Raw genomic sequence first — 113779 nt, forward strand, 5'->3', positions numbered from 1 at the left:
CTGCTGGATCGGCTGGACGCTCACGCCCAGGGACTCACCGGGCTCTCAGCGCAGGGCCGTGACCGCTCCGACCGCCCGCGTGTGGGCATCAGCACACTCCTCCCTCGCAGGTCAACAGCAAGTTGACGGCTCTTCCAACACCGTGGTGGACTGCCGGAGCCATGTACGGCGGCAGGAGAGGAAGCCGGTGTGAATCCGGCGCGGTCCCGCCACTGTCACCGGGGTAGGTAGCCCCGGGAGCCAGGAACTCTCACCGCCGGTCTCGTCGAACCAGGGCGTGGACACCCTGAGTGAGGACATATCGCCATGCTCGGCTGCCGTTCGAGGTCCCGTACCCCCGCAGTGTCCGACCCAGCGATCGGCTGAGCCGATGCGAGCCGATCGCGTCTTCGCGTACGGCGCCGCCGCCGGCCTTCTCGGCGACCACCTGCTCGGCGATCCCCGCCGTGGGCATCCGGTGGCCGCGTTCGGCCAGGCCGCCGGTGCCGTGGAACGCCTGCTGTGGCGCGACCACCGAGGCTGGGGCGCCCTGCACACCGCCGTCTGCGTCGGCGGCACCATCACCCTCGCCGCCGCGGCCACTTCGGCCCTACGGCCTTCTCGTACGGCCTCTGCCGCACTCACCGCCGCCGCGACCTGGGCCGTCGTCGGCGGGACCTCGCTCGCGCGCGAGGCCGGAGTCATCGGGCGCGCGCTGGAGGCCGGGGACATCGACGGTGCGCGGGCCCGGCTCCCCCACCTCTGCGGGCGGGACCCGCAGGCCCTCGACGCCGACGGGATCGCCCGCGCCGTCGTCGAGTCCGTCGCCGAGAACACGTCCGACGCGGTGGTGGGCGCCCTGGTCTGGGGCGGCATCGCGGGCGTCCCGGGCCTGCTCGGATTCCGGGCCGTCAACACCCTCGACGCCATGGTCGGCCACAAGTCGGCCAAGTACCGCCGCTACGGCTGGGCTTCGGCCCGCCTCGACGACGTGGCCGGCTGGCCGGGCGCCCGCCTCACCGCCGCCCTCGCGACCGTCGCGGGCACCGACCCGCGCGGTGCCGCCCGCGCCTGGCGCACCGACGCCCACAAACACCCGAGCCCCAACGCCGGTCCCGTGGAGGCCTCCTTCGCGGGCGCCCTCGGGGTACGGCTGGGCGGGACTCTGTCCTACGGCGGGCGGGTCGAGCACCGGCCCGTACTCAACGGGGACGGGCGTCCCGTCGCCGTACCGGACATCGACCGGGCCGTACGGCTGTCCCGGCGCGTCGGTCTGCTCGCGCTCGGCGTCAGTGTCGCCGGGCGGCTGCTCGTGAAGGGGCGGAAGTCATGAGCGGCGGCGGGCTGTTGGTGGCCGGCACCACCTCGGACGCCGGGAAGAGTGTCGTCACCGCCGGGATCTGCCGGTGGCTGGTGCGGCAGGGCGTGAAGGTCGCGCCGTTCAAGGCGCAGAACATGTCCCTCAACTCCTTTGTCACGCGCGAGGGTGCCGAGATCGGGCGGGCGCAGGCCATGCAGGCGCAGGCGTGCCGGATCGAGCCGACCGCGCTGATGAATCCCGTGCTGCTGAAGCCGGGCAGCGACCGGACCAGTCAGGTCGTCCTCATGGGCAAGCCTGTTGGCGAGATGAGTGCCCGCGGCTATCACGGCGGGCGGCAGGAGGCCCTGCTCGGCACGGTGTTGGACTGTCTCGCCGCGTTGCGGGGCACGTATGACGCGGTGATCTGTGAGGGGGCCGGTTCGCCCGCCGAGATCAATCTGCGGCGGACCGACATCGTGAACATGGGCATCGCGCGCAATGCCCGACTGCCTGTTCTCGTCGTCGGGGACATCGACCGCGGGGGCGTCTTCGCCTCCTTCTTCGGGACCGTCGCGCTGCTCAGCCCCGAGGACCAGGCGTTCGTCGCCGGGTTCCTCGTCAACAAGTTCCGCGGTGATGTGTCGCTCCTGGAGCCGGGGTTGGAGATGCTGCTCGGCCTCACCGGGCGGCGGACGTACGGCGTGCTGCCGTTCCAGCACGGGCTCGGGATCGACGAGGAGGACGGGCTGCGGATCTCGCTGCGCGGCACCGTGCGCGAGTCGAACACCGCGCCGCCGGTCGGCGAGGACGTGCTGCGCGTCGCCGTCTGCGCGATCCCCCTCATGTCCAACTTCACCGACGTGGACGCACTGGCCGCCGAACCGGGTGTGGTGGTGCGGTTCGTGGACCGGCCGGAGGAGTTGGCCGACGCGGACCTCGTAGTCATTCCCGGGACCCGGGGGACGGTGAAGGCGCTGGAGTGGCTGCGGGAGCGGGGACTTGCGGACGCCCTCGTGCGCAGGGCCGCCGAGCAGCGGCCGACCCTCGGTATCTGCGGTGGCTTTCAGATCCTCGGCGAGCACATCGAGGACGAGGTCGAGAGTCGGCAGGGGGCTGTGGAAGGGCTCGGGGTGCTGCCGCTGCGTGTGCGGTTCGCTCGCGAGAAGACCCTCACCAGGCCCGTCGGCGAAGCCCTCGGCGAGCAGGTCGAGGGGTACGAGATCCATCACGGGGTCGCCGAACTCGTAGGCGGGGATCGGTTCATCTCTGATGACAATGGACACAGCTTGGACGGGTGCCGGGTCGGTCAGACCTGGGGTACCCACTGGCACGGCTCGCTGGAGTCGGACGGGTTCCGGCGGGCGTTCCTGCGCGAGGTGGCGGCCGCCGCGGGCCGCCGGTTCGTGCCGGCGCCCGCCACCTCGTTCGCCGCGCTGCGCGAGGAGCAGCTCGACCGGCTCGGCGACCTCATCGAACAGCACGCGGACACGGACGCGCTGTGGCGGCTCATCGAGTCCGGCGCGCCACAAGGACTGCCTTTCATTCCACCGGGAGCGCCCGCATGAGCACAGTGTTGTTGTTGTCGACCGCCGACACGGATCTGCTGGCGGCCCGGGCCTCCGGCGCCGCGTACCGGATCGGCAACCCGAACCGGGTGGACGTCACGGCCGAGTTGCCCGCGCTCGTCGCGGGCGCGGACGTCGCCGTCGTGCGCCTGCTCGGCGGCAAGCGTGCTTGGGAGGACGGGCTCGCCGCGCTGAAGGCGTCCGGGATTCCGACCGTGCTGCTCGGCGGGGAGACCGTCCCCGACGCCGAGTTGATGGCCGAGTCGTCGGTGCCGGCGGGTGTGGTGGCCGAGGCGCTCAGGTATCTCGTCGAGGGCGGCCCGGAGAACCTGACCGAACTGGCCCGCTTCCTCTCCGACACCGTGCTGCTCACGGGCGAGGGCTTCGAAGCGCCGCAGGAGATGCCCGAGTACGGGGTCCACGGCGAGCCCGAACTCGACACGGTCCGCCCGACGGTCGCCGTGCTCTTCTACCGCGCCCACGAACTGAGCGGCAACACCGCCTTCGTGGACACCCTGTGCGACCAGATCGAGGCGAAGGGCGCCAACGCCCTTGCCGTGTACTGCGGTTCACTGCGCGGCGCCGAGTCGGGCGTGTACGAGCTCCTCGACGGAGCGGACGCGCTGATCACCACCGTCCTCGCGGCCGGCGGCACGCACGCCTCGGAGGCATCCGCGGGCGGCGACGAGGAGGCCTGGGACATCGAGGCGCTCAACATCCTCAACATCCCTGTCCTGCAAGGGCTTTGCCTCACCACCTCGCAGGCCGCGTGGGAGGCCTCGGACGCCGCCCTCTCCCCCATGGACGCCGCGATGCAGGTCGCGATCCCGGAGTTCGACGGGCGGCTGATCACCGTCCCGTTCTCCTTCAAGGAGCAGGGTCCGGACGACGTCCCGGTCTACGTCGCCGACCCGGAGCGGGCCGCGAGGGTCGCCGGAATCGCCGTACGGCACGCGAAGTTGAAGCACAAGCCGAACGCCGAGAAGAAGCTCGCGGTCGTCTTCACCGCCTATCCGACGAAGCACTCGCGGGTCGGCAACGCGGTCGGTCTGGACACGCCCGCGTCGGCGATTCGAGTGCTTGATGCCCTGCGGGACGCCGGGTACGGGGTCGACGGACACCCGGACAACGGGGACGAGTTGATCCACCGGCTCATCAACGCCGGTGGCCACGACGTGGAGTGGCTGACGGAGGAGCAGCTGGCCGCCGCGCCCGCGCGGGTGCCGCTCGCCGACTACCGGGCCTGGTTCGACAAGCTCGAACCGGACCTCAGGCAGGGCATGTTGGACGCGTGGGGCGAGCCGCCCGGCAACCTCTACGTCGACGGCGACGACATCGTGCTCGCCTCCCTGCAGTTCGGGAACGTCGTCGTGATGATCCAGCCGCCGCGCGGCTTCGGGGAGAACCCGATCGCGATCTACCACGACCCCGACATGCCGCCGTCGCACCACTACATGGCCGCGTACCGCTGGCTGGACAACAGCTTCGGCGCCGACGCGATCATCCACATGGGCAAGCACGGCACCATGGAATGGCTGCCGGGCAAGGGACTTGGGCTCAGCAGCGGCTGCGCGCCGGACGCCGTGCTCGGTGAACTCCCCCTGATCTACCCGTTCATCGTCAACGACCCCGGCGAGGGCACCCAGGCCAAGCGACGCGGGCACGCCACGGTCGTCGATCACCTCGTGCCGCCGATGGCGCGTGCCGACACGTACGGCGACCTGGCGAAGCTGGAGCAACTCCTCGACGAGTACGCCCTCGTGTCCGACCTGGACCCGACGAAGGCACCGGCCGTGCGCGCGCAGATCTGGACGCTGGTGAAGGCGGCCGAGCTGCACCACGACCTGCATGTGGACGACCAGCCGGACGACGCGGCGTTCGACGAGTTCGTGATGCACATCGACGGCTATCTGTGCGAGATCAAGGACGTGCAGATCCGCGACGGGCTGCACATTCTCGGCGGCGGTCCGGTCGGCGAGGCGCGCGTGAACCTCGTGCTCGCCGTGCTGCGCGCCTCGCAGGTGTGGGGCGGGCAGGCGAACGCACTGCCGGGGCTGCGGGCCTCGCTGGCGGCCCATTTCGGGCTCGGCGAGAAGGAGTTGCTGGCCGAGCCGGGTGCGCCGTTGAAGGTGCCGGTGGAGCTGAGCGACCTGGTCGAGGGGCCCGCCCGTTCGGCCGCCGACGCGATCGACCTGCTGGAGCAGCTGTGCCGCCGGTTCGCGGAGGGCATGGAGGCCCAGGAGTGGGACGTCACGGCCGTCCCGGCGCTCGTCCGCGCCGTCATCGGCACCGAACTCCCGGACGCCGTAGCGGTGTTGGAGTTCGCCTGCGACGAGGTCGTGCCCCGGCTCACCCGCACCACCGACGAGATCGACCACATCCTCAAGGCGCTGAACGGGGGTTACGTCCCGGCGGGCCCGTCGGGCTCCCCGACCCGTGGTCTGGTCAACGTCCTGCCGACCGGCCGGAACTTCTACTCCGTCGACCCCAAGGCCATTCCGTCCAGGCTGAGTTGGGAGGTCGGGCAGTCGCTGGCCGACTCTCTCGTGCAGCGGTACCTCCAGGACAACGGCGAGTTCCCCACGTCCGTCGGCCTCACGGTGTGGGGTACGTCGGCGATGCGCACCCAGGGTGACGACATCGCCGAGATCCTCGCGCTGCTGGGCTGCCGTCCCGTCTGGGACGACGCCTCGCGCCGGGTGACCGGCTTCGAGATCGTGCCCATCACGGAGTTGGGCCGGCCTCGCATCGACGTCACGGTGCGGATCTCCGGCTTCTTCCGGGACGCGTTCCCGCACGTCGTCGCGTTGATCGACGACGCGGTGCGGGCGGTGGCCGAGCTGGAGGAGCCGCCCGAGTCCAACTACGTCCGCAAGCACGCCGACGAGGACACCGCCGAGCACGGCGACCGACGCCGGGCCACGGCCCGTATCTTCGGCTCCAAGCCGGGGGCGTACGGCGCGGGGCTGCTGCCGTTGATCGACGCGCGGAACTGGCGCAGCGACGCGGACCTCGCCGAGGTGTACGCCGTTTGGGGTGGTTACGCGTACGGGCGCGGGCTGGACGGGCGGGCGGCGCGCGGGGACATGGAGACGGCGTTCAGGCGAATTGCCGTAGCGGCCAAGAACGTTGACACCCGCGAGCACGATCTCGTCGACGCGGACGACTACTTCCAGTACCACGGCGGCATGGTCGCCATGGTGCGACACCTGACGGGCGCCAGCCCCGAGGCGTACGTGGGCGACTCCGCGACACCGGACCAGGTGAAGACCCGCACGCTGGGCGAGGAGACCCACCGCGTCTTCCGCGCGCGGGTCGTCAACCCCCGCTGGATGGCGGCGATGCGGCGGCACGGCTACAAGGGCGCCTTCGAGATGGCGGCGACCGTCGACTACCTCTTCGGGTACGACGCGACGGCCGGGGTCGTCGACGACTGGATGTACGAGAAGCTCAGCGCCGAGTACGTCTTCGACCCGGAGAACCGGGACTTCATGAAGAAGTCCAACCCGTGGGCGCTGCGCGGCATCACCGAACGGCTCCTCGAAGCGGCCGAGCGCGGTCTGTGGGCCGAGCCGGACGCGGACACGCTGGAACGACTGCGGGCCACCTACCTGGAGCTCGAAGGCGACCTGGAGGGCGACGACCAGTGACAACTCCCTTTCCGTTCACGGCCGTTGTCGGCCAGGACGATCTGCGGCTCGCGCTGCTGCTGAACGCCGTGTCACCGGCGGTCGGCGGTGTGCTGGTGCGCGGCGAGAAGGGCACCGCCAAGTCGACGGCCGTACGCGCCCTTTCGGCGCTGCTGCCCGAGGTCGCCGTCGTCCCCGGCTGCCGCTTCTCCTGCGACCCGGCCGCGCCCGACCCTGCCTGCCCGGACGGGCCGCACGAGACCGGGCCCGGGGCCCAACGCCCCGCCCGCATGGTCGAGTTGCCGGTCGGTGCGTCCGAGGACCGGCTGGTCGGCGCCCTCGACATCGAGCGGGCGCTCGCCGAGGGCGTCAAGGCCTTCGAGCCCGGCCTGCTCGCCGACGCGCACCGGGGGATCCTGTACGTCGACGAGGTCAATCTCCTTCACGACCACCTCGTGGACCTCTTGCTGGACGCCGCCGCGATGGGCGCGTCGTACGTCGAACGCGAAGGCGTCTCCGTCCGGCACGCCGCCCGCTTCCTGCTCGTCGGCACGATGAATCCCGAAGAGGGCGAGCTACGACCGCAGTTGCTCGACCGCTTCGGCCTGACCGTGGAGGTCGCGGCCTCGCGGGAGCCCGACCAGCGGGTCGAGGTGGTGCGCAGGAGGCTCGCGTACGACGACGATCCGGAAGGGTTCACCACGCGCTGGGCGGACGAGGAGTCCTCCGTACGGGCGCGGATCATCGCCGCGCGTGCGCTGTTGCCGTCCGTGCGGCTGGGCGACGGGGCGTTGCGGCAGATCGCGGCGACCTGTGCCGCCTTCGAGGTGGACGGCATGCGTGCCGACATCGTGATGGCCCGTACGGCGACCGCGCTCGCCGCGTGGGCCGGGCGGACCGATGTGCTCGCCGAGGACGTACGGCAGGCCGCGTTGCTCGCGCTGCCGCACCGGCGGCGACGAAATCCCTTTGACGCGCCGGGACTTGACGAGAACAAGCTCGACGAGACGTTGGAGGAGTTCGCGGAGCCGGAGCCCGACGATGATCCGGATCCGGACGGCGGTCCTGACGGGTCCGGTGGAGGTGGCGGGAAGCCGCCGGCCTCGGACTCCGACGGGCCTCAGGGGGGCGACACCGGTGCGCAGCCCGAGGCCGGCGAGGGCGGGGAGCCGCAGCCTTCCGGCGCCGGGGAACAGCAGCCCGTACGCGCGTCCGAGCCCTTCCGGACCAAGGTGTTGAGCGTGCCGGGGATCGGCGAGGGTGCCGCCGGGCGGCGTTCGCGGGCGCGGACCGAGCACGGGCGCACCACCGGTGCCCGGCGGCCCCAAGGAGCGCTCACCAAGCTGCACTTGGCGGCGACCATCCAGGCGGCCGCTCCGCATCAGCTGGCCCGAGGACGGGCCGGGCGTGGGCTGGTCGTGCGCCGGGACGATCTGCGGCAGGCGACGCGGGAGGGGCGTGAGGGCAACCTCGTGCTGTTCGTCGTGGACGCCTCCGGGTCGATGGCGGCCCGGCAGCGGATGAGTGCGGTGAAGGGGGCTGTGCTGTCGTTGCTGCTCGACGCGTATCAGCGGCGGGACAAGGTCGGTCTGGTGACCTTCCGGGGGGCGGCGGCCGATGTCGCGCTGCCTCCCACCTCGTCCGTGGACGCCGCCGCCGTACGGCTGGAGTCGTTGCCGACCGGGGGGCGTACGCCGCTCGCTGCCGGGCTGCTCAAGGCGCGTGACGTGCTGCGGATCGAGCGGTTGCGGGATCCGGCGCGGCGGGCGCTCGTTGTCGTGGTGACCGATGGACGGGCGACGGGCGGGCCCGAGCCGGTCGCGCTGGCCGGGCGGGCGGCGCGGTTGTTCGCGGCCGACGGGGTCGCTTCCGTGGTCGTGGACTGCGAGTCGGGGCCCGTACGGCTGGGGCTGGCCGGGCAGTTGGCCGGTGAGCTGGAGGGTACGGCTGTGACGCTGGGCGAGTTGCGGGCCGACTCGATCGCCGGGCTCGTGAAGGACGTACAGAGGAGGGCCGCGTAATGCCGCAGGGGCAGCCAAGTGTCGTACCGGATGACGGACTGACGACTCGTCAGCGGCGGAATCGGCCACTTGTCGTTGTGCATACGGGAGTTGGGAAAGGTAAATCAACCGCTGCTTTCGGGCTCGCGTTGCGTGCCTGGAATCAGGGGTGGCCGATCGGGGTGTTCCAGTTCGTCAAGTCGGCGAAGTGGAAGGTCGGGGAGGAGAACGCCCTTCGGGTGCTGGGGGCTTCCGGCGAGGGCGGGACCGTCGACTGGCACAAGATGGGCGAGGGGTGGTCGTGGGTGCAGCGCGACTCCCAGATGGACAACGAGGAGAAGGCGCGGGAAGGGTGGGAGCAGGTCAAGCGGGATCTTGCCGCCGAGACCTACAAGCTCTACGTGCTGGACGAGTTCGCCTATCCGATGCACTGGGGGTGGGTCGATGTCGATGAGGTCGTCTCCGTGCTGCGGGATCGGCCCGGGAACCAGCACGTCGTGATCACCGGGCGGAACGCGCCCGAGAAGCTCGTCGAGTACGCCGACCTCGTCACCGACATGTCCAAGGTCAAGCACCCCATGGACGCCGGTCAGAAGGGTCAGCGGGGTATCGAGTGGTGAAGCTGTCGTGACTTCCTCGTCCTCCCCGTGCTCCGTTCCTCGGTTGGTTGTTGCCGCGCCGTCTTCCGGTAGTGGCAAGACCACTGTTGCTACGGGGTTGATGGCCGCGTTCGCCTCGCGGGGGCTTGCCGTGTCTCCGCACAAGGTCGGGCCGGACTACATCGATCCCGGGTATCACGCGCTCGCGACCGGGCGGGTGGGGCGGAACCTCGACGCGTATCTGTGTGGGCCGGAGTTGGTCGGGCCGCTGTTCGCGCATGGGGCTCGCGGGTGTGACCTCGCTGTCGTCGAGGGTGTGATGGGGATGTTCGACGGGGCTGCGGGGGAAGGGGAGTTGGCGTCCACCGCGCATGTGGCGAAGTTGCTGCGGGCGCCGGTTGTTCTTGTTGTCGACGCTTCTTCGCAGTCTCGGTCTGTTGCCGCGTTGGTGCATGGGTTTGCTTCCTGGGATCCGGAGGTTCGGGTCGGGGGGGTGATCCTCAACAAGGTGGCGTCCGATCGGCATGAGGCGTTGTTGCGGGAGGCGTTGGACGCTGCGGGGGTTCCTGTCTTGGGTGTGCTGCGGCGGGCCCCTCAGGTAGACACCCCTTCTCGGCATCTGGGGTTGGTGCCGGTCGCTGAGCGGCAGTCGGCTGCGGTGGAGGCCGTTGCGGCTATGGGGGTGCAGGTGGACGCCGGGTGTGATCTGGAGGCGTTGCTTGCGCTGGCGCGTAGTGCCGGTGCGTTGTCCTGTGCGGCTTGGGATGCGGCTGAGGTTTTGGGTTCTTCGCCTCCGCCGCCCCTACCCGTCCCATCCCTGGGGGCTGCGCCCCCAGACCCCCGCTTCGGCCCTGAAGGGGCCTCGTCCTCAAACGCCGGACGGGCTGATGGTGCCGGCCTGCACTCAAAAGTGCCGGAACAGCCGAAAATTGCCGTCGCCGGCGGGCCCGCCTTCACCTTTTCCTACGCCGAGCACGCCGAGCTCCTCGCCGCGGCCGGTGCCGACGTCGTCGTGTTCGACCCTCTCCGCGACGAGCAGCTCCCGGACGGAACACGTGGGTTGGTCATCGGGGGTGGGTTCCCCGAGGTGTATGCCGCTGAGCTGTCCGCCAACGAGCCGCTGCGCAAGGCCGTTGGTGCCCTCGCCGAGAGTGGGGCTCCCGTCGCCGCCGAGTGTGCCGGGCTGCTGTATCTGTGCCGGGAGTTGGACGGGCTGCCGATGTGCGGCGTGCTCGATGCCTCCGCGCGGATGAGCGAGCGGCTGACGCTGGGGTATCGGGATGCCGTCGCGCTGAGCGACAGTGTGCTGGCCGTGACCGGGACGCGGATGCGCGGGCACGAGTTTCATCGGACCGTCGTCGAGCCCGGCTCGGGGGCGGCTCCCGCCTGGGGGGTTCGCGCCCCTGACCGGCGGGTCGAAGGTTTCGTACAACAGGGTGTGCACGCGAGTTATCTGCACACGCACTGGGCGGCCGAGCCCGGTGTGGCCCGTCGGTTCGTGGAGAGGTGCCGGACGTCATGAGCAGCAGCAGGTTGATCGGAGTCGGGGTGGGTCCCGGGGATCCGGAGCTGGTGACCGTCAAGGGTGTCAATGCTCTGCGGGCCGCCGATGTGGTGGTGGTGCCGGTCATGGACAGTGGGGAGCGGGGGCGGGCCGAGGCCACCGTTCTGCATTACGTGCCCGAGGAGAAGGTGCTGCGGGTCGTGTTCGCGCTCAACGAGCGGACCGACCGGGCCCGGCGCGAGGCCGCCTGGGATGCCGCCGGGGCGAAGGTCGCCGAGCTGCTCGGCGCGAATCGCGTCGTCGCGTTCGCCACCATCGGGGACCCGAACGTCTACTCCACCTTCACCTATCTCGCCCTGACCATCGGGGAGTTGGTGCCGGGGGTCGTCGTGGAGACCGTGCCCGGAATTACCGCCATGCAGGATCTCGCCGCGCGGTCCGGGGCCGTTCTCACCGAGGGGACCGAGCCGCTCACGCTCGTACCGGTGACCGCCGGGGCCGCCGTACTCAAGGACGCGTTGGCCGGGCCGGGGACGGTCGTGGCGTACAAGTTCGGGCGGCAGGCGGGCGAGGTCGCCGAGGCCCTGCGGGAGACCGGGCGGATCGAGGACGCGGTGTGGGGGTCGGCGCTCGGGCTGCCCGAGGAGTCGATCCGGCCTGCCGCCGAGCTGGACGGGGAGCCGTTGCCGTACCTCTCCACGCTCATCGCGCCCGCGCGGCGTGAGGGCGGACGGGGCGGGAAATTGTGACCGGTCGTAGATCAGGCCGCCGCCAGGCCTACCACCAGCCAGATGAACGCCGCTCCCGCGACCGTGCACAGCAGGGTCGCGGGTGCGGGGTGTTCGTGGTGGGCCTCGGGGAGGATCTCGGCGGCGGCGAGGTAGAGGAGCACGCCTCCGAAGAAGCCGAGATAGCCGCCGAGCAGGGCCTCCGGGATGGTGAGGAAGGCCGTCGAGGCGGCGCCTGCCACCGGGGCCGCCGCGTCCGCGACCAGCATCGCGATGGCCTTGCGACGGGCGTTCCCGTACAGGCTCGTGATCGTGTACGTGTTGAAGCCGTCCGCGAAGTCATGGGCGATGACCGCGAGCGCGACCGCCGTGCCCATGCCGCCGCCGACCTGGAACGCGGCGCCGATGGCGACACCGTCCATGAAGCTGTGGCCGACCATCGCGCCGGCGGCCGTGAGGCCGACCTCGGGCGCCCGGCCGTTGCTCTCCTCCGCGCCGTGGGCGGCCTGGCGGGCGGCGAGCAGGCGTTCGACCAGATGGGCCACGAGGAAGCCGGCCACGAAGAGCAGCAGGGCGGCCGGTACGCCGAAGACCTCGCGGCCCGCCGCGTGCAGCGCCTCCGGCAGCAGGTCGAGGCCGACCACGCCCAGCATCAGGCCGCCGGCCAGGCCCAGGACGAGATGACGGCGGTCGGTCACGCGCTGTGCCGTCCAGCCGCCGGCCAGCGTCATCAGGAACGCGCCGAGCGCGACGAAGACCGCCATAGTCCCCTTGCTATCCGATCAACCCCTGTTCGCGCACATCCTGGACCACTCCACCCCCACGTGCACTGACGTTCCCGTTCTGTTTGTCCCGCTTGAGAGGATCCGACCCCATGGCCGATGCCGTTGCCGATACCCCCACCGGCAAGGTGACCTTCGTCGGTGCCGGCCCCGGCGCCGCCGATCTGCTGACGTTCCGTGCCGCGCGCGCCATCGCCGAGGCCGACGTCGTGATCTGGGCGGCCAGCCTGGTGCAGGCGGAGGTCCTCGACCACGCGCGCGAGGGCGCCGAGATCCTCGACTCGGCGACCATGTCCCTGGAGGACGTCGTCGCCGTCTACGAGCGGGCCGGGGCGGAGGGGCTGCGCGTCGCCCGTATCCACTCCGGCGACCCGGCCCTCTGGGGCGGTACTCAGGAGCAGGTCGACCGGTGCGCCGCGATCGGTATCGCGACCGAGATCGTCCCGGGTGTCTCGGCCTTCTCCGCCGTCGCCGCCCTCGCGCAGCGCGAGCTGACGATCCCCGAGGTCGCGCAGTCGGTCGTCCTCACCCGGCTCGGCGGCGGCAAGACGCCGATGCCGCCCGGGGAGGAGGTGCGGGAGTTCGCGCGCCACGGGACGACCATGGCGATCTTCCTGTCGGCCGCCCGCAGCGGGCAGTTGGTGCGAGAGCTGCTGGAGGGCGGCTATCCGACGGAGACGCCCGTCGTCGTCGCCTACCAGGCGACCTGGCCCGAGGAACTGATCGTGAAGTGCACGATCGCCACGCTGGAGGAGACGGTCAAGGAGCACAAGCTCTGGAAGCACACCCTCTTCCTGGTCGGCCCGGCCCTCGACGCCCACGGCACCCGCTCGCACCTCTACCACCCCGGCCACTTCCACGGTTACCGCAAGGCCGACCCGGAGGCCCGCAGGGCCCTGCGCTCGCGGGGTGCGAGCACGTGATCACCGTCATCGGGATGGGGACGGGGGCGGCGGTCGCGGAGGGCGTGCTCGCCGGTGCCCGGCTCGTCGTCGGCGGGCAGCGGCATCTCGCCGCCGTCGCGGTCCCCGAGGACGCCGAGCAGGTCGTCCTCGGTCCGCTGGCGCCCGCCCTCGACACCATCGAGGTCTACGTCGGGAAGGGCGAGCCGGTCGTCGTGCTGGCCTCCGGGGACCCCGGGTTCTTCGGGATCGTACGGGCGCTGGCGGAACGGTTCGGCAGCGCCGCCCTCGACGTCCGCCCCGGCGTCTCCTCCGTCGCCACCGCCTTCGCCCGCGCCGGGCTGACCTGGGACGACGCCGTCGTCGTCAGCGCGCACGGACGTGACCTTCGTACGGCGGTCAACGCGTGCCGCGCGCATCCCAAGGTCGCCGTGCTGACCGGGCCGGGGGCCGGACCCGCCGAGCTGGGGGCCGCGCTCACCCACCGGACCGGCGGGCGCGTCCTCGTCGTCGCGTCCGCGCTGGGTTCCGGGGAGGAGCAGGTCGAGCGGGTCACGCCCGCCGAGGCCGCCGCCCGGGACTGGGGTACGGCGGTGAGTGTGGTGCTGTGTCTGGACGAGGCGCGGGTGCCGGGTGCCGTGCGTACGGTTGCCGGGGCTGCCGTCGGGCCCGCCCAATGGGCGCTGGACGAGCGGGAGTTCGAGCACCGGGACTCGATGATCACCAAGTTCGAGGTACGGGCGCTGGCGCTGGCCCGGCTCGGGCCGCGGCTCGGCGAACTGGTCTGGGACGTCGGCTCGGGCTCCGGGTCCGTGGCCGTCGAGTGTGCGCGGCTCGGCGCCGCCGTCACCGCGGTCGAGAAGACCCGGGACGGTGTCGAGCGGATCCGTGCGAACGCCGAGGCGCACGGCGTCGACGTCCACACCGTGCACGGGGCGGCGCCGACCGTGCTGTCCGATCTCGACGACCCCGACGCCGTGTTCGTCGGCGGGGGCGGGCGCGAACTGCCCGCCATCGTCACCGCGTGCGCGCGGCGGGCCCGGCGGACCGTGGTGGTCGCGATGGCCGCCCTCGACCGGGTACCGGCCGTACGGGAGGCTCTCTCGGCGGCCGGGCTGAAGGTCGACGGGGTGCTGTTGCAGTCGTCCCGGCTCGCGCCGCTGCCGGGCGACGTGACCCGGCTCGCGGCGACCAATCCCGTTTTTCTGCTGTGGGGCATCCGCCCCCCGGCACCTGCTGAAGGAGTTGCAAAGTGATCGGCCTCATTTCCGCCACCGCGGCGGGAGCGACGGCGCGGGACCGGCTGGCCGCCGCGTGGCCGGACCGTACTCGCGTGTACGAGGGTCCCGTCGGGGACGCCGTCCGGGCCGCGTTCGCGGAGTGCGAGCAGCTCGTGTGTTTTCTGGCCACGGGAGCCGTCGTACGGCTGATCGCCCCGCTGTTGGGCGACAAGCGGACCGACCCGGGGGTCGTGTGCGTCGACGAGGGCGGACGGTTCGCCGTGTCGCTGGTCGGCGGGCATGGCGGCGGGGCCAACGAACTCGCCGTGGAAGTCGGCGAGTTGCTCGCCGCGCAACCCGTCGTGACCACGGCCACGGACGCGGTGGGCGTGCCCGGCCTGGACACGCTCGGGTTCCCCGTGGAGGGCGATGTCGCCGGGGTCTCGCGGGCCCTGCTCGACGGCGAACCGGTCTCCCTGGACGCCGAGTTGGCGTGGCCGTTGCCACCACTGCGGGTGTCGGACGGGGGCGGTGCGTACGTCATCCGCGTCACCGATCGGGCGGTCGAACCCGGCGAGCGGGAGGTCGTGCTACGGCCGCCGTCCCTCGTCGTCGGGGTCGGCGCGTCCAGGGGCGCACCCGTGAACGAGGTGCTCGGGTTGGTCTACGACGCTCTGCGTGAGGCGGGGCTGTCCGTCGGCAACGTCGCCGAACTCGCCACCGTCGACGCCAAGGCGGACGAGCCCGGCATCATCCAGGCGGCGCAGCGGCTCGGCGTGCCGCTGGTGACCTACTCCGCCGGGGAGTTGGCCGCCGTAGAGGTGCCCAACCCGTCCGACGCGCCGCTCGCGGCCGTCGGCACGCCGTCCGTGGCAGAGGCGGCGGCGCTCGTGGGCGGGGGCGAACTCCTCGTCCCCAAGCGGAAGTCGGAGCGCGTCGACGGGCAGCCCGCGATGGCGACCTGTGCCGTCGTACGGCGGGTCGCTCGCGGGCGGCTCGCGGTGGTCGGGCTCGGGCCGGGTGCCCGGGATCTGCTCACCCCGCGCGCCAAGGCCGAACTCCGGCGGGCCGCCGTGCTCGTGGGGCTCGACCAGTACGTCGACCAGATCCGCGATCTGCTGCGGCCCGGGACGCTGGTCCTGGAGTCGGGGCTCGGTGCCGAGGAGGAGCGGGCCCGTACCGCCGTGGCCGAGGCACGCAAGGGGCAGGCCGTCGCGCTGATCGGCAGCGGTGACGCCGGGGTGTACGCGATGGCCTCGCCCGCGCTCGCGGAGGCGTCGGACGACATCGACGTGGTCGGAGTCCCGGGCGTGACCGCCGCGTTGGCCGCCTCCGCGATCCTCGGGGCGCCGCTCGGCCACGACCACGTGTCCATCAGCCTCTCCGACCTGCACACGCCGTGGGAGGTCATCGAGCGGCGGGTGCAGGCGGCGGCCGAGGCCGACATCGTGGTGACGTTCTACAACCCCCGTAGCCGGGGCCGGGATTGGCAGCTCCCGAAGGCCCTCGCGATCCTCGCCGAGCACCGGGAGCCGACGACGCCGGTCGGTGTCGTACGGAACGCGTCGCGGCCCGACGAGTCCAGCCGGCTGACGACATTGGCCGCGCTGGATCCGGCGTGGGTCGACATGATGACGGTCGTGACCGTGGGCAACACGGCCACCCGGGACATCGCGGGGCGCATGGTGACGCCGCGCGGATACCGCTGGCAGGCATCGCAGACCTCGCAGGAGGGCGCCAAGTGAACGGTGCGGACCGTGTGATCCATCCGATCGAGGTGGAGTCCTACCGGCGGCTGCGTGCCCGGCTGGACACCTCGCACCTCCCGCCGCTGACCCGCGCGGTCGTGGAGCGGGTCGTCCACTCCGCCGCCGATCTGGAGTACGCGACCGATCTCGTCCTGGACGAGGGCGAGTTGGCGAAGGCACACAGAGCGCTGCACGCGGGGGCGCCGGTGGTGGTGGACGTGGCGATGGTCGCGGCCGGCATCACCGGGCTCCGGACCGTGTGCCGGCTCAAGGACGCCAAGTCCGGTCCCGGGCTGACCCGTTCGGCGCACGCGATCCGGCTCGCCTACGAGGAGGTCGGGCCCGGCGCCCTCTGGGTGATCGGCAATGCGCCCACCGCCCTGGAGGAGTTGCTGACCCTGGACGCCTCCCCCGCGCTCGTCATCGGTCTGCCCGTCGGTTTCGTCGGCGCGGTCGAGTCCAAGGCCGCGTTGCGGGAGAGCGGGCTGCCCGCGGTGAGCAACGTGTCCGAGAAGGGCGGGTCGGCTGTGGCCGCGGCTGCCCTCAACGCCCTTCTGTACCACCCCGTTTCACATCTAGAGGAGAAATCGTGACCACCCCGCCGCCCGCCCTGCTCATCGCCGGACACGGCACCCGGGACGAGGCCGGAGCCGAGGCGTTCCGGGACTTCGTACGGGAGTTGGGCCGCCGTCATCCCGAACTGCCCGTCGCGGGCGGGTTCATCGAGCTGTCGCCGCCGCCGCTGGGCGACGCGGTGACCGAGCTGGTGGAGCGCGGGGTGCGCCGGTTCGCCGCCGTACCGCTGATGCTGGTGTCCGCCGGGCACGCCAAGGGGGACATCCCGGCGGCGCTGGCCCGGGAGAAGGAGCGGCACGAGGGGATCTCGTACACGTACGGGCGTCCGCTGGGCCCGCACCCGTCGCTGCTGAAGGTGCTGGAGCGGCGGCTCGACGAGGCGCTCGGCGAGTCGGCGCGCACGCCGGCCGACCGGGCCGACGTGACCGTGCTCCTGGTGGGACGCGGGTCGACCGACCCGGACGCCAACGCCGAGGTGCACAAGGCGGCACGGCTGCTGTGGGAAGGGCGCGGATACGCGGGCGTGGAACCGGCGTTCGTGTCGCTCGCTGCGCCGGACGTGCCGAGCGGCCTTGACCGGTGTGTGAAGCTGGGTGCCCGGCGGATCGTCGTCCTGCCGTACTTCCTGTTCACCGGCATCCTGCCGGAGCGGGTGCGGCAGCAGACGGAGGGCTGGGCGGCGGCGCACCCCGAGATCAACGTACTGTCCGCCGAAGTCATAGGCCCGGAGCCGGAGTTGCTGGATCTGGTGATGGAGCGGTACCGGGAGGCGGTCAAGGGTGATCTGCGGATGAACTGCGACTCATGTGTGTACCGCATCGCGCTGCCCGGCTTCGAGGACAAGGTGGGGCAGCCGCAGCAGCCGCACTTCCACCCGGACGACGACGGTCACGACCACGACGGTCACCACCACGGGCATCACCATCACGGTGGGCACGCCCATGCACACTGACAGAGCCCACGACCACGACCCCACGGACAGAGCCCACGATCTGCGCCACCACGGTGACGCCGAAGTCCGGGACGACGGCGCCCGGTTGATCGACCTCGCCGTGAACGTCCGCGCGGACACGCCCCCGGCCTGGCTGCGCGAGCGGATAGCCGGTTCGCTGACCGGCCTCGCCGCCTACCCGGACGGGCGGGCGGCGCGGGCGGCGGTCGCGGCGCGGCACGGACTGCCGGTGGAACGCGTGCTGCTGACTGCGGGCGCCGCCGAGGCCTTCGTGCTGCTCGCCCGCGCCCTGAAGGTCCGTCAGCCGGTCGTCGTGCACCCGCAGTTCACGGAGCCGGAGGCGGCGCTGCGGGAGGCGGGGCACTCGGTGCAGCGGGTGCTGTTGCGGGAGGCGGACGGTTTCCGGCTGGGCCCGGGGGCGGTCCCCGAGGACGCGGATCTGGTGTTGATCGGCAACCCCACGAACCCCACGTCGGTCCTTCACCCCGCTGCGACGATTGTCCAACTCGCCCGCCCTGGGCGGACGTTGGTGGTCGACGAGGCGTTCATCGACGCGGTGCCCGGCGAACGGGAGACCCTCGCCGACCGGACCGACGTCCCCGGACTCGTGGTCCTCCGCAGCCTCACCAAGACGTGGGGCCTGGCGGGACTGCGGATCGGCTACGTCCTGGCCGCCCCCGAGACGATCTCGGAACTGGAGCGGGCCCAGCCCCTGTGGCCCGTGTCCACGCCCGCGCTCGCCGCGGCGGAGGCGTGCATGGACTCCCAGGCCCTCGCGGAGGCCGCCCACGCCGCCCACCGCGTCGCCGCCGACCGGGCCCATCTCGTCGCCGGGCTGGCCGAGTTCGCCCCGGACGGACTCCGGGTCATGGAACCCGCCGAGGGACCGTTCGTCCTCGTCCGCGTTCCGAACGCGGTGGCCGTACGGCGACATCTGCGCGATCTGGGCTTCGCCGTTCGCCGTGGGGACACGTTTCCGGGGTTGGGCGGGGAGTGGCTACGGCTCGCTGTGCGGGACCGGGCGACAGTGAACCGGTTCTTGCAGGCGCTGGATCAGGCGGTGACGTTGGCAGGGCGGTGAGGTTGGCTCCGCCTCCGCCCTTCGCCCACCCACCCGCCCGACTCGGTCGGCCAAGAGGTCACCCTCCAAAAGCCTTTCCCACCCACCCGCCCGTTTGCTGTGGGTTCAAGGTGAACCTCTAAAGCGCCCGAGACGGGTGGGTGGGTGGGAAAGGTAGTTGCCTCAGCTCCGACGCCGGCGCGCCGTCAGTACCGCTCCCCCGCCCACCGCCAGCAACAACACCGCCCCACCCGCGACGTACGGCGTCATGGAGCTGCCCCCCGTCTCGGCCAACCCCGCCTCCGCAGGCGCCCCCTGTGCCTTGACGTCCGGCGCCGGATCGGCACTCCGCTTCACCGGCGACGGTGCCTCACAAGTCGCCTGCGCCAAAGTCACCGTCCCCTCCACGTCCGCCACGTTCAGCTTCAACGGGTTGACGGACACCTTGAGTTCGAGAGCCGTGGCAGCCGCCGTACGGGACGTGGTCGACGTCTTGGACAGATCGAGCCGGACCGACCCGACCCCCGGCACCTGAACCTCCGTAGGCCCACCGGCAGTTACCGTGACCCGCTTGCCTAGCACCGTCACCGACCCGAGCAGATTCGACGTGGCGACCGGCGTCTTCCCCGCCTCACAGGTCGCCTTGGACGTGACCGCGCCGACCTCGATGAGCGAGAGCAGCGGCAGACCGGGAACATGGAGCCTGGCGTGGGCGAGGTTCGTGTAGCCCTCGGCCTTCGTGTCGGAGACAGTCGCCTTCGCCGTGGCGACGTCCGCGCCGAGCACGCTGAACGGCTGCCCGCCGTTCACCCCGTCCAACTGGGCGGAGAGCGCGGTCTTTTCGGCGCTCTGCGGCGCCTGGACCTCGTTGAGGGAGACCGCGAGCGGGACGTCCACGGTCTTGTTGAGCAGGGACACGTCGAGCCCGGTGCGCAGGACGACGGCGCTCGCGCGACCCTGGTCGGTGGTCGCGCGGGCGGAACCCGCGCCGGCCAGCGCCACGGGACCGGCGGCGAGGGCGGTGGCCGTGGCAACGGTGGCCCAACGGCGTGCGGGCATGCGGAAGTTGGTGCCGTTCAAGGTGGGGACCCCTAAAGGAGGCTTGTTTGGGACCCGCCAAGAATTACGCATCGAGGGTGGACCGTCAGCGATCCTGCGTCACTTCACCCCATCGTGGGTTTTCCGTGAACGTATTCGAATCGGCTGGCGACTATTCGACCACCAGCCCGTTCAGCACCACTCGCCGCGGGGACGCCAGGACGCGAACGTCGGCGCGCGGATCCGTCTCGTACACGACGAAGTCCGCCGGTGCGCCCTCCTCAAGACCGGGCCGGCCGAGCCACTGCCGCGCGCCCCACGCGGTCGCCGACAACGCCTCCACGGCGGGGATGCCGGCGGTGACCAGTTCGGCGACCTCGGCGGCCACCAGGCCGTGGGCCAGGGAACCGCCGGCGTCCGTGCCGACGTAGACCGGGACGCCGGCGTCGTAGGCGGCGCGGACGGTGTCGTAGCGCCGCTCGTACAGTCGCCGCAGGTGGGCCGACCAGCGCGGGAACTTGGCGTCGCCGCCCTCGGCGAGCTTCGGGAAGGTCGCGATGTTCACGAGGGTCGGCACGATCGCGACACCCCGCGAGGCGAACAGCGGGATCAGGTCCTCGGTGAGGCCGGTCGCGTGCTCGATGCAGTCGATGCCCGCCTCGACCAGGTCGCGCAGCGCGTCCTCCCCGAAGCAGTGCGCGGTGACACGGGCGCCGAGCCGGTGTGCCTCGGCAATGGCCGCGTCCACCGCTTCGCGCGGCCAGCAGGCGGAGAGGTCGCCGAGGTCGCGGTCGATCCAGTCACCGACCAACTTGACCCAGCCGTCGCCGCGTTGGGCCTCCTGGGCGACGTATGAGACGAGTTCGGCGGGCTCGATCTCGTGGGCGAAGTTGCGGATGTAGCGGCGGGTGCGGGCGATGTGCCTGCCCGCGCGGATGATCTTCGGGAGGTCCTCGCGGTCGTCGATCCAGCGGGTGTCGGACGGCGAACCCGCGTCGCGCAGCAGCAGGGTGCCGGCGTCGCGGTCGGTGAGGGCCTGCGTCTCGGCGGTCTCCGCGTCTACGGGGCCGTGGGTGCCGAGGCCTACGTGGCAGTGGGCGTCGACGAGGCCGGGGAGGGCCCAGCCGTCGACCGTCCGGATGTCGTCGGCGTCGACGGGACGGTCGTAGGAGATACGGCCGTCGATGACCCAGAGTTCGTCGCGGATGTCCTCGGGGCCTACCAGGACTCGGCCCTTCATGTGCAGCACCGGTTGATCGCTCATGGGACGCACGATAGTTCGTCGGGTGCGGGGCCGTCGTGGCTGGTCGCGCCCACGCGGCGGAGCCGCAAATCGATACAGCCCCGCGCCCCTTCAGGGGGCGCTGTCGTCGTCCTGTACCTCAGCCATCGCTGGGTCCAGGAGCCTCGACAGGAAATGCCGGGTGCGGTCGTGCTGTGGGTTGGTGATGACCCGGTCCGGGGTGCCGTCCTCGATGATCACGCCACCGTCCATGAACACGACCCGGTCGGCCACCTCACGCGCGAACGTCATCTCGTGGGTGACGACCATCATGGTCATGCCCTCGTTCGCGAGCATCCGCATGACCGCCAGTACGTCCCCCACCAGCTCGGGGTCGAGTGCCGAGGTCGGTTCGTCGAAGAGCATGACCTCGGGGCCCATCGCCAACGCCCGTGCGATGGCGACGCGTTGCTGCTGTCCGCCGGAGAGGGAGGCGGGGTAGGCGGATGCCTTCTCCGACAGGCCCACGCGTCGCAGGTTCTCGGCGGCCACCTTCTCCGCCGCCGCCTTGTCCCGGCGGAGGACCCGGCGCTGCGGCAGGGTGAGGTTCTCGGTGACGGTCAGGTGCGGGAAGAGGTTGAACTGCTGGAAGACCATGCCGATACGGCGACGTACGGCATCGATGTCGACGTCGGGGTCGGTGACTTCGGTGCCGCCGACGAACACCCGCCCCGCGGTGGGTTCTTCGAGCAGGTTCACGCAGCGCAGGAGGGTCGACTTGCCGGAGCCGGAGGGGCCGATGACACACACCACCTCGCCCTGTCCGATCTCCAGGTCGATGCCGCGCAGCACCTCGTTGGCGCCGAACGACTTGTACAGGCCGCAGACTTGGATCTCCGGAGTGCCGGTCACCGGATCGCCTCCCCCGTCTTCGTCTCCATCCGGCGGACCACGAAGCTCAGCGGGATCGTGACCAGCAGATAGCACAGGCCCGCCACCAGGATCGGCGTGGAGTTGGCGGTCGTACTGGCCAAGTCCCGTCCGTATTTGGAGAGTTCGCGTTCCTCCAGGGTGACGCCGAGGAACAGGACCAGAGAGGAGTCCTTGAAGAGGAGGACGAGTTCGTTGGTCAGCGGCGGGAGGATGATCCGGAACGCCTGCGGGACGATGATCGACACCATGGCCCGCGCCGGCGAGAAACCGAGCGAACGGGCCGCCTCCAACTGCCCCTTGGGCACCGCCTGGATGCCCGCGCGGATCGTCTCCGCCATGTACGCGGCCGACACCAGGCCGAGCGCGAGGGCGACCTTGCCGTACGTACCGCCGACGATCTCCGTGCCCGGGAAGGCGAGCGGCACGGCGACGCCGACGAAGATGAAGATCAGCAGGGCGGGCAGGCCGCGGAAGATCTCGATGTAGATCCCGGCGAGCCAGCGGTACGGCCCGACCGACGACAGCCGCATCAGCGCGACGACCATGCCGAGGACGAGCCCGAAGACGAAGCCGGACAGGGTGTAGAGCACGGTGTTCTTCAACGCCAGTGTGATGACGTCCGGGAACATCTGCTTGGCGATGCTCCACTGCGCGAACTGGTTCTTCAGCCGCCCCCAGTCGGCCGTGACCGCGAAGGCGATCACGGCGGCGAGGAACACGGCGTACTGGGCGCCCTGGGACAGTCGGCGTCTCTGACGTCGGCTCAACCCCTGTTTCCGGGGCTGGAGTCGGGGATCTGCGGTGTCGCCGGTCATGAGGCCGACGGAGAGGCGGTGGCCGACGCGTCGTAGGGGCCGATCCACTTCTCGTACAGCTTCTTGTACGTGCCGTCGGCCTTCGCGTCCTTGATGGCCTTGTTGATGGCGGCGAGGAGCTTGGTGTTGCCCTTCTTGACCGTGAAGCCGTACTGCTCACCGGTGTTGAGGTTGTCGACGACCTTGAAGGCGTCGGCGTTGGCCTTGGTCTTGAGCCAGCCCTGGACGACCGGGTAGTCGATGATGACGGCCTGGACCTGGCCGGTGCGCAGGCCGTTGAGGACGGCGTCGGACGACTCGAAGGAGACGGGGTCGAAGCCCTTGCTCCTGGCGTAGTCCTCGCCGGTGGTCTGCGCCTGGGCGCCGAGTTTCTTGCCCTTGGTCTTCACGTCGGCGAGGGAGGTGATCCCGCTCTTCTTGTCGACGAGGACGGCCTGGGTGGCGTCGAAGTACGGGTCGGAGAAGTCGACGTTCTTCTTGCGCTCGGCGGTGATGGTCATGCCGGCGGCGGCCAGGTCGCATTCGTCGGCGTTGAGGAAGGCGCCGGTCTTGAAGTTCTCGAAGGGGGTGTCGAGGATCGTCTGCTTCACGCCGAGGTCCTTGGCGACCAGGTCGATGAGGGAGACGTCGAAGCCCTGCACCTTGCCGTCGATCTCGGACTGGAAGGGCGGGTAGGGGAGGTGGGTGCAGGTCGTGAGCCGGCCGGCCTTGACGAGTTCGACGCCACCGGCGGCGGTCTTCGAACCACTGCCGCCGCTGCCGCTCGACGTGCAGCCGGCCACGAGGACGAGTCCGGCCGTCGCGGTGATGGCGGCCAGGGTGCGGGCCCGGCGGCCGAGGAGCGTGTTCACGGAGGCCTCCTGTGACGGAACTGTGGCTTCCGATTATTCGGAGGAGCCGGGTGGACCGCTCGCCGTGGACCGGTGCCCACGGGGCCGTACGGGCTAAGAAGTCGCCGGTCGGAGGGGCGCGGAGGGCACCGGGGAGGGCCGGTTACCCTCGTTCCCATCGACTCCCGCGAGTGAAAGAGCACCGCCGTGACGCACCCGTTCCTCGACCTGGCTCCGCTGAGCGCCGCGCACTTCGCCTCGATCGAGGACCGGGTGGCGCGGTTGCTCGGCACGGAGCAGGACGTCGTGATCATGCAGGGCGAGGCGCTGCTGCCGCTGGAGGGCGCGATCCGCTCGACGGCCGGTCCGGGCACGGTCGCGCTGAACGTCATCACCGGTCCGTACGGGCAGACCTTCGGGAACTGGCTGCGGGACTGCGGCGCCGAGGTGATCGACCTCGCCGTCCCCTTCCACACGGCGGTGACCGCCGACCGGATCCGGGAGGCCTTCGCCGAGCGTCCGGAGATCGACTTCGTGTCTCTCGTCCACGCGGAGGCGGCGACCGGCAACACCAACCCGGTCGCGGAGATCGGCGAGGTCGTGCGCTCGCACGGCGCGCTCTTCTACCTCGACGCGGTGGCCTCCGTCGGCGCGGAGCCGGTGCTGCCGGACGCGTGGGGTGTCGACCTGTGCGTGATCGGCGCGCAGAAGGCGATGGGCGGTCCGGCGGGTGTGTCGGCGGTGTCGGTGAGCGGGCGGGCATGGGCCCGTATGGCGTCCAACCCCGGAGCCCCGCGCCGCTCGTACCTCTCCCTCCTGGACTGGAAGGACCGCTGGACCGATGCCGGCCGCACGGCCCTCCCCCACGCACCGGCGCAGCTGGAGATGCTCGCGCTGGAGGCGTGCGTGGAGCGGATCGAGACGGAGGGCCTGGACGTGGTGATGCGCCGCCACGCGACCGCCGCCGCGGCGACGCGAGCGGGGGCGACCGCCCTGGGCGGCGGCCTCGAACCGTACGTCCACGACGCGGCGGACGCCGCACCGGTCGCTACGACCCTCAGGACGCCGTCGAGTGTCGTCGCCTCGGAACTGGTGACAAGGGCCCTCGCCTCGGACCCCACCCTGCCGCTCGCCGCGGGCGGAGGTGCCCTGGCGAAGGAGATGATCCGGGTCAACCACTACGGGGTGGACGCGACGGTGGGGGCGGTGCAGAGCTCCTTGGCAGCGCTGGGCGCGGCGCTGGCCGAGCAGGGGGTGCCGGTGGACCTGGAGGGCGCCCGGTCTGCCGCGGAGAACGCGTGGCGGTAGTCGTGAACTGAGGTGTCCCTGGGGGCTCCGCCCCCAGACCCCCGATGGGCTCTGAAGGGGCCTCGTCCTCAATCGCCGGACGGACTGGATCACGCCGGACCCTATTCGAAGAGCACGGTGCCATGCTCCCCGCATGACCACTGACACGCGCCAGACCCTCCCCGACGGCCGCCTCATCCCCTTCATGACCGGCACCGAGCGCCCCATGCTCGAAAGCTGGCTCGACTTTCATCGCGCCACACTGGAGTTGAAGTGCGCCGGTCTGGACGACGTACAGGTGCGGCTCGCGGCAGCCGAGCCCTCCTCGCTGACGTTACTCGGCCTGGTCCAGCACCTGTCCGAGGTCGAACGGAACTGGTTCCAGCGGGTGTTCGGGCTCGACGTGCCGTCGGTGTACGGCACCGAGGACGGGTACGCCCTCGAACCCGGGCGTGGAATCGAGGAAGCGCTGGCAGTGTGGCGCCGGGAGATCGCGCGCGGGCGGGAGCACTGCGCCGGGCTGTCGCTCGACGACCACGGGCGGATCCCCGACGGGCCGATGGCCGGGACCGAGGTCAGTCTGCGGTGGGTGCTGATTCATCTGGTCGAGGAGTACGCGCGGCACAACGGGCACGCCGACATCCTGCGGGAAAGCATCGACGGCACCACCGGCGCCTAATTCTGATGTAATTCCCCGGGAATTCCACCGCCTTCTTCGCGGGCAGCTTCCCATATTCTTCTGCCCGATTTCCGCGCACCCAAACGCAAATAATTCGCGTAGATCTCGTGAGGGTTACACCCTTGTGACCCGTTACACAGGTCGGCCGTTTTGCCCTTTATATGCGGGAGAAATCAGCACATAGCTCACGCACACGCACGCGTGATAACACAGCGCAGCCTCAGACGTAACCCCACTCCTCCATGCAATTTCGCATTTCCCTCGGTAAATTCAATTCGCATGACTGCCACCCAAGCAGACCTGCACATCGACCGCCCCACGGTGGCCGACGGCGCCGCGTTGTGGCGTATTGCCAAGGACTCGAACGCCCTCGACCTGAACTCGTCGTACAGCTATCTGCTGTGGTGCCGGGACTTCTCCGGTACCTCGGCCGTCGTGCGGGACGAGCGCGGGGAACCGGTCGGGTTCGTCACCGGGTACGTCCCGCCGGACCGGCCGGGCACCCTGCTCGTGTGGCAGGTCGCCGTCGACGCCGCGCAGCGTGGCCGCGGGCTGGCCGCCCGGCTGCTCGACGGGCTGACCGAGCGGGTCGCGGACGAGTACGGGCTGACCGGGATCGAGACCACGATCACGCCCGGCAACACCGCGTCCGAGCGCCTCTTCACCTCGTACGCCGAACGCCACGGCGCCACCGTGGAGCGCACGGTGCTGTTCGAGGCCGGTGACTTCCCGGACGGACCGCACGATCCCGAAGTGCTGTACCGCATCGGCCCGTTGAGCCTCTGACGACACCCGGCCGGTTCCCCGGTCTTCCTCTTCCCGCCGCACTCCCTCACCCCCCACACCGAGGAGCGATCCGCGTGACCATCACCCAGCCCGATCTCAGCGTCTTCGAGACCCTGGAGTCCGAGGTCCGCAGCTACTGCCGCGGCTGGCCCACCGTCTTCGACCGGGCCCGGGGCAGCCGTATGTACGACGAGGACGGCCACGCCTACCTGGACTTCTTCGCGGGCGCCGGTTCGCTCAACTACGGGCACAACAACCCTGTCCTGAAACGGGCGTTGATCGACTACCTGGAACGGGACGGCGTCACGCACGGGCTCGACATGTCGACCAGTGCCAAGCGCGCCTTCCTGCAGACCTTCCAGGATCTGGTGCTACGGCCCCGCGACCTGCCGTACAAGGTGATGTTCCCTGGCCCGACCGGCACCAACGCCGTTGAGTCCGCGCTGAAGTTGGCGCGGAAGGTGAAGGGGCGCGAGTCGATCGTGTCGTTCACCAACGCCTTCCACGGGATGTCGCTGGGCTCGCTGGCGGTGACCGGCAACGCCTTCAAGCGGGCCGGGGCCGGTATCCCGCTGGTGCACGGCACGCCGATGCCGTTCGACAACTACTTCGACGGGAAGGTCCCCGACTTCCTGTGGTTCGAGCGGCTGTTGGAGGACCAGGGCTCCGGCCTCAACAAGCCGGCCGCCGTGATCGTCGAGTCCGTGCAGGGCGAGGGCGGCATCAACGTCGCCCGGCCGGAGTGGTTGCGGGCGCTCGCCGAACTGTGCGAGCGCCAGGACATGTTGCTGATCGTCGACGACATCCAGATGGGCTGCGGTCGGACCGGCGCGTTCTTCTCCTTCGAGGAGGCGGGGATCGTGCCCGACATCGTCACCGTCTCCAAGTCCATCAGCGGGTACGGCCTTCCGATGTCGCTGTGCCTGTTCAGGCCCGAGCTGGACATCTGGGAGCCGGGCGAGCACAACGGCACGTTCCGCGGCAACAACCCGGCGTTCGTCACCGCCACCGCCGCCCTGGAGACGTACTGGGCGGACGGGTCCGCGATGGAGAAGCAGACCCGGGCCCGCGGTGAGCAGGTCGAGCAGGGGCTGATCTCCGTCACCGAGGAGAACCTCGCCGACATCAAGGCGTACCGGGGCCGCGGGCTGGTCTGGGGCATCGAGTTCAAGGACCCCGAGCGCGCCGGGCGGATCTGCGCCCGTGCCTTCGAACTCGGGCTGCTCGTCGAGACGTCGGGCCCGCAGGGCGAGGTCGTCAAGCTGCTGCCCGCGCTGACCATCACCCCGGAGGAGCTGGACGAGGGGCTGAGCATCCTCGCCCGTGCCGTACGCGAAACCGTTTGAACAACCCGACCAGCTGACACCACGTCAAGGAGGCATCACAGCACCGTGATTGTCCGTTCGTTCAAGGAACTCGAAGGCACCGACCGGCACATCAAGGCTGCTTCCGGCACCTGGGAGAGCAAACGCATCGTCCTCGCCAAGGAGCGGGTCGGCTTCTCGCTCCACGAAACCGTCCTGTACGCGGGTACGAAGACGTCCATGTGGTACGCCAACCACGTCGAGGCCGTCGTATGCGTCGAGGGCGAGGCCCTGTTGACCGACAACGAGACCGGGCGGACGTACACGATCACGCCCGGGACCATGTACCTCCTCGACGGGCACGAGCGGCACACGATGCGGATCAAGGAGGACTTCCGCTGCATCTGTGTCTTCAACCCGCCCGTCACCGGACGGGAGGACCACGACGAGAACGGCGTCTATCCGCTGCTGACCGAGCCCGAGCCCGAGGAGGTGTGACGAGCATGACCACCGTCACCGACATCACCGACCTGTACCCCAGCCGCGGCATCACCGAGGCGTCCGTCCCGCGCAAGGACCCGGTCCTCTGGGGCTCCCCCGACGCCCCGGGACCGATCCCGACGGCCGACCTCCAGTCCTTCGAGCGCGACGGTTTCCTCGCCATGGACGAACTTCTCGGGGACGACGAAGTCGACGTCTACCGGCGGGAGTTGGAGCGACTTGTCGCCGACCCGGCGATCCGGGCCGACGAGCGGTCGATCGTCGAGCCGAAGTCGAAGGAGATCCGGTCCGTCTTCGAGGTGCACCGGATCAGCGAGGTGTTCGCCCGGCTCGTGCGCGATGAGCGGGTCGTCGGGCGGGCGCGGCAGATCCTCGGCTCGGACGTGTACGTCCACCAGTCCCGGATCAACGTGAAGCCGGGCTTCGGGGCGAGCGGCTTCTACTGGCACTCCGACTTCGAGACCTGGCACGCCGAGGACGGTCTGCCGAACATGCGCGCCGTGTCCGTGTCGATCGCGCTCACCGAGAACCACGACACCAACGGCGGCCTCATGATCATGCCGGGCTCGCACCGGACGTTCCTCGGCTGCGCGGGCGCGACCCCCGAGGACAACTACCGCCAGTCGCTCCAGATGCAGGACGCGGGCACCCCGTCCGACGAGGCGCTGACCGGCATGGCCTCCGAGTACGGCATCAAGTTGTTCACGGGCAGGGCCGGTTCGGCGACCTGGTTCGACTGCAACTGCATGCACGGCTCCGGGGACAACATCACGCCGTTCCCGCGCAGCAACGTCTTCATCGTGTTCAACAGCGTGCAGAACAAGGCGGTTGAGCCGTTCGCCGCGCCGGTCCGACGGCCCGAGTTCATCGGGGCACGGGACTTCACGCCGGTGAGGTGACCCGCCGCCAGCCGTGCCCCGGTCGGTGTCAGTCTGCGAGGACGTCCAGGAGCCGGTCGACGTCCTGCGGGGTGTTGTAGAGGTGGAAGGCGGCACGCAGGTTCCCGGCGCGGTCGGAGACTTCGACTCCGGCCGCGCTCAACTCCCCCTGCCTCCGCCCGAGTCCGGGTACCGACACGATCGGTGAGCCGGGGGACGCGATGGGCACGTGACCGAGGGTGTCGAGGCCCGCGCGGAAGCGGTCGGCGAGGGCCAGGTCATGGGTGCGTACGGCGTCCACGCCCAACTCCTCCAGCAGGGCGAGGGAGTGGCGGGCACCGGCGTAGGAGAAGAGGGCCGGGCTCTCGTCGAACCGGCGGGCGGAGTGGGCGAGTTCCTCGACCGGGCCGTAGCAGCTGTCCCAGGGAGCCTCGCCCGCGACCCAGCCGGCGAAGATCGGGTTGAGGCCGCCGAGGTCCTCCGGGGTGACCAGGAAGGCGACTCCGCGCGGGCAGACCAGCCACTTGAAGCCGACGGCGGCGACGTAGTCGTAGGCGTCCGCGTCGAGGTCGAGCCAGCCGGCGGCCTGCGAGGCGTCGACGTACGTACGCGCTCCGTGTTCGCGTGCCGCCGCCCGGAGCGCGGGCAGGTCGGCGATCCGGCCGTCCGCGGACTGGGCGGCGCTGACCGCGACGAGCGCGGTGCCGGGGCGTACCGATTCGGCGAGCCGCTCCAACGGGACGCTGCGCACCTTGAGGTCGGCGCGCATGTGGAAGGGGTTCACGACGGAGCTGAAGTCGGCCTCGGCGGTGAGGACTTCGGCGCCGGCGGGCAGCGAGGAGGCGATCAGTCCGCTGTAGACGGCGACCGAGGCCCCGGCCGCCACCCGGTCGACCGTCACGCGGGTCAGCCGTGCGAAGGTGGCGCGGGACGCCTCGACGTCGTCGAACATGTCGGTCGGTGTGCCGACCGCGGCGGCCTCGATGGCGGTGTGCATCGCCGTGACGGTGCGGGTCGGGAGGAGGCCGGTGCTCGCGGTGTTGAGGTACGTGTTCTTCGGGGCGAACTCGGCGCGGACGAGGCTCTCGAAGGTCTCCATGCCACCACTCTGCGGTGCCGAGAAGCCCTCGTCCATTGCGAATTTTTACGTGGATCCGCTAAGGAACGCTTATAGATCCGCCGATGTTCAGCCCTGACCTGCGGCTTTCAGGCCGGCGGCTTTCAGGCCTGCGGTACCGCGCACCCGTCGGGGCCGCACGCCTCGGCGCCGCCGTCGGCGCTGCTGTCGATCAGCTTCAGCGGGGAGTGCTCGCCCCAGGCCTGGGTCAGTGCCTGGGCGAAGACCTCGGCGGGCTGGGCGCCGGAGACGCCGTACTTGCGGTCGAGGACGAAGAAGGGGACGCCGTTCGCGCCCAGCTCGGCGGCCTCGCGCTCGTCGGCGCGGACGTCGTCGGCGTACGCGGTCGGGTCGGCCAGCACCTTGCGGGCGGCGTCCGCGTCCAGGCCGGCGCCCACGGCCAGCTCGACGAGGCGCTCGTCGTCGGCGAAGACGGACCGCTCCTCGACGAAGTTGGCCTTGTACAGCGCCTGGATCAGCTCGTCCTGGCGGCCGTGCTCCTTGGCGAAGTGGAGGAGGCGGTGCATGTCGAAGGTGTTGCCGTGGTCGCGGTCGCGGGTGCGGTAGTCGAGGCCCTCCGCGGCGGCCTGCGTGCCCAGGTTGTCCTCGCCGGCCTGCGCCTGCGCCTCGCTCATGCCGTACTTCTTGGTGAGCATCTTCAGCACGGGCTGGACGTCGTCCTTGGCGCGGCCCGGGTCCAGTTCGAAGGACCGGTGGACGACCTCGACGCCGTCGCGGTGCGGGAAGGCGTCGAGAGCCTTCTCGAATCGGGCTTTTCCGACATAGCACCAGGGGCAGGCGATGTCCGACCAGATCTCGACGCGCATTCTTCGGCTCTTTCCAGGACGTACGGATGGGAACGGAGAGTCCCTCCGTCTCCCCCGTGAACGTCCAGGCAGCGCGCTTCATTCCCCCGTCACGGCGAACCGCATCCCCAGGTGGTGGCTGCCGTCGGAGGGGTCGGCGACCCAGCCCTGACGGACGTAGAAGGCCTGCGCCCGCTCGTTGTCGACATGGACGTCGAGTACGGCGGTCCGCCGGGCGTCGGCCCGCCACTGCTCGACGCAGGCCGTGTGCAGGGCGGTGCCGAGGCCGGAGCGCCACTGGTCGGGGTTGACGTGGAACTGGAACAGCTTGACCGTTTCCGCCGGGCCGCCCTCCGGCGTGCGGAACGAGGCGACGGCGTTGATGCGGCCGTTCTCGACCACGCACAGCACGTGGGCGTCGGGCCGTGCGATGACGCCCTGCCAGGCGGCGAGCCAGTCCCTGCCGTCCTCCGGGACGCCCTCGGGGTAGTACGTCGCCCGGGCCCGCGCGTGCAGCGCGGCGATGCTCTCCGCCTCCGCGGGCAGGGCCGTGCGGATCACCCGGGTCCCGATGACACGGTCACTTTTCATGCCACCGATGACGTGACCTCGGCCGCTCCGGTTCCCAGGCGGCTGAACTGCACCCGGTAGGCGCTCGGTGTCAGCCCGGTGCGGCGGACCAGGTGGCCGCGCAGGGAGTCCGCCGTGCCCAGGCCGCAGGCGCGGGCCACCTGGTCCATGGGGAGCGTGGTGGTCTCCAGGAGTTCCTTGGCGCGCTCGATGCGCTGGTGGAGCAGCCACTGCAGGGGGCTCACCGCGCTCTCGGCGTGGAAGCGGCGGGTGAGGGTGCGCACGCTGACGCCCGCGTGCCGGGCCAGGTCGGTGAGGGTGAGCGGCTTGTCGAGGTTGCGCATGGCCCAGCCGCGGGTGTCGGCGCAGGCGGTGCCGCGCTCAGGCGGCAGCGGGGTCTGCGTGAACTGGGTCTGGCCGCCCGGCCGTACGGGTGCGACGAGGGCGAGGCGGGCGACCTCGTTGGCGACGGCGGCGCCGTAGTCGGTGCGGATGATGTGCAGGCAGAGGTCGATGCCGGCGGCGTATCCGGAGGCGGTGAGGAACTGGCCGTCCTGGACGTAGAGGACGTCGCCCCTGAGGTCGAGGGCCGGATAGCGCTCGCGCAGTTCGTCCGCCAGCCCGTGATACGTGGTGGCGCTGCGGCCGTCGAGCAGCCCGGCCTCGGCGAGCACGAAGGCGCCGCTGCAGATGGAGGCGATGCGCTTGCCCGCGGCGGCGGCCTCGCGGACGGCGGCGACGGCGGCCCGGTCGGGCTCGTACCGCTCGCCGGTGCCCGCGATCAGCACGGTGTCGGCGCTCTGCAGGATGTCGAGGCCACGGCCGATCCGCAGGTCCAGCCCACCGGTCGTGACGACCGGACCGGCGTCGCTGCTGCAGATGGTCACCTCGTAGCCCGGGGCACCGTCGACCTCGACCTTGGCGAAGAGCATCTCCGGGACGGCGAGGTTGAACATCGAGACGGGCGACGGCGCGACGATCGCGACGCGGTGCGGGGGCCGTTTTCTCGGCATGGCCAGAACCTCCGGGTGGGTGGCATTCCGGCCACTACTGTACGGCGTCGCGTTTCCGCAGCATGGACGCATGACAACGCCCACCCCCGCCCCCACGCCCACGTCCGCCTCCCAACTCGCGCCTCGCACCGGCAACTTGAGGAACCCCTCCCCCGCCCTGATCCTCACCGCCGCCCTCCTCGGGTTCGCGCTCATCAGCCTCGACGCGTCCGTGGTGAACGTGGCACTGCCGTCCATCGAGGACGCGTTCGGCGGCGGGATGTCGGGGCTGCAGTGGGTGGTCGACGCGTACACGTTGTCCTTCGCGGCGCTGATGCTGTCCACCGGCGCCTTCGCGGACCGGGCCGGTGCGAGCCGCGCGTACGCGATCGGCATCGCGGTCTTCACCCTCGCCTCGGCGGCCTGCGGCCTGGCCCCGAACCTGCCCGCGCTGATCGCCGCGCGCGTGGCCCAGGGCGTGGCGGCGGCCGTCGTCCTGCCGGCCTCGCTGTCCCTGGTACGACAGGCCTACGCCGAACCGGCCAAGAGGGCGCGGGCGGTCGCGACTTGGGGGGCCGGGGGTGCGGCGGCGGTGGCCCTGGGCCCGGTGGCGGGCGGTGCGCTGACCACGTTCTGGGACTGGCGGGGCATCTTCTTCATCAACCTGCCGCTGGGCGCGGTGGCGCTGTTGCTGCTGCTCCGGGCGCCGCGCTCGGAACGCCGGCCCGCACCGCTGGACCTGCCGGGCCAACTCCTTGCGGTGATCACGCTCACCGCCGTGACCTTCGCGGTGATCGAGGGCGGGGTGACCGGGATCGTCGCCCTGCTCGTCGCGATCCTCGCGGGCGCGCTCTTCGTCCGGGTCGAGCTGCGCCAGTCCCATCCGGTGGTGCCGTTCGGCCTGTTCCGCAGTCGCACGGTGTCCGTGGCGGTCGCGGCGGGTGTGGCGTGCAGTGTCGCCTTCTACGGCGTGATCTTCCTCTTCTCGCTCTTCTTCCAGCAGGTGCAGGGCCGTTCGGCGCTGTACGCCGGGCTGATGTTCCTGCCGATGACCGGTCTGATCGGAGTGACGAACATCGTGTCCGGCAAACTGGCGGCCCGCCACGGCCCCCAACTGCCCATGCTGATCGGCCAGTCGCTCGCCGCGCTGGGCTCACTCGTCCTTCTCTGCGTCGACGAGAGCACGCCCCCGCTCCTGGCGGCCTGGCTCCTCGTCCCGATGGCCCTCGGCTGCGCCCTGACGGTCCCGCCGCTGACCATCGCCATGATGGACGCGGTACCGGCCGAACGGGCGGGACTCGCGGCCGGTGTGCTCAACTCGGCGCGGCAGGTGTCCGGCGGGCTGGGGATCGCCGTGTTCGGCGCGCTGGTCTCCGACGGTTTCACGGCGGGCCTGCGGGAGAGCCTCGCGATCAGCGCGACTCTCTTCGCGGTGACGGCCTTCCTCAGCTTCCGTCTCTCAGGTCGTCCGGCCAACTCGGCCTGAACTCAAGGTGGTCGTACGTCACGACACACCCCTCCCCCATCGGCGACTGCGTCATGAAGCCGACCAGGGCGGCGTCCGTCTCCTTCTCGTCGCCGAGGGTGAAGAGCCGGATGAATATCCACCGCTCACCGTCCCGGGAGGCGTGAAAGGCGAAGGCCCGCCCGGTGCGACTGACCCGCAGCCACACCGAACTGCCGTCGACGGTGAAGGAGTTGGCGTCGTCGGAGTGTCCCCGGGTGACCACAGTGCAGACGGTAGGCACATCGGGCGAGTACTCCAGACACAGCTTGGCCCAGGCCCGCTCCCCGACATGGACGTAGAGCACCCCGGCATCGAAGGACCCCGCGAACCCGACGGTGACGCGGGCGATCAGCTGGAAGTCCCCGTGCGGTGCCCCGAGCAACCGGGGCGCGTCGGAAGCGGGTTCCAACCCTTCCCCGGTGGGCGGCACGAAGCGATCCTGCCGGGGCCCGGCCCATCCACTGAGCACACCGTCGTCGTACGACCAATGCCCGTCGGGCCCGTAAGTGCGGAGAGGAAAGGGCAGTTGGGAGAGTTCCAAGTCCATCCACTCACTATCTCAGGCGCAGGAATTGCCGTTCGTCTTTAGGGGCGCGGGGAACTGCGCGACCAGCCACAGCGGACTGCAAGCCCGAAAACCACCGCACCCCCAACGGCGCTACCGCTCCAGGTGCCCGTCATAACGCCGAGGCAGCCCCAGCGGATTACCGTCCCGCAACTCCAACGGCAGCAACGCTTCAGGCGTGTTCTGGTAAGCAACAGGCCGCAGCCACCGCTCAATTGCCGTACCGCCAACAGAAGTCGACGTAGAAGTCGTAGCCGGGTACGGCCCCCCGTGATGCTGCGCCGCCGCAACGGCAACACCCGTAGGCCACGCATTGACCAACACCCGCCCGGCCAACGGAGTGAGCTCCGCGAGGATCTCCGCCCCACGCCCCTCCCCGGCCGCCTCCCCCGCCGACAGATGAACCGTCGCCGTAAGATTCCCGGGCAGTCGCGACAACACGGCATGCGCCTGCGCGTCATCGTCATAGCGGGCCACCACGGTGACCGGACCGAAGCACTCCTCAAGGAGCAGGTCGTACGAACCCTCCGACGCCAGCTTCTCCGCCGGCACCGTCAGGAACCCGGGACTCACCGTGTGCTCACTGCCCGCGCCCGGCGTCACGGGCGACTCCACCTCGGGCAACCCGGCCCGCTCGGTGACGCCCGCGAGGAAGTTGTCGCGCATCCGGTGGTCCAGCAGCACCCCGGAGTCCGTGTCGCTGACGGCATCGGTGAGGGACTTGACCAGCCCGTCCCCCGCGGAGCCGGACGGCACGAGCACAAGCCCCGGCTTCACACAGAACTGACCGACACCCAGGGTCATCGAACCGGCAAGACCCGTACCGATCGCCTCGGCCCGCTCAGCGGCAGCAGCCTCGGTGACAACTACCGGGTTCAGAGAGCCCAGTTCGCCATGGAACGGGATCGGGACCGGTCGCGCCGCCGCCGCGTCGAAGAGCGCACGACCGCCTCGTACGGAACCGGTGAAACCGGCCGCCGAGACCAGCGGATGCTTGACCAGTTCGACACCTGCGTCGAAGCCGTGCACCAGGCCGAGGACGCCGTCCGGGATGCCGTGTTCGGCGGCGGCCCGGCGCAGCACCTTCGCGACCAGCTCGGACAGGCCGGGGTGGTCGGGGTGGGCCTTGACGACGACCGGGCAGCCGGCCGCGAGCGCGCTCGCGGTGTCTCCGCCGGGGACGGAGAAGGCGAAGGGGAAGTTGGAGGCCGAGTAGACGGCGACGACGCCCAGCGGCACCTTGTAGCGGCGCAGGTCCGGGATCGGCGGGGTGGCCGTGTCGTCGGGGTGGTTGATGACGACGTCGAGGAAGGCGCCCTCGTCGACGATGTCCGCGAAGGCGCGCAACTGGTAGCAGGTGCGGGCGAGTTCGCCGTTGAGCCGGACCGGGCCGAGCGCGGTCTCCGCGTCGGCGACCTCGACCAGCTGGTTCTTGGCCGCTTCGAGCTGGTCGGCGGCGCTCCGCAGGAAGGCCGCGCGGACTGTACGGTCGGCGAGCGAACCGCGCGCGGCGTGCGCGGCGCGGACGGCGGCGTCCACCTCCTGGGCTGTGGCCTCCACCGCAACCTGTTCCCGCTGCTTCCCGGTTCGGGGGTCGACACTCCAGACTGGTGCTGCTGCCACCGCGGGTCCCTCCACATGTAATGCCGCAGTTCTGGGTCATTCACCAGGGTCGTTCGATATGCTGAACGCTGTCTCTGATGATGAATATGCTCTCGGAGACTATTTCCCGTCGAACGAAGGGGTCAAGGGCGATGTCGGCAGGCGAGACAGGCGGCGGGGCGCAGGTCAAGTCCGCGGTGCGGACGGTGGAGCTGCTCGAATACTTCGCGGGCCGGCCCGGTATGCACTCCCTCGCGTCGGTCCAGGAGGCCGTCGGTTATCCGAAGTCCAGCCTCTACATGCTGCTGCGCACGCTCGTGGAACTGGGCTGGGTGGAGACGGACGCGACGGGCACGCGGTACGGCATCGGCGTACGGGCGCTGTTGGTGGGCACGTCGTACATCGACGGCGACGAGGTGGTCGCGGCGGCCCGCCCGACGCTGGACCGGCTCTCCGACGACACCACGGAGACCATCCACCTCGCCCGCCTCGACGGCACGAACGTGGTCTACCTGGCCACCCGCCAGTCGCAGCACTACCTACGCCCCTTCACCCGCGTCGGCCGCCGCCTCCCGGCGCACTCGACCTCGCTGGGCAAGGCGCTGCTGAGCACGTACTCCGACGAGCAGGTCCGCAAGATGCTCCCGGAGACCCTCCCCGCGCTGACCGAGCACACGATCACCGACCGCGAGAAGCTCATCGAGGAGCTGCACACGGTCCGCGAGCAGGGCTTCGCCGTGGACCGCGAGGAGAACACGCTGGGCCTGCGCTGCTTCGGCGTCGCGATTCCGTACCGCACCCCGGCCCGGGACGCGATCAGCTGCTCGGTGCCGGTGGCCCGGCTCACCCCCGCCCACGAGCAGATGGTCAAGGACGCCCTGTTCGACGCCCGTGACCGGCTCACCCTCGCCACCCGGAGGCTCTGACTCCATGGAGATCGCGCTCCGCCCGGTCCACGACAGTGATCTGCCGGTCTTCTTCCGGCAGATGAACGACCCCGAGTCCCTCCGGATGGCCGCCTTCACCCCGAAGGACCCGGCCGACAGGGACGCCTTCGACGCCCACTGGAAGCGCATCCGCGCCTTGCCCGGCGTCCGGAACCGCACGGTCCTCGCCGACGGCGACGTCGTGGGCAGCGCGGCGGTCTACGGGGAGCCGGGCGAGCGCGAGGTGACGTACTGGATCGACCGCGCCTACTGGGGCAAGGGCATCGCGACGGCCGCGCTCCGCGACCTGCTCGCCGAGGAACCCGAACGCCCGCTGCACGCGCGCGTGGCGGCCGACAACCCGGCGTCCCGGCGGGTGCTGGAGAAGTGCGGGTTCGTCGTCAGCGGCCATGACCGGGGGTTCGCGAACGCGCGGGGCGAGGAGATCGACGAGCTGGTGCTCACGCTGGGTTCATGAGCACTCGATGAGAAATGCGATGTAAGGGAACGATTCGCTCCCGGCCGGTCGTCTTCAGAGCGGGATGAACAAGACGATCAGGCGCACCTCCGTCTTCGTACTGCTGCTGGTTCTCGCTCTCCTGGTGAGGGCGACCTGGGTGCAGTTCTACGACGGCCAGGCACTCGCGGACGACAAGGACAACCGGCGCAACGCAATCGAGACGTACGCGGACCCGCTCGGGAACATCATCGTGGCCGGAAACGCGATCACCGGCTCGGCGCGGACGGAGAGCAGCAGCGACCTCGCGTACAAACGCACGTACACGGACGGCAAGCTCTACGCGGCGGTGACGGGCTACGCCTCGCAGAGCTATGCACCGACCCAGCTGGAGGGGATCTACGCGAACCTCCTCGACGGCACGGACAGCAGCCTGAAAACCGTCATGGACACGGTCACCGGCGAGCGGGCCGCCCCGGGCAACGTGGTCACGACGATCGACCCGGATGTGCAGAAGGCCGCGTACAACGCGCTCGGTGACAAGAAGGGCGCAGCCGTCGCGATCGATCCGACGACCGGCAAGATCCTCGCCGTCGTCTCGACCCCGTCCTACGACCCCTCGTCACTGACCGACGCGAACACCGCCGGGTCGGCCTGGAAGCAGCTCACCGCGGACTCCGACAAGCCGCTGACCAACCGCGCGCTGCGCCAGCCGCTGCCGCCGGGCTCGACGTTCAAGCTGGTCGTGGCGGCGGCGGCCCTGGAGGACGGGCTCTATTCCTCGGTGGACGAGAAGACGACCAGCCCCTCGCCGTACACGCTGCCGGGCACGGTCACCCCGCTGAAGAACGAGAGTTCGTCCGCGCCCTGCACGAACGCCTCGATCCGGGTCGCGCTCCAGTACTCCTGCAACACCGTGTTCGCGAAGATGGCCGTCGACCTGGGGCAGGACAAGGTCAGGGCGATGGCCGAGAAGTTCGGCTTCAACGACGACAAGCTGGACATCCCGGTGCGGGCGTACACCAGCGTGTACCCGTCGAACATGAACAAGTCGTCCACGGCCCTGACCGGCATCGGCCAGTACGACGTGACCGCCACCCCGCTCCAGATGGCCATGGTGTCGGCAGCCATAGCCAACGACGGCAAGCTGGTGTCCCCGCACATGGTGTCCGAGACCACCGACAGCGGCGGAGACGTGGTCCACAACTACGACGACAGCACGACGACGAAGCAGATCGTCAGCTCACACACAGCGCAGCAACTCCAGTCGGCGATGCAGACGGTCGTCGAGAACGGCACGGGTACGAACGCGCAGATCTCGGGCGTGACGGTCGGCGGCAAGACGGGTACCGCCCAGCACGGCGAGAACAACGACCAGTCGCCGTATGCCTGGTTCACGTCCTACGGCAAGTCCGACTCGACCGGCAAGGAGGTCGCGGTCGCGGTGGTGGTCGAACAGTCGGACGCAGCAAGGTCGGAGATCAGCGGCAACGGCCTGGCGGCCCCCGTGGCCAAGGCAATGATGAAAGCGGCCTTGCAGTAACGCCGTTGTTTTCAGGGGCGCGGGGAACTGCGCGACCAGCCACAGACGGCCGCAAGCCGACCGCGCAGCGACCCCTACTTCTACTTCACACCCAGAATCTGCTCCACAGGGTCGATCGCGAAGTACACCAGGAACAGCGCGGACACCGCCCACAGCAACCAGTTGACCTCCTTGGCCTTGCCCAGCACCGCCTTGATCACGACGTAAGAGATGAACCCGGCACCAATGCCGTCGGTGATCGAGTACGTGAACGGCATCGCAGCGATGGTCAGGAACGCCGGAATCGCGATCTCGTACTTGTCCCAGTCGATGTGCTTGACGTGGGTCATCATCAGGAACCCGACGGCGATCAGCGCGGGCGCCGCCGCCTGCAACGGCACGATCGTGAGCAACGGCGTAAGGAACAACGCAAGCCCGAACAACCCCCCGGTGATCAGGTTCGAGAACCCGGTCCGCGACCCCTCACCGACACCGGACGCCGACTCGATGTACGCGGTGTTGGAGGACGCGGACCCGATACCGCCGGCGACGGCTGCCGCACCGTCGATGAACAGGACGCGACCGATGTTCGGCACCTGCCCGTCGTCGTCCAGCAGTCCGGCCTCCGCGCTGATACCGACGATCGTGCCCATGGCGTCGAAGAAGTCCGAAAGGATCAGCGTGAAGATCAGCAGGATCACGGTGATCGCACTGGTCTCGCCGAAGGAGCCGAACAGGCTGAAGTGGCCGATGAGTCCGAAGTCGGGCGCGGCCACGATCTTGTCCGGCACCTTGGGGGTCATCAGACCCCAACTCTTGATGTCGGCAACGGAGTTGATGATGATCGCGAGGACGGTCATCGTAACGATGCTGATCAGGATCGCGCCCTTCACCTTGCGGGCGACGAGCGCGATGGTCAGCAGTACGCCGAGACAGAAGACGAGCACGGGCCAGCCGGTCAGATGACCGACGTCACCGAGCTGCACGGGGACCGTGGTCTGCGCGGCGTCCGGTATACGACTGACGAAGCCGGCGTCGACGAAGCCGATGAACGCGATGAACAGGCCGATGCCGACGCCGATGGCCTGCTTGAGCTGTTGCGGGATCGCGTTCATGATCGCCTCGCGCAGCCCGGTGAGGACCAGGACGCAGATCAGGACGCCCTCGATGACGACGAGTCCCATCGCGTCGGGCCAGCTCATCAGCGGCGCCAGCTGGAAGGCGACGACGGCGTTGAGGCCGAGGCCCGCGGCGATGGCGAGCGGCAGGTTGCCGCCGACCCCCATGATGACCGTCATCACGCAGGCCACCAGGGCGGTGGCGGTGACCAGTTGGCCGGTGTCGAGGGTGTGCCCGAACTTGTCCTTGGCGCTGCCCAGGATGATCGGGTTCAGGACGAGGATGTAGGCCATCGTGAAGAACGTGGCGAAGCCGCCGCGTATCTCACGGCCGAAGGTGGATCCCCGTTCGGAGATCTTGAAGAACCGGTCGACGCTGTTCGCCGCCGGTGGTTCGGCACTTGGCCGATCGGCCACCTTCTGTGACTCGGACATGCGGGTACTCCTCGTGGCTTCAATGATCGGTGCGCGGATGCTGGCTGGATTGTTCCCGCGTTGAACCTGTTTCAGGTTTTCCCCGTGTTACGGAATCGAGGTCGGCCCGCCAGTCCCTGGTCGACCTGCCAGACGCTGTTCGAAGGTCTGTACCAGATCGGCCAGTTGATCACTGCTACGCTTCCGGATCTCGTCGGGGTCATCCCCGAAAAAACACGTGTCATCTACATGACACACACAAACCGCAGCGAGGAGAGGTCCGCCGTGGGCACAGTCGTCGACGACGCCGCCTCCGTGGAGTTCCACGCCTTCTTCGAACGCCACTACGCCGAACTGTCCCGGCTCGCCCACCTGTTGACGGGGGAGGCGGACGCCGCCGACGATCTCGCGGCCGACGCGCTGCTCGCGCTCTGGCACCGCTGGGACCGGGTGCGCGCCGCCGACCATCCCGCGGCCTACGCCCGCGGGGTCGTCGCCAACCTGGCTCGCACCCGGATCCGCAGCGCGGTGCGCGAGCGGCGGCGGGTCGCCCTGTTCTGGTCGCAGCGCGAGGAGAAGACCGAGAACCCGGACGTGGCCGGCGTGGTCGACGTCCAGGAGGCGCTGCGCAGACTGCCGTTCCGGAAACGCGCCTGTGTGGTGCTGCGGCACGCCTTCGACCTCTCGGAGAAGGACACCGCGCTCGCCCTCGGTGTTTCCGTCGGTACGGTTAAGAGCCAGACGTCGAAGGGCATGGCCGAGCTGCAGCGCCTGCTCGGTCCGCAGAGCCCTCCGCTGCAGATGCACGCGGTGATGGCGCGCGGCGGCGAGACCGGAGGGAGGACCCGATGAGGCACCAGGACGTGCACGACGACGAGTTGATCGCCCGGCTGCACGAGGCGGCCGAGAGGCATGAGCCCGACCGGACGCGCATCCTGGCGCGGGTCGAACGCGGCATGGCCGCGCAGTCCCGCCCCGACCACCGGGCCACCCGGCCGCCCGTGTTCGGCTGGGTGCGGGTCGTCAGCGCCACGGCCGCGGTGGCGAGCGTCCTCGCGATCGGCGGCTACGCGGTGGCGTCCGCGGTGAAGCACAACGCCCCCGCCGAGCAGACGGTGTCCGTCTCACCGACGCCGACGCCCACTCCGTCGCCGGACACTACGAGTCGTAACCCGGTCAAACCGGTTGCCCCGAAGCCGAGTTCGGGTTCCGGCGACACCTCGCACGACTCTCCCAAGGCGAGCACCTCACCGACGACGTCCGCGACCGCCTCGCCGTCCGCGCCCGTCCTGCCGCCGGCCTCCGGCACCCAGGACGGCCCGCTGTGGTCGGACGGCTCGATCGACCCGGGCAGCAGCGACTTCTGGGCGCAGAGCGACGTCACCCTCAAGACGACCAAGCAACTCACCTCACTCACCGTCCAGTTGAAGGTCAGGCTGACCGCTGGGGTCACCTCCGCGGGCGCCTGGCGCTCGCTGCCGGAGCAGGACTTCACGCAGACGGTGACGGAGCAGGACGGGTTCCTCGTCTACACCTGGGTGCTCAAGGAGGGCCGTACGGTCGCGGTCGGCGAGTGGGTCTTCGCCGGGCAGTACAACCATGAGCGCGGCGGGCGGGACGCCAAGGACGACAGTTACTCGGCGGCGGGCAGGGCGGCCGGCCAACAGCTGTCCGTGAAGGGCGACTTCGCGGCGCAGAAGTCGTAGCAGGCGGTCGTAGAGAAATCTTCGGGCGGGCGGCAACCCTTTCTCCGCCGGTGGCGACAAGGAAGCGCAAGGTTCCTCTCGCACGGAGTCACACGGAGCAAGTCGCTTGAGCACGCACAAGAAGCACCTCACCCGCAGACGGGTGCTCGGGGCCTCCGCGATCGGTGTCGCCGCCACCGGCGCGGCCGTCGCGGGCGGTACCGGTCTCCTCTCGTCCGCCTCCGCCGCCGCATTCGGTTACACCGACGACGGCTCCAACTACGTGATCACCACGGGCGCTTCACTCGTCCTCAAGGTCTCCAAAACGACCGGTGACATCACGTCTCTCGCCTACAAGGGCAAGGAGTACGAGGGCTACGGCGGCAAGCACTCGCACGTCGAGTCAGGACTCGGCGCCTCAACGGTCACCATCAAGCAGTCGGCCTCGACGATCCTGGTGAAGGTCGTGCACGGGGCGATCACCCAGTGGTACGCGGCCCGCAGCGGCGAGAACAACGTCTACCTGTGGACGAACAAGGCGGACGCCTCCTTCACGGCGACGCGTTACATCGTGCGCGTGAAGCCGGGAGTGTTCCCCAACTCCGGTTCGGACGCGTGGGATTCGACCACCGACACGATCATCGAGGCCGGCGACGTCTGGAAGCGCCCCGACGGTACGACCCGCTCCAAGCACTACTCGGGCAAGCGGACCATCGACTACGACCACGTCGGCTTCACGACGGGCTCGGTCGGCCTGTGGGTCGTCCGCTCCAACCACGAGAAGGCGTCCGGCGGCCCGTTCTACCGCTCACTGCTGCGCCACTCGAACGAGGGCGGGGCCGGACTGTACGAGATCCTCCACTACAACGAGGCCCAGACGGAGCCCGAACGCTTCGGCCTCCAGGGCCCGTTCGTGGTCGCCTTCACGGACGGCGGCACCCCGTCCCCCTCCCTCTTCGCGGCGAACCTCGACACGTCCTGGGCGGACTCGCTCGACATCACGGGCTGGGTCGGCAAGGCGGGCCGGGGCAAGGTGGCGGGCGTCGGCCTGAAGGGCATGGACGCCAAGTACCCCTACACGGTGGGCTTTTCGAACGCCGACGCGCAGTACTGGGCGAAGGCGGCGTCCGGCACCGGTGCGTTCTCCTGCAAGGGGATGCTCCCGGGGACGTACACACTGACCGTCTTCAAGGGCGAACTCGCCGTCCACACAGGGTCGGTGACCGTGACAGCGGGCGGCACGACGTCCCTGCACACTCTGACCGTCACGGGCGACCCGTCCACCGCGTCGACCGTGTGGCGACTCGGCAACTGGGACGGCACACCAGGGGAGTTCAAGAACGCCGAGCTGATGACGTACGCCCACCCATCGGACGCCCGCGCGTCCAAGTGGACCGGCAACGTCACGATCGGCAGTGGCAGCGAGGCCGCATCCTTCCCGGCGTACCTGTGGAAGGGTGTCAACGACGGCATCCTCGTCTACTTCAAGCTGACCGCGGCCCAGGCCGCCGCCGCGCACACGCTGCGTGTCGGTGTGACGACGGCGTACATCAACGCCCGCCCCCAAGTGACCGTGAACGACTGGGTCTCGGCCATCCCCACGCCTCCCACACAGCCCTCGACGCGCGATCTCACCACGGGTTCCTACCGTGGAAACAACCACACGTTCGTTTTCACCGTCCCTTCCAGTGCGTGGAGTTCGGACGCGACGAAGTACAACGTGCTGAAGATCAACGTCGTCAGTGGTTCGACGGGTTCGGGATTCCTCAGCCCGGGCACGTCGTTCGACTGCATTGACCTGCTGGCCTGAGCCCCCCTCGGTCAGCAGAAGAGCGCCCCCGCCGGTGACGACCGGCGGGGGCGTTTCCTCGTGGCCTCTCAGGGACTCGTGCGTCGTACGTGGAGGTGGCCGTCGCGGGGGAAGGAGGGCGGCGCCGCGGGCAGGACGCTGTCCAGGTCGTAGCGGCTCTTCTGCGCGACCCGGCACGACGCCAAGTTGTCCACCTGGTGCAGGAGTTCGAGCCGCTCCAGCCCGTCGACTTCGAAGGTGTCGAAGGCCCAGCCGGTGAGTGCCTCCAGAGCGCGCGGGGCCACCCCTCGCCCGCGAGCGTGCGCCGCGGTCCAATAGCCCACCTCGGCCACCGGCTTGCCGGAGGTGACCCCCTTGAGAACCACGTTGCCCACCAACTCCTCGCGAACCGAACCGGGTTGCGCCTCAAGGACCGCGAAGCCGAACCGCTCCCTCGCTACCCAGCCCCGCTGCTCGGCCTCCACCCAGCGTGCCCCGTCCACCTCGTTGTCGACGACGGAAGTCGTCCACTGGCGCATTGCGGGATCCCGGCCCACCTCGACCAGCACGGGAACGTCCGTCAGCTGCCAAGGCCGAAGAACGAGAGTGGGGGCGGCCGATGTCGCGGCCACGTGAAGTACGACGGGGGCGTTCATGAACTGATTATGCGCAGCGACGCTTTCACACCCGACGTTGGCCGCCTCCGACCACCCATGCCGCCTCGCGACCGCCCCGTCATTGCGGTGTCCGGACGCGCAGAGCCTGGACGGACCAGTCGAACACCGGAGCCAGACTCTCCGGGGCCGGCCAGCCGTTGACCACGGCGAGCAGCACTCCTCCTCGCGCCCGAAGTGGCCGACTGAGTGGCCGTTCTCCATCCACTCGCGTGGTCGGTCCGCTGCGAACGCGGGGTGGCGTCCGGTGGGTCCAGTCGGGCCGCCTGTGGGTGTGGCTGTCTCGCCGGCGCTGTGTCCTTTCGTTCGATGGAGTGAGGTCGGTCCGACGGTCGTTGGCTGCGTGCCTGTCCGGGCATTCCGGGCGGATGTCAGTGGGGCCTGCGATCGTGTGCGTCGTGGATGAACTCGTGGAGCGCGTTGATGCGCAGGATCGTGTGCTGGGGGTAGTCAGTCGGCGGGACGCTGTTCGGGAGGGCTGGCTGCACCGGGTTGGCGTGGTGGTGTGCCGCGATGGGCAGGGCCGCTTTCTCGTTCACCGGCGTGCCGAACAGCTGTCCCGTTTCCCGGGGCACTACGAACTCGGTGTGGGGGGCGCTGCGGGAGTCGGCGAGTCCTATGAGCAGGCCGCTGCCCGCGAGCTCAGTGAGGAGTTGGGGGCGCGGGCGACAGTGTGCCTTCGGTTCAAGTTCCTCAACCGGGGTGGGCTCAGCCCTCACTGGCTTGGGGTGTGCGATGCCGAGCTTGCGGAGATCGGCGCCCCCGATCCGGGAGAAGTGGCCTGGCACGGGTGGCTGACCGAGTCCGAGCTGCGGCGGAATCTGCAGCAGTGGACCTTCACTCCTGACAGTCAGGAGATTTTCGGTCGGTATCTCGCCTGAAGTGCTGACCCGTCGCTTTCGTGGAAGCGGTACTGATGAGCTGGGTCAGAGGGACGAAGACGCTGGTCGTTCCGATCTCCTTGGGGGTTGGGCCGGCGGGGGTGGGGGTGTTCACGAGACGTTCCTCGTCGGTGAGGTTGAGTTGTCCCCGAGACCCTTACGAGGCAAAGGCCACCACAGCGAGAAGAGGCCCCGGTCAACTCGCACCGACCGGGGCCTCTCGCGCGTCAGCAAGGAGTTTGCGGTGAGGCTCCTCAGTCCATCGTCGCGCCGATAGTCGTAGACCCCGTCGTCAGGAACGTCGTCGTCGGCAGCGTCCCGCTGGACGAACGAACGCCGTACGCCGAAGTCGCGTCCGTCGACCTGAAGGACGGAGTCGCGACCCCGCTGTCCCAGTTGTTGGCCGCCGAGACCGCCGGCGAACCGAGCTTGTCCAGGCCGCCCTTGTTGCCGACCGCCAGGTTGCGGGCCAGGCGGGCCTTGCTCGTTGCGAAGTAGAAGCCGGCCGCGGTGTTGGAGTAAGCGGTGTTGCGGTTGAGGACGATCGCGCCGGTGTTGGAGTTCTCGGTGAAGCCGTTGAGGCTGTTGTCCCAGGCCGCGTTGTCGTTGACGACGTGCGCGACCGCGACGCCTCCGCCGCCCAGCTTGAAGCCGTTGCCGTTGCCCTCGAAGGCGGAGTCACCCCAGCGGTTGGCCCCGTTACCGAACGCCCAGGAGTGCTCGATGGTGACCGGCGAGGAGAACTGCCACAGGTCGAGGCCGTCGTCCGAGTTGTTGTAGAGGCGGGCGCCGGTGACCTTGTTGCCGGTGCCGGAGCCGAACTTGATGGCGATGCCGTCGGCGTTCTGGCCGTGCCCGGCGGCGTCGTAGTTGCCGTAACTGTCCAGGTTCTGCACGAGGTTGTTGGTCGTGCCGTCGCCGCGCAGGGTGAAGCCGGAGTCGCCGTTGTTCGCCGTCACCAGGTTCTTGAAGACGCCGCCGACGGAGGACGTGGCTACGAAGCCCTGGGCCGGGGAGTTCTGGAAGGTGAGGTTCTGGACGGTCCAGTAGTCGCCGTAGATTCCGGCCAGCCACTGGCCTGCGGGCAGCTTGGAGCCGTCTATCTTCACCTTCTCCGTGCCGTACGCCTGCAAGGTGATGCGGGCCGAACTGGTGCCGTTCGCCGTGGACTTGAGGGTCGCGGCCGGGGTGTAGGTGCCCGCCCTGACCTGGATGACCGTCCCCGCCGTGGCGTTCGCCACGGCCGACTCCAGTTGGGCGGTGGTGGACACGGTGACCGTCGACGAAGCGGCTTGTGCGCCGCCGCTGTTGAGGCCGAGGTAGACGCCGCCCGCCCCCGCGGCGACGGCCACCGCGGCGGCGATCGTAAGGGTGCGGGTCCTGCGGTGGCGTCCGGTGCTCGTACGCACGGCGTTGGTTCCTTTCCTTGACGACGAGGACGAAACGAGCCGGAGGGGCCGCCCCGGCCCGTTTCTGAGTCCTGGTCGCCACCGCGGCCGGAAAGGGTTGCCGTGGTGAGGGGAATAGGGAGCGAAACTTTCGCTCCGCCCCGTCCCACCCGCACCGATTGACGCACCGCACCCCACTGATGACACTCCGAAGGCAGCACGGTCATTCAACAGAATCCCCCACACCCCCACAGGATGTGCCATGCGACCCCGCACCGCCCGCGCCCTCCTGCTCCCCTTTCTGGCCCTCATCCTCAGCCTGCTCGCCGCCCCGCCCAGTACCGCGCACTCAGGAGCACCGCCCGTGAACCACCCCAAGTACGCCGGCTATCTCTTCGCCTACTTCACCGGCGAGGGCACCGCCGACGGCGAGCAGATCCGTTACGCCCTCAGCCGGGGCAACGACCCTTTGCACTGGCGGGAGTTGAACGCCGGGCAGCCCGTGCTGACCTCGACGATCGGCGAGAAGGGGCTGCGCGACCCGTTCGTTATCCGCTCCCCCAAGGGCGACAAGTTCTACCTCATAGCCACCGACCTGAGGATGTACCGGAACAGCAGCGGCAGTTGGGACGACGTCCAGCGGCACGGCAGCAAGTCCGTGATGATCTGGGAGTCGACCGACCTGGTCCACTGGACCGATCAGCGGCTGGTGAAGGTGGCCCCGGACAATGCGGGCAACACCTGGGCGCCGGAGGCCTATTGGGACGACTCGCTCGGTGAGTACGTCGTCTTCTGGGCGTCGAAGCTGTACGCCGACGACGACCCCGAGCACACCGGCTCGACGTACAACCGCATGATGTACGCGACGACGAAGGACTTCCGCACCTTCAGCGACCCGAAGGTCTGGGACGACCCGGGTTACTCCGTCATCGACTCAACTGTCGTGAAGTACAAGGACACTTACTACCGCTACACCAAGGACGAACGCGATCCGTCCTCCAGCTCCCCCTGCTCGAAGTTCATCACCGGCGAGAAGTCGACCTCGCTGACCTCCACGTCGTACGACTTCGTCTCCGAGTGCATCGGCAGCGGGGCGATCGAGCGGGGCGAGGGGCCGACGGTGTTCAAGTCCAACACCGAGAAGAAGTGGTACCTGTTCATCGACGAGTACGGCCTGCGCGGCTACGTCCCCTTCGAGACCACCGACCTCGACTCCGGCAGGTGGACGCCGTCCACGGACTACCAACTGCCGGCAAGTCCGCGGCACGGCACGGTACTTCCGGTGACTCAGGCGGAGTACGACCGGCTGCTCGCCGCGTATCCGGCGACACCGACGTCGGTCGTGGACGCGACGGCGCACGGGCAGAAGGGGTACGCGGTCGTCACGGAGGCCTCGTCGAAGGTCGTGCTGCCGATGCAACCGGGCGCGGATCTACGGCACTTGGCGCCGACGCTGGCCGTGGGCGCGGGGGCAAGGATCAACCCGCCGTCCGGTAGCCGACGTGACTTCCGCACACCACAGCAGTACACGGTCACAGCCGCGGACGGGACGAACCGCACCTGGACGGTGGAGGCCGTGCCGACGCGGAGTCCCGTGCTGCCGGGGCTGACCGCCGACCCCGATGTGCACTATCTGGACGGCCAGTACTGGATCTACCCGACGAGCGACGGCTACGCGAACTGGGGCGGGACGAGCTTCAAGGCGTACTCCTCAAGGGACTTGGTCCACTGGCAGGACCATGGAGTGATCCTCGACCTGGGTCCGGACGTCTCCTGGGCCGACAAGAACGCGTGGGCGCCGGCGGTCGCGGAGCGCGACGGGAAGTACTACTTCTACTTCTGCGCCGAGCAGCAGATCGGGGTCGCGGTGGCGGACTCGCCCACGGGCCCGTTCAAGGACGCGCTGGGCCAACCCCTCGTAGAAAAAGGACAGTTGGCGGGCCAGATGATCGACCCCGCCGTCTTCACGAACGACGACGGGCAGTCGTATCTCTACTGGGGCAACGGGCACGCGTACGTCGTGCCGCTGAACGCCGACATGACGTCGTACGACGCGACGAAGGTGAAGGACATCACGACGGACAACTTCCGTGAGGGGTCCTTCGTGGTGAAGCGCAAGGGGACTTACTACTTCATGTGGTCCGAGGACGACACCCGTAGCGAGAACTACCACGTGGCCTACGCGACGGGACCGTCCCCGCTCGGTCCGTGGACCAAGCGGGGCACGATCCTGTCCAAGAATCCCGAGTACGGCATCCTGGGCACCGGCCACCACTCAGTGGTGAACGCGCCGGGGACCGACGACTGGTACATCGTCTACCACCGGTTCGCCCTGAACGGGCCAGGAAGGCCTGGTGGGGACGGCACGCACCGGGAGACCACGATCGACCGCCTGCGGTTCGCGGCGGACGGAACGATTCAGCCGGTGGTGCCCACCCTCGGGTCGGTCAGCCCGGTACGGACCACCCGTACGAACTAGCTGACGAAGTAGGTCGGGTTCGGGATCTTGTACGTCTTGTCGGCGTAGCCCCCGTCGAGGTCCGAGTACTGGTCGCCGAAGTTGGCGATGATGTCGTACCCGAGGTCCTCGATGTGCTTCCTGGTGCCGGACTTGTACTGCACGGTGGTGCAGGTCCAGGCCGTCACGGTGGCGCAGTCGCTCAGGTACGCCGGCGGGTTGGCCGTGTCCTTGAGGAACATGTGGTCGGCGTCGAGGTTGACGTCGGCGCCGACCTTCTTCAGGTTGTCGACCGCGTAGGTGCGCTGCGACTCCTTCAGACCCGAGTTGTAGAAGACCGTGACGCCCTTGGACGCGGCGTACTCGACCAGCTCGGGGGTGCCGAAGACCTCCGGGCGGTTGGCCTGGGCCACGTACGCGGCCCAAGTGGCCGAGCTGTAGCCGTAGTTGTTCTTCTTCTCGTAGTCGAGGCTGAGCAGCAGCGTGTCGTCGATGTCGAAGACGACCGCGGGCTTGACGCCCTTGTGGTGCCTGCGGACGGCCTCGTCGATGTACTTCTTCGCCGACGCGTCGATACGCGCCAGGTCCTTGGCGTACGGGCTGGTCGCCGAGGCCTGGTACACGCCGCTGCTGTCGAGCGTGGTGCCGTAGTAGGTGTCGATGTCCTTCGACAACAGGCCGATGTTGTACGGCTCGTGCGTCGAGTTGGCCGTCGACTGACCGGCGGTGGCGACACCGGTGCCGTACAGGGCGGCACCGGCGACGACACAGGCGGCGCCGAGGGCGGCCGCTCTAAGGGACTTCCGCATGGGATCTCCGGATCTGGTTGATGAGTGATGCACCAGGTCAGGGATTGTCTACGCGCATCACACCCCGGACGCGAGGACCTTTATCCGATCGATACACAATGCACAGGACGGGGAATTGCCCGCACATGGGGTCCACTTGACCTTCTCTTGGTCGGCTTCTCCTAGGGTCGTGGACGCGACTGCGAACGGGGGAACGCACGATGGGTGACGGCAAGGACCCGACCAAGGTCCTCGACATCAAGACAGCCGATATCAAACGGGCGGCACCGGACTTCCAGACGGCGGCAGTTGATCTGGGCAAGGCGCTGACCGCGCTCGTGAAGTCCCTCGACGGGCTGGGCGAGCCCTGGGGAAACGACAAGCAGGGCAAGGAGTTCGGCGACTCCTACAAGCCGTTGCAGAAGAAGATCGAGAGCGCGGCGGGCACGCTGGTGCTCGGTCTGACGAGCATTCACGAGGCGATGGCCGACATGGCGGACGGTCACGTGGACAACGACGAGTTGATCGCCGGGATGTTCACCGAAGTGAAGGTCACCAAGACGGACGGTGCCGGTGAGCGTTGAGGACGAGGCCCGGAAGATCCTGCTGGATCTGGGCATGTGGTGGCCGGAGGCCGATTCCGGGAAGCTGCGGTCGGCGGCGACGGCCTGGCGTACGTTCGCGGACGCGGTGGACGACGTACGGGGTCCGGTCAATCAGAGCGCTTCGTCGATCATCCACAACAACACCGGTGAGTCGATCGAGGCGTTCGGGAAGTTCTGGGGCCGTTACGCCAAGGACAAGGACAGCGGCTGGCTGAGTGACCTGGCCGGCTCGGGGCGCCAAATGGCCACCGCGCTCGACAAGTTCGCCGACGCGATCGACGACGCCATCAACAAGCTCTGGACGCAGATCGGCATCGATGCCGCCGTGATCGCGGGCGGGGTGGCGCTGGCCTTCTTCACCGCAGGCCTGGCCTCCGGCGCGGCCGTCGCGGCGGCCGACCTGGTCATCGAGTTCGGCGCGGGCCTCGGCGTCGCCGTCTCCACGACGATCGCCGAGATCGCCGCGGGCACCCTGGTCGCCGCCACCTTCGGCGGGATCGAATCGGTGACGGTCGACCTGGCCGTGGCCCAGCCGCTGAAGATGGCGACCGGTCTGCAGCAGGGCTTCAGCCTCGACGAGGTCAACCAGGCCGCCAAGGACGGCATGATCTTCGGCGGCGCGCTGGGCGCGGGCGGCGGGGTCGTCAAGGCGGGCATCGAGGGCGCGTTCAGCGACACGACACCGCTGTTGCTCCGGCCGCCCTCGCTCCGCCCCGACCTGGTGGAACTGGGCCCGGCCGCCCGCAACGCCGACCGCACCCCCTGCGTCGGCGAGCCGATCGACGTGGCGACCGGCGCGATGCTGATGACGGCGACGGACCTGGCACTGCCGGGGAGTCTGCCGCTGGAGTTCACCCGCACCCACCTCTCCTCCTACCGCGGCGGCGTCTGCTTCGGCCCGACCTGGATATCCACCCTCGACGAATGCCTCCAAATCGACGGCGAGGGCGTGGTGTTCGCGGCGGCGGACGGTATGCGCCTGGTCTACCCCGTGCCGGAGCCGGGCGTGGCGACCATGCCCGTCAAGGGTGTCCGCTGGCCCCTGGAATGGGACGGCAAGCCGGACAGCGCGATGACGGTCACCGACCCGGCGACGGGAGTCGTCCGCACCTTCGCCGCCCCGGTCCCCTCCCCCACCTTCGGCGTCTTCCACCTGGCGCTGGACTCCTGGAGCGACCGCAACGGCAACCGCGTCGACGTCGAACGCGACGACGAGGGCGTGCCGTTCGGCCTCCGCCACTCCGGCGGCCACTACGTCGCCGTCGACACGACCGGCCCCCGCATCACGGCGTTGCGCCTGCTCGACGAACTCCCGTCGCGCTACGGCCCCGACGGCCCGATGGGCGAGGGCACGGTCGTGATGCGCTACGGCTACGACGGCGCCGGCAATCTCACGGAGGTCGTCAACTCCAGTGGGGAACCACTGCGGTTCGCGTACGACGAGCAGGGCCGGGTCGCCAAGTGGACCGACCGGAACGGCACTTGGTTCGCCTACGTCTACGACGAGCGCGGCCGGGTCGTCCGCACCGAGGGCGTGGACGGCATCCTCTCCGGCGCGCTGACGTACGACGACACGTCACGTACGACGACGTACACGGACTCGCAGGGCCGCGTCTCCACGCACCGCCACAACGCGGAGGGCCTGGTCGAGGAGGAGACCGACCCGCTGGGCAACGTCACGCGCACGCGCTGGGACGAGTACGGCGCGCGGCCCGTCTCTGTCACCGACCCACTGGGCCACACGACCCGATACGGCTACGACGAGGCGGGCAATCTCACCGAACTCACCCTGCCCGACGGGTCGTTGGCGCGGGCCGCGTACAACGCGCTCGGTCTGCCGACGGAGGTCGTGGAGCCGGGCGGGGTGGTGTGGCGGCACGCGTACGACGAGCGGGGCAACCTGCTGGCGACGGTCGATCCGATCGGCGCCGAGACCCGCTACGCGTACGACGCGTCGGGCCATCCGACCTCGATCACGAACGCGTTGGGCCACACCCGGACGGTCGCGTACGACGCGGCCGGCCTGCCGGTGTCCCTGACCGACGAGTTGGGCCACACGACGTCGGTCCACCGGGACTCCTTCGGCCGGATCACCGCGGTGACCGACCCGCTGGACCACACCACCCGCATGGGCTGGACCCCGGAGGGCAAGCCGTCGTGGCGCGAACTGGCCGACGGCGCAAGGGAGTCGTGGACGTGGGACGCGGAGGGCAACCTCCTCGCCCACACGGACGCCGCGGGCAACGTCACACAGCACTCCTCCACCCACTTCGACGTGCCCGCCTCACGGACCGACCCGGACGGGGCGCGGTACGAGTTCGCGTACGACACCGAGTTGCGGCTGACGGGAGTGACCAATCCGCAGGGGCGGACGTGGTCGTACACGTACGACGAGGCGGGGCGGCTGGTCGGGGAGACGGATTTCAACGGACGGACGCTGGCGTACGCGCATGACGCGACGAGCGGCCTGCGGTCGCGGACCAACGGCGCGGGAGAGGGCCTGCGCTTCACCCGGGACGCGCTGGGCCGCATCATCGAGCAGAGCACCGACGACGGAACCGTCACCACGTACGCATTCGGCTCGGACGGTCACCTGGCCCGCGCCACCCATGCCGACGCGGAGATCGTCCTGGAGCGGGACGTCCTGGGCCGCACTCTCACCGAGACCGTCAACGGCCGCTGTACCGCCTTCACCTATGACGCACTCGGTCGCCGCACCAGCCGCACCACTCCCTCAGGCCTGGTCACGCACTGGATCCACGATCCCGCCGGTCGCCCCACCGAACTCCGCGGCGATCACGGCTCCTTGTGCTTCTCCCACGACGCGGCCGACCGGGAGACGGAGCGCCGCCTCGGCACCCACGTCACTCTCACCCAGACCTGGGACGCCGGCGACCGCCTCACCACCCAGTCCCTGACCGCACTCGGCACCCCCGAAGCGGCTCGTCTCCTCCAGCACCGTAGCTACGCCTACCGTGCCGACGGCTCCTTGACCCAGATCCGCGAACTCACCTCAGGCACTCGCACCTTCGACCTCGATCCCCCGGGCCGGGTCACCGGCGTACGCGCGCACGGTTGGCGCGAGGCCTACGCCTACGACAACACGGGCAACCTCACCCATGCCACCGCCCCCGGGCACGAGGCGCCCGGCGACCGCGAGTTCGACGGCATGCTCATCCGCCGCGCCGACCGTACAACCTACGAACACGACGCCCAGGGCCGCCTCACCCGAAAGACCCGCAAGCTGCTCAACGGACAACAGCACACGTGGGCTTACAACTGGAACGCGGAGGACCGCCTCACCGACGTGACGACTCCGCACGGCGAGCACTGGCACTACACCTACGATCCGCTCGGCCGCCGGATCTCCAAGTCCCGCCTCCACGCGGACGGTTCGCAGGACGCCCGTACCGACTTCAGCTGGGACGACACCCGCCTCGCCGAGCAGGTCGCCCCCGACGGCAATGCCACCACCTGGGACTACGCCCCCGGCTCCCACCACCCCCTCACCCAGACCATCCATCGACCACGACAGCGGACCCGAAGCGCGTCCTTCCTCGCCCAACTAGCCGAGGACACCACGGCCGACCACACCACCCGCTTCCATGCGATCGTCACCGACCTGGTCGGTACCCCCACCGAACTCGTCACGCCCGACGGCGAACTGGCATGGCAGCAACGCACCACCCTGTGGGGCACCCGCTTCCCCGGCCCGACGGACGAGATGGAATCGGTGAGCTGTCCCCTCCGCTTCCCCGGGCAGTACGCGGACGACGAATCAGGTCTGCACTACAACCATTTCCGCTACTACGACCCCGAGACCTCGCGCTATCTGTCCACCGACCCGCTCGGCCTCTCCCCGGCGCCCAACCCCATGGCGTATGTCCCCGCGCCCCACACCTGGTTGGACCCGCTCGGCCTCGCCTCCTGTGACATTCATGCGTCCGTGGCGTTCCAGGACTGGGGCACGAAGGGTGCGCACATTCACATCGGGAAGAACGAAGTGCGCGTCTTCCCCGACGACAACGGCGGGATCGGGGCCGAGCCGATCAGGCTGAAATCGGGTACGGCCAGTGCCCGCGACGTCCAGAAGGTGTTGGCCGAGATCCAGTCCAACCAAGCGCTCCGAGATGACATCATCAGCAAAGCCACGTCCGCTCGCGACAGCATGAACAAGGGAGAGTTCGGTATGTCGCAGAACAGGGCAGCCGAAATGCACTTCCTCATCAAGAACCTGGAAAAAATGAACAAGCAGGCAGGAACCCCTTGATGGCAGATATCGATTTCTACGCGGACACGGTGCTGCGCCACAGGGTTCTCGATATCCCGTTGGGGTCCCCTCCCTCCGTGTGGGAAGAGCGTCTCGGCACGGACTTTCTCGACGACTTGAAGAAGGGACGGATGCGCCGCGACTACGGTCTTGTCGAGCTCACATTCGCCAAAAAGGGTGAGAAGTGGGAGTCGGTCACGGCGTCTCTGCAGATTCATCGCCTCGAAGGAGGGGGCGAAGGACTGGTCCCCTCGCAGTTGGAATACTCCTTCGGACAGTTCACACAGAGCGTCCTGTTCGGCGCCTTCATTGAAGCCCTGAGATCTCGCGGCGTGGACCTGGAAGAGGTCAGCGGCGCCCCCACCAAGGGGTTCAGCCAATTCCGTGCCCAGGGCAGCCAGACGTCCGTCTATGTGAGAACCACCGAGCCGGGCGAAAAGCCGGAGGGCGGCACCTTGTGGTCGATCGTCCTGCCTTACTCCGCACCGTGAGGAGTTCTCCTGATACGGTGCTCGATTCGGTTGACATACGGCATTTCACGGAAGGACACGAAAGACGTGCAGCACCTCGCCGCTGGAACACACGGGCCGTCACCGGTGATCATCGCCCTCTTCACCCTGGGTGGGCTCGCGGCCGTCTGGTTCGGTGGGAGCTGGGCGTTCAACGTGCGCGGGATCGCCGTACAGAGGGCGCGGAACATCCGTGACAGGCACCAACTGGGCGGTGGCTCCGCGCTGATGTGGGCCCAGCCTTGGTACCACCGGATGCTCGGGGCGTTCATGACCGTCGCCGGTCTTGTGCTCCTGACCGCCGCCTACGCCCTGTGGCACCTCAACTGAGCCCACCGCACAGGTCAGTTCATCGTCGCGCCGATCGTCGTGCTCCCCGTGGTCAGGAACGTCGTGGACGGCAGCGTGCCGCTCGACGAGCGGGCGTTGTACGTCGTCGACGCGTCCGTGGAGATGAAGGACGGGGTGGAGATGCCGGAGTCCCAGTTGTTGCCGGACGAGGTGACCGAGGAACCCTTGGTGACCGAGCCGCTGCCGTTGCTCACGGCGAGGTTCTTGCCGAGTTTGGCGGAGCTGGTGGCGAAGTAGTAGCCCCAGCCGCTGTTGGCGTAGGCGGTGGTGCGGTTGATGACGATGGCGCCTGTGTTGGAGTTCTCGGTGAACCCGTTGCCGGCGTTGCCCCAGGCGGCCGAGTTGTTGACGACGTGGGCGACGGTCACTCCGTTGCCGCCCAGTTTGAAGCCGTTGCCGTTGCCCTCGAACGCGGAGTCGCCCCAGCGGTTGACGCCGTTGCCGAAGGACCAGGTGTGCTCGATGGTGACCGGTGAGGAGAAGGACCAGAGGTCGATGCCGTCGTCCGAGTTGTTGTACAGCCGGGCGCCGGTGACGAGGTTGCCGGTGCCGGAGCCGAACTTGATGGCGACCCCGTCCGCGTTCTGACCGTGGGTGGCGGCGTCGTAATTGCCGTACGAATCAAGGTTCTTGACGGTGTTGTTCACCGTGCCGTCGCCGGTGAGCGTGAACCCGGAGTCGCCGCCGTTGATGGTCTTGACGTTGCTCCAGTTGGTGCCGGTGCAGGACTGGCAGACGACCGCGCTGTCCGGGGAGTTCTGGAACGTCATGTTGGAGACGTTCCAGTAGTCCGCCGTCAGCTTGAAGATCCAGGACCCCGACGGCAGCGACGAACCGTCGATCTTGACCGTCTCCGAGCCGTACGCGGTGAGCGTGACCGGCGAGGACGACGTGCCGTTCGTCGTGGACTGGAGGGTGGCCGTCGGGTAGTACGTGCCGCCGCGCACCTGAATGACCGTGCCGGCGGTGGCACTTGAGATCGCGCTGGTCAGTTCGGCGGTCGTGTCGACGACGACCGTGGCGGCCTGGGCCTGGGTGGGGAGGACGGCCAGCCCGGCGCCGAACGCCAGGGCCGTGCCGAGGGTGAGAGCGGTACGACGAGACATAGGAGTGCGGTCCTTTCGTCGTTCTGTTCGCTTTTGCTGCGGATGGGGGGACTTCAGGGACGCCAGTCACCGAGGTAGGTCGCTGGGGTGTGCAACTTGGCCTCGGTGGCCGTGAGTTGGGGCCGGTTCTCCGCGACGGTGATCACGGAGCCCGGTCCCGTGTTGCGGTACTCGTGGAAGCGCATCGACTGCCAGGGGTAGGCGTCGCGCATGTTCGTGTAGGGCGCGACCGGGTCGATGCCGGGCCCGATCCGGGTGTCCCGCACGACGAGGGACGGCCAGGCCGTCGTCTCGTACGACGGAACCCACGGCCGGGCCAGCTTGTACGCGGCGTCCTCGGCGCCGGAGGTGATCCGCGAGCGGACCGCGAGGATGCCGTGCGGGTTGGCACGGGCGGTGGACGGGGCGAAGACCATGCCCTTGGGGGTGAAGGCCACGTCCCGTTGCAGGGTGTGGAATTGGCAGTCCGCGAAGACCGCGGTGGCCCGCCCGAAGACGAAGTCGACGTCCCCCTCGATGTAGCAGTGGGAGAAGTACTGCCGGTCGAAGGCGTCCAGCGCCGACGTGTCCACGAAGAGCGTGTCCTGGTGGGCCAACAGCCGGACGTGCGCGAACTGCGAGCGGTCGCCCGTGACATACGCGGCCACCGCCTGCGTCCCCGTGATCTCCGGGTGGTCAGCGCGCAGCCAGTCGTTGGCGAGGGTCAGGTCCCGTACGGTCAGCCCGGGCGCCGCCGAGGTGAAGGTCGCGGAGCCCGCCGTACCGTACGTCCCCGAACCGTCCGGCCGCTGCGTCCCGTTGGCGTTGTCGTGGACGATGACGACGTCACGCGGATCGCGGGTGGCACCGCGCAACGTCAACTCGCCCGCCCCCACAGGCACGTTGACGACCTCGCGGTACGTCCCCGGGTGCACCACGATCGTCCAGCCGGTGCCCTCCACCGCGTCGACGGCGGCCTGCACCGAGTCGCCGGGTCGGACGTGCAGGACACAGCGACGGTCGAGGGCTGCGGCGGGGGCGGCACCGGCGGTCACCAGACCGCCGGCGATGCCCGTCAATCCCGTCAGGAGTGTGCGTCTGCGCAGTGTCATCTCAGCGCCTCCACCCCGGTGTCCAGTCGCCGAGATAGGCCTCGCGGGTCGCCGACTCGGCCTGTTCTGCGGTGAGTTGGGGCCGGCTCTCCGGGACGCTGATCGCTGCACCTGGGCCCGTGTTCCGGTACTCCGCGAACCGTTGGCTCTGCCAGGGATAGGTGTCCGACATGTTGGTGTACGGCGCCACCGCATCGATCCCCGCACCGAGCGCCGTGTCCCGGACGGTGAGCATCGGGCGGGCGGTGGTGTCCGAGCCGGGTACCCAGGGCCGGGCCAACTTGTAGTAGCCGTAGGGGGCTTGGCTGCTCACGCGGCTGTGCGTCACCAGGTATCCACGCGGGTTGGCGACCGCTGTGGAGGGGGCGAAGACGAAGCCGTACGGCGCCGTCGCCAGGTCGGTGCGATTCAGGGTGCGGAAGTGGCAGTGGTCGTAGACGGCGGTCGCCCGTCCGAAGACGAAGTCGACGTCTCCCTCGACGTAGCAGCGCGCGTAGTACTGGCGGGCGAAGACGCCGAGGGCGAACGAGTCGGCGTACAGCGTGTCTTGATGACCCAGGAAACGGCAGTCGAAGAACGCCGAACGGTCGCCCTGCACTTTGATCGCGACCGCCTGTGTGCCGGTGATGTCGGCGTGGTCGGCGCGCAGCCAGTCGTTGGCGAAGGTGATCCAGCGGGCCGTGAAACCGTCGGTGCGGATGAGGGTGGTGGCCGAGCCGGAGGTGCCGTAGGTGCCCGAACCGTCGGGTTTCTGGCTGCCGTTGGCGTTGTCGTACACCACGACGACGTCACGCGGGTTCTCGCTCGCGCCGATCCAGGTCATCTCGGAGGCGGCGGGGGCGAGTTGGCCGGTCGCCGGGTCGGTGACTCCGGCGGTGACCGTCTCACGGTAGACGCCGGGCGCGACGACCAGGGTGTACCCGGCGGTGGTCGCGGCGGTGACGGCGGCCTGGACGGTGGTGAAGTCACCCCGGCCGCGCGGGTCGACGTACAGGGTGAGCGGGGTGAGGCGCGCGGCCGGTGAACCGTAGCGGCCGAACGGGTGCGGCCTGCCGACGGCGAGGACGGGGACGGCGGTGAGGCCGATCGCGGCGCCCGCGCCGGCGCTCGCCATGAGAAAACCCCGTCTGGACAGGGGAAGTTGGAGGGAGTGGTGGTGCGAGGGCATGCGGGTGCTCCTTCGCGGTGCGGCTCATGAGGGGGACGCCGGTGCCGGGCCGGTCGGACGGGACCGGCCCGGATCCCGGTGTGGTGGTGTCAGCGCAGGTGGCCCGCGCCCGCGCCCCGGTCGACGATGAACGGCACGGCCTTCGCGGGGTCGATCTTCGTGCGCAGGGTCGGTGTCCAGCCCGCACCGGACTGGAGGATCTCGGTGGGGACGCCCGCGTTGTGGACGGCGATCAGGTCGGTGAGGGTGCCGTTGACGTAGTTGTCGTCGGCGGTGAGCGGCGCCTCGGACCACTTCTTGAGGATGGTGGCCTCCGAGATCCCGGCGGGGACGGTGAACGCGTTGTGTTCCGCGACGAGTTGGGACTCCAGGCCGATGCCGTAGCTGTAGCCGTATCCGGGCTCGGCGACGAAGTGGTTGTTGTACGAGTCGACTTGGCCGAAGCGGACGCGGGGTGCGCGCTCGACGAGGTTGGAGAACAGGTTGTGATGGAGCGTCACCTTCAAGTGGCCGCGGTCGATCGCGGCGGTGGAGGCGTTGTCGCTGTTGCCGATGAGGATCGTCTTGTCGTGGTCGCTGAAGACGTTCCAGGACGCGGTGACGTAGTCGGCGCCCTTGACGATGTCGAGTTCGCCGTCGTGCTGTTCGAAGATCCGCCCGTAGTAGGTGGGCAGCGAACTGTCCGGGTGGTCGCCGTCGGTGAACGTGTCGTGGTCCAGCCAGACATGGGTGGAGCCGTAGATGACGGCGCTGTCGTACTCGGAGTTCCAGTTGCCGGTGTCGCCGTCGGTCGGGTCCCACTGCGGGAAGCAGTCCAACGGGCTCTCGAAGGCCAGGTTGCGGATGATGACGTTGTCGACGGCCTTGATCTGCAGGCTGGCGCCCTTGAAGCCGGCGTTCCGACCGACGCCGATGATGGTGGTGTTGGCGGGGATGAACGCCTTGATGGCGGTGTCCTGGTTCGCGGCGGACACGCGGCGCAGGCCCTCGGGGCTGTCGGCGGGCTCGTTGTCGAGGTTCTGGTCGTAGCCCCAGACGGCGGGGTCGTAGGTGGCGAGGTACTGGGCGAAGTCGTAGCCGGGCGCGGCGAAGGAGTCGCAGCCCTCCGCGTTGGCGTCGATCGTGCCCTTGATTCTGATGATCTTCGGTGCGGTGCCGCCGGCAGCCAACGCGGCTTTGAAATCGGCCCAGTTGGTGACGGTGTAGACGTAATCGGGGGTGGCGGCGGCGCCACCGCTGGTGCCGGTGCCGTAGGAGGCCCAGCCGTCAGCGGCGCCGAGGGTCTCGCGGGCGAGGCTGCGCGGATGGGCCTGGGCGGTGGTGCCGGTGAGGGCGAGAGCCAGTGCCGTGCAGCCCACGAGCGACGCGATGACGCGGCCATGACATGTAGATATGCGCACTGTGCGGGTCTCCTTGCTCAGAGGGCAGAGGCGTCCGTCGCCTCGGGCCAGGTGATCCAGGACGTGGGAATCTCGTCGCGCAACCGGACGACGTCACGCGGCGCGAGCACCCGGGTGCGCAGCAACTCCCGCGCCACGAGCCGCGCCACGGCGATCGCACCGGGCGGATTGAAGTGCGTGTTGTCCTGCTCGGTCTCGGTCCAGTTGAAGTAGACCTTTGTCTCCTCGACCCCGATGCGCTGCCACAGCGCGAGCGACAGCGCCTCGATGTCGAGCAGCGTGACGCGTTCCTGCTGGGCGAGCGCGCGCATCGCCGCCGGATAGTCGCCGTGGGTCGGCACGGCGTTGCCGTCGGCGTCGAACCTGCGGCGCTCGGCGGGGGTGGCGAGCAGCGGCCGGGCGCCGCGGCCTCGGGCCCCGTCGACGTACAGCCGCAGATAGTCCTGGTACGTCGTCCAGGGTTCGGTGTAGCGGGTGGGGTCGTCGATCTTCTCGTCGTTGTGCCCGAACTGGATGAGGAGAAGATCGCCGGGCCGGATGGCGGCGAGAATGGCATCGAGCCGCCCCTCGTCGGCAAAGCTCTTCGAACTCCGCCCGTTTATGGCCCGGTTGGCGACCTCCACCCCCTTGCGCAGAAAGAAGGGAAGCGCCATTCCCCACCCCGTTTCCGGAGCTGCGTCCGCATACTTCTGGGCAGCGGTGGAGTCACCGGCGATGTAAAGAGTCCGGTCCCGCCGACCACCGCCGCCACGCAACGGAACGGCGGCGAGAGCACCCAACTCGACTTGCCTACGGGTAAGAGACACGATTGGTCCACCTCTCGGCTTCTGTCTTTCAGGGGCGCCCGACTCAGTGGTTCTGCTTCCAGTCCGCCTGTGCCTTGTTCAACTGGTCGGCCAGCGTGTCCAGGAACTCCTTCGCCGTCATCTTCCCGAGCAGCAGCTTCTGGAAGTTCGGCTCGTTGTCCGCCTTGGAGATCGTGTTCCAGTCCGGCAGGTAATACGGCAGCTGCACGATCTTCGTGTCGGCCCCGTTCAACGCCTCCGCCGCCAACTGCGTGGGCTCGGACTTCTGGATCCAGGTTGCACCGGCCGCCTCCGTGTTGGCCGGAACCTGACCTGCGGACTCGTTGTACTTGGAGTTCTCCGTGGCGGATACCGCGAACTCGACGAACTTCCAGGCCGCTTCCTTGTTCTTGCTGGACTTGAACAGACTCAGCCCGTCAACGGGGTTGGAGATCTGCACCCGAGTCCCGTCGTCCAGCGTCGGATTGGGAATGCCCTTGAACTTGTCCGCGCCCAGCGCCTTCAGGTGATCCTGATACGACCCGAGGTTGTGACTCAGCATTCCGATCGTGCCGCTGTCCCACTGCGCGACCATCTTCGTGAAGTCGTTGTTGAGGTCGGCGGACGGAGTGTCCTTCTTGAACAGGCTGACGTACTTCGCCAACGCGGCAACGTTCTTGGGGTCGTTGACCGTCGTCTTGTCGCCGTTCCAGAACGAGGTGATCCCGGTCTGGCCGTACACCGCGTCGAGGGCCGGCGCGATGGACCCCTCGCCGCCTCGGATGGTGAAGCCGAACCTGTTCTTCGCCTTGTCGGTGAGTTTGTCGGCGGCGGCGTAGAACTTCGCCCAGGTGGTCGGCGCGTCCAGTCCCGCGGCCTTGAAGAGGTCGGTGCGGTACCAAAGCGTGCCGTTGTTGGCGGAGGTCGGGATCTGGTAGAGCTTGTCCCCGCCGCCCGCGCTCTTGCTGACGTCGAGCAGGTTCTGGCTCAACTTGCCGTTCAGAGAACTCGACTTGAGCCGGCTGTCCAACGGCTCCAACGCCCCCTGCACCGCGACCTCGGCGAGCACCGCCGTCCCCACACCGCCGACGTCGGGCAGGCCGCCGCCCTGGATCGCGGTGTCGTACTTGGACTGGGCACTCGCCGCGGGTATCCCGACGTACTTGACCTTGATGTCGGGGTACTTCTTCTCGAAGTCCGCGATGATCTGCTTCCAGATGTCGGTGCGGACACCGCCGTTGTTGTCCCAGAAGGTGATCGTGCCCTTGCCGGACCCCTCGTCACCCTTGTCCCCCGCGCCGCCGCTTCCGTCGTCGCCGCAGGCGGTGGCGGTCAGCGCGAGCACGGAGCCCAGGGCGACGGCCATGGCGGCACGCCTGCTTCTGCGGATGCTGGTCTTCATAGGTCGGCTCTCTTCCGATGGATCCAACGGGGTGATGACGTCACGGACAGGGGCTGGCAAGCGCTTGCTACGGAGGTGCGTCATTGCGACTCCCAACAGGCGTACAGGCAGGGTGAGTTAGCGGAGCGAACTGATCCGGAACCGCGTGAACGTGGCCGCGCCGGCATGTCCCGTGCCGACGGGCGCGAGCGCGAAAAGCCCGAGCAGGGCGCCGACCCAGCGCCAGGAGGTGGCGGCGAACACCTGGCCGGTCGAACGCGGCCCGTCCCCGACGTCGTAGAAGAAGCGGCAGCGCGCCCCGGCGCCGATCTCGATGCGCAGCCGGACCCGCCCCTCGGGTGCGAGGCAGGACTTCCCCGCGTCCCGCTCCCGCTCGGCGACGGGCTCGGCGAACCGGTGCACGAACCGCACCACGCCGTCCGCGCCCCGCTGGAGTCCGATCCAGCTGTACGCGTCCCCGAGCACCGCGAGCCCGGCCCGCGCCCCCAACTCCTCGCTGTGCAGCCGCAGTTCGACCTCGACCGCGACGGGCGTGCCGGGCAGTCGCTGGGTGAGGAGGTTCGGGAGTCGGCGCAGGTCGTGCGCGTCGGCCGAGCGTACGCAGGTCAGTCGCAGGCCGTCGCCGGAGTGGTGGGTGGCCCAGCCGTCCTGCGGGTTCGCCGTCCACTGCCACTGACGGCCGTACCGCCCGCCGGGGAAGTCGTCGTCGGTGGCGGGCGCGGCGGGCTGCTGCGGCGGCAGGTCGGGTTTCGGGTGTACGGCTACGGGGGCGCCCTCGTTGCCGATGACCGGCCAGCCGTCGTCACCCCACCTCATGGGCTGAAGGTGGACGACCCGGCCGTAGGCGCCGCGCTGTTGGAAGTGCAGGAACCAGTCCTCGCCGGACGGGGTGCGCACCCACGCGCCCTGGTGGGGGCCGTTGACGTCGGTGTTCTGCTGCTCCAGGACGACCTTCTCCTCGTACGGGCCGAAGAAGCCGCGTGCGCGGAACGCGCCCTGCCAGCCGGTCTCAACTCCCCCTGCGGGGGCGAGGATCCAGAACCAGCCGTCGCGTCGGTGGACCTTGGGACCCTCCAGAGTGAACCAGCCGGGGATGCGGTCCGCGTCGACGATCACCTTGCCGTCGTCGAGGAGGGTCGTGCCGTTGGGGTGCATACGGTGGCCCGTGAGGCGGTTCTTGATGCCCGCGCGGGACTTGGCCCAGGCGTGGACGAGGTACGCCTCGTCGCTGTCGTCGTCCCACAGGGGGCACGGGTCGATGAGGCCCTTGCCCTGCTTGAGGAGGTGCGGGCGGGTCCAAGGGCCGCGTATCTCGGGGGCGTTGATCTGGAAGATGCCCTGGTCGGGGTCGCCCCAGAAGATCCAGAAGCGTTCATCGTGGTATCTCAACGCGGGTGCCCAGACTCCGCAGTCGTGGCGTGGGGTCCTGAACTCCCTCGCGGGTTCGAGGCGTTGGAGGGCGTGGCCGACCAGGGTCCAGTTCACCAGGTCGCGGGAGTGCAGCAGCGGCAGGCCCGGTACACGGCCGAAGCTGGATGCCGTGAGGTAGAAGTCGTCGCCGACGCGGATGACGTCCGGGTCGGACCAGTCGGCGTTCAGGACGGGGTTCGTGTACGTCTCGCGGGTCACTGGCTGACCGCCTTCCGCACGAGCGCCGCGGCCTCGGTCCGGTCGAGGCTGCCGTCGGCGACGACGGTGACGATCCGCCGTACGACCGTGTCGCCGGGCGGTATCGGCAGCCGCTCGTCCGAGGCCAACGACGCGCCCACGCCCGGGTATTCGGCGGTGCGGACGAACCACGGGTCGCGGCGGGAACGGTCCGTGGCACCGGCGAAGACCAGCGTCCAACCGGTGCCGGCGAGCGCGAGCCAGTCGGCACGGGTGCCGTGGACTTCCGGCTCGCCCTCACGGTCGGGGGTGAAGACACGCGGGGTCTCCGCCTCTTTGCGGGCCCGCCAGAAGAAGCCGCCGTACGCGGCTCCGGGGCGGCCGTTGGTGGCGGGGCTGCCGATCGAAAGGGGGTCGGGTGTCACGTTGGTGAGGGAGAAGGTGAAGTCCAACGCCCAGGCGGTGTCGGTGAGTTCGGTGGCGGCGACCGTACGGCGTTCGCGGAGAAGTTCGGCGCCGGAGGCGACCCAGCGGAGCTCCTCCACGAAGCCGTCGGGGTCGCGGAGCTGGAACGTGGAGTGGCGTTGGGCGCCGTGGTTGTCCAGTTCGGTCGAGCCCTGGTCCGGGACGTAGGTGCGTCCGCCCCAGAAGTTGTGCCCCTCGACGTCGGGAACGGCTACACCGACGCCGAGGTGGTGAGTGTGGTCGACGGGGCTCAACTCGGTGACCGCCGTGCCGGCCAGGGTGGTGACGGGGTGCAGATACGGGCGCGGGGAGAGCCGGGCGGGCAGCTCGGGCCGGGTGACGTACCGGGCGACCGGGCGGCCCGCGACGCGCAGCACCGGGGTGTCGTGGGTGATCATCAGGTGCTCACCTCTTTCGGTGGGGCCCAGGAGGCGCCCAACTCGGAGTAGAGGGCGAGGGTGTCGGCCGCCGCCGTGACCAGTGCGTCGATGCCGGGGACGACCCGGCGGTTCTCGGCCGGGATGAGGTGCCAGGCGTCGGTGGGCAGCGGGGCCGGGTCGGGTGCCTGGCGGATCGCCTCAACGACCTTCATGAAGGCGCCTGTTGCGTCCGGTTCGACCAACAGCGCGTCGCCATCGGTGAGATGGGCGACCAGGTTCTCCAGCAGGTCCGTGCTGCCGTACTCGAACTCCTCAGGGCCGTGGCCCGCCCGTTGGAGCAGGACACGGTCCTGCTTGTACCAGTAGGTGATTCGGCCGCGGCTGCCGTGTACCAACACGTAGGGCTCGCCGGGGTGTTCGGCGCACAGGGTCACCGCGACGGTGACCGGGCGGCCCTGGACGGTGGTGACGCGGACGCAGGAGGTGTCGTCGGACTCGATGTCGTTGGCGCGCACGAGTTCGGTCTCGATGCGGACGACGTCCTCGGCGCGGGTCGTGCCGTTCAGGGCGAGGGCGGTGGCGACCGCGTGCGCGAGGGGGTTGGTGAGCGCGCCGTCGATCACGTCGACGCCGTTCAGGCGCCGCTTGCCCGCCCAGGGAGCACGCCGGTAGTACGCCTCGTCGCGCGCCCAGGCACCGGCTCCGCCGACCCCGGTCACCGTGCCGATCGCGCCCTTGGCGATCAACTCGCGGATATCGGGCACGGCGTGCGAGCCGAGCGACTGGAACCCGATCTGACAGGCGACCCCGGCCGCGGCGACCCCGTCGGCCATCCTGCGGAACTCGGCGTACGACGGCGCGGGCGGCTTCTCCAGCAGCAGGTGCACACCCCGCTTCGCGGCGTCCAGGGCGAGGTCCGTGTGGGTCGGGATCGGGGTGCAGATCACGGCGACCTGGGCGCCGGTGGAGTCGAGAAGAGCGCCGAAGTCCGGTGACTGGGCCGGGAGTTCGCCGCCGAATTCCTCTTCGGTCAGCGGGGTCAGCTCGCAGATGCCGACGAGGCGTACGAGTCCCTTGTCCTGGAGCCGGCGGATGTTCTCGACGTGCCAACGACCGTGACCCCGGGCGCCCGCGAGGACGATGGAGACGGGCGGGGCGAGGGCTGTGGAGCCGGGTGCGGTGACGGTCGTAGGACCGGTGGTGGATGTCATGGGATTCTCCCTGCGTCGACGATCTTCGCCAGCAGGGTAAGCGGTTGCCTCATCCCTTCACCGCCCCCGCGCTGAAGCCGGTGATCAGCCACTTCTGGATGAAGGCGAAGACGATCACCACGGGTACGGCCGCGACGATGCCGCCGGCGGCGAGTGCGCCGAGGTCGACGCTGTCCGCGCTCATCAGGGTGTTGAGGCCGACCGGGATGGTCTGCTTGCTCTGGTCGGAGAGGAACATCAGGGCGAAGAGGAAGTGGTTCCAGGCGTGTACGAAGGCGAAGGAGCCGACGGCGATCAGCCCGGGCCGCAGCAGCGGGAGGACGACGATGCGGAACGCGGCGAAGCGGTTGCAGCCGTCGACCCAGGCGGCCTCTTCCAGGGACTGCGGGACGTTCCGGATGAAGCCGCTGATCAGGATCATCGAGAGTGGTAGTTGGAAGACGGTCTCCGCGAGGATGACACTGCCGAGCGAGTTGATCATCTGGAGCTTGGCGAAGATCTGGAACAGCGGGACCAACAGCAGGGCGCCCGGCACGAATTGGGAGCAGAGCAGGGCCAGCATGAACGCGCGCTTGATCCTGAACTCGAAGCGGGCGAGCGCGTAGCCGCCGGCCAGCGCGACCACGGTGGTGAGGATCAGGGTGGCCACACCGACGTAGACGCTGTTCTGGAAGTAGACGCCGAAGCTGCGTTCGGTCCACACCTTCTGGAAGTGGTCGAGGGTCATCGGCCAGGGCACGAGGGAGGTCGAGCCGGCCGGGCGGAACGCGAAGAGGAGAATCCAGTAGAAGGGGATCAGGGTGAAGACGAGGTAGATGCCCAGGGGTACGTAGATCTGCCAGCGCGGGACCTCGTCCCAGGCGCGGCGGACCTTGCGCGGCTGCTGCGGTGCGGCGGACTCGCGCTCGCGGGCCGGAGCGATCTCGGTGATCACTTGTCGCCGCCTCCGAACTTACTCAGGCGCAGATAGATGATCGAGAAGAAGAGAAGGATGACGAACGCGACCGTGGTGAGGGCCGACGCGTAGCCGAAGTTGTGGGCTTCGACGCTGGTGTTGGCGACGTAGAGCGGGAGCGTGGTCGTCTCGCCGGCCGGGCCGCCGCCGGTCAGGGTGTAGAGGAGGTCGACGTTGTTGAACTCCCATACCGCGCGCAGCAGTGTGGACAGCACGATCGCGTCCTTGAGGTGCGGCAGGGTGATGTGCAGGAACTGCTTGAAGCGGTTGGCGCCGTCGACCTCGGCGGCCTCGTACAGGTCCTTCGAGACGGACTGGAGGTCGGCGAGGATGAGGATCGCGAAGAAGGGGACGCCTCGCCAGAGGTCCGCAACGACCGCTGCGGAGAAGACAGTTGAGGGGTCCGAGAGCCAACTCGTGCCGTACTGGCCGATGCCCATGTCGGCGAGGTAACGGGTCACGCCTGTCTGGGAGTTGTAGAGCAGCACCCAGATCGCGGAGGTCAGGACGCCCGACACGGCCCAGGGGGAGAACACCAGCGCGCGGCCGATGGACCGGCCCACGAAGGTCTGGTTGACGATGAGGGCGAGGGCGAGACCGAAGAGAAGTTGGAGGCCCACCTCTACGACGACCCACTTGGCGCTGAACGTCAACGTGTCCCAGAACTGGGGGTCGTTGGTGAAGGCGTGGGTGAAGTTGTCGAGACCCGCGAAGCCGTTGCGCCACGGTTTGGTGGGGTTGTAATTCTGCAGGCTGTAGTAGAAGACGCTGATGACCGGGTAGGCGATGAAGCCCAGCATGAGCAGCGCCGCCGGGGCGATCAGCAGGTACGGAAGCCTGCGCGGGGTCGCGGAGGCACGGCGCCGCCGGGGTGGCGCGGGCGGTTTCGCCACGGCTGCGGCTTGGGCCATGACTGTTCTCCGTTCAGTACAGGACGCTCAGTGCAGGAAGCGCTTGCTTTACAGGCATGGGAAGGTGCTCAACCGGCGTACGGATCAGGCACCTTGCCCGGCCGGGCCAGGAACTCGAAGTCGCAGCCGGTGTCCGCCTGGGTGATCTGTTCGTTGTAGAGCGCGCCGTAGCCGCGCTCGTACCGTGCGGGCGGTGGCGTCCACTCCGCCCGCCGTCGCTCCAACTCCTCGTCGTCCACGTTGAGTTGGAGGGTGCGCGCCTCGACGTCCAGGGTGATGGCGTCCCCGGTCCTGACGAGCGCCAGTGGTCCGCCGACGTACGACTCGGGCGCGATGTGCAGCACGCACGTGCCGTAACTCGTCCCGCTCATCCGGGCGTCGGAGATCCGGACCATGTCCCGGACGCCCTGCTTGAGGAGGTGGTCGGGGAGCGGGAGCATGCCGTACTCGGGCATGCCGGGGCCGCCCTTGGGGCCGGAGTTGCGCAGCACGAGCACGCTGTCGGCGGTGATGCCCAACTCCGGTTCGTTGATGGTGCGTTGCATGGTCCGGTAGTCGTCGAACACGACCGCGGGGCCGGTGTGTTTGAGCAGGTGCGGTTCGGCGGCGATGTGCTTGATCACCGCGCCGTCGGGGCAGAGGTTGCCGCGCAGGACGGCGACCCCGCCCTCGCTCGCCACCGGGTTGTCGCGCGGGCGGATCACGTCGTCGTTGTGCACCTGGGCGCCGTCGAGCTGCTCGCGCAGGGTGTCGTACGAGACCGTCGGCCGGTCCAGGTGGAGCAGGTCCGTGATCCGGGAGAGGAAGCCGGGGAGGCCGCCGGCGAAGTGGAAGTCCTCCATGAGGTACGTCCGTCCGCCGGGCCGTACGTTCGCGAGGACCGGGACCGTGCGGGCGATGCGGTCGAAGTCGTCGAGCGTGAGGTGGACGCCCGCGCGGCCGGCCATGGCGATCAGGTGGATCACCGCGTTGGTGGAGCCGCCGAGGCCGAGGACGGCGGTGACGGCGTCCTCGAAGGCTTCCTGGGTGAGGATCGACGAGAGAACACGCCCCTTGTGGACTTGTTCAACGATCCTCATGCCGGATTGCGCGGCCATCCGATCGTGCCCCGAGTCCACGGCGGGAATGCTCGACGCGCCCGGCACGGTCACGCCCAGCGCCTCCGCCGCCGCCGTCAGCGTGGACGCCGTCCCCATGGTCATGCAGTGCCCGGGCGAACGCGCGAGGCCGCTCTCCAACTCGGTCATCTCGCACTCGCCGATGAGGCCGGCGCGCTTGTCGTCCCAGTACTTCCACATGTCGGTGCCGGAGCCGAGGATCTCGTTGCGCCAGTGGCCCGGCAGCATCGGCCCGGCGGGGACGAAGACGGTCGGCAGGTCGACGGAGGCGGCACCCATCAGGAGCGCGGGCGTGGACTTGTCGCAGCCGCCCATCAGCACGGCACCGTCCACGGGGTACGACCGCAGCAGTTCCTCGGTCTCCATCGCGAGGAGGTTGCGGTAGAGCATCGGGGTCGGCTTCTGGAAGGTCTCACTGAGGGTGGAGACCGGGAATTCGAGCGGGAAGCCGCCGGCCTGCCACACGCCCCGCTTCACCGCCTGGGCGCGCTCACGGAGGTGCACATGACAGGGATTGATGTCGGACCAGGTGTTGAGGATCGCGATGACGGGCTTGCCGAGGTGTTCCTCGGGGAGGTAGCCGAGCTGGCGGGTCCGGGCCCGGTGGCTGAAGGAGCGCAGCCCGTCGGTGCCGTACCACTGGTGGCTTCTGAGCTCTTCCGGTGCCTTCATATGGACCATCCGGCGGCTATCGCGGCGACTTCGGCGCGCTCGCTCTCGGGCAGGGGCCTGCTGGGCGGGCGGACCTCGCGGCGGCAGAGCCCGAGGGACGCAAGCGCTTCCTTGACGATCGTGACGTTGTTCGCGGAGCCGTTTGCGGCCCTTAGTTCCTCAAAACGGCGGATCTGCTCCCACACCTTCATCGCCCCCGGATAGTCCCCTGATCGAAGCGCTTCGATCATGTTCAGCGAAACGGACGGGGCGACGTTCACGAGCCCTGAGGTGAAGCCGGTGGCGCCCGCCGAGAAGTAGGAGGGCGCGTACGGTTCGGCCAACCCGGCCACCCACACGAAGCGTTCGAGCCCCGCGTCCCGGGCGAAGGCGGCGAAGCGGGCCGCGTCGGGGACGGCGTACTTGACGCCGATGACGTTCGGGCAGTCGTCGGCGAGTTCGGCGAGGCGGTCGCCGAGGAGTTGGGCGTTGCGGATGTACGGGACGACGCCCAGGTCGGGCACGGCCTCGGCGATGGCGCGGTGGTAGTCGACCCAACCGCCCTGCGAGACGTAGGGGTGGACGGGCTGATGGACCATCACCATCTGGGCGCCGAGGTCGCGGGCATGCCGGGCGGAGGCGATGGCGGTGGGTACGTCGTGCCCGACGCCGACGAGGATCGCGGCGCGCCGGCCCGCCTCGTCGATGGTCAACTCGGTTACGAGCTGGCGCTCTTGAGGGGTGAGGGCGTAGAACTCGCCGGTGTTCCCGTTGGGCGTGAGGATCTTGACCCCGCCGTCGAGCAGGCGGCGCAGCAGGGCCCGGTGGGTGTCCTGGTCGACGGTGCCGTCCTCGGCGAACGGGGTCACCGGGATCGCCACCACGTCGGCCAGGGCTGCCCGTTGGGTCTCGAACGCCGCCGTCATGCCCGACCGTCCTCTCCGTGGGTGTCCCGCCCTTGGGTCTCCAACTCCGTGCCGGGGAAGGCCCGTTGCACGAACGACGCGATGTGGGCGTGCAGCGCGGTGGCCGCGCCGTCCGCGTCACCGTCGAGGGCGAGCCGCAGGATCTCCCGGTGTTCGCCGGCCTCCCGTTCCCAGGAGGGCGAGGCGGCCCAGGCGACGGTGGAGACGAGGGCGGCCTGGTCGCGGACCTCGTCGAGCATCCGGCCGAGCAGCGGGTTGCCGCACGGCAGGTACAGGGCGCGGTGGAACTCCCGGTTGGCGAGGGAGCGTTCGGCGGTGTCGGTGGCCTCGTCGGCCATGGTCAGGGCGTCGCGCGCGGCGTCCAGGGAGGCGTTGCGTCGTACGGCACGCCGGAGCGCCTCGGGTTCGAGGAGCAGTCGGACGTCGTACACCTCGCGCGCCATGTCCGCGTCCACCATGCGCACCGTGACGCCCTTGTACTGGTTCATCACGACGAGCCCGGTACCGGCCAGGGTCTTGAGCGCCTCGCGCACCGGGGTCTTGGACACCCCGAACTGTGCGGCGAGGTCGGTCTCGACCAGTGGCTGACCTGGCGTCAACTGCCCGGTGAGGATGCGGTGTTTGATCCCTTCCAGCACGAACTGCGTGCGGGACGGGATCGGCGTGGGCACAGAGGTCATGCGCGCCTCTCGGATGTCACGTGGCTGCGGTCGCGTATCGCGTCTCATATATGACGTATGAAGTACGACGCGTTGAAGGTAGGAGCGGCCCTGTGTTTCGTCAATGCTTCTGACAAAGGAACGAGAAAGCGCTTCACACGGTCTTGGTGACGCCTTCGAGCGCGGCCGAGGTCCGGCCGGGGAAGATCGCGGCGGCGCGTTCCAGGGCCGCTTCGCGGGTGAGAGTGGGTCCCACGTGGGTGATGAGGAGTTCGCGCGCGCCTTTGGCGCAGGCCCCCGCGTCTTCCGGCGTGAGGTGGACCTGCCGTTCGCCTTCGCGATGCCGGTCGATGTCGGCCTCGCAGAGGAACACGTCGGCGCCGCCCGCGAGTTCGGCGAGCGCCTCGCAGGGTCCACTGTCCCCGGAGTACCCCAGGACACTCCCCTGGCACTCGGCGCGCAGCCCGTACGCCTCGGTGTCGTGGGCGACCGCGCGTGCGGTGAGCCGGAGGTTCCAGTGCCGGACGGCGTGGCCGTCGTAGAGCGGCCGGAAGTCGAAGACACCGCTCAGGAACCGTACGTCCGGCTGCCCGAAGAACCCGGCGAGCCGGCGTGCGCAGTCCTGCGGGGCGTAGAGCGGGATCGGTGCGGCCGGGGTCATCCCGCCGAAGGCGAACGCGTAGGCCGCCGCGAGGAGATCGGCGCTGTGGTCGGCGTGCAGATGCGAGATCCAGATCGCGGTGAGCCGCGCCGGATCCATGTGCCGCTGCAACTCGGCGAACGTCCCCGTCCCCGCGTCCACCCACACCTCAGCGCCGCCGCCGCGCAGCAGATACCCGGAACACGGGCGGCCGGGACGCGGATGCGGGGAGGCGGTGCCTAGGACGGTCAGACTGAGAGGCATGGTGGGGAAGAGTACGGTTCCGGGACCCACGGCGCTCATATTTCGGGGCGGTCTGTGGAGGCTGGGGGCGAGGTGGGCTATGGGCCGGATTCGGGGCGTTCGCCGGGGTCCGGCTACGCGGGGTCCTGGGCGTGGGGCGCCTAGGCCTTCCACCCCGGGTCACGCCCACTGAGCCCCAACGCCCGGTCCAGCAGCGGCGCTTCGTCCGGTACCGGGACCACCGGGCCGAAGATTCCTCCCCCGCGGCTCGGGTCCTGCGTGGCCGCGAGGAGGAAGCCGTACGACGTCTGGAGCGCGGCCGGATCGGGCTCGTAGGGACGGCCGGTGGCCACCGCCAAGTCCCAGCCGTGGATGACCAGTTCGTCGGCGACAACCGCTGCGGCGACCGCGCCGGGGAGGTCGACGCCGCCCGCGCGGGTCATGCCGGTCCAGGCGGCCGGGTCGCGCCAGGCCTCGGCCAAGTCATCGAGGGCCTTGGGCAGTTCCTCGCGCCAGCCGGGGCCGATGTCCGGCGCGGCGGCACCCGGATTGGTGTCGGTCGTGGCGCCCAGGTCCTTGCGCGCGGCGTCGCGAAAGGCGACGGACAGCCCGAGCACGTGCCCCACCAGATTGCGTACGGCGAGCTCGGGGCACGGCGTCCCGTCCGTCAGCTGCTCGTCGGTCACCCCCTCGGCGAGCCGCGCGATGACCCGGGTCTGCGGGCCGAGGTCCAGGATCGTGTCGTCGGTCATGCGAATCTCCTCAGGGGGCCGAAAGCGGATTGGACTCCGCTCATGAGGTAGACCGACAGCGGCCCCGAAACTCATCGCGCACCCCCACCGCACCCCGCCGCACCCCCACCGCACCCCCACCCCCACGCATTTCTACGGCACCTGCCCGATGCCGCCACCTCCGCCTTAGACCCACGATGACCAGGCATGACGACAAACTGGACGGTGACCCGCATCCTCCGGGACCGCAACGCGGGGCTGTATTTCGTGGGCCTGGTCGTGTCCGCCTTCGGCTCGTCCGCGATGAACCTGGCGGCCGGCGTGTGGGTGAAGGACCTCACCGGCTCGAACGGCCTGGCCGCGCTCTGCGTGTTCGCGATCTGGGCGCCGACCCTGTTCGGCCCGGCCCTCGGCACGATCGCCGACCGGGTCCGCCGCAAACCGCTGCTGATCTGGACGAACCTCGGCCTGGCCGCCCTCCTCCTCGCCCTCTTCGGCGTCCACTCCCGCGCCGGCCTGTGGCTCCTGTTCACCGTCCTGTTCGTCTACGGCACGACCATCGTCGTCCAGGACCCCGCCGAGTCGGCCCTCCTCGCCACCGTCGTCGACCGGGACCTCCTCGGCGACTTCAACGGCCTGCGGATGACGGCCGTGGAGGGCATGAAACTGGTCGCGCCGCTGACGGGCGCGGGCCTGTACGCCGCGTTCGGCGGGCCTACGGTGGCCGCTCTGGACGCGGTCACGTTCGCGCTGGCGGCCGGCCTGTGGCTGTTCGTCCGCGCGCACGAGGAGCGGCCCGAGCGCCCCACCGGCACCTGGCGGACGCAAACCGCCGAAGGCGTACGCGAGTTGTGGCGACATCCCCTGTTGCGCCCGCTGGTCCTGGCGGGCGGGGCCACGATGTTCCTCGCCTCCCTGAGCAGCAGTACGACCTACGCGCTCGTCGACGCCCTCGGGCACGCCCCGACCTACACCGGCGTGCTGTACACGGCCCAGGGCGCCGGCTCGGTGGCGGTCGGACTGGTCTCCGGGCCCGCGCTACGCCGGCTCGGCGCGCGTCGGTTCGGGGCGGCCGGGATCGCGCTCACGGCGGTCGCGGTGGCCGCTCGGGCGGTGCCGTCCGACCCGGTGGTCCTGGCGAGCAGCGCGGCGATCGGACTGGGGCTGCCGTGCGTACTGATCGCCGCGTTCACCGCTGTGCAGGGCGAGTTGCCGGGTCCGCTGCTCGGCCGAGCGACCGCCACCGCCAACACCCTGATCTTCACGCCGAACGTGATCGGACTGGCGGCGGGGGCGGCGCTGGTCGAACTGGCCGACTACCGGCTCCTGTTGGTCCTGATCGGCCTGGCGTTGCTCACAACGAGCGCTTCACTGGCGCTGCTCGGGACGGGAGCATCCCGCGCTCAGAGCCCGGCCAGCGCCGACCGCACCTCCGCCAGGTCTCCGTCCGACGCCAACCCCGCGTGATAGAGCCGCAGTTCGGTCGCCCCGAGCCCGCGCGCCCGTGCCGCGTCCGCCGCCAGCGCTCCCGGCCGTCCCCCCATTCCGGAGACCACGGTGAAGTTGGCGGCCAACACGGCGCCGTCGCGGGCCTGTTCGGCGAACGGGGTCAGCAGTCCCGTGCCGCCCGCGCAGGGCACGACCACGCCGTCGGCCACGGACAGGATGTACCGGGGGTCCACGCCCGCGTTGGCGCCGACGTGGTACGAGACCGGGTCCGCGTGCAGCAGCACCTGGAAGCCGTCGGGCGCGGCGGCCCGGACCGCGGCGACCGCCGTCTCCTGGAGCGTGCGGGCCCTGTCGTCACGCCATGCACGCGTGGTCGTCGCGTGCGCGTCGCCGAGGAGTTTCTCGACCCCCGCCCAGCCTCCGTCGGAGGGTGCCCCCTGCCACACCGGTTCGAGTGCGGCGCGTACGGCGGACGCCAACTCCTCGGCGTCGGCGCCCTGTTCACCGTAGCCCTGTCGGCAGGTCGGGCAGAAGCACAGGGACATCAGGTACTGGCCGGCGTCCCCGAGGCCGATTCCGGCGGTCTTGTCGTGGGCGTGCAGGTGGGTGAGGCCGTACCAGCCGAGGGACTCCAGTTCGGTGCCGCGCGCGCCGGGTCGTACGGCCGCCTCGGCGGCGAGGTCGACGAGGTACGCGCGCGTGGCGGGCTGGGCGATGCAGGGTGCCCAGGGGTAGCGGTCGCCGTAGGCGTTGACCACCGAGGTGTCCGGATGGTCGGCGCCCAGGCGGGAGTTGTGGGCGAGCACGACCCAGGTGTGCACCTCAAGGCCCGCGTCCGCGAGGGCGGCGGCGGCCTCTCCGTAGGCGTCGCCGGGGGCCCAGTCGCCGGCCGCGTACGGCCTCAACTCCCGCCCCTGCCAACGGGTGTCCGTGGGGTACAGGACGGCCGCGTGCTCGGCGGTGACGATGCGGTGGCGCGGGTGGCGGGGGGTCAGCGCGCGCGTGGAGTGGTACGCGGAGGCGAGGGTCGCCTGCTGGACGCCGAGTTCGGCGATCCTGCCGCCCGCCTCCGGGTCGCCGTTGACGTCCCAGGGGTAGACGAAAGCCGACGCCTTCACGCGCCCTCCTCGATCAACGCGTAGCCGCGCTCGATGAGTTGGGCGAGTTGCTTGACGTGGTCCTCGGTCGGTTCGGTCAGCGGTGGGCGGACCTCGCCGACGTCCAACCCCCGCATCCGCACGCCCGCCTTGACGAGCGAGACGGCGTAACCGCGGCCCTGGGCGCGCAGTTCGACGAACGGCAGGTAGAAGCCGTCCAGGAGGCGGTTGGCCGTGGTGTCGTCGCCGGTGGCGAGTGCCCGGTGGAAGGCGAGCGCGATCTCGGGGACGAAGCAGAACACGGCGGAGGAGTAGAGGGTGATGCCGATGCCCCGGTAGGCGAGCTGGGTCTGTTCGGCGGTCGGCAGTCCGTTGAAGTACAGGAAGTCGCCCGGGACTTCGGCGCGTACGGTGCTCACGATCCGCTGCATCAGGTCGAGGTCGCCGAGGCCGTCCTTGAAGCCGATGATGCCGTCGGTGCGGGCGAGTTCGACGACCGTGGCGGGGGTGAACACGGCGTTGTCGCGCTGGTAGACGATGACCGGCAGCGCGGTCGCCGCGGCCACCTCCCGGTAGTGCCGCAGCAGCCCCTCCTGGCCGGCGACCACCAGGTACGGCGGCATGGCGAGCAGGCCGTCCGCCCCGGCGGACTCCGCGAGCCGTGCGTACCGTACGGCGAGCGCGGTGCCGTAGCCCGCGCCCGCGACCACCGGCACCCGGCCTTCCGTCGCCTCCACCGCGGCCCGGACGCACGCCTCGAACTCCTCGGGCAGCAGCGCGTGGAACTCCCCGGTGCCGCAGCACGCGAACACGGCGGCGGCACCGGCCTCGACACCCCGGCGGACATGTGCGCGGTAGACGTCGAGGTCGACGGAGCCGTCGGGGCCGTAGGCGGTGACGGGGAAGAACAGCGGCCCGCTGGGGATACTGAGCCGGTCGGCGAGAGGGGCTGGCGTCACGGGCTCTCCCTTGAACAAGGCGCGTACGTTCTTCTGATCAATGTCTACATCTCTGAACAACCTCACCCTAAGGAGCCGCCTCAGGGCGGGTCAAGCAGGCAAATGAGCAAGAAGGAAGCAGATTTCCCAGGTCCACGCGACACTTGACGGACACGACGACCGATCCCTAGCTTGTCCACGCATGTGAATATGATTCATGGATGAGGCCGTAGCTCCGACCCGATCCGTCATCGACCCCAAGGAGACCTGGGATGCCCGCTCCCCGCACCGTCCTGCTCACCGGCGCCGCAGGCGGAGTCGGCACCCTGATGCGGGACCTGCTCCCCTCCTACGGCTACGACCTGCGCCTGCTGGATCTGAACCCGATCGAGGGCGAGCCGGACGCGATCACCGCCGACCTCTCCGACCGGGCGGCGCTCCGCGAGGCGGTACGGGGCGTCGACGCGATCGTCCATCTCGCGGGCATCTCCCTGGAAGCCTCCTTCGACAAGATCCTCAAGTCGAACATCGAGGGCACGTACAACCTCTACGAGGCCGCCCGCGAGGAGGGTGTCCCCCGCATCGTCTTCGCGTCCTCCAACCACGCGGTGGGCTACACCCCGAGGCCGCAGCACGACACACCTCCTGATTCAAGGGTGCTCATCCCGGTCGACACCCCGCACCGCCCCGACACCTTCTACGGCCTGTCCAAGTGCTTCGGCGAGGACCTCGCGCAGCTCTACTGGGACAAGCACGGCCTGGAGACCGTCTCCGTGCGCATCGGCTCCTGCTTCCCTGAGCCCCGCAACGTGCGCATGCTGTCGGTCTGGATGAGCCCCGCCGACGGCGCCCGCCTCTTCCACGCGGCCCTGACCGCCGAGGACGTACAGCACACCGTCGTCTACGGCTCCTCCGCCAACACCCGTCTGTGGTGGGACCTCTCGACCGCGCGGGCGCTCGGCTACGAGCCGCAGGACGACTCCGAGCCGTACGCCGAGAAGATCGTCGCCGAGCAGGGCGAGCTCCGGCCGGGCGTCGAGGCGCACGCCTACTTGGGCGGCCACTTCGTGAACGACCCGCCGATCTGGCCGTACTGACGAAAAAGGGACTCCACGGCGACGGGCGGGCACCGAACGGGCCCGCCCGCCGCCGTGTTCGGGCACGGAAGCTGCCCGATCCCACGCCCCGGCGCACAGCCGCGCAGGTCCGCGACGGGCACACCTCACGGTAAACGGTCACACACGGGCAGCATCGGGCGTGCAACAGGCCTGGTCAGTGCCGCGCACCCGCTGTAGAACTTCCCCCAAGGGTCCCACCGGGCCCGAACGGGCAGTACTCCAGATGAGCGGGAAGGCGGTGTCGGCCATGAGCACGAGTTCGGCGGAGGAACGTCAGCGGGAGATCGTGCGGGTCGCGCGCCGCACCGGCTCGGTCGACGTCACCGCGCTCGCCGCCGAGCTGGGCGTGGCCAAGGAGACCGTACGGCGCGATCTGCGCGCCCTGGAGGACCACGGGCTGGTCCGCAGGACCCATGGCGGCGCCTACCCCGTGGAGAGCGCCGGTTTCGAGACGACGCTCGCCTTCCGCGCCACCAGCCACGTTCCCGAGAAGCGCCGGATCGCGGTCGCCGCGGCCGAGCTGCTCGGGGACGCCGAGACGGTCTTCGTCGACGAGGGCTTCACCCCCCAACTCATCGCCGAGGCGCTGCCCAGGGACCGACCGCTGACCGTGGTCACCGCGTCCCTGCCCGTGGCGGGCATACTCGCCGAGGCCGAGAACACCTCGGTGCTGCTGCTCGGCGGCCGGGTCCGGCACGGCACCCTCGCCACCGTGGACCACTGGACGACGAAGATGCTCGCCGGCTTCGTCCTCGACCTCGCCTTCATCGGCGCCAACGGCATCTCCCGCGAACACGGCCTGACCACGCCCGACCCCGCGGTCAGCGAGGTCAAGGCACAGGCCATCCGGGCCTCCCGGCGCACCGTGTTCGCGGGCGTCCACACCAAGTTCGGGGCGGTCAGTTTCTGCCGGTTCGCCGAGATCGGCGCCCTGGAGACGATCGTCACAAGCACGCTGCTCCCGTCGGCCGAAGCCCACCGCTACTCACTGCTGGGGCCACAGGTCATACGCGTCTAGAGCGTCACGAGCATCTAGAACGCCGTTTGGAATTCCAACTCACTCTCCACGTAGGGCGCAGCCATGCCCGGCTCGCGCCTTTATCTCCCCATATCTGCAGGAGCGATCCATGCGAACCCAGAGCCGACGACGGCCGCCGCGAGCCACGCTCGCCCTGGCCGCCGTAGGGACGCTGCTCGCCCCGCTGCTCTCCGGCTGCTGGGTCGGAGCGGGCGGCGCCGGATCAGGCGGCAACTCGATCAACGTCCTGATGGTCAACAACCCCCAGATGACCGAACTCCAGAAGCTGGCCCCGCACTTCACGAAGGAGACCGGCATCAAGGTCAACTTCACGGTGCTGCCTGAGAACGACGTCCGCGACAAGATCAGCCAGGACTTCGCCAACCAGGCCGGCCAGTACGACGTCGCGACCCTCTCCAACTACGAGATCCCGATCTACGCCCGCAACGGCTGGCTGCACGAGATGGACTCGTACGTCGCGAAGGACCCGGCCTACGACGAGCAGGACATCCTCAAGCCGATGCGGGAGTCCCTGACCGCGGACGACGGCAAGCTCTACGGGCAGCCGTTCTACGGCGAGTCGTCCTTCCTGATGTACCGCAAGGACGTGCTCGCCGATAAGGGCCTCACCATGCCCGCACACCCGACCTGGACCCAGGTGGCCGACATAGCCGCCAAGGTCGACGGCGCGAAGCCGGGCATGAAGGGCATCTGTCTGCGCGGACTGCCCGGCTGGGGCGAGCTGATGGCGCCGCTGACCACCGTCGTGAACACCTTCGGCGGCACCTGGTTCACCAAGGACTGGAAGGCGCAGCTCGACTCCCCCGCGTTCGAGCAGGCGACGAAGTTCTATGTCGACCTCGTCCGCAAGCACGGTGAGTCCGGCGCGGCCCAGTCCGGCTTCGCCGAGTGCCTCAACAACATCACCCAGAGCAAGGTCGCCATGTGGTACGACGCCACCTCGGCGGCCGGATCACTGGAGGCCAAGGGCTCCCCGGTGAAGGGCAAGATCGGCTACGTCCCCGCCCCCGTCGAGAAGACCGACTCCTCCGGCTGGCTCTACACGTGGGCCTGGGGCATCCAGAAGGCGTCCCACAACTCCGACAAGGCCTGGAAGTTCGTGTCCTGGGCGTCCAGCAAGGAGTACGAGCAGTTGGTCGGCGACACGGACGGCTGGTCCAACGTGCCGGCCGGCAAGCGCGCCTCGACGTACACGAACCCCGACTACGTCAAGGAGGCCGCCGCCTTCCAGGAGATGACGAAGGCGGCCATCGAGGGCGCCAAGCCCAACGACCCCGGCGTGCAGCCGCGGCCCGCGCCCGGCATCCAGTTCGTCGACATCCCCGAGTTCACCGACCTCGGCACCAAGGTCTCCCAGGAGATCAGCTCGGCCATCGCCGGACGCCAGTCCGTCGACTCGGCCCTGAAGAACTCCCAGAAACTCGCCGAGAAGATCTCCAAGGAGTACGAGGGACGATGACCGCCACGACAACGGCCCCTCTGGCCGCCGCTCCAGCACGCACCGCGCGTCCGCCCTCCGACCGGCTGCGCGCCTGGGCCACCCGCGCCCCGCTGCTCCCCGCCCTCGTGTTCATGATCGTCGTGACCCAACTCCCGTTCGTGGCCACGCTGGTGATCTCCTTCTTCGACTGGAACGCCCTCTACCCGAAGGCCCGCCACTTCACCGGTTTCGACAACTATCAGCAGGTCCTCAGCGACGCCGACCTGCGCCACTCCGTGTGGACGACCGTCCTGCTCACCGTCGCGGTCGTGCTGGCCAGCCTGGTCCTGGGCCTGCTCCTCGCGCTGCTCCTGGACCGGAAGTTCCGGGGCCGGGGCTTCGTCCGCACCCTGCTGATCGCCCCGTTCCTGGTGGTGCCGGTGGCCGCGGCCCTGCTCTGGAAGCATGTGCTCTACAACCCTGAATACGGCCTGCTCAATGGGCTGTTGCACTATGTGGGCGGCCCACAGCCGGACTGGATCTCCAACAACCCGCTGCTCGCGGTGGAGGCCTCGCTGGTGTGGCAGTGGACGCCGTTCATGATGCTGATCCTGCTGGCCGGGCTGCAGAGCCGCGACCAGCAGCAGATCGAGGCCGCGAAGGTGGACGGCGCGAACGACTGGCAGGTCTTCCGCTACCTGACCCTCCCGCACCTGCGCCGCTACCTCGAACTCGGCGGTCTGCTGGGTTCGATCTACATCGTGCAGAACTTCGACGCGGTCTTCACGATCACGTCGGGCGGCCTGGGCACCGCCAACCTGCCCTACACCGTCTACCAGAGCTTCTACCAGGCCCACGAGAACGGCCTCGCCTCGGCGGCCGGCGTCCTGGTCGTCATCGGCTCGATCATCATCGCGACCTTCGCCCTGCGCGTCGTGTCGTCCCTGTTCCGTGAGGAGGCGTCCCGCGCATGAGCAGCATCGCCGTACGCGCGCGTGCCCGCCGCAAAGGCTCGGGCCTCGGCCTGGTGGCCTGGCTTCTCGGCATCGTGTTCTTCCTGCCCATCGCCTGGATGGCGCTGACGTCCTTCCACTCGGAGACCGACGCGGCGACCAACCCGCCGTCCTTCGGGGCCGCCCTCACCCTGGACAGCTACCGGGAGTTCTTCGGCACGGGCGGCGGCGCGAGCCCCTGGCCCGCACTCGTCAACTCGCTGGTCGCGTCGGTGGCTTCGACGCTCTTCGTGCTGCTGCTGGCGTTCCCGGCGGCCTACGCACTGTCGATCCGTCCGGTGAAGAAGTGGACGGACGTCCTGTTCTTCTTCCTGTCCACGAAGATGCTCCCGGTGGTGGCGGGCCTGCTGCCGATCTACCTGTTCGCGAAGAACGCCGGGATGCTGGACAACATCTGGCTCCTGGTCATCCTCTACACCTCGATGAACCTGCCGATCGCGGTGTGGATGATGCAGTCCTTCCTCGCCGAGGTCCCGGTCGCCGTCATCGAGGCGGCACAGATCGACGGCGCCCGGCTGCCGACCATCCTCGCGCGCGTGGTGGCCCCGATCGCCCTCCCCGGTATCGCGGCAACCGCCCTGATCTGCTTCATCTTCAGCTGGAACGAGCTGCTGTTCGCCCGCGTGCTCACAGGCGTGGTGGCGGAAACCGCCCCCGTCTTCCTGACCGGCTTCATCACCAGCCAGGGCCTGTTCCTGGCCAAGGTGTGCGCCGCGTCGCTCGTCATCTCCCTGCCGGTGCTCGCCGCGGGGTTCGCCGCCCAGGACAAGCTGGTCCAGGGCCTCTCCTTGGGAGCCGTCAAATGAAGGCCGCCGTCATCGAGTCCGTGGGCCGCGCCGTCGTCACCGAGGTCCCGGACCCGACGCCGGGCCCCCGCGAGGTCGTCGTCGAGGTCGCCGCCTGCGGGCTGTGCGGCACCGATCTGCACATCCTCCAGGGCGAGTTCGCGCCCAAGCTGCCGATCGTGCCGGGCCACGAGTTCGCCGGCGAGATCGTCGCGGTCGGCACCCAGGTCACCGAGGTCTCGGTCGGCGACCAGGTGGCCGTGGACCCGTCTCTCTACTGCTACGAGTGCCGGCAGTGCCGCAACGGCCACAACAACCTCTGCGAACGCTGGGCCGCGATCGGCGTCACCACGGCGGGCGGCGCGGCCCAGTACGCACTCGCCCCCGTGGCGAACTGCGTGAAGCTCCCCGAGCACGTACGCACCCAGGACGCGGCCCTCGTAGAGCCCCTGTCGTGCGCGGTGCGCGGCTACGACGTCCTCAAGTCACGCCTCGGCGCGCACGTCCTGATCTACGGCTCCGGGACCATGGGCCTGATGATGCTGGAGCTGGCGAAGCGCACCGGTGCGGCGAGCGTCGACATCGTGGACCTGAACCCGGCCCGCCTGGAGACGGCCCGCACGCTGGGTGTCTCCGGGTCCGCGGCGAACGCGGACGAGCTGGACCGGCCGCAGGGCTGGGACCTCGTCGTCGACGCGACCGGCAACGCGGCGGCGATCCAGGACGGCCTGGAGCGGGTGGCGAAGGCGGGCACGTTCCTTCAGTTCGGGGTGGCCGACTACGCGACCCGGGTGTCGATCGACCCGTACCGCATCTACAACCAGGAGATCACCATCACCGGCTCCATGGCGGTGCTGCACAGCTTCGAGCGGGCGGCGGAGCTGTTCGCGAACGGGGTCCTCGACCCGGAGATCTTCATCAGCGACCGGATCGAGCTGGAGCGCTACCCGCAGGCGCTGGAGCAGTTCGCGGCCGGAGTGGGCCGGAAGATCGTGGTGATTCCATAGGGAATCGGAGGTTTCAGGAGGGGTCCGGGCCGGGGTTTCGGGGTTCCACCAATTGGCCGCTTGGTAAGGGAACGGCAAAATGGTCTCGCGCGTTCACCAGTCATGACAGCTATGACCCCCGGCTCGAACATCCCTCTCTCCGCCGCGCGCGTGACGGTGGACGTCGCCGCCCCGGTGCGGCTCGACGTATCGGGCCTGCTGCTCACGGGCGACGGCAAGGTGCGCTCCGACGACGACTTCATCTTCTACAACCAGCCCACGGGCCAGGGCGTGACGTACCGCTCCGGCGGCGGTACGGCACCCGACGCGATCACCGTCGACACCGGCGCCGTCCCGCCGGGCATCGAGAAGATCGTCGTCACCGCCAGCCCGGACGCGGCCGGCCAGAGCTTCCAGGGCATCGAGCCCACGGCCACGATCCGCAACGCGGACGACAACAGCGTCCTGGGCACCTTCACGCCCCCGCAGCTCGGCGCCGAGACGGCACTGGTGGTCGTGGAGATCTATCTGCGCAACGGTGTCTGGAAGGCCCGCGCGGTCGGTCAGGGCTACGCGAACGGCCTGGCGGGCATCGCCACCGACTTCGGCGTCTCGGTGGAGGAGCCGGCCGCGGCTCCGGCGCCGGTGGCCCCGCCCACCCCCACGGTGCAGACCCCGGTGGCACCCCCGGTACCCGCCGCTCCCCCGGCCCCGCCCGCCGCACCCCCGCTCGGCGCCGGAAAGATCAACCTCGACAAGGGCCGCGTCAGCCTCCAGAAGAACCAGACGGTGTCCCTGGTCAAGGGCGGCCGCGCGCTGCTCTCCCAGGTCAAGATGGGCCTCGGCTGGGAGCCCGCGTTCCGCGGCAAGGACATCGACCTGGACGCCTCGGTCATCGCCTACGGCCCGCAGCGCAACCACATCGACAGCTGCTACTTCGGCAAGCTGTCGATTCTGAACGGCGCGGTGAAGCACTCCGGTGACAACCTCACGGGCGAGGGCGGCGGTGACGACGAGGTGATCGTCGTCGACCTCGGCCGCCTCCCCGAGAATGTCACCGCCCTGGTCTTCACGGTCAACTCCTTCTCCGGCCAGAAGTTCACCGAGGTCGCCAAGGCCTACTGCCGCCTCCTGGACGCCGCGACCGGCGAGGAACTGGTCCGCTTCGACCTCACCAGCGCCGAGGCCCAGACCGGCGTGATGATGGCCAAGCTGATCAAGCAGTTCTCCGGCGAGTGGGACATGACAGCGATGGGCGACTTCGTGAAGTCCCGCACGGTGAGAGGCATGGTGAAGCCTGCGGCACAGGCACTGTAGGCAGTTCTACGACCGCTGCGGGCGCCCCTTTCGAGGGGCGCCCGGCGTTTTTCAGCCCCCGGCCGGGGGCCGTAGCCCGTCCGTCAGCAGGGACAGGTAGCGGCGGATGAACTTCCCCTGGCCGTCCGCCAGTTCGGAAGCCGTGGACACCCCGTGGGCCAGCCGCAGGACCTCGATCGGCTCGATGTCCTGACGCAGGGTCCCCTCCCGCTGCGCCGCCTCCACCAGCCGCTGCGCCGCGCCCTTCATATGCGTGCCGCAGGCCGTGAGCGCGAGATTGCCGCCGTCCGTCACGGCCGAGCCCAACAGGGCCTTCATGCCCCGCACTTGAATCGTGCCGACGCACACCTCGTACAGCCACTCGGCCAGCGCCTCGCCCGACGGCAGTTCCTTCGCGAGCTCGTCCGCGCGGGACGCAAGCGCCTCGATCCGGTCGACGTAGGCCGCCTCCAGCAGCGCCTGCCGGGTCGGGAAGTGCCGGTACAGCGTGCCCGATCCGACGCCCGCACGCTTGGCGATGTCGTCGAGGGACGCGTTCTCCCCGTGCTCGGCGAAAGCCTCCGCCGCCACCGCCAGCAGCCGCTCGTAGTTGCGCCGGGCGTCCGCGCGCATGGGTCTGACCTGCGCCATCCAGATACTCCTTGCGAACCGGGGACCGTCTCCGTATCTTACCGAGTATTAAACGGAGACAGTCCCCGCTTATCTCTGCGGGCAGTCCGTGCTGCCCGCACGCCTTTCACGCGGGGACGCCAGACCGGGAGAACTCCATGTCCACCCCGTCCGCACCGTCCACCACCCCCGATGCTCTCTCCGCACCACCCCGGGCCGCCAGGCTCGGGACCGTCCTCTTCGTCATCGTCACCGCCTACCTGATGGTCGGCGTCGACGCCACCGTCGTCAACGTCGCACTGCCCGACATCCAGAAGGACCTCGACTTCAGCCCCACCGGCCTGTCCTGGGTCCTCAACGCCTACACGCTCGCCTTCGGCGGGCTGCTCCTGCTCGGCGGCCGGGTCGGGGACATCGTCGGCCGCCGCCGTACGCTCACGATCGGCGTGCTGCTCTTCGCCTCGTCCTCCCTGCTCGGCGGACTGGCCACCGACAGCGCCTGGTTGCTCGCGGCCCGCGCGCTCCAGGGCGTGGGCGCCTCGCTCATCGCGCCCAACACGCTCGCCCTGATCACCACCAACTTCCCGGAGGGCCCGCGCCGTCACCACGCGCTGGGCATCTACACGTCCATGGCCGGCATCGGCGCCTCGATAGGCCTGGTCATCGGCGGCATGCTGACCTCCTGGGCGTCCTGGCGCTGGTCCCTGCTGATCAACGTGCCGATCGGCGTCGCCGTGGCCCTGGCACTGCCCCGCTTCGTCGGCGAAACCCCGCGGCACGCAGGGCGGTTCGACGCGGCCGGCGCACTCACCGGCACCGCCGGGATGACCTCACTGGTGTACGCGTTCATCCGGGTCTCCTCGGACGGCTGGGGCGATCTCCAGGCGCTGTTGGGGTTCAGCGCCGCGGCGGCCCTGCTGGCCGGCTTCACTCTGGTCGAGTCCCGCGCCGCCCAACCCATCATGCCGCTGCGCCTGTTCGCCAACCGCAACCGGGCGGGCGGCTACGTGGGCGTCCTGCTGCTGCCCGCGGGCATGTTCGGCGCGTTCTACTTCCTCACCCTGATCAGTCAACGGGTCCTGGACTACAGCCCGTTGCGCGCGGGCTTCGCCTTCCTGCCGTTGACCCTGGCGATGTTCACGGTCGTCCGCTTCGTACCGCGTCTGCTCGGCCGCCACGGCGCCAAGCCGATCCTGCTGACGGGCATGACCCTGCTCGTCGCATCGGCGGGGTGGCTCTGGCAACTCCGGCCCGGCGACGGCTACTTGACCGGTCTCCTCGGCCCCCTGCTCCTGATGGGCATGGGCGTCGGCCTCAGCTTCATGCCGCTCAACGCGACGATCCTCGCGGGCATCGAGCCCCGCGAGGCGGGCGCCGCTTCGGGCCTTCTCCAGACCCTGCAGTGGCTCGGCGGCACCCTCGGCCTGGCCATCCTGGTCACGGTCTACGGCACGGCGACCCGGCACGCGACCGGATCGCCGTCCGCCGTCCTCGTCCACGGCTCGGCCCGCGCGTTCGGCGTCGGCGCGCTGATCGCCCTGACCGCGCTGCTGGTGTCGGCGTTCGTGATCACCGGCAGGAAGACCGAGGGGGCTGCCCGGAGCGCGTCTTCCTGACGGGTTCGCCGGGCGGATCAGCGCTCCGGGTTCGCAGGGACCGTCGTCACCTGCGCACCCGGAGCACATGGTTCCGTTCAGTGCGCCGGCGGTGGACCGGCGCTCTGCTCGGCCGCTCGTGTGTCTAGGCTCTTGAGCGTCCGGGATGCGCCCGGAGGCCCGGCGGTACCGGCGTTCAGACGGCGCCGCAGGACGAGCGCCCACCACAGGAAGCCGACAGCCAGGACGACCGACACCGTCACCGCGTTCTGGTTGTTCTCCGCGGGGAACGTGAGCACGGCGATGACGATGCCGCACCACAGGAGTGCGAACCCGACGACGGGGTTCAGCCAGCGGCCGAGGTCGAAGACCCCTTTGGTGGCCGCGGGAATCGTGCCGCGTCGTTCGGCGACCGCCGTGGCGGTCATCGTCAGCGCGTAGGTCAGGTAGTAGGTGAGCCCGACCATCGCGTAGATCTTGCCCACGAGACCGGAGTTGAGCAGGTTGAGTACGACGGCCACGACGGTGACCGCGACGATGGCCGTGATCGGGGCCCTGCTGCGCCGCCCGACGCGCTGCAGGCCCTTCGACGCGGGGAGCATGTTGTCCCGGGAGAGCGCGAAGACCATCCGGGTGGCGACCGCCATGTTGGCGATGAGGCAGGCGAAGATGGAGGCGAAGGCCACCACGATCATCAGCGCCCGGGCGAACGGCCCGACCTGCTGCGAGACGAGCTTCAGGACCGGGTTCTCCGATCCGGTCAGGAAGGCCGCAGGACTGCTCGGCAGAGCCATCGCCAGCAGGGCGAAGACCACGAAGCCGATGATCCCGGAGACGACGACCGAGCGGAACATGGCGCGTGGCGCCGCCCTGCGCGGGTCGACCGTCTCCTCGGCGAGGTCCGCCGCGCCCTCCCACCCGAGGAGCACGTAGACCGGCAGCAGACCGGCCAGCGCGACACTCGTCAGTGTGACCGGCTTCCCGGTCAGCGGCTTGGCGTCGGCGAGGATCGCCAGGCCCTGGGTGTGCTTGAAGAACACCAGGACACCCGCGGCCAGGACCAGCACCAGGACGAACGTGCCGATCAACTCGATCGACGCACCGATGTTGTTGATCCGGGTCGCGACCTTGACCCCGATGATGTTGAGCGCGGCGGCGACGAGGGTGCAGCCGATGGACAGCGCCTGGATCTGGTGGGTGGTCGGGTGCCGCCAGATCTCCGGGGCGAAGACCGTGCCAACCGCCGCGGCGGTCCCGGCGGTGCCCGCGAGGAAGGAGACCAGCGCGATCCAGCCGGTGAACCAGCCGAAGTGCGGCCCCACCAAGCGGCTGGACCACTGGTAGGCGTAGCCGGTGATCGGCATCCGCCCCGACAGGTGTGCGTAGACCGCGACCAGGGTGAGCACCATGGGCAGGACCAGCAGCCACAGCAGCACCGCCGCGCCGCCGACCCGCGAGAACGGGTCGGTGAACAGGGTGACGATGCCGGTGTTGATCGAGACCATCGAGAAGGCGAGCGCGAACGCGGTGAAGGAACTCATCGACCGGTTCAGCTGCTGGCCGTAGCCCAGCGCCGCGAGGTCGTCGGCATCGGTGGTTCTCGCCGGCAGGTCTTCGGCAGCGGTCATGACAGCTCTCCCGTCCTGGTCCCGGCGGTCTTCTCGACCTCGGTCAGCACCTCGTCCAGGACGTCGAGGGCGGTCGCCAGGTGGTCCCGGCTGATGTCGAGCGGCGGTTTGACCTTGATCAGGTTGCCGAGTCCGGCGTAGCGGCTCTCGCCGAAGATGACGCCGCGCTGCTGGGCCAGCTCGAACACGGCGTGTGCCTCGGTGGTGGCCGGCTCCTTGGTGACCCGGTCGCGGACCAGCTCGATCGACACCATCAGTCCCGGTGAGCGTACGTCGCCGATGAGCGGGTGGCGGGTCTGCATCTCGCGCAGCCGTCCGGTGGCGTACTCGCCGTGCGCGGCGGCGCGGTCGCACAGGCCGTCGTCGATGATCGCCCGGACGGCGGCGAGGCCGGCGGCGACGGAGACGGGGAACTGGCCGAAGGTGAGCTGGTCGTCGCCGGGGAGGAAGGCGGCGAAGCGGTCCTTGGCCAGTACTCCGGCGAGGGGGAAGCCGCCGCCGACGCCCTTGCCGAAGACGAGGACGTCGGGCTCGATGCCGTAGTGGTCGCCGGCCCACATGCTGCCCGTGCGGCCGAGGCCGGTCTGTACCTCGTCGATGATCAGCATGATGCCGAGTTCGTCGCAGATCTCGCGGATGCCGCGGTGCCAGCGCGCGGAGAAGGCGTTGTGGCCGCCGTTGCCCTGGATGGGCTCGTAGATCAGCGCGGCGACGGGGCCTTCGGTGCCCTTGGTGAGGATGTCGCGGACGATCTGGAGTGTCAGCTCGGTGTCCTGGTCCGCGGTCAGGCCGGGGCGCGGCCGGTACTGGTCGGGCCGCGGGAGCCGGAGGAACTGCGGCTGGAGTATCCCGAAGGCGTTGCCCGGGTGGGGCCAGCTCGCGGCCATGGTGGTGATCGAGCGGCCGTGGTAGGCGTCGTGCAGGACGGCCACGTGCCGGGCGTCGGGGCGGTTGCGCAGGGCGAGCTTGAGCGCCATCTCCACCGCCATCGAGCCGTGCAGCGTGAAGCCGACGCGGTCGAGACCGGCGGGGGCTATCGACACGAGCAGTTCGGCGAGTTCCAGCAGGGCGGGGGTGTGGAACGTCGGCCGGGCGTGGGTGAGTTGCCGGGTCTGCTCGATCGCCGCTTCGATGACGCGCGGGTCGTTGGCACCGAGGTTGTTCGACCAGGCCTGCGCGGTGCAGTCGATGTACTGCCTGCCCGCCTCGTCCCACACGAGCGAGCCGCGTGCCTTCACGAGCGTGAGCTTGTCCGGATCGCCGCCCGCCGGCTCGTGCAGCAGGACCTCGCGGCCCCGGGCGTGGACCTGTTCCTGATGGATGAGGGTGTCTGTCACGGCGACTCCGTCTCGGGTGTGAGCTGTGTCTCCGCAGGCTAGGAGCGGGGTCGGGCTCCTGTGAAAGACCGAATTCCGTAGACTTCATAGATGGCGTCTATGAATGTGGAGCTTCGGCACCTGCGCGCGTTCGTCGCCGTCGCCCGGACGGCGAACTTCACCCGGGCCGCCGAGCAGTTGCACATCGCGCAACCCTCGCTGAGCCACACCATCCGTCAGCTGGAGACGGCGCTCAACATCCGCCTGTTCGCCCGGACCACGCGTTCCACCGCCCTCACCCCGGACGGCGAACGCTTCCTCGTCGAAGCGCAGGCCGTGCTCGACCGCTTCGACGTGGCGATGGAACAGTCCGCGCGGATGGCGAGCGGCGAACTCGGCCGGCTGCGCGTCGGCTACCTGATCGGGGCCGCCGTCGATCATGTGCCCGCGATCCTGCGGGCGTTCGCCGACCAGTACCCCGATGTCACCGTCGAACTCACCGAGTACGACTTCGCCTCCCCCAACGGCGGCCTCGACAGCGGGGAGACGGACGTCGCCCTCGTCCGGCCGCCGCTGGACGGAGTGCCGGACGCGGTGACCACCACCCTGCTCAGCGAGCGGTGCGTGGCCTGCGTCCCCGCACTCCACCCTTTCGCGGCACTGCCTCGGGTGACCGTCGAACAGGTCCTCCCCGAACCCATCGTCGCGGCACCCGGCGACAACGCCTGGCGGGACTACTGGATCCTCGCCTCCTACCGCGACATCCCGGCGAACATCACCCACGAAGCGGCCACCTTCGAGGCCGAGTTGCAGTCCGTGGCCATCGGCCGCGGCCTCTCCGTGGTCCCCGAATCCGTCGCCCGCCTCTACGGCCGGCAGGGCGTCCGCTACGTACCCATCGAGGGCATGGCCGACTGCGAGGTAGCTGTCGTGCACCGCGAGGACGCACCCCGGTCCGCCGCCAATTTCGCCCGGATCGCGGCCCGAGTCACGGCGGACGGAGGCGGCCCGCACCTGCGCGGCTGACCCCGACGCGGTCGGACCTGTCAGAACAGCGCGCTGTACGCGTTCAGCGCGGGCTGTCCGCCGAGGTGGGCGTACAGGACCGTGGAGTTGGCGGCGATCTCACCGCGTGCGACCAGGTCGACCATCCCGGCCATCGACTTGCCCTCGTACACGGGGTCGGTGACCATCCCCTCGGTGCGGGCAGCGAGGCGCATCGCCTCCAGGGTGGTCTCGTCCGGGATGCCGTAGATACCGGCGTGGTAGCGGTCGTCGAGTTCGACGTCGTCGACGGTCAACTCCTGCTTAACGCCGATCAGTTGGCCGGTGCCCTGCGCGATGCGGGCCACCTGCTCGCGGGTCTCGGCGGGCTTCGCCGACGCGTCGATGCCGAGCACGCGGCGCTCGCGCCCACCCGCCTCCTCGATCGCCTTGAACCCGGCGACCATGCCGGCCTGGGTGGAGCCGGTCACCGAGCACACCACCACGGTGTCGAAGAAGACGCCCAACTCCTGCTCCTGCTGAGCGACTTCGTGAGCCCAGTTGGCGAAGCCGAGGCCGCCGAGCGGGTGGTCGGAGGCGCCGGCCGGGATGGCGTACGGCTTGCCGCCGCTCTCCTCGACCTCCCTCAGCGCCTGCTCCCAGCTCTCCTTGAAGCCGATACCGAACCCGGCCTTCACCAGCCGTACGTCCGCTCCGGCGAGGCGGCTGATCAGGATGTTGCCGACCTTGTCGTAGACGGAGTCGGGCCACTCCACCCAACTCTCCTGGATCAGCACGCACTTGAGCCCGGCGCGGGCGGCACAGGCGGCGACCTGGCGGGTGTGGTTCGACTGCACGCCGCCGATCGAGACAAGGGTGTCGCAGCCCTTCGCGAGGGCGTCCGCGACGAGGTACTCCAGCTTGCGGGTCTTGTTGCCGCCGTACGCGACACCGGAGTTGCAGTCCTCGCGCTTGGCCCACAGGGCGGCGCCGCCGAGGTGGGCGGTGAGGCGCTCCAGCGGGTGGACGGGCGAGGGGCCGAAGAGGAGGGGGTAACGGTCGTACGAGGAAAGGGACATGAGGTCTCCAGGGTCAGTCGGCGTCGGCCAGGTCTGCGAGGGTGTGCCAGATGTCGGCCGTGACGCGGACCGCACCGTCCGTGTCACCTGCGGCGCAGGCCTCGATCAGCCGCTCGTGCAGTCCGGCCGAGCGGCATGAGCCGCCCTCGCCGAAGCGTCGTCGCTCCAGTCGGCGGATGAGCGGGGTGTAACGGGCGACGGTGGCGGCGGCGGCGCGATTGCCGCTCACCCGCACCGGCACGTCGTGGAGTTCGTCGTCGGCGCGCAGGGCCGCGTCCACGTCACCGGCGGCCACCGCGGCGGCGAACCGGTCGTTGGCCGCGCGCATCACGTCAACGTCCGTGTCCCGCAAGAGGGGTACGGCGACCCGGGTCACCAACTCGTGCATGGCCCCGACCACGGCGGCGGCGTCCCGCACCTCGGCGGCCACGACCGGCGTCACCCGGGTGTAGCTCTGCGGCTTGCTCTCCAGCAGCCCCTCCTCCACCAGCCGCGAGAACGCCTCCCGCACCGGCGCGCGCGACAGCCCGAGCCGCTCGGCGAGATCGGCGTCCCGCACCACCGCCCCGGGCTCGATCTCACCGGCGACGATGGCGCCGCGGATCGCTTCGTAGGCGCGGTCGCGGAGGAGGGTGCGCGGGACGGGCCGTAGGGCTTCCATGAACCGAATAGTAGAACTGAAATGTTAGATGTCAATGGCTCGCCCATACCCTTGCCCGGACATGGGTGTGGCCCGCACCCATGTGTGGGTGCGGGCCACATGTCTCGCTTCAGGCAGCCCAGGGCCAGTCCGCGTCCCGGGCCGCCTCCAGCAGCGGCACCATCCGGAAGGCCGCGTCCGAAAGACCGCCGAAGGTGTGCCGATTGCCCTTGCCGGACGGGCCGTGGCCTGCCCGGTACCCGGCGAGGTTCCAGGTGTAGACCGGCACGTGGGCCGGGACCTGCTCGGTCGGGTCGCCGTAGTGGCTGTACGTGGCCTGCTCATCGGTGATGATCAGCACCCGGTCCTGCCCCCGGTAGTGCGCGCGGACCGCCGAGGTGGTGTCGGTGCCGCCCAGGTCGCCGAAGCGGCCCAGGATCTTGAGCACCGACTCGCCCGCGCCGAAGTCCAGGCGCTTGCTCGTGGTGCCGAACTCGACGAGGTCCGCGTCCGCCGCCCGCAGCGCGAGCGCCGTGCCGAAGATCGCCGCCGCGTCGGCCCGGTTGAGCTCCGAACGGTCGGACAGCCGCGAGTAGAACATCGAGCCCGAGCGGTCCACGAGCACCAGCGTGCGGCCGGGCAGCGCGGGCACGTTGGCCAGCGAGTGGCCGAGCGCCTGCTCCAGCGGGTACGCCCAGCGCAGCGAGGGCGCGTGCTGGTACGCGGCGAGGTACCGGAAGGGGAACTGCCGCGAGCGCGCGACCTCCGCCGGGTCGCTGATCTTGGCCGCTACCTGGGCCGCGACCTCGTCGGAGACCCCGGCCTCGTCGAAGTTCCGGAGGTTCCGGACGAGCGACATCGAACCCATGGACGGGATGACCGCCTCCCAGGCCGCCTTGTCCATCGGCCCCTGAAGCCAGCCGGCCAGCGCCTCCCACGTCATCCCGGCCGCCGCGAGCCGCTCGGCCCCGTCGGCCGCCGTGACGACCGCGCGCCGCTCCGCGACCGGCAGCGCCATCAGGTCGCGGTGCGCGGTCAGGACACGGTTCGACGCGGGCGGTACGGCGGTGTCCGGGTGGTGCCGGCGGTCCAGCGCGTACTGGAACAGCTCGCCCTGCCACGCCTTGTCCGGGTCCGGCGCCGCGTGCACCAGGTTGAGGATGTCGCCGAAGCGGTAGCCCTTGGACACGGTGTCGTACTTCAGCAGCGACTTGCCGCCGTAAAGGCGTCGTACGGCGTCGGCGACACCGCGCTTGACGGGCTTCGGGATGTTACGGCCGTAGCGCGCGGTCCAGTATGCGAGCAGCTCGCCGGGCTCGTCCGGGCGTCGGAGGACGGAGTCGACGACCTGTCGGTTCGAGGGGCCGTCGGTCGCACCGGCGTCGAGGCGGGCCTTCACGTACTCGGCGGCGCCCACGACGGAGGCCGTACGGAGGTTGCCCTGGCCGCGCAGCCAGCCGAGGAGACCGGCCGTCCAGGCCGGGTCGGTGACGGCAAGCTCGCGCACGAGGGTCGCGAAGCGGTCGTCACGGTCGGCGCCGGTCTCGTAAAAGGTCTGCTGGGAAACGAAGTTGGCGACGGCGAGCAGAAAAAGCTCGGAGCGCGCGTCTCGCTCACTGCCTCGGCCGCCCTGGTAAGTACGGAGCACTCGGCCCGTGGAGGTGACCCGCGAAGTGGGCTGGTTCTTCGCCGCCTTGGTGTTGAATCGCGCCATGGTGAATTCCCCCGAATTCCTTGGTGTTTCGGAGGAAGGCGCAGCGGAAGGTGGATGCCCGAGTTCAGAAAGCGGCGACGGACTTGTCAGATGCTCTACCCAATTGAGCTACACCGACCCGAAGTCGATGACGGGACTCGAACCCGCAACCGTCCGGCCCAATGAAGTAACCGTTGCCTGCGCACCGGGCACCCACCATGAGCTGCGCCTCCCGAGATCAAGAACGGCTGCGGTGTCTTTTTCGATTGCAACGAAGTAACCGCCGCCTGCGCACCGGGAGGTGCGTGCTGTTGTGATCTCAGAGTAGGAGGCACAGCTCTGGAGAGGCCAACCAATTAAATGCGTACGGGAGTTCAGCCGCGCTTCTGCCGCTTCCAGGGGCCGGTGACCGCCAGCATGATCCCCGGAGTCTGGATGTTCGCGTACAGAGTGCGGCCGTCGGGCGAGAAGGTCACACCGGTGAACTCGCTGTACTCCGGCTTCTCTTCCGTGCCGATGTTCAGTTCGTTGCGGGCGATCGGGTACGTGCGCCCGCTGTCGGTCGCGCCGAACAGGTGCTGGACGCCCTCGCCGTCCTCGGCGATGACGAGGCCGCCGTAGGGAGAGACCGTGATGTTGTCGGGGCCGTCGAACGCGCCGTCCACGGACGGGTCGGGGTTGACGCCGAGGAGGACCTTGAGGGTGAGGGTGCGGCGCTTGGGGTCGTAGAACCAGACGGCGCCGTCGTGTTGGACGGGGCTCTCCGTGCGGGCGAACGAGGAGACGATGTACGTGCCGCCGTCACCCCACCACATGCCCTCCAGCTTGCGGGCGCGGGTGACCTCGCCGGTGGCGAACTGCTTGCGGACCGACACCGACTTCGCGTCGCGGTCGGGGACGGTCACCCAGTCGACGCCGTACACCGTGCCGATCTTCGTCGCGCGGGAGAGGTCGTCGATGAACTTGCCGCCGGAGTCGAAGCACTTGAAGGCCTGGAGGACGCCCGCGTCGTCGGCGAGGGTGCGCAGCTTGCCGCGGCCGTGGTGGAAGTGCTGCGGCGGGGTCCAGCGGTAGAGGAGGCCGTTCGGGTTGGACGCGTCCTCGGTCAGGTAGAGGTGGCCGCGCTTGGGGTCGACGACCACGGCCTCGTGGGCGTAACGGCCAAGTGCCTTGATGGGCTTGGGGTTTCGGTTGGCGCGACGGTCCACCGGGTCCACCTCGAAGACGTAACCGTGGTCCTTGGTGAAGCCGTTGGTGCCGGCCTTGTCCTCGGTCTCCTCGCAGGTGAGCCAGGTGTCCCAAGGGGTGTTGCCGCCCGCGCAGTTGGTGGCGGTGCCGGCGATGCCGACCCACTCGGCGACGTGGTCGCGGCGGACCTCGACGACCGTGCAGCCGCCGGCCGCGGCGGGGTCGTAGACGAGGCCCTCGGTGAGCGGGACCGGGTGGGGCCACTGGGCGCGGGGGCCGGCCAGCTCGTGGTTGTTGACGAGGAGGGTGGCGCCGCGCGGGCCGTCGAAGGTGGACGTGCCGTCGTGGTTGGAGGGGGTGAACTCGCCCGACTCCAGCTTGGTCTTGCCGCTGTAGGTGATGACGCGGTACTTGAAGCCGGCGGGGAGGGCGAGGAGGCCGTCCGGGTCGGCGATCAGCGGTCCGTAGCCGACGCCGACGTGGCCGTAGCCGGTCGCCGACTCCTCGGCCGCGGTCTCGGTGTCGGTGTCGGTGGCGGCGAGGGCGTTGGGGGCGGTGGCGAGGGCGCCGACGCTGCCCGCCAGGGCGACCCCGGCACCGGTGATCGCGGATTTTGCTGCGAAGTCTCTACGGGTGAGCGACATGGTGTCTCCTGTGACGGTGGGTGTGCCGTGGAGGGTGGCGGACCTCGGTCGGCGCCACGCTTCCGCCCATGTCTGAACACGAGTTGAACACCGGTCGACTTCTCCGGGCTCTCTTCCATGAATCCGTATGCAATCGGCCATCGATCCGTATGCGATCAGCCACGAATCTGCATGCGGTCACCCATGGGAATCAAAAGCCGCCGCGACGGACTCGCTCAACTCCCTTGCTGGGAGCGCGCCTTGAAGGCCGCCTTCCTGGCTTCCTTCGCGATCCGCTTGTCCGGGTGCAGCCGGCCCATCGCCTCCAGGACGTCCGCGGTCGCCGGGTGGTCCACCCGCCAGGCCGCCGCGAAGAACCCGTTGTGCTGCTGGGCGAGTCCCTCCACGAGGGCCTGTAGCTCCTCGGAGTTGCCCTCGGCGGCGAGTTGGGCGGCCACCGTGTCGACGGTCAGCCAGAACACCAGCTCCTCGGAGGGCGCGGGGACATCGCTCGCGCCGTTCTCGCTCAGCCACACGCGGGCGAGTCCGCCCAGCTCGGGGTCGTCGAGCACTTCGCGCAGCGCGGGCTCGGCCTCCCCGCCGACGAGCGACAGCGCCTGCTGGCAGAGCAGCCGCCGCAGCGGTGCGCCGGCGTCGGTGCCGCGGGCCGCCGCGAGCAACTCCCGTGCGGCGGCGAGGGGTTCGCGGCGGGCCAGCCACTGCTCGGTCTCGGCCCGCGCGGCCCCCTGCGGGAACGTGGACGTCCCGTCGAGCAGCGCGTCCGCGCCCTTGTCCGCGAGGTCTCCCACGGCGGGCGCCACGAAGCCGGCCTCCAGGAGCCGGGCCCGCAGGCCGTAGAGGCCGAGCGGGGTGAGCCGGACCATGCCGTAGCGGGTGACGTCGGTCTCGTCGACGGGCGCGGAGGGTCCGTCCGTCAGCTCGTCGGAGTCAGCCATGAGGGCCTCGTCGACGGGCTGGTACTCGACGATGCCGACCGGTTCGAGGAGCCGGAACTGGTCGTCGAGGCGCATCATCGCGTCGGAGACCTGTTCCAGTACGTCGTTGGTGGGCTCCCCCATGTCGTTCGGCACGATCATCGACGCGGCGAGCGCGGGCAGCGGGACGGGGCCGTCGCCGGGGCCGTCCTCGTTGACGGTCAGGAGGTAGAGGTTGGCGAGGACTCCGTCGAGGAACTCGGCCTCCGCCTCGGGGTCCCAGTCGAGTGACGAGAAATCGACCTCGCCGCCGTCGTCCATGGCATCGACAAGACCGTCCAGATCGGGCACGCTCGCGTCCGCGAGGAGGGTGTCGAGGGCGCCGAGCCACACCGCGAGCACGTCGTGCGGCGAGCCGGAGGTGAGCAGCGCCAGCTCCTCGCCGGCCGCGACGGTGCCCTCCTCGTCGTCGACGATCTCGACGAGCCCGGTGTCCACCGCGACCCGCCAGGCCTCGCTGGCGTCGGCCGCGGCGTCGTCGCCGGTCAGTCCGAGCGCCTCGGCCGCGGTGGGCAGCTGCTCGTCGACAAGGCCGCCACCGGCGTCGATGCGGGTGTCGGGACCCGCCCAGCGGGCGAGCCGCGCCGCCCGGGCGAGCAGGGGTGTGGACAGCGCGTCGCGCGCCAGCTCCGCTTCGGAGTGCAGCCGCACCGGCGGCAAGGGGGAGCTGTCTGACATCGGTGGGTTCTCCTAGGGCGCCTCGATGGCCGTACGACGGCCGTACACGACACACGACTCAGCCGCTCAGCCTAGACGGATTTCGACCCATGCCGCCCGGTTCATGTTCCGGCCACGAGGAGTACATGGCTGAAACCTTGACAACTGGGCTGCGCCGCAATGAGATTGACGCGCGTAGAAATGTCATGGACACCTATTCCAGGTAAGTTCTACGCGCGTCGCCACCGCCCCACCGGTTCGCGGCTCCCACCGCCGTATCACCTGTTCCCGTTCCATCACCCTCGTCCCGGCACTCATGCATGTCCCCGGAGGGATCCCGTTGCCGAGCAAGTCCTCCGCGCGTCTCGCCGCGCTCACCGTCGCCGCCGCCTGTTCCATGGCGTCCGCGATCGTTCTCACCTCGCCCGCGCACGCCGACAGCGTCCGCATCCACGACATCCAGGGCACGACCCGGCTGTCGCCGTACGCCGGCCAGAAGGTCGCCGACGTCCCGGGCATCGTCACGGGCGTACGCACCTACGGCTCGTCCAAGGGGTTCTGGTTCCAGGACGCGACCCCGGACGACAACCCGGCCACCAGTGAGGGCGTCTTCGTCTTCACCAGCTCCGCGCCGAAGGTCGCCGTCGGCGACGCGGTCACCGTCTCCGGCACGGTCTCCGAGTACGTCCCGGGCGGTGCCTCGACGGGCAACCAGTCGCTGACCGAGATCACCAAGCCGACGGTCACCGTCGTCTCCAGCGGCAACGCCGTACCGGCCGCCACGGTGATCAGCGACAGGTCCGTGCCGAGCAAGTACACGCAGGCCGGCGACACCGCCGCGAGCGGTTCGATCAACGCGCTGACCCTGGAGCCGACGAAGTACGCCCTGGACTACTACGAGTCCCTTGAGGGCATGAACGTCCAGGTCTCCGACGCGCGCGTGGTCACCGCGACCGACCCGTACTCCGAGCTGTGGGTCACGGTGAAGCCGCACCAGAACGCCAGCAAGCGCGGCGGCACGGTCTACGGCTCCTACGACTCGCAGAACGGCGGGCGCCTGCAGATCCAGTCCCTGGGCGCGACGGCGGACTTCCCGGTCGTCAACGTCGGCGACAAGCTCACCGGCACCACGGCCGGTCCGCTGGACTTCAACCAGTACGGCGGCTACACCCTCGTCGCGAACGAGATCGGCACCGTGAAGAGCGGCGGCCTCCAGCGCGAGACCACGCAGAAGCAGTCGCGGAACCAGCTCGCGGTGGCGACGTACAACGTCGAGAACCTCGACCCGTCGGACGGCACCTTCGCCGCGCACGCCGCCGCGATCGTGAACAACCTGCAGTCCCCCGACATCGTGTCCCTGGAGGAGATCCAGGACAACAACGGTGCCACGGACGACGGTACGGTCGACGCGAGCGTCACGGTGAACAAGCTGATCGACGCGATCGTCGCGGCGGGCGGCCCGAAGTACGACTGGCGCTCGATCAACCCGGTCAACGACCAGGACGGCGGCGAGCCCGGCGGCAACATCCGCCAGGTGTTCCTGTTCAACCCGGAGCGGGTCTCCTTCACCGACCGCGCGGGCGGCGACTCCACCACCGCCGTCGGTGTCACCAAGGTGCACGGCAAGGCCCAACTGACCGTCTCCCCCGGCCGGATCGACCCGGCCAACGCGGCCTGGAGCGCGAGCCGCAAGCCGCTCGCGGGCGAGTTCGTGTTCAAGGGCAAGACGGTCTTCGTGATCGCCAACCACCTGATCTCCAAGGGCGGCGACCAGCCCCTGACCGCGCAGTACCAGCCGGTCACCCGCAGCTCCGAGACCCAGCGCCACGCGCAGGCGACGGCGGTCAACGCCTTCGTCAACGAGATCCTCGCCGCGCAGAAGAACGCGGACGTGATCACGCTCGGCGACATGAACGACTTCGAGTTCTCCGACACCGCGAAGATCCTCGAAGGCGACGGCGAGCTGTACTCGGCGATCAAGTCCCTGCCGAGGAACGAGCGTTACACGTACGACTACCAGGGCAACCAGCAGGTCCTGGACCAGATCCTGATCAGCCCGTCGATCCGCAAGGACTGCTTCGAGTACGACAGCGTCCACATCAACTCGGAGTTCAACGACCAGATCAGCGACCACGACCCGCAGGTGCTGCGCTTCCAGCCGTAGCACCTACGGGGAGCCACGGGGGGCTCACGGGGGGGGGTGGACGGGGTCTCGCCGACTTGCACCAGGTCAGGCGAAGGCCCCGTCCAGCCAGTTCTGCCAGGCGAGTTCGTTCGTCTCGGCGTCGGCGTCCGCGGCGAAGTCGTGGACGCTGATGCCGACCGGGGCACCCCAGTGGTTGCGCCCGAAGAAACGGATCAACGCACCGTCCGTGCGCAGCCCGATGAAGTACGGACTGCGGAAGTCGAGTACGGCGTCCAGGAGTTGGCCCTCGGGCCCGCGCGCCTGCACCCGTGCCCCCTCGGCGGTGTCGTCCGCGAGGCCGAGCGCGCGGGCCGCAACTTCCAGCGCGTCAGGGGCAGTTGAGGCATCGGGCCCGTTGAGTGTCGCGAAGGCGACCGGCCGACCGGCGAAGTGGGTCACGTACTCCCGCAGGGTGTGCAGATAGAACGCGTTGTGCTTGCTCGCGCCGTCGTACTGGTTGTCCCAGTCGTCGGTGAAGATCCCGCTGTGCACATACCGCACCCATGCCCGCCGACCATCGTCACGGGGCTCGATGGTCTCGTCGATCTGGTTGAGGCTCTGGATCGGGAAGCCGACGTCCTCGGTGCGGGCGGTGAGCCGGTGCGGCGGGTCGAAGTTCGTGAGCGTGGACCCGAAGGGCCCGACCCGCTTCTCCGCGTCGAACTCCATCGGCCACAGCCACCCGCCCGTACCGGACGTGATGGCGTCCCACACCTCCCCCGGCGTGGCGTCGACCTCAAACTCGTAGACGATCTCGAATTCCTTGGACATGGCTGACTCCTGAGTACTACTGGTTCTACTGGTCCAGTTCTGGGGTGGGTGGCGTCTTGACCGTGGGGTGGACGGCCACGACGATCCGGTGGTCACGGCCCTCCTCCGCGTCACCCGCGTCGTACTTGCGGATGAGCGCGCTCACCCCGGCGGTCAGCTCCTGGATGAACGCGGCCCGGTCGGCGGCGGACGCGAAACGCACCTCGCCGTCCAGGGCGTACGTCGCGAGCCGCTTGTGGGCCTTGGCCGCACCGGTGATGAGCATCCCGACGTCCCGCACCAGCCGGGCACCGAGCGCCAGCAGCCAGCGCGCGGAGAGCTGGTCGCGGAAACGGTCCGGGTCCGGCTGTACGGCGGCGAGCGCGAGCGGCGAGATGACGTACGACGCGGCGGTCGCCCGCATCAGCCGCTCGGTGACGTTGCCCTTGCGCCGCTCCCCGGCCAGCTCGACCAGGCCGTGCCGCTCCAGCGCCTTGAGGTGGTAGTTCACCTTCTGCCGGGGCAGTCCGACCTTGCCGGCCAGCATGGTGGCCGACGCGGGCCCGGCCGCCAGCTCGGCGAGCAGCCGGGCCCTTATGGGGTCCAGCGAGACGGCTGCGGCCTCGGGGTCCTCGATCACGGTGACGTCCAGCATGCGTCCACCGTCTCACCGAACACTTTTTTTGTCCAGGCGGGTGGGATTGTCGGTGGGATCCGCCGATATTCGCTTGCTCGCTTGCGGACCATCATCATGCGGGTGGACGTCGCCCGACGACTGACGAAGGCAGAGAACATGACCACGCAGACCCACCCCGTCGACCACGAACTCGTCCAGGCCGCGGCGCACGTCGCGCGCACTCGCTGCCGCGGCGACAACCACACCATGGCGGCCGCGGCCCGCGCCAGGGACGGCCGGATCGTCACGGCGGTGAACGCCTACCACTTCACGGGAGGCCCCTGCGCCGAGCTGGTCGTCATCGGCGCGGCAGCCGCTCAGGGCGCCTACGAGCTGGACACGATGGTCGCCGTGGGCGACCGCGACCGCGGGGTCGTTCCCCCGTGCGGCCGGTGCCGGCAGGTCCTTCTCGACTACTTTCCCGCCCTCAAGGTCATCGTCGGCGAAGGCGACCGCGTCCGGACCGTCCCTGTCACCGACTTGCTGCCCGAAAGCTACGTCTGGGCCGACCACCAGCTCGACGCCGAGTAGACCGCGCCACTCAGCACGAGCCGGCACCATCGGCCGACCACAGGGCGGACGTCGCTTGCTGCGGCACTAGGGCCTGTCACCACCGCCCCCACCCCCTTCCAGGCGCGCCAACCGACTCTGGAACCAGTCCAGCCGAGCCTGCAACAGGGCTGCTTCCGCGACGAGTTCGGGCACACCGAGCCCCTCGGGGAGTCCGGGGTCGACGGTGAGCGTCTCCGCGCCGCTCCCGGCCACCACCCGCAGTCCGTCCCCGGCCAGCCGGGCGAACGCGGCGAGCGAGACGGACGTACGGCCACGGACGCAGCCCGCGCACGCGGCGGCCAGGGCGCGCCAACCGGGCCTGCCCCAGCCGGCGTCGGCCAGCGCGACGGCTCGGGCACCGCAGGTGCAGGGGCCGACGGTGGCGGTGCGGACGCGCTGGCGGGCGTAGCGGAAGCCGAGTTCGAAGCGGATGTAGGAGCCGAGGACGGTGATGTCGAGGAGGACCGCCGCGCGGTGCTCGGCGGTGCACAACAGGGCTTCCGCCGCCGCCCGTTCGTGCACACAGTGGAAGCCGCAGTCGCAGAGTCGCGCGGGCGAACGGTGGCGGCGGCCGTACACGCAGGACGCGTCGGCCACGACTCCGTACGGCAGCGCGCCGCCCAGCGACACACCGGTGAACCCGGCCCGGGTGCCGTCCTGGGACAGCACCGGGTGGGCGATCTTGAATCCGGTCGGCGGCTCCGTCGGGCGTTCCTCGGGGAGCCGCAGCCTCATCGGGCGGCCGGGACCTCTTCGGGCGCCTTCTCCTCCACCAACTCCGCCGCCCTCTCGGGGAGTTCGAGTGTTTCGTCGTGGATCTGCGGCCGTTCTTCGGCGACTCCGGTGGCCAGTGCCTTGCCGAGCTTCATGACGCCTCCCGTGACCAGGGGTGGACCGACTTGCCACGCCTGTGACCTTCCTGGCCATGGTGACCCATGAAGGGGCCAATTGGACATAGGGCCTTGGTGCGTGACCTCTGATCCTGGCCGCCGGTCCCGGCGGCTGGTAAGGACCGCCCCGGAAGCAGAGGCTCCCGTACGGCCGTGGGCGGTCGCCGTGTTCGTGGGCGGCGTCCGAGCGGTCGGCGGGGGCCGTGCGCTCGGCCAGGGCCCGCAGCGTCTTCAGGCCGGCCAGGATCTCGGCGCGGTGTTCGGAGGTCTTCATCCAGGCCGGCAGCCGCGCGGACATCGCCCTCGTCGGCGACAGCCCGCCCCGCTCGCGCAACTGCGCGCCGACATAGGCCGCGAGGGCATCGACATGCTCCTAGTAGAAGGGGTCATCGGTGCCGCCCGGTGCCACACCGATCAGGGCGTTGTCCCGCATCGCGGCTGCCCGGTCGGCGACGGCCCCGCACCCGGCGCGCACGCCAACCGGCGTGGCTGGTAGAGGAGCTCCGTGGCGTACCGGGGCGCGGGCAGACCACCAGCACGCGGTCGGTGAACCGGGCCGGCGGGACGCCGTCGTCGCGGTGCCGTGCGGGATCCCCGGTGGTGTCCTTACCGGTCACACCGCCCCCAACGCCTTGGCGACCACGTCCCTGACCTCTTCCTCGGAGGGCGCGGACCGGCCCTGTCGCGCCGCCAGTCGGGCGAGCGATGTCATCGTCACGTCGGGCAGGCCGCAGGCGGTGAATCCGGCGAACTCCCCAAGATCCGACGTGATGTTGAGGGCGAAGCCGTGGCTGGTCACGCCGCCCCGGATGCGCATGCCGATCGAGGCGAGCTTCGCGCCGTCCGGTGTCCACACGCCGACCAGGGACTGGGCGCCGGGCGGGGTGTCCCGTCGTAGCGTCTCGAAACCGAGGGTGGCGCAGGCGTCGATCAGGGCGTTCTCGACCCAGCGCACGATGTCGCCGGGGCCGCGCTCGCGGAGGTTGAGGACCAGGTAGCCGATCAGCTGGCCGGGGCCGTGGTAGGTGGCCTGTCCGCCGCGGTCGACCGGGACCAGGGGGATCGCTGAGTCGGCGGGGAGTTCGGTGGGCGGGGTGCGGGAGCCGTAGGTGATGACGGGCGGGTGGCTGAGCAGGGCGAGGCGGTCGCGGATCTCGCCGGCGCGGCGCTGTCCGACCCAGCCGGTCATCCGCTCGACGGCCTCCTCGTACGGCACCTCGCCGAGGTCGATCCGCTCGATGTCGCTCCCGCTGTCCACGGCACTCCCACCAGCCACCATCGCGCAGTATCCCTTACCGATATCCCGTAGAAGAATTAAGTGGAGCTTCACTGTTGCTCTGCCGAGACTACTCCCATGACGAACACCGCCACCTCCGCACCACCGCCCTTCGGTCGCGCCCTGTGCGCCATGGTCACCCCCTTCACCGAGGCGGGCACGCTCGACCTCGACGGCGCCCAACTCCTCGCCGAACGGCTGGTGTCGGAGGGCTGCGACGGGCTCGTGCTGTCCGGGACGACCGGCGAGTCGCCGACCACGACGGACGCGGAGAAGTCGGCGCTCATCGCGGCCGTCCGCGAGGCGGTGGGCGACCGCGCGTCGCTCGTCTCGGGCGTGGGCACCTTCGACACCCGGCACACCGTGGAACTCGCCCTGCAGGCCGAAAAGGCGGGCGCGGACGGGGTGTTGGTGGTCTCGCCGTACTACAGCAAGCCCCCGCAGGACGCCCTGGAAGCCCACTTCCGCGAGGTCGCCGACGCCTCGGGACTGCCCCTCGCGCTCTACGACATCCCCGGCCGCACCGGCACCCGCATCGAACCGGAGACCATGATCCGGCTCGCCGAGCACCCCCGGATCGTCGCGGTCAAGGACTGCTCCTACGACTTCCTCGGCACCCAAAAGGTGCTGGACCGCACCGACTTGGCGTACTACGCGGGCTGCGACGAGCACATTCTCGCGCTGTACGCGGTGGGCGGGACGGGGTACGTGAGCACGGTCGCGAACGTCGTGCCCGGCCAACTCCGGGCGATCCTGGACGCGTTCGAGGCGGGCGACACCCCCGTGTCCGCCCGCCTCCAGCAACGCGCCACACCGCTCATCGAGTTGATGATGTCGGCGGGACTGCCCGGCACCGTCACCGTCAAGGCTCTCCTCAACGAACTCGGCCTGCCCGCGGGCCCGGTCCGCTCACCGCTGCGGCCCGCCGGCCGCGAGGCGGTCGGCGGACTGCTGGCGGCGTACGAGGAGTTCGTGGCCGGCTGACCCGGGCTCGGCCCCGGTCAGCGCTCCGCGAAGACCGGCTCCCACCGTCCGGCGCTGGAGTCGGTGCCCTTGCGGAAGCCGCTCAGCGGTACCTCCTTGTCGCTGCCGATGGTGACCAGCACCAGCCGCTGGTGGTACTCGCTCTCCTTCGCCCCCTTCCCGATGTCCCAGGCGATGAGGGACTTGTCGTCGGCCCAGGCGAGCAGTTGCTGTCCGTGGATCTCGGTCTTGCCGCCGGTGGTGGCGTCGACGACGTAGGACGAGGTGTGCCACTTCTGGCCCGCGAAGTCGCCGGCGACGAGCTTGCCGCTGGGCGAGTCCCACGCGTCGACGTACCAGACCAGGTACTTCTGGTTCTCCGGCACGGGCATCGCGGTGCCCTTGAGGTCCCAGAACTGCTTGCCGATGTCGCCCTCGGGGTTCCCGGCCCAGATGTACCTGCCGTCCCGGGTGAGGGCGAAGTCCTGGCGGGAGTTGATGAAGCCGGGGCCCATGGGGTTGTTCGGGTCGCCGCCGATCTTGACCTCGCTCCAGGAGCCGTTGCCGGAGGCCACGTCGAAGACGTAGAAACCGGTGCGGCTCGACGGATCCTTCCCGCTCCAGCCGTTGGAGCCCTTCGGCTTGACCATCTGGTCGGGGTTCTCGCCGTAGGTCGTCGCGACGAGCTTCCGTCCGTCCCGCGAGAACTGGAGCCCCGCGACCTTGTGGTCGACCTGGATCCACCGCTCGACCTTGCCGGTGGTCAGGTCGAGCAGACCGATCCTGGAGGCGGGCAGGGTCTTCTCCAGGACGGCGGCGGTCTTCATGCCGGGGGCGACGGCGACGATGGACCACTGGGGGGCCTTCACGTACTTGCCCGTCTTCTGGTCCAGCAGCCAGTAGACGCGCTGGGAGACGGCCTCCGTGGCCGACCGCTTGACGGTGGTCGGAATGTAGTAGGCGGCAAGTGCCGTGTTCCCGGCCGCGATCAGGTCGCGCGGCGGCGACTGGTCGGGGGCGGCGCTGATCTTCTGCTGTTCCACGACACCCGACGGACGGACGTCGTGCTTCCCGGAGTCCAGCAGCGGGACGGCGACCGCGACGGCGACCACGGCGGCCGTGGCGGCGGCGATGCTGGCGAGCCTGCGGTTGCGGCGACGCCGGCGGACGGCCAGCACCCAGTCGGCGAACCCCGGTCCTGCCGGGGCCTGTTCGGCGGCCTGCTCGCGCAGCGCGTCGCGGAGGAGTTCCTCGACGTTCACGGACGCACCTCCACGGGCGAGTAGTCGCGGGACGGCTGGAGCTCGACGTCGGCCGGGCCCAGGGCGGCCAACTCCGGTGCGAGAGCGCGCAGTCGGGCCAGGGAGCGATGGGTGGTGGAGCGTACGGTGCCGACGGAGCAGCCCAGGAGACGGGCCACGTCGGCCTCGGGCAGGTCCTCGAAGTAGCGCAGCACGAGCACGGTGCGCTGGCGGGCGGTGAGCCGGGACAGCGCCTCGCGCATCACCAGGCGCAGTTCGGCCGCCGACGCCGCGTCGACCTCCGCGCCCGCCTCCGGCGGTTCGGCGACGCTGACCTCGCGCTTACGCCACTTCAGCCGCCAGCGGCTGACCTGCTGGCGGTAGAGGATCCGCCGTACGTAGGCCTCGGGTTCATCGATCCGCTGCCACCGCCCGGCCGCCTTGGCCAGGGCGTTCTGCAGCAGGTCCTCACCGGCGTGCTGGTCGCCCCCGCTGAGCAGCACGGCGGTCTTCAGCAGTGCCGACGACCTGCTGTCCACGAAGTCCCGGAAACTCTCCAGCCCTTCGGCATTCATCGTCACCTTCTCTTCCCCCGGCGGTGCCCGTGCCCCGCCTCTGTATTCCTTGTGACGCTCGCGGGGGTGCGTCGCTATGCCTGTCGGCCCGAGAAATTTCCGCCCGGCCCGCGCGGGCCCTGTCATGCGGCCCGACGGTGTCCGTCTGGAAGACGGAGGCGATCGTGGCGTATGCCGAGGGCGAGGTCACGGCGTTGGCGGGTTTCGCGGCGACCGTACGGACATGAGCGAGCGCCCTCCCGGCGGGCGGAAGGGCGCTCGACTCACGTCACGGCACTGCTAGTTGTGGCTGTGCAGGATCTCGTTCAGGCCGCCCCAGACCGCGTTGTTCGGGCGGGCCTCGACCGTGCCGGTGACCGAGTTGCGGCGGAAGAGGATGTTGGAGGCACCGGACAACTCGCGGGCCTTGACGATCTGGCCGTCGGGCATCGTGACGCGGGTGCCGGCGGTGACGTAGAGGCCGGCCTCCACGACGCACTCGTCGCCGAGCGCGATGCCGACGCCGGCCTCGGCGCCGACCAGGCAGCGCTCGCCGATGGTGATGCGGACGTTGCCGCCACCGGACAGCGTGCCCATCGTGGACGCGCCGCCGCCGATGTCCGAGCCGTCGCCGACCACGACACCGGCGGAGATACGGCCCTCGACCATCGACGTGCCGAGCGTGCCTGCGTTGAAGTTGACGAAGCCCTCGTGCATGACGGTGGTGCCCTCGGCGAGGTGCGCGCCGAGGCGGACCCGGTCGGCGTCGGCGATACGGACGCCCTTCGGGACCACGTAGTCCGTCATGCGGGGGAACTTGTCGACGGACGTCACCTGGAGGTGCAGTCCCTCGGCGCGCGCGTTCAGCCGGACCTTCTCGACGTCGTCCACGGCGACCGGGCCGAGCGAGGTCCAGGCGACGTTGGCGAGGAAGCCGAACATGCCGTCCAGGCTCTGGCCGTGCGGCTTGACCAGGCGGTGCGAGAGGAGGTGCAGGCGCAGGTAGACGTCGTGCGCGTCGAGCGGCTTGTCGTCGAGGGAGGCGATGACCGTGCGGACCGCGATGACCTCGACGCCCCGGCGGGCGTCAGGACCGATCGCCTTGGCCGCACCCTCACCGAGCAGCTCCACGGCACGCTCGGCGGACAGCCGCTCGGTACCGGCGGGGCCAGGTTCGGCGGACAATTCGGGCGCGGGGAACCAGGTGTCGAGTACGGTCCCGTCGGCGGCGACGGTGGCGAGGCCGGCGGCAACGGCGCCGGTGGTGCGAGGTGCGGTCGTGTCGGTCATGAGGGAAACCTAACCTGGCGGGGGCGGCAGGGACCAACTCGTCCACGGGGCGTCTCAGGGAACGACACACCCGTACGCCCCACGGCAGTGTTACGGGCGGCCCGCACCCCCCTCGTAGTGCGGGCCGCCCGTGCCGGGGTGCCGGGTCAGCCGCGTGCGCCTGCCTTGTCCACCACGGCGCGCGCGGCGATCGACTGGCCGCCGACGACCTTTCCGTCCACAAGCATCCGTGTCCCGACGATCCGGTAGGTCTGCGGGTCGATCAGCCACTGGTCCGCCATCGACCCCCCGGACTTGAGGGTGCCGTCCCTGGGATAGGCCAGCGCGATCACCCGGCGCCCCGCGGCGTCCTTCACCAGGTGGTCGGCGACCTTGCCTCCGGGCAGGGTCGCGAGGGCACGGTAGAGCGAGGCCAGCCCCTTGGACGGCATCACGTGGGCGGTCAGCAGCACGCTGATCTCCGTGTAGTCCGACTCGGCCCGGGTCGTCCCCTTGCCGTCGGCGATGGCGTTCTTCTCACGGAGGAACTTCAGGGTCTGTCCGGCGCCGGCGGGCAGGGCGTCCAGCACCCGGTACATCTCACGCGGCGAGCGGTCGTCGCCCTCCCCGCCGTTCTCCAGGTGCATCTTGGTGACGGAGAGCTTGGACTTCTGCCCCTTGGGGACGGGATTCACGGAGGCCATCGCGCTGCCGTCGTACCGGATCCAGCCCGGTTGCTCGATCGCCGCCCTGCCCAGCGCCTTCACGGTCCCCGGATCGGGTGCCTCGGCCATCTGCAGGGTGTAGATCCACTGATCGGCCCTCGGTACGGCGGAGTCCGGCTCCTTCTCTACCAACTCGGCTGCCCGCTCCAGGAGTTGAGCCGCGCTCAGCCCCCTCAGATCCGCGTTCGGCGTGGCCGCGGGCTCCACCTTCCGGCCCGGGGTCGTCCCGGCCAGCAGCACGGTGACGGTGACGGCCACGGCGGTGACCGCGGCCACGACCGCGACGATCACGAACTCCCGTCGCCGCCAGAGCGCTCGGCGCCGCTGTCCGGCCAGCGCGGCCTCGGTCAGCCGGGTACGCCCCGCCGCGAGGCGTCCGCGGTCGGGCTCCGTCGCTTCGGCGCGCAGCTCGCGCACGTGTGTCATCTCGTCCATCGCTATGCCACCTCCGCCGCGTCGTTCACGAATGCGGGATCGGCGCCGAGCGCCGTACGTACCTTGCGCCGCGCCCGGTTGAGCCGGGAACGGACGGTGCCGACCGGGATGCCCAGCGCCTCGGCGACCTCCTGGTAGGTGAGGTCGGCCCAGGCGACGAGCAGCAGCACGTTCCGGTCGCCCGCCGACAGCGCGGCGAGGGCACCGGCGAGCGGCCCCTGCGCGGCGATCCGACTGTCGGTGTCCTCGACCCAGGACTCCCCCCAGGACGCGGCGACGGGGTCACGCCCGGTGCGGGCCAAGGCCTTGAGCGCCCGCACTTCGGTACGGCGCTGCTTGCCGATGAGGTTGCCCGCGATGCCGTAGAGCCAGGGGCGCGCGTTGGCCCGACTCAGGTCGTACCGCGACCGGATGCGAAACGCCGCGAGAAACGTGTCGGCGGTGACGTCATCGGCCGCACCGTCCCCCAACCGCCGCGCCGCGTACCGGTGAATGTCCGCCGCGTACCGGTCATAGAGCAGGGCGAACAACTCCGGCTCCTCCAACGACCGGGCAACAACCTCCGCATCGTCGCCACCCCGCGCCGCGGCTGACGGTGGTCCACTCACAAGGCTCCCCCATTCATTCCGGTTCGTCAGTGCCGACGGTTCACCAGTGCCGAGTGGTGCGGTGTCGCCTGCTGTTACCCGGTGGGGGGCGGAGAGTTCACGGTAGGCCGACGAAAGTCGCGCGGGGGCCGGAGAGGCCATGGGGGACTGGAGAGTTCACCGAGAGGCTGGGGAGGGAGCGGGGGGCGAAGAGGTCATGGGGAGGCTGAGTGGTCGCGGGAGGGCGGCGGATTCACGGCGAGGGCCGGAAAGTTCGCGGAGAGGCTGGGGAGAGAGCGGAGAGCGAAGAGGTCATCGGGAGGCTGAAGTAGTCGCGTGAGGCCGGCGGACTCACGGCGAGGGCCGGAGAGTTCATGGGGAGGCTGAAGTGGTCGCGTCGGCTGGCTGGTTCAGGGGGCGAAGAGGTCATCGAAAAGCGGGAGGGATCGCGGAGGCCACAGAAGTCATGGGGCCGACAAGTCCACGAGGAGGCTGACGCGGTCGCGGAGGGGACCGGCGAGTTCAAGGGGAGGGGCGAAGTGGTCGCGAGGGGCGGCGACTTCACGAGTAGGCCGAACACGTCGCAGGGGGTAGCCACTTCACGGAGAGGCCGGTGAAGTCACTAAGGGGTGCAGCGGGTACCGGGCATGGCGCGCGCAAGCACCTCAGCCCTCCCCCTCAGTCCCGGCCCCGGATCCGGACCTGCCCTCAGCCCCCGGACCTGACCTGGACCTCGACGCCGACCCCAGCCCCAGACCCAGCTCCAACCCCAGGCCCAGGCCCAGGCCCCGCCCCCAGAATCACCCGCCCCAACACCTCCCGCGCATACCGCTCGTCATACACCGCGTCCGTCAACAGCACCTGCAGACAGATCCCGTCGATCAGCGCGACGAGCGCTCGCGCGGTCACCGGGTCCGTCCGCCGGGCCAGTTGCTCGGCGAGGTCGCGGGTCCACTCGTCGGCGACGGGGCGCAGCGCGGGGCGGCGCAGGGCGGCCAGGTACAGCTCGTACTCCAGCTCGACGCCCGTGCGGTCGCCCGCGAGCCACTCCCCCATCCAGCCGGCCAACTCCCCGGCCAGGTCGGTGCGCGGGTCCTCAAGACCACCTCGCGAGGCGATCACCTTGGCGAAGGCCTCGTTGGCCTGGCGCAGTGCGGCGACCATCAGTTCGTCGAGGGTCGTGAAGTGGTACGTCGTCGAGCCGAGCGGCACATCGGCCTCGGCGGCGACGGAACGGTGGCTGAGGCCCGCGATGCCCTTCTCCCCGACCACCCGGATCGCCGCGTCGATGATCCGCTGACGCCGCTCGGGGTCGTAACGCCGAGCCATCAGTGCGCGCCGCCCAGGTTGAGGACCACGACCCCGACGATGATCAGCGCGATGCCGACGGCCTTCGCGAGGGTCATGCCCTCACCCAGGAACACCGTCCCGATCCCCACGATGGCCGCGGTGCCGAGGCCGGCCCAGATCGCGTAGGCCGTACCCACCGACATCGACTTCAGCGTCTGCGCGAGCAGCGCGAAGGACAGCACGTATCCGACGACCGTGAGGACCGACGGCCACAGCCGGCTGAAGCCGTGGCTGAACTTCATGGCGGTGGTGCCGCCCACCTCCGCGGCGATCGCCGTGAGGAGCATCAGGAATCCCATGTGTACGAGTGTACATAACGGCACCGGCACAGTGGACGTGAAGTCCCATACGTCACGTGAGTGCCTCTACGTGACACACGGACCCGGGAATCTCGTAGAAACCGCTCACTGAAACGGCTGCTCGGAGCCCCCTCCCTCCACTACTGTTTCACCGTTCACACACCTGGCTCTTACGGTCACGGCCGTCGCCATGGGCGCCGCTGGAGGAACAGCGCATGCCAGACAGCACGTCCCAGCCCCCTTCCCCGCACAACACCCCCTGGGAGAACGGCTGGACCCCCGACAGCTCCCGGGCCCCCGGAACCCGCCGGCTCTGGCTGGCCGGAGCTCTCGCCGTCACCACGATCGTCACGTGCGTCACGGCAATTGTCGTGACGGACAAGGATGCTGACGACAAGTCACATATGAAGCAGGCGGATCAGAACACACCCGACAGTGCCGACGGTCCCGGCCTGCTCTCGTTCGCCTCACCGTCGACGAAGAGCACGCCCACGCCCGACGAGCACACGCCGGCCTCCGCGAAGGCGCCCACCACCTCGACCGCCGCCACGGAACACAGCTCCACTCCCTCACCCTCGACGAAGGCGCCCGCACCCTCCAAGTCGACGTCGTCCCACGGGAGTTCGTCCGGCTCGTCGAGTTCCTCGACCACCTGGAGATCGGTCCGCTCGGTCAACTACCCGGACCGCTACTGGCAGGTGAGCGGCGACTTCGTCAAGCTCAACCCGGTCAGCTCCGCCGCGGCCCGCCGCGCCGCCACCTTCAAACTGGTCAAGGGCCTGGCGAAGAGCTCCTGTTACTCCTTCGCGACGGCCGACGGCACCTACCTCCGTCACCGCAACTTCGTCCTCCGCGCGGAACGCAACGACGGCTCGTCCCTCTTCAAACAGGACGCCACCTTCTGCCCCCGCGCGTCGCCCGACTCCGGAGCGGTGATGCTGGAGTCGGTCAACTACCCGGGCCGTTTCCTCCGCCACCAGAACTTCCAACTCAAGCTGGACCGCTACCAGAACAGCAGCCTGTACCGGTCGGATTCGGCGTTCCGGCTGGTGGCCGGGCTCAACTAGGCGGACACGTCTCGAAAAGCGATCAGCGAGGCCTTGGGCCGCAGTACGCAGAACTCGTTGCCCTCCGGGTCCGCGAGCACCACCCAGCCCACGGCCTCGCCCTGTCCGACGTCGACCCGCCGCGCACCCAGCGCGAGAATCCGCTCGACCTCGGCCTCCTGGTCGTCGGGGGCGAGGTCGAAGTGCAGCCGGTTCTTGACGGTCTTCGGGCCGCTCACCGGCATGAAGCAGATCCCCGTCTCCGCGAACTCCCCAGGCCCGATGACGACTTCGCGTTCCCGCTCCGAGAGAATCCGCCAGTCGAGCACCCCGCACCAGAAGCGGGCGAGCCCGGGCAGATCGTGCGTGTCGATGACGACGTGATGCAGAGAAACGGCCATACCCCAAAGGTATGGCCGTTTCCGGTGAGTCAGCAGGCTCAGACGTTGAACCCCAACGCCCGAAGCTGATCCCGCCCGTCGTCCGTGATCTTGTCCGGGCCCCACGGCGGCATCCAGACCCAGTTGATGCGGAGTTCGTTGACGAGGCCGTCCGTGGCGGACCTGGCCTGGTCCTCGATGACGTCCGTCAGCGGGCAGGCCGCCGAGGTCAGCGTCATGTCGATGGTCGCGATGTTCGCGTCGTCGATGTGAACGCCGTAGATGAGGCCGAGGTTGATGACGTCGATACCCAGTTCGGGGTCGACGACGTCGAGCAGGGCCTCGCGGACCTCCTCCTCGGAGGCGGGCTTGATCTCCATGGTCTCGGTGTCGCTCATGCCGTCTTCCTTTCCGCGTCGGCGTCGGCTCCGCCCAGGGCCTGGGCCGTCGCGTCCTTCCACGCCATCCAGCTCAGGAGGGCGCACTTCACACGTGCCGGGTACTTGGAGACACCGGCGAACGCAATCGCGTCCTCCAGCACCTCCTCCATCGCGTCGTCGGGCTCGATCCTGCCCTTGGACTGCATCAGCTCCAGGAAGGTCTCCTGGATCTTCTGCGCCTCGGACAGCTCCTTGCCGACGAGGAGGTCGTTCAGTACGGAGGCCGATGCCTGGCTGATGGAGCAGCCCTGGCCCTCGTACGAGACGTCGCTGATCGTCGTGCCGTCGTACTTCACGCGCAACGTGATCTCGTCGCCGCATGTCGGGTTGACGTGGTGCACCTCGGCGTCGCCATCCCGCAAGCCCCGCCCGTGCGGGTGCTTGTAGTGATCCAGGATGACTTCCTGGTACATCGAATCCAGCTTCACGGTCTCAGTTCACGTCCCTCAGCCGAAGAAGTTCCGTACGTGCTCCAGACCGTCGACCAGTGCGTCGATCTCGGCCGGCGTGGAGTACAGATAGAACGACGCTCGCGTGGTCGCAGGAATTCCGTAGCGGAGGCAGACGGGTCGTGCGCAGTGGTGGCCGACCCGGACCGCGATACCTTCCTCGTCCAGTACCTGGCCCACGTCGTGCGGGTGGATGTCACCGAGCGTGAAGGAGATCGCCGCGCCCCGGTCCTCGGCCGTGGTGGGGCCGATGATCCGCAGGTCGGGGACGTCCAGCAGGCG

Annotated in this window: 104 protein-coding genes and 1 riboswitch (1 of these 105 cut by a window edge); of the genes, 46 read left to right on the forward strand and 58 right to left on the reverse strand. The window is 69.7% G+C overall.

Annotation, left to right across the window (positions count from 1 at the left end; all coding sequences use genetic code 11):
- Positions 1–128 precede the first annotated feature (128 nt).
- Positions 129–271: riboswitch (cobalamin riboswitch) on the forward strand.
- 99 nt (positions 272–370) lie between these two features.
- From AB0I69_RS30490 to cobI, 7 genes are read left to right on the forward strand one after another with little or no spacing between them, the layout of a single operon-like run.
- Positions 371–1312 (forward strand): cobalamin biosynthesis protein, encoded by a 942-nt coding sequence (locus AB0I69_RS30490; protein ID WP_363098937.1) that lies wholly within the window; start codon positions 371–373, stop codon positions 1310–1312.
- Entirely contained in the window at positions 1309–2844 is a 1536-nt protein-coding gene (locus AB0I69_RS30495; RefSeq protein ID WP_363098938.1) for a cobyric acid synthase, read from the forward strand. Before AB0I69_RS30490 ends, AB0I69_RS30495 begins: the two co-directional genes overlap by 4 nt.
- Complete coding sequence (cobN, locus tag AB0I69_RS30500) at positions 2841–6494, forward strand: cobaltochelatase subunit CobN (protein WP_363098939.1); 3654 nt, start codon at positions 2841–2843, stop codon at positions 6492–6494. Before AB0I69_RS30495 ends, cobN begins: the two co-directional genes overlap by 4 nt.
- On the forward strand, positions 6491–8494 hold the full coding sequence (locus AB0I69_RS30505) for a putative cobaltochelatase (protein WP_363098940.1): 2004 nt from the start codon (positions 6491–6493) through the stop codon (positions 8492–8494). Before cobN ends, AB0I69_RS30505 begins: the two co-directional genes overlap by 4 nt.
- A complete protein-coding gene (cobO, locus tag AB0I69_RS30510) occupies positions 8494–9093 on the forward strand; it encodes a cob(I)yrinic acid a,c-diamide adenosyltransferase (protein ID WP_363098941.1) in 600 nt (199 codons plus the stop codon). The genes AB0I69_RS30505 and cobO overlap by 1 nt, the downstream gene beginning before the upstream one ends.
- Before the next feature lie 7 nt (positions 9094–9100).
- Positions 9101–10594 carry a cobyrinate a,c-diamide synthase gene (locus AB0I69_RS30515; RefSeq protein ID WP_363098942.1) on the forward strand — a complete coding sequence of 498 codons (1494 nt, stop codon included), beginning with the start codon at positions 9101–9103 and terminating at the stop codon, positions 10592–10594.
- Positions 10579–11325: a precorrin-2 C(20)-methyltransferase gene (cobI, locus tag AB0I69_RS30520; RefSeq protein ID WP_363098943.1), complete on the forward strand. Its 747-nt coding sequence runs from the start codon at positions 10579–10581 to the stop codon at positions 11323–11325. Before AB0I69_RS30515 ends, cobI begins: the two co-directional genes overlap by 16 nt.
- Before the next feature lie 11 nt (positions 11326–11336).
- Here the strand turns inward: cobI and AB0I69_RS30525 are convergent, their stop codons facing one another.
- Positions 11337–12068: a ZIP family metal transporter gene (locus tag AB0I69_RS30525; RefSeq protein ID WP_363098944.1), complete on the reverse strand. Its 732-nt coding sequence runs from the start codon at positions 12066–12068 to the stop codon at positions 11337–11339.
- A gap of 110 nt (positions 12069–12178) precedes the next feature.
- Between AB0I69_RS30525 and cobM the strand changes: the two genes are divergently transcribed.
- From cobM to cobC, 6 genes are read left to right on the forward strand one after another with little or no spacing between them, the layout of a single operon-like run.
- Positions 12179–13009, forward strand: coding sequence for a precorrin-4 C(11)-methyltransferase (gene cobM / locus AB0I69_RS30530; protein ID WP_363098945.1), 831 nt, complete (start codon positions 12179–12181; stop codon positions 13007–13009).
- Positions 13006–14244, forward strand: a complete 1239-nt coding sequence (cbiE, locus tag AB0I69_RS30535; protein ID WP_363098946.1) for a precorrin-6y C5,15-methyltransferase (decarboxylating) subunit CbiE — start codon at positions 13006–13008, stop codon at positions 14242–14244. Before cobM ends, cbiE begins: the two co-directional genes overlap by 4 nt.
- Complete coding sequence (cobJ, locus tag AB0I69_RS30540; protein ID WP_363098947.1) at positions 14241–15953, forward strand: precorrin-3B C(17)-methyltransferase; 1713 nt, start codon at positions 14241–14243, stop codon at positions 15951–15953. The genes cbiE and cobJ overlap by 4 nt, the downstream gene beginning before the upstream one ends.
- Entirely contained in the window at positions 15950–16549 is a 600-nt protein-coding gene (locus AB0I69_RS30545) for a precorrin-8X methylmutase (protein ID WP_363098948.1), read from the forward strand. Before cobJ ends, AB0I69_RS30545 begins: the two co-directional genes overlap by 4 nt.
- Positions 16546–17484 carry a sirohydrochlorin chelatase gene (locus AB0I69_RS30550; RefSeq protein WP_363098949.1) on the forward strand — a complete coding sequence of 313 codons (939 nt, stop codon included), beginning with the start codon at positions 16546–16548 and terminating at the stop codon, positions 17482–17484. The genes AB0I69_RS30545 and AB0I69_RS30550 overlap by 4 nt, the downstream gene beginning before the upstream one ends.
- Positions 17474–18565, forward strand: coding sequence for an Rv2231c family pyridoxal phosphate-dependent protein CobC (gene cobC, locus AB0I69_RS30555; protein ID WP_363098950.1), 1092 nt, complete (start codon positions 17474–17476; stop codon positions 18563–18565). Before AB0I69_RS30550 ends, cobC begins: the two co-directional genes overlap by 11 nt.
- A 162-nt stretch (positions 18566–18727) precedes the next feature.
- Here cobC and AB0I69_RS30560 read toward each other — a convergent pair whose 3' ends face one another.
- From AB0I69_RS30560 to AB0I69_RS30580, 5 genes are all read right to left on the reverse strand, one after another.
- On the reverse strand, positions 18728–19624 hold the full coding sequence (locus AB0I69_RS30560) for an SCO1860 family LAETG-anchored protein (RefSeq protein ID WP_363098951.1): 897 nt from the start codon (positions 19622–19624) through the stop codon (positions 18728–18730).
- A gap of 130 nt (positions 19625–19754) precedes the next feature.
- Positions 19755–20846, reverse strand: coding sequence for an amidohydrolase family protein (locus tag AB0I69_RS30565; protein WP_363098952.1), 1092 nt, complete (start codon positions 20844–20846; stop codon positions 19755–19757).
- Between the two features lie 90 nt (positions 20847–20936).
- Positions 20937–21716: an amino acid ABC transporter ATP-binding protein gene (locus tag AB0I69_RS30570; RefSeq protein ID WP_363098953.1), complete on the reverse strand. Its 780-nt coding sequence runs from the start codon at positions 21714–21716 to the stop codon at positions 20937–20939.
- Positions 21713–22552: an amino acid ABC transporter permease gene (locus tag AB0I69_RS30575; protein WP_363098954.1), complete on the reverse strand. Its 840-nt coding sequence runs from the start codon at positions 22550–22552 to the stop codon at positions 21713–21715. The genes AB0I69_RS30570 and AB0I69_RS30575 overlap by 4 nt, the downstream gene beginning before the upstream one ends.
- Positions 22549–23403 carry a transporter substrate-binding domain-containing protein gene (locus AB0I69_RS30580; RefSeq protein ID WP_363098955.1) on the reverse strand — a complete coding sequence of 285 codons (855 nt, stop codon included), beginning with the start codon at positions 23401–23403 and terminating at the stop codon, positions 22549–22551. The genes AB0I69_RS30575 and AB0I69_RS30580 overlap by 4 nt, the downstream gene beginning before the upstream one ends.
- Before the next feature lie 186 nt (positions 23404–23589).
- Between AB0I69_RS30580 and AB0I69_RS30585 the strand changes: the two genes are divergently transcribed.
- The 6 genes from AB0I69_RS30585 (at position 23590) to thpD (ending at position 28838) form a co-directional block, all read left to right on the forward strand.
- On the forward strand, positions 23590–24690 hold the full coding sequence (locus tag AB0I69_RS30585) for an aminotransferase class V-fold PLP-dependent enzyme (protein WP_363098956.1): 1101 nt from the start codon (positions 23590–23592) through the stop codon (positions 24688–24690).
- A 133-nt stretch (positions 24691–24823) separates the two neighbouring features.
- Positions 24824–25348 carry a DinB family protein gene (locus tag AB0I69_RS30590; RefSeq protein WP_363098957.1) on the forward strand — a complete coding sequence of 175 codons (525 nt, stop codon included), beginning with the start codon at positions 24824–24826 and terminating at the stop codon, positions 25346–25348.
- A 279-nt stretch (positions 25349–25627) separates the two neighbouring features.
- Entirely contained in the window at positions 25628–26134 is a 507-nt protein-coding gene (gene ectA / locus AB0I69_RS30595) for a diaminobutyrate acetyltransferase (protein ID WP_363098958.1), read from the forward strand.
- Positions 26135–26208: 74 nt separating this feature from the next.
- Positions 26209–27480 (forward strand): diaminobutyrate--2-oxoglutarate transaminase, encoded by a 1272-nt coding sequence (gene ectB / locus AB0I69_RS30600; RefSeq protein ID WP_363098959.1) that lies wholly within the window; start codon positions 26209–26211, stop codon positions 27478–27480.
- Positions 27481–27525: 45 nt separating this feature from the next.
- Positions 27526–27936 carry an ectoine synthase gene (locus AB0I69_RS30605; RefSeq protein WP_363098960.1) on the forward strand — a complete coding sequence of 137 codons (411 nt, stop codon included), beginning with the start codon at positions 27526–27528 and terminating at the stop codon, positions 27934–27936.
- A 5-nt stretch (positions 27937–27941) separates the two neighbouring features.
- Positions 27942–28838, forward strand: coding sequence for an ectoine hydroxylase (gene thpD / locus AB0I69_RS30610; protein ID WP_363098961.1), 897 nt, complete (start codon positions 27942–27944; stop codon positions 28836–28838).
- 28 nt (positions 28839–28866) lie between these two features.
- Here the strand turns inward: thpD and AB0I69_RS30615 are convergent, their stop codons facing one another.
- From AB0I69_RS30615 to AB0I69_RS30630, 4 genes are all read right to left on the reverse strand, one after another.
- Complete coding sequence (locus AB0I69_RS30615) at positions 28867–29952, reverse strand: aminotransferase class V-fold PLP-dependent enzyme (RefSeq protein WP_363098962.1); 1086 nt, start codon at positions 29950–29952, stop codon at positions 28867–28869.
- Positions 29953–30038: 86 nt separating this feature from the next.
- The gene (locus tag AB0I69_RS30620; RefSeq protein WP_363098963.1) at positions 30039–30761 is read right to left on the reverse strand and encodes a DsbA family oxidoreductase; all 723 of its coding nucleotides are present in this window, start codon (positions 30759–30761) and stop codon (positions 30039–30041) included.
- 78 nt (positions 30762–30839) lie between these two features.
- Complete coding sequence (locus tag AB0I69_RS30625) at positions 30840–31331, reverse strand: GNAT family N-acetyltransferase (protein ID WP_363098964.1); 492 nt, start codon at positions 31329–31331, stop codon at positions 30840–30842.
- Positions 31328–32323, reverse strand: a complete 996-nt coding sequence (locus AB0I69_RS30630) for a helix-turn-helix domain-containing protein (protein WP_363098965.1) — start codon at positions 32321–32323, stop codon at positions 31328–31330. Before AB0I69_RS30630 ends, AB0I69_RS30625 begins: the two co-directional genes overlap by 4 nt.
- A gap of 70 nt (positions 32324–32393) precedes the next feature.
- On the opposite strand from AB0I69_RS30630, the gene AB0I69_RS30635 reads away from it, so the two are divergent.
- The gene (locus AB0I69_RS30635) at positions 32394–33788 is read left to right on the forward strand and encodes an MFS transporter (protein ID WP_363098966.1); all 1395 of its coding nucleotides are present in this window, start codon (positions 32394–32396) and stop codon (positions 33786–33788) included.
- On the opposite strand, the gene AB0I69_RS30640 is transcribed toward AB0I69_RS30635, so the two are convergent.
- Positions 33748–34356: a DUF1349 domain-containing protein gene (locus AB0I69_RS30640; protein WP_363098967.1), complete on the reverse strand. Its 609-nt coding sequence runs from the start codon at positions 34354–34356 to the stop codon at positions 33748–33750. The two genes, AB0I69_RS30635 and AB0I69_RS30640, sit on opposite strands and share 41 nt — an antisense overlap.
- Positions 34357–34467: 111 nt before the next feature.
- Positions 34468–35997, reverse strand: a complete 1530-nt coding sequence (locus AB0I69_RS30645; RefSeq protein ID WP_363098968.1) for an aldehyde dehydrogenase (NADP(+)) — start codon at positions 35995–35997, stop codon at positions 34468–34470.
- A gap of 131 nt (positions 35998–36128) precedes the next feature.
- Between AB0I69_RS30645 and AB0I69_RS30650 the strand changes: the two genes are divergently transcribed.
- The 3 genes from AB0I69_RS30650 (at position 36129) to AB0I69_RS30660 (ending at position 38902) form a co-directional block, all read left to right on the forward strand.
- Positions 36129–36902, forward strand: coding sequence for an IclR family transcriptional regulator (locus AB0I69_RS30650; protein WP_363098969.1), 774 nt, complete (start codon positions 36129–36131; stop codon positions 36900–36902).
- A 4-nt stretch (positions 36903–36906) separates the two neighbouring features.
- Positions 36907–37380, forward strand: a complete 474-nt coding sequence (locus AB0I69_RS30655; protein WP_363098970.1) for a GNAT family N-acetyltransferase — start codon at positions 36907–36909, stop codon at positions 37378–37380.
- A 64-nt stretch (positions 37381–37444) separates the two neighbouring features.
- Complete coding sequence (locus tag AB0I69_RS30660) at positions 37445–38902, forward strand: penicillin-binding transpeptidase domain-containing protein (protein WP_363098971.1); 1458 nt, start codon at positions 37445–37447, stop codon at positions 38900–38902.
- Between the two features lie 80 nt (positions 38903–38982).
- On the opposite strand, the gene AB0I69_RS30665 is transcribed toward AB0I69_RS30660, so the two are convergent.
- On the reverse strand, positions 38983–40434 hold the full coding sequence (locus tag AB0I69_RS30665) for an NCS2 family permease (protein ID WP_363098972.1): 1452 nt from the start codon (positions 40432–40434) through the stop codon (positions 38983–38985).
- A 264-nt stretch (positions 40435–40698) separates the two neighbouring features.
- Here AB0I69_RS30665 and AB0I69_RS30670 point away from each other — a divergent pair, with 264 nt between their 5' ends.
- The 3 genes from AB0I69_RS30670 (at position 40699) to AB0I69_RS30680 (ending at position 43908) form a co-directional block, all read left to right on the forward strand.
- A complete protein-coding gene (locus tag AB0I69_RS30670; RefSeq protein WP_363098973.1) occupies positions 40699–41265 on the forward strand; it encodes a SigE family RNA polymerase sigma factor in 567 nt (188 codons plus the stop codon).
- The gene (locus tag AB0I69_RS30675) at positions 41262–42119 is read left to right on the forward strand and encodes a hypothetical protein (RefSeq protein WP_363098974.1); all 858 of its coding nucleotides are present in this window, start codon (positions 41262–41264) and stop codon (positions 42117–42119) included. The genes AB0I69_RS30670 and AB0I69_RS30675 overlap by 4 nt, the downstream gene beginning before the upstream one ends.
- 106 nt (positions 42120–42225) lie before the next feature.
- Positions 42226–43908 (forward strand): rhamnogalacturonan lyase B N-terminal domain-containing protein, encoded by a 1683-nt coding sequence (locus tag AB0I69_RS30680; protein WP_363098975.1) that lies wholly within the window; start codon positions 42226–42228, stop codon positions 43906–43908.
- Between the two features lie 68 nt (positions 43909–43976).
- Here the strand turns inward: AB0I69_RS30680 and AB0I69_RS30685 are convergent, their stop codons facing one another.
- Positions 43977–44543 carry a GNAT family N-acetyltransferase gene (locus tag AB0I69_RS30685; RefSeq protein ID WP_363098976.1) on the reverse strand — a complete coding sequence of 189 codons (567 nt, stop codon included), beginning with the start codon at positions 44541–44543 and terminating at the stop codon, positions 43977–43979.
- A gap of 386 nt (positions 44544–44929) precedes the next feature.
- Between AB0I69_RS30685 and AB0I69_RS30690 the strand changes: the two genes are divergently transcribed.
- Positions 44930–45442: an NUDIX domain-containing protein gene (locus tag AB0I69_RS30690; RefSeq protein WP_363098977.1), complete on the forward strand. Its 513-nt coding sequence runs from the start codon at positions 44930–44932 to the stop codon at positions 45440–45442.
- Between the two features lie 254 nt (positions 45443–45696).
- On the opposite strand, the gene AB0I69_RS30695 is transcribed toward AB0I69_RS30690, so the two are convergent.
- Positions 45697–46851, reverse strand: a complete 1155-nt coding sequence (locus tag AB0I69_RS30695; protein WP_363098978.1) for a right-handed parallel beta-helix repeat-containing protein — start codon at positions 46849–46851, stop codon at positions 45697–45699.
- A 241-nt stretch (positions 46852–47092) separates the two neighbouring features.
- On the opposite strand from AB0I69_RS30695, the gene AB0I69_RS30700 reads away from it, so the two are divergent.
- Positions 47093–49309 (forward strand): family 43 glycosylhydrolase, encoded by a 2217-nt coding sequence (locus AB0I69_RS30700; RefSeq protein ID WP_363098979.1) that lies wholly within the window; start codon positions 47093–47095, stop codon positions 49307–49309.
- Here AB0I69_RS30700 and AB0I69_RS30705 read toward each other — a convergent pair.
- Positions 49306–50097 (reverse strand): HAD family acid phosphatase, encoded by a 792-nt coding sequence (locus AB0I69_RS30705; protein ID WP_363098980.1) that lies wholly within the window; start codon positions 50095–50097, stop codon positions 49306–49308. The two genes, AB0I69_RS30700 and AB0I69_RS30705, sit on opposite strands and share 4 nt — an antisense overlap.
- A gap of 200 nt (positions 50098–50297) precedes the next feature.
- Here AB0I69_RS30705 and AB0I69_RS30710 point away from each other — a divergent pair, with 200 nt between their 5' ends.
- The 4 genes from AB0I69_RS30710 (at position 50298) to AB0I69_RS30725 (ending at position 55790) form a co-directional block, all read left to right on the forward strand.
- On the forward strand, positions 50298–50660 hold the full coding sequence (locus AB0I69_RS30710) for a hypothetical protein (RefSeq protein WP_363098981.1): 363 nt from the start codon (positions 50298–50300) through the stop codon (positions 50658–50660).
- The gene (locus AB0I69_RS30715) at positions 50650–54951 is read left to right on the forward strand and encodes a DUF6531 domain-containing protein (protein ID WP_363098982.1); all 4302 of its coding nucleotides are present in this window, start codon (positions 50650–50652) and stop codon (positions 54949–54951) included. Before AB0I69_RS30710 ends, AB0I69_RS30715 begins: the two co-directional genes overlap by 11 nt.
- Positions 54951–55442, forward strand: coding sequence for a hypothetical protein (locus AB0I69_RS30720; protein ID WP_363098983.1), 492 nt, complete (start codon positions 54951–54953; stop codon positions 55440–55442). Before AB0I69_RS30715 ends, AB0I69_RS30720 begins: the two co-directional genes overlap by 1 nt.
- A 66-nt stretch (positions 55443–55508) precedes the next feature.
- Positions 55509–55790 carry a hypothetical protein gene (locus AB0I69_RS30725; protein WP_363098984.1) on the forward strand — a complete coding sequence of 94 codons (282 nt, stop codon included), beginning with the start codon at positions 55509–55511 and terminating at the stop codon, positions 55788–55790.
- A gap of 14 nt (positions 55791–55804) precedes the next feature.
- Here AB0I69_RS30725 and AB0I69_RS30730 read toward each other — a convergent pair whose 3' ends face one another.
- The 16 genes from AB0I69_RS30730 to AB0I69_RS30805 all read right to left on the reverse strand — a co-directional run bounded on the left by AB0I69_RS30730 (position 55805) and on the right by AB0I69_RS30805 (position 73282).
- On the reverse strand, positions 55805–56917 hold the full coding sequence (locus tag AB0I69_RS30730; RefSeq protein ID WP_363098985.1) for a chondroitinase-B domain-containing protein: 1113 nt from the start codon (positions 56915–56917) through the stop codon (positions 55805–55807).
- A gap of 53 nt (positions 56918–56970) precedes the next feature.
- The gene (locus AB0I69_RS30735; RefSeq protein WP_363099214.1) at positions 56971–58002 is read right to left on the reverse strand and encodes a pectinesterase family protein; all 1032 of its coding nucleotides are present in this window, start codon (positions 58000–58002) and stop codon (positions 56971–56973) included.
- A 7-nt stretch (positions 58003–58009) separates the two neighbouring features.
- Complete coding sequence (locus AB0I69_RS30740) at positions 58010–59176, reverse strand: pectinesterase family protein (RefSeq protein ID WP_363098986.1); 1167 nt, start codon at positions 59174–59176, stop codon at positions 58010–58012.
- Positions 59177–59265: 89 nt separating this feature from the next.
- A complete protein-coding gene (locus tag AB0I69_RS30745; protein ID WP_363098987.1) occupies positions 59266–60576 on the reverse strand; it encodes a pectate lyase in 1311 nt (436 codons plus the stop codon).
- A 17-nt stretch (positions 60577–60593) separates the two neighbouring features.
- Positions 60594–61382, reverse strand: a complete 789-nt coding sequence (locus tag AB0I69_RS30750; RefSeq protein ID WP_363098988.1) for a rhamnogalacturonan acetylesterase — start codon at positions 61380–61382, stop codon at positions 60594–60596.
- Positions 61383–61425: 43 nt separating this feature from the next.
- Positions 61426–62763, reverse strand: a complete 1338-nt coding sequence (locus AB0I69_RS30755) for a sugar ABC transporter substrate-binding protein (protein WP_363098989.1) — start codon at positions 62761–62763, stop codon at positions 61426–61428.
- Between the two features lie 117 nt (positions 62764–62880).
- Positions 62881–64392 carry a family 43 glycosylhydrolase gene (locus AB0I69_RS30760; RefSeq protein WP_363098990.1) on the reverse strand — a complete coding sequence of 504 codons (1512 nt, stop codon included), beginning with the start codon at positions 64390–64392 and terminating at the stop codon, positions 62881–62883.
- Positions 64389–65234 carry a PmoA family protein gene (locus tag AB0I69_RS30765; RefSeq protein WP_363098991.1) on the reverse strand — a complete coding sequence of 282 codons (846 nt, stop codon included), beginning with the start codon at positions 65232–65234 and terminating at the stop codon, positions 64389–64391. The genes AB0I69_RS30760 and AB0I69_RS30765 overlap by 4 nt, the downstream gene beginning before the upstream one ends.
- A complete protein-coding gene (locus AB0I69_RS30770; RefSeq protein ID WP_363098992.1) occupies positions 65234–66427 on the reverse strand; it encodes a Gfo/Idh/MocA family oxidoreductase in 1194 nt (397 codons plus the stop codon). The genes AB0I69_RS30765 and AB0I69_RS30770 overlap by 1 nt, the downstream gene beginning before the upstream one ends.
- Positions 66428–66476: 49 nt before the next feature.
- Positions 66477–67361 carry a carbohydrate ABC transporter permease gene (locus AB0I69_RS30775; protein WP_363098993.1) on the reverse strand — a complete coding sequence of 295 codons (885 nt, stop codon included), beginning with the start codon at positions 67359–67361 and terminating at the stop codon, positions 66477–66479.
- Positions 67358–68293, reverse strand: a complete 936-nt coding sequence (locus AB0I69_RS30780; RefSeq protein WP_363098994.1) for a sugar ABC transporter permease — start codon at positions 68291–68293, stop codon at positions 67358–67360. The genes AB0I69_RS30775 and AB0I69_RS30780 overlap by 4 nt, the downstream gene beginning before the upstream one ends.
- Before the next feature lie 68 nt (positions 68294–68361).
- A complete protein-coding gene (gene araD / locus AB0I69_RS30785; RefSeq protein ID WP_363098995.1) occupies positions 68362–70092 on the reverse strand; it encodes an L-arabinonate dehydratase in 1731 nt (576 codons plus the stop codon).
- Positions 70080–70988, reverse strand: a complete 909-nt coding sequence (locus AB0I69_RS30790; protein WP_363098996.1) for a dihydrodipicolinate synthase family protein — start codon at positions 70986–70988, stop codon at positions 70080–70082. The genes araD and AB0I69_RS30790 overlap by 13 nt, the downstream gene beginning before the upstream one ends.
- Positions 70985–71668 (reverse strand): GntR family transcriptional regulator, encoded by a 684-nt coding sequence (locus tag AB0I69_RS30795; protein WP_363098997.1) that lies wholly within the window; start codon positions 71666–71668, stop codon positions 70985–70987. Before AB0I69_RS30795 ends, AB0I69_RS30790 begins: the two co-directional genes overlap by 4 nt.
- A gap of 133 nt (positions 71669–71801) precedes the next feature.
- Positions 71802–72551 carry an MBL fold metallo-hydrolase gene (locus AB0I69_RS30800; protein ID WP_363098998.1) on the reverse strand — a complete coding sequence of 250 codons (750 nt, stop codon included), beginning with the start codon at positions 72549–72551 and terminating at the stop codon, positions 71802–71804.
- Between the two features lie 140 nt (positions 72552–72691).
- Complete coding sequence (locus AB0I69_RS30805; protein WP_363098999.1) at positions 72692–73282, reverse strand: TIGR03086 family metal-binding protein; 591 nt, start codon at positions 73280–73282, stop codon at positions 72692–72694.
- Positions 73283–73468: 186 nt separating this feature from the next.
- Between AB0I69_RS30805 and AB0I69_RS30810 the strand changes: the two genes are divergently transcribed.
- A complete protein-coding gene (locus AB0I69_RS30810) occupies positions 73469–74728 on the forward strand; it encodes an MFS transporter (RefSeq protein ID WP_363099000.1) in 1260 nt (419 codons plus the stop codon).
- Here the strand turns inward: AB0I69_RS30810 and AB0I69_RS30815 are convergent.
- A complete protein-coding gene (locus tag AB0I69_RS30815; RefSeq protein WP_363099001.1) occupies positions 74665–75828 on the reverse strand; it encodes a hypothetical protein in 1164 nt (387 codons plus the stop codon). The two genes, AB0I69_RS30810 and AB0I69_RS30815, sit on opposite strands and share 64 nt — an antisense overlap.
- On the reverse strand, positions 75825–76766 hold the full coding sequence (locus tag AB0I69_RS30820; protein ID WP_363099002.1) for a 5-dehydro-4-deoxyglucarate dehydratase: 942 nt from the start codon (positions 76764–76766) through the stop codon (positions 75825–75827). The genes AB0I69_RS30815 and AB0I69_RS30820 overlap by 4 nt, the downstream gene beginning before the upstream one ends.
- A gap of 251 nt (positions 76767–77017) precedes the next feature.
- Between AB0I69_RS30820 and AB0I69_RS30825 the strand changes: the two genes are divergently transcribed.
- The 7 genes from AB0I69_RS30825 to AB0I69_RS30855 all read left to right on the forward strand — a co-directional run bounded on the left by AB0I69_RS30825 (position 77018) and on the right by AB0I69_RS30855 (position 84423).
- Positions 77018–77842 carry an NAD(P)-dependent oxidoreductase gene (locus AB0I69_RS30825; RefSeq protein ID WP_363099003.1) on the forward strand — a complete coding sequence of 275 codons (825 nt, stop codon included), beginning with the start codon at positions 77018–77020 and terminating at the stop codon, positions 77840–77842.
- A gap of 268 nt (positions 77843–78110) precedes the next feature.
- Positions 78111–78881, forward strand: a complete 771-nt coding sequence (locus AB0I69_RS30830; RefSeq protein WP_363099004.1) for a DeoR/GlpR family DNA-binding transcription regulator — start codon at positions 78111–78113, stop codon at positions 78879–78881.
- A gap of 109 nt (positions 78882–78990) precedes the next feature.
- Positions 78991–80361: a sugar ABC transporter substrate-binding protein gene (locus AB0I69_RS30835; RefSeq protein WP_363099005.1), complete on the forward strand. Its 1371-nt coding sequence runs from the start codon at positions 78991–78993 to the stop codon at positions 80359–80361.
- Positions 80358–81296: a sugar ABC transporter permease gene (locus tag AB0I69_RS30840; protein WP_363099006.1), complete on the forward strand. Its 939-nt coding sequence runs from the start codon at positions 80358–80360 to the stop codon at positions 81294–81296. Before AB0I69_RS30835 ends, AB0I69_RS30840 begins: the two co-directional genes overlap by 4 nt.
- Positions 81293–82141: a carbohydrate ABC transporter permease gene (locus AB0I69_RS30845; protein ID WP_363099007.1), complete on the forward strand. Its 849-nt coding sequence runs from the start codon at positions 81293–81295 to the stop codon at positions 82139–82141. Before AB0I69_RS30840 ends, AB0I69_RS30845 begins: the two co-directional genes overlap by 4 nt.
- The gene (locus tag AB0I69_RS30850) at positions 82138–83127 is read left to right on the forward strand and encodes a zinc-dependent alcohol dehydrogenase family protein (RefSeq protein ID WP_363099008.1); all 990 of its coding nucleotides are present in this window, start codon (positions 82138–82140) and stop codon (positions 83125–83127) included. Before AB0I69_RS30845 ends, AB0I69_RS30850 begins: the two co-directional genes overlap by 4 nt.
- 111 nt (positions 83128–83238) lie before the next feature.
- Positions 83239–84423 carry a TerD family protein gene (locus AB0I69_RS30855; protein WP_363099215.1) on the forward strand — a complete coding sequence of 395 codons (1185 nt, stop codon included), beginning with the start codon at positions 83239–83241 and terminating at the stop codon, positions 84421–84423.
- 51 nt (positions 84424–84474) lie between these two features.
- Here AB0I69_RS30855 and AB0I69_RS30860 read toward each other — a convergent pair whose 3' ends face one another.
- Positions 84475–85053: a helix-turn-helix domain-containing protein gene (locus AB0I69_RS30860; protein ID WP_363099009.1), complete on the reverse strand. Its 579-nt coding sequence runs from the start codon at positions 85051–85053 to the stop codon at positions 84475–84477.
- Positions 85054–85190: 137 nt separating this feature from the next.
- On the opposite strand from AB0I69_RS30860, the gene AB0I69_RS30865 reads away from it, so the two are divergent.
- Positions 85191–86648 carry an MFS transporter gene (locus AB0I69_RS30865; RefSeq protein ID WP_363099010.1) on the forward strand — a complete coding sequence of 486 codons (1458 nt, stop codon included), beginning with the start codon at positions 85191–85193 and terminating at the stop codon, positions 86646–86648.
- A 77-nt stretch (positions 86649–86725) separates the two neighbouring features.
- Here the strand turns inward: AB0I69_RS30865 and AB0I69_RS30870 are convergent, their stop codons facing one another.
- The gene (locus AB0I69_RS30870) at positions 86726–88255 is read right to left on the reverse strand and encodes an amino acid permease (RefSeq protein WP_363099011.1); all 1530 of its coding nucleotides are present in this window, start codon (positions 88253–88255) and stop codon (positions 86726–86728) included.
- Entirely contained in the window at positions 88252–89592 is a 1341-nt protein-coding gene (locus AB0I69_RS30875; protein WP_363099012.1) for an aminotransferase class III-fold pyridoxal phosphate-dependent enzyme, read from the reverse strand. The genes AB0I69_RS30870 and AB0I69_RS30875 overlap by 4 nt, the downstream gene beginning before the upstream one ends.
- A 90-nt stretch (positions 89593–89682) precedes the next feature.
- Here AB0I69_RS30875 and AB0I69_RS30880 point away from each other — a divergent pair, with 90 nt between their 5' ends.
- Positions 89683–90597 carry a LysR family transcriptional regulator gene (locus tag AB0I69_RS30880; RefSeq protein WP_363099013.1) on the forward strand — a complete coding sequence of 305 codons (915 nt, stop codon included), beginning with the start codon at positions 89683–89685 and terminating at the stop codon, positions 90595–90597.
- A 20-nt stretch (positions 90598–90617) separates the two neighbouring features.
- On the opposite strand, the gene AB0I69_RS30885 is transcribed toward AB0I69_RS30880, so the two are convergent.
- From AB0I69_RS30885 to AB0I69_RS30905, 5 genes are all read right to left on the reverse strand, one after another.
- Positions 90618–91634, reverse strand: a complete 1017-nt coding sequence (locus AB0I69_RS30885) for a 1-aminocyclopropane-1-carboxylate deaminase (protein WP_363099014.1) — start codon at positions 91632–91634, stop codon at positions 90618–90620.
- Positions 91635–91647: 13 nt separating this feature from the next.
- The gene (locus AB0I69_RS30890) at positions 91648–92295 is read right to left on the reverse strand and encodes a GntR family transcriptional regulator (protein ID WP_363099015.1); all 648 of its coding nucleotides are present in this window, start codon (positions 92293–92295) and stop codon (positions 91648–91650) included.
- Positions 92296–92404: 109 nt separating this feature from the next.
- A complete protein-coding gene (locus tag AB0I69_RS30895) occupies positions 92405–93988 on the reverse strand; it encodes a TROVE domain-containing protein (protein WP_363099016.1) in 1584 nt (527 codons plus the stop codon).
- Positions 93989–94341: 353 nt separating this feature from the next.
- Positions 94342–95799, reverse strand: a complete 1458-nt coding sequence (locus AB0I69_RS30900; RefSeq protein ID WP_363099017.1) for an alkaline phosphatase PhoX — start codon at positions 95797–95799, stop codon at positions 94342–94344.
- A 215-nt stretch (positions 95800–96014) separates the two neighbouring features.
- On the reverse strand, positions 96015–97451 hold the full coding sequence (locus AB0I69_RS30905; RefSeq protein ID WP_363099018.1) for a hypothetical protein: 1437 nt from the start codon (positions 97449–97451) through the stop codon (positions 96015–96017).
- A 319-nt stretch (positions 97452–97770) separates the two neighbouring features.
- Between AB0I69_RS30905 and AB0I69_RS30910 the strand changes: the two genes are divergently transcribed.
- Positions 97771–99594, forward strand: a complete 1824-nt coding sequence (locus tag AB0I69_RS30910) for an endonuclease/exonuclease/phosphatase family protein (RefSeq protein WP_363099019.1) — start codon at positions 97771–97773, stop codon at positions 99592–99594.
- Between the two features lie 66 nt (positions 99595–99660).
- Here AB0I69_RS30910 and AB0I69_RS30915 read toward each other — a convergent pair whose 3' ends face one another.
- Together AB0I69_RS30915 and AB0I69_RS30920 are read right to left on the reverse strand one after the other, a co-directional pair.
- On the reverse strand, positions 99661–100386 hold the full coding sequence (locus AB0I69_RS30915; protein WP_363099020.1) for an SRPBCC domain-containing protein: 726 nt from the start codon (positions 100384–100386) through the stop codon (positions 99661–99663).
- Between the two features lie 25 nt (positions 100387–100411).
- Positions 100412–101020: a winged helix-turn-helix domain-containing protein gene (locus AB0I69_RS30920; RefSeq protein ID WP_363099021.1), complete on the reverse strand. Its 609-nt coding sequence runs from the start codon at positions 101018–101020 to the stop codon at positions 100412–100414.
- 138 nt (positions 101021–101158) lie between these two features.
- Between AB0I69_RS30920 and AB0I69_RS30925 the strand changes: the two genes are divergently transcribed.
- A complete protein-coding gene (locus tag AB0I69_RS30925; RefSeq protein ID WP_363099216.1) occupies positions 101159–101572 on the forward strand; it encodes a cytidine deaminase in 414 nt (137 codons plus the stop codon).
- A 66-nt stretch (positions 101573–101638) separates the two neighbouring features.
- Here AB0I69_RS30925 and AB0I69_RS30930 read toward each other — a convergent pair whose 3' ends face one another.
- From AB0I69_RS30930 to lipB, 3 genes are all read right to left on the reverse strand, one after another.
- Positions 101639–102328, reverse strand: coding sequence for a hypothetical protein (locus AB0I69_RS30930; protein ID WP_363099022.1), 690 nt, complete (start codon positions 102326–102328; stop codon positions 101639–101641).
- Positions 102325–102462: a hypothetical protein gene (locus AB0I69_RS30935; protein WP_363099023.1), complete on the reverse strand. Its 138-nt coding sequence runs from the start codon at positions 102460–102462 to the stop codon at positions 102325–102327. Before AB0I69_RS30935 ends, AB0I69_RS30930 begins: the two co-directional genes overlap by 4 nt.
- A gap of 634 nt (positions 102463–103096) precedes the next feature.
- Entirely contained in the window at positions 103097–103741 is a 645-nt protein-coding gene (gene lipB / locus AB0I69_RS30940) for a lipoyl(octanoyl) transferase LipB (RefSeq protein ID WP_363099024.1), read from the reverse strand.
- Positions 103742–103837: 96 nt separating this feature from the next.
- Between lipB and dapA the strand changes: the two genes are divergently transcribed.
- Positions 103838–104743, forward strand: a complete 906-nt coding sequence (gene dapA / locus AB0I69_RS30945; protein ID WP_363099025.1) for a 4-hydroxy-tetrahydrodipicolinate synthase — start codon at positions 103838–103840, stop codon at positions 104741–104743.
- Positions 104744–104760: 17 nt separating this feature from the next.
- Here the strand turns inward: dapA and AB0I69_RS30950 are convergent, their stop codons facing one another.
- From AB0I69_RS30950 to AB0I69_RS30980, 7 genes are all read right to left on the reverse strand, one after another.
- Positions 104761–105984 carry a WD40 repeat domain-containing protein gene (locus AB0I69_RS30950; protein WP_363099026.1) on the reverse strand — a complete coding sequence of 408 codons (1224 nt, stop codon included), beginning with the start codon at positions 105982–105984 and terminating at the stop codon, positions 104761–104763.
- Positions 105981–106538, reverse strand: a complete 558-nt coding sequence (locus AB0I69_RS30955; protein WP_363099027.1) for a SigE family RNA polymerase sigma factor — start codon at positions 106536–106538, stop codon at positions 105981–105983. The genes AB0I69_RS30950 and AB0I69_RS30955 overlap by 4 nt, the downstream gene beginning before the upstream one ends.
- A 279-nt stretch (positions 106539–106817) precedes the next feature.
- Positions 106818–107807: a 2,3,4,5-tetrahydropyridine-2,6-dicarboxylate N-succinyltransferase gene (gene dapD, locus AB0I69_RS30960; RefSeq protein WP_363099028.1), complete on the reverse strand. Its 990-nt coding sequence runs from the start codon at positions 107805–107807 to the stop codon at positions 106818–106820.
- Between the two features lie 146 nt (positions 107808–107953).
- On the reverse strand, positions 107954–108946 hold the full coding sequence (locus AB0I69_RS30965; protein ID WP_363099029.1) for a CU044_5270 family protein: 993 nt from the start codon (positions 108944–108946) through the stop codon (positions 107954–107956).
- A gap of 2 nt (positions 108947–108948) precedes the next feature.
- On the reverse strand, positions 108949–109554 hold the full coding sequence (locus AB0I69_RS30970; protein WP_363099030.1) for a sigma-70 family RNA polymerase sigma factor: 606 nt from the start codon (positions 109552–109554) through the stop codon (positions 108949–108951).
- Positions 109555–110241: 687 nt separating this feature from the next.
- Positions 110242–110862 carry a TetR family transcriptional regulator gene (locus tag AB0I69_RS30975; protein WP_363099031.1) on the reverse strand — a complete coding sequence of 207 codons (621 nt, stop codon included), beginning with the start codon at positions 110860–110862 and terminating at the stop codon, positions 110242–110244.
- Entirely contained in the window at positions 110862–111182 is a 321-nt protein-coding gene (locus tag AB0I69_RS30980; RefSeq protein ID WP_363099032.1) for a multidrug efflux SMR transporter, read from the reverse strand. The genes AB0I69_RS30975 and AB0I69_RS30980 overlap by 1 nt, the downstream gene beginning before the upstream one ends.
- A 215-nt stretch (positions 111183–111397) precedes the next feature.
- On the opposite strand from AB0I69_RS30980, the gene AB0I69_RS30985 reads away from it, so the two are divergent.
- Positions 111398–112249, forward strand: coding sequence for an AbfB domain-containing protein (locus AB0I69_RS30985; protein ID WP_363099033.1), 852 nt, complete (start codon positions 111398–111400; stop codon positions 112247–112249).
- Here the strand turns inward: AB0I69_RS30985 and AB0I69_RS30990 are convergent.
- The 4 genes in view from AB0I69_RS30990 to AB0I69_RS31005 are tightly spaced (at most 38 nt apart) and all read right to left on the reverse strand, a layout consistent with a single transcriptional unit that may run on beyond the window.
- The gene (locus AB0I69_RS30990; protein WP_363099034.1) at positions 112246–112629 is read right to left on the reverse strand and encodes a VOC family protein; all 384 of its coding nucleotides are present in this window, start codon (positions 112627–112629) and stop codon (positions 112246–112248) included. The genes AB0I69_RS30985 and AB0I69_RS30990 overlap by 4 nt on opposite strands.
- A gap of 38 nt (positions 112630–112667) precedes the next feature.
- Complete coding sequence (locus AB0I69_RS30995; RefSeq protein WP_363099035.1) at positions 112668–113006, reverse strand: metal-sulfur cluster assembly factor; 339 nt, start codon at positions 113004–113006, stop codon at positions 112668–112670.
- Positions 113003–113476, reverse strand: a complete 474-nt coding sequence (sufU, locus tag AB0I69_RS31000; protein WP_363099036.1) for a Fe-S cluster assembly sulfur transfer protein SufU — start codon at positions 113474–113476, stop codon at positions 113003–113005. The genes AB0I69_RS30995 and sufU overlap by 4 nt, the downstream gene beginning before the upstream one ends.
- A gap of 18 nt (positions 113477–113494) precedes the next feature.
- A protein-coding gene (locus AB0I69_RS31005) for a cysteine desulfurase (RefSeq protein WP_363099037.1) crosses the window boundary here: on the reverse strand, positions 113495–113779 show its 3' end. It continues 990 nt past the right edge of the window; 285 of the gene's 1275 nt are visible here — the last part of the coding sequence; the start codon falls outside the window, past its right edge — the gene reads right to left on this strand; its stop codon occupies positions 113495–113497.

Origin of the sequence: Streptomyces sp. NPDC050508 (assembly GCF_040655155.1) — a bacterium.
Lineage (GTDB): Bacteria > Actinomycetota > Actinomycetes > Streptomycetales > Streptomycetaceae > Streptomyces.

Bases quoted from the DNA above. Each gene is read 5' to 3' on its own strand.
- AB0I69_RS30490 (WP_363098937.1), top strand. From the start codon at position 371: ATGCGAGCCGATCGCGTCTTCGCGTACGGCGCCGCCGCCGGCCTTCTC.
- AB0I69_RS30495 (WP_363098938.1), top strand. From the start codon at position 1,309: ATGAGCGGCGGCGGGCTGTTGGTGGCCGGCACCACCTCGGACGCCGGG.
- cobN (WP_363098939.1), top strand. From the start codon at position 2,841: ATGAGCACAGTGTTGTTGTTGTCGACCGCCGACACGGATCTGCTGGCG.
- cobO (WP_363098941.1), top strand. From the start codon at position 8,494: ATGCCGCAGGGGCAGCCAAGTGTCGTACCGGATGACGGACTGACGACT.
- AB0I69_RS30525 (WP_363098944.1), bottom strand. From the start codon at position 12,068: ATGGCGGTCTTCGTCGCGCTCGGCGCGTTCCTGATGACGCTGGCCGGC.
- cobM (WP_363098945.1), top strand. From the start codon at position 12,179: ATGGCCGATGCCGTTGCCGATACCCCCACCGGCAAGGTGACCTTCGTC.
- cobC (WP_363098950.1), top strand. From the start codon at position 17,474: ATGCACACTGACAGAGCCCACGACCACGACCCCACGGACAGAGCCCAC.
- AB0I69_RS30565 (WP_363098952.1), bottom strand. From the start codon at position 20,846: ATGAGCGATCAACCGGTGCTGCACATGAAGGGCCGAGTCCTGGTAGGC.
- AB0I69_RS30575 (WP_363098954.1), bottom strand. From the start codon at position 22,552: ATGACCGGCGACACCGCAGATCCCCGACTCCAGCCCCGGAAACAGGGG.
- AB0I69_RS30590 (WP_363098957.1), top strand. From the start codon at position 24,824: ATGACCACTGACACGCGCCAGACCCTCCCCGACGGCCGCCTCATCCCC.
- ectA (WP_363098958.1), top strand. From the start codon at position 25,628: ATGACTGCCACCCAAGCAGACCTGCACATCGACCGCCCCACGGTGGCC.
- thpD (WP_363098961.1), top strand. From the start codon at position 27,942: ATGACCACCGTCACCGACATCACCGACCTGTACCCCAGCCGCGGCATC.
- AB0I69_RS30615 (WP_363098962.1), bottom strand. From the start codon at position 29,952: ATGGACGAGGGCTTCTCGGCACCGCAGAGTGGTGGCATGGAGACCTTC.
- AB0I69_RS30620 (WP_363098963.1), bottom strand. From the start codon at position 30,761: ATGCGCGTCGAGATCTGGTCGGACATCGCCTGCCCCTGGTGCTATGTC.
- AB0I69_RS30625 (WP_363098964.1), bottom strand. From the start codon at position 31,331: ATGAAAAGTGACCGTGTCATCGGGACCCGGGTGATCCGCACGGCCCTG.
- AB0I69_RS30630 (WP_363098965.1), bottom strand. From the start codon at position 32,323: ATGCCGAGAAAACGGCCCCCGCACCGCGTCGCGATCGTCGCGCCGTCG.
- AB0I69_RS30635 (WP_363098966.1), top strand. From the start codon at position 32,394: ATGACAACGCCCACCCCCGCCCCCACGCCCACGTCCGCCTCCCAACTC.
- AB0I69_RS30640 (WP_363098967.1), bottom strand. From the start codon at position 34,356: ATGGACTTGGAACTCTCCCAACTGCCCTTTCCTCTCCGCACTTACGGG.
- AB0I69_RS30650 (WP_363098969.1), top strand. From the start codon at position 36,129: ATGTCGGCAGGCGAGACAGGCGGCGGGGCGCAGGTCAAGTCCGCGGTG.
- AB0I69_RS30655 (WP_363098970.1), top strand. From the start codon at position 36,907: ATGGAGATCGCGCTCCGCCCGGTCCACGACAGTGATCTGCCGGTCTTC.
- AB0I69_RS30660 (WP_363098971.1), top strand. From the start codon at position 37,445: ATGAACAAGACGATCAGGCGCACCTCCGTCTTCGTACTGCTGCTGGTT.
- AB0I69_RS30665 (WP_363098972.1), bottom strand. From the start codon at position 40,434: ATGTCCGAGTCACAGAAGGTGGCCGATCGGCCAAGTGCCGAACCACCG.
- AB0I69_RS30675 (WP_363098974.1), top strand. From the start codon at position 41,262: ATGAGGCACCAGGACGTGCACGACGACGAGTTGATCGCCCGGCTGCAC.
- AB0I69_RS30685 (WP_363098976.1), bottom strand. From the start codon at position 44,543: ATGAACGCCCCCGTCGTACTTCACGTGGCCGCGACATCGGCCGCCCCC.
- AB0I69_RS30690 (WP_363098977.1), top strand. From the start codon at position 44,930: ATGTCAGTGGGGCCTGCGATCGTGTGCGTCGTGGATGAACTCGTGGAG.
- AB0I69_RS30700 (WP_363098979.1), top strand. From the start codon at position 47,093: ATGCGACCCCGCACCGCCCGCGCCCTCCTGCTCCCCTTTCTGGCCCTC.
- AB0I69_RS30705 (WP_363098980.1), bottom strand. From the start codon at position 50,097: ATGCGGAAGTCCCTTAGAGCGGCCGCCCTCGGCGCCGCCTGTGTCGTC.
- AB0I69_RS30710 (WP_363098981.1), top strand. From the start codon at position 50,298: ATGGGTGACGGCAAGGACCCGACCAAGGTCCTCGACATCAAGACAGCC.
- AB0I69_RS30720 (WP_363098983.1), top strand. From the start codon at position 54,951: ATGGCAGATATCGATTTCTACGCGGACACGGTGCTGCGCCACAGGGTT.
- AB0I69_RS30730 (WP_363098985.1), bottom strand. From the start codon at position 56,917: ATGTCTCGTCGTACCGCTCTCACCCTCGGCACGGCCCTGGCGTTCGGC.
- AB0I69_RS30740 (WP_363098986.1), bottom strand. From the start codon at position 59,176: ATGCCCTCGCACCACCACTCCCTCCAACTTCCCCTGTCCAGACGGGGT.
- AB0I69_RS30755 (WP_363098989.1), bottom strand. From the start codon at position 62,763: ATGAAGACCAGCATCCGCAGAAGCAGGCGTGCCGCCATGGCCGTCGCC.
- AB0I69_RS30765 (WP_363098991.1), bottom strand. From the start codon at position 65,234: ATGATCACCCACGACACCCCGGTGCTGCGCGTCGCGGGCCGCCCGGTC.
- AB0I69_RS30770 (WP_363098992.1), bottom strand. From the start codon at position 66,427: ATGACATCCACCACCGGTCCTACGACCGTCACCGCACCCGGCTCCACA.
- AB0I69_RS30780 (WP_363098994.1), bottom strand. From the start codon at position 68,293: ATGGCCCAAGCCGCAGCCGTGGCGAAACCGCCCGCGCCACCCCGGCGG.
- araD (WP_363098995.1), bottom strand. From the start codon at position 70,092: ATGGTCCATATGAAGGCACCGGAAGAGCTCAGAAGCCACCAGTGGTAC.
- AB0I69_RS30790 (WP_363098996.1), bottom strand. From the start codon at position 70,988: ATGACGGCGGCGTTCGAGACCCAACGGGCAGCCCTGGCCGACGTGGTG.
- AB0I69_RS30795 (WP_363098997.1), bottom strand. From the start codon at position 71,668: ATGACCTCTGTGCCCACGCCGATCCCGTCCCGCACGCAGTTCGTGCTG.
- AB0I69_RS30800 (WP_363098998.1), bottom strand. From the start codon at position 72,551: ATGCCTCTCAGTCTGACCGTCCTAGGCACCGCCTCCCCGCATCCGCGT.
- AB0I69_RS30805 (WP_363098999.1), bottom strand. From the start codon at position 73,282: ATGACCGACGACACGATCCTGGACCTCGGCCCGCAGACCCGGGTCATC.
- AB0I69_RS30810 (WP_363099000.1), top strand. From the start codon at position 73,469: ATGACGACAAACTGGACGGTGACCCGCATCCTCCGGGACCGCAACGCG.
- AB0I69_RS30825 (WP_363099003.1), top strand. From the start codon at position 77,018: ATGCCCGCTCCCCGCACCGTCCTGCTCACCGGCGCCGCAGGCGGAGTC.
- AB0I69_RS30830 (WP_363099004.1), top strand. From the start codon at position 78,111: ATGAGCACGAGTTCGGCGGAGGAACGTCAGCGGGAGATCGTGCGGGTC.
- AB0I69_RS30835 (WP_363099005.1), top strand. From the start codon at position 78,991: ATGCGAACCCAGAGCCGACGACGGCCGCCGCGAGCCACGCTCGCCCTG.
- AB0I69_RS30840 (WP_363099006.1), top strand. From the start codon at position 80,358: ATGACCGCCACGACAACGGCCCCTCTGGCCGCCGCTCCAGCACGCACC.
- AB0I69_RS30845 (WP_363099007.1), top strand. From the start codon at position 81,293: ATGAGCAGCATCGCCGTACGCGCGCGTGCCCGCCGCAAAGGCTCGGGC.
- AB0I69_RS30850 (WP_363099008.1), top strand. From the start codon at position 82,138: ATGAAGGCCGCCGTCATCGAGTCCGTGGGCCGCGCCGTCGTCACCGAG.
- AB0I69_RS30855 (WP_363099215.1), top strand. From the start codon at position 83,239: ATGACCCCCGGCTCGAACATCCCTCTCTCCGCCGCGCGCGTGACGGTG.
- AB0I69_RS30860 (WP_363099009.1), bottom strand. From the start codon at position 85,053: ATGGCGCAGGTCAGACCCATGCGCGCGGACGCCCGGCGCAACTACGAG.
- AB0I69_RS30865 (WP_363099010.1), top strand. From the start codon at position 85,191: ATGTCCACCCCGTCCGCACCGTCCACCACCCCCGATGCTCTCTCCGCA.
- AB0I69_RS30870 (WP_363099011.1), bottom strand. From the start codon at position 88,255: ATGACCGCTGCCGAAGACCTGCCGGCGAGAACCACCGATGCCGACGAC.
- AB0I69_RS30880 (WP_363099013.1), top strand. From the start codon at position 89,683: ATGGCGTCTATGAATGTGGAGCTTCGGCACCTGCGCGCGTTCGTCGCC.
- AB0I69_RS30885 (WP_363099014.1), bottom strand. From the start codon at position 91,634: ATGTCCCTTTCCTCGTACGACCGTTACCCCCTCCTCTTCGGCCCCTCG.
- AB0I69_RS30890 (WP_363099015.1), bottom strand. From the start codon at position 92,295: ATGGAAGCCCTACGGCCCGTCCCGCGCACCCTCCTCCGCGACCGCGCC.
- AB0I69_RS30895 (WP_363099016.1), bottom strand. From the start codon at position 93,988: ATGGCGCGATTCAACACCAAGGCGGCGAAGAACCAGCCCACTTCGCGG.
- AB0I69_RS30900 (WP_363099017.1), bottom strand. From the start codon at position 95,799: ATGTCGCTCACCCGTAGAGACTTCGCAGCAAAATCCGCGATCACCGGT.
- AB0I69_RS30905 (WP_363099018.1), bottom strand. From the start codon at position 97,451: ATGTCAGACAGCTCCCCCTTGCCGCCGGTGCGGCTGCACTCCGAAGCG.
- AB0I69_RS30915 (WP_363099020.1), bottom strand. From the start codon at position 100,386: ATGTCCAAGGAATTCGAGATCGTCTACGAGTTTGAGGTCGACGCCACG.
- AB0I69_RS30920 (WP_363099021.1), bottom strand. From the start codon at position 101,020: ATGCTGGACGTCACCGTGATCGAGGACCCCGAGGCCGCAGCCGTCTCG.
- AB0I69_RS30925 (WP_363099216.1), top strand. From the start codon at position 101,159: ATGACCACGCAGACCCACCCCGTCGACCACGAACTCGTCCAGGCCGCG.
- AB0I69_RS30930 (WP_363099022.1), bottom strand. From the start codon at position 102,328: ATGAGGCTGCGGCTCCCCGAGGAACGCCCGACGGAGCCGCCGACCGGA.
- AB0I69_RS30935 (WP_363099023.1), bottom strand. From the start codon at position 102,462: ATGAAGCTCGGCAAGGCACTGGCCACCGGAGTCGCCGAAGAACGGCCG.
- dapA (WP_363099025.1), top strand. From the start codon at position 103,838: ATGACGAACACCGCCACCTCCGCACCACCGCCCTTCGGTCGCGCCCTG.
- AB0I69_RS30955 (WP_363099027.1), bottom strand. From the start codon at position 106,538: ATGAATGCCGAAGGGCTGGAGAGTTTCCGGGACTTCGTGGACAGCAGG.
- dapD (WP_363099028.1), bottom strand. From the start codon at position 107,807: ATGACCGACACGACCGCACCTCGCACCACCGGCGCCGTTGCCGCCGGC.
- AB0I69_RS30965 (WP_363099029.1), bottom strand. From the start codon at position 108,946: ATGGACGAGATGACACACGTGCGCGAGCTGCGCGCCGAAGCGACGGAG.
- AB0I69_RS30975 (WP_363099031.1), bottom strand. From the start codon at position 110,862: ATGGCTCGGCGTTACGACCCCGAGCGGCGTCAGCGGATCATCGACGCG.
- AB0I69_RS30980 (WP_363099032.1), bottom strand. From the start codon at position 111,182: ATGGGATTCCTGATGCTCCTCACGGCGATCGCCGCGGAGGTGGGCGGC.
- AB0I69_RS30985 (WP_363099033.1), top strand. From the start codon at position 111,398: ATGCCAGACAGCACGTCCCAGCCCCCTTCCCCGCACAACACCCCCTGG.
- AB0I69_RS30990 (WP_363099034.1), bottom strand. From the start codon at position 112,629: ATGGCCGTTTCTCTGCATCACGTCGTCATCGACACGCACGATCTGCCC.
- AB0I69_RS30995 (WP_363099035.1), bottom strand. From the start codon at position 113,006: ATGAGCGACACCGAGACCATGGAGATCAAGCCCGCCTCCGAGGAGGAG.